The organism is Pseudomonas sp. S3_B08 (genome assembly GCF_054667725.1).
The window spans coordinates 4,142,501-4,257,843 of the sequence record NZ_CP162750.1; the positions used below are offsets into that span (position 1 = coordinate 4,142,501).

The following is a 115,343-nucleotide window of genomic DNA, read 5'->3' on the forward strand; positions in this document are numbered from 1 at the left end:
CCGAGGCGCGCATTCTACAGCAGCCTCATTTGCTGTCAAGTGATTATTTTCAGAAGTTTTCGAAGAATTCTTCAACAACTTCAACCACTTGCGCTTCCGATCTCTCGTTAGCGGGAGGCGAATTCTACAGCGTTAATCGCTGCTGTCAACACCTCTTTTTCTCCGCTTTCGACCGAGAAGATCGAACCGTTAAAAGAGCTACACATCGCTGCTCTTTCAACTTCTTCCAGACTTCGATGACCTGAAGCAAGTCGCTGTCGAAAACTGCGTAACTCTTTGAATATCAAGGAGTTTTCCGTTTCGACCGCGCCGGAAGTGGGGCGAATTATAGACTTCTAGAATTCGCCGTCAACCCCCAATTTCAACTTTATTCAGATTTCAGCGTAATACGTGCAAAAGCCTTCTTGCCGGCCTGACAAACGTGAGTCGTGCCCAGTACATATATAAAGGAACGATCAACCACCTCACCATCAACACGCACCCCACCCGCCGCCAACAGATCACGCGCCGCCGCCGAGTTCTTCACCAGGCCTGCCTTATTAAGGACGGCAGCGATCGGCATATCCTCAACCGAAGACAGTTCGATCTCAGGCAAGTCATCTGGAAGCTCGCCATCCTTCATGCGGTTGCCGGCGCCTCGGTGAGCATTCGCCGCAGCCTCTTCACCATGGAAGCGCGCAACGATCTCTTCAGCCAGCTTGATTTTGATGTCGCGTGGATTCGCTCCAGCTTCGACGTCAGCCCGGAAGGCGTTGATCTCATCCATCGAGCGAAAGCTGAGCAACTCGAAGTAACGCCACATCAGCGCATCCGGGATGGAAACCAGCTTGCTGTACATAACGCCTGGTGCTTCCTGGATACCGACATAGTTGCCCAGCGACTTGGACATCTTCTTCACGCCATCCAGACCTTCCAGCAATGGCATCGTCAGAATGCACTGTGCCTCCTGACCATACCCACGCTGCAACTCACGCCCCATCAGCAGGTTGAATTTCTGATCGGTACCGCCCAGCTCGACATCGGCGCGCAGCGCGACCGAGTCATAACCCTGAACCAGCGGATAGAGGAATTCGTGAATAGCGATTGGCTGGTTGGTGGTGTAGCGCTTGTCGAAGTCATCGCGCTCAAGCATGCGAGCGACCGTGTATTGCGAAGTCAGGCGAATGAAATCCGCCGGCCCCATCTTGTCCATCCAAGTGGAGTTGAAGGCAACTTCGGTTTTCGCCGGATCAAGGATTTTGAAAACCTGAGTCTTGTAAGTCTCAGCATTTTCCAGAACCTGTTCACGCGTCAGCGGTGGACGCGTTGCGCTTTTGCCACTTGGATCGCCGATCATCCCGGTGAAGTCACCTATAAGGAAGATGACCTGGTGCCCCAGCTCCTGGAACTGGCGCAGCTTATTAATAAGCACCGTATGACCCAGATGCAGATCCGGAGCGGTTGGATCGAAACCAGCCTTGATACGCAGCGGTTGGCCGCGCTTGAGCTTCTCGACCAGCTCGGACTCGACCAACAGTTCTTCCGCACCACGTTTAATCAGCGCTAGCTGCTCTTCAACCGACTTCATAACAGACCCGCAAGGCTCAGATTCAAAGGGAACCAACCATACAAGAACGCGCACCAATTACAAGTTTTGCCCGGCGCACGGACACCAATCCACAGACCCGAGGTCTGTAGACTTGCTTCAGCGATGATTTGGTTATATTTTATACAGTTATTTCATCTTCATCATGTCATTCATCTTTTCCAATTCATCTATTTCAAAGTCAAAAATTACCTATGACCACAGAACCGTCTAAAGCGCCCCCGCTTTACCCGAAGACCCACCTGCTCGCCGCAAGTGGAATCGCCGCCCTTCTCAGCCTGGCGCTGCTGGTATTTCCCTCCAGCGATGTTGAAGCCAAAAAGACGACTCTGAGTCTTGAACTGGAAAGTCCTGCTGAACAACTGACACAAGATCAAGACGCTGCCGATGCGGCTCAAGCCACAAACGAGCCCGCAGCTTCGCCGTTCGCCCAAATCGAAAACAGCGACGAAAACGCCGCGCAAACCGCTGAAACCGCGCCAGCACCTGTGGCGCCTGCTGAGAAACCGAAAGAGCCTGGGCACCGTGAAGTCGTGGTTTCCAAAGGCGATACGCTGTCTACCCTGTTTGAAAAAGTCGGTCTGCCTGCAGCCTCCGTGCACGAAGTACTGGCAAGCGACAAGCAAGCCAAACAGTTCAGCCAGCTCAAGCGCGGCCAGAAACTCGAGTTCGAACTGAGTCCGGAAGGCCAGTTGACCAGCCTGCACAGCAAGGTCAGCGACGTTGAAACCATCACCCTGACCAAGAATGACAAGGGTTATTCGTTCAACCGAGTGACTGCCAAGCCAACTGTTCGCACTGCCTACGTCCACGGTGTCATCAACAGCTCACTGTCGCAGTCCGCAGCCCGCGCCGGCCTTTCTCACAGCATGACCATGGACATGGCCAGTGTCTTTGGCTACGACATCGATTTCGCGCAGGACATTCGTCAAGGCGACGAATTCGATGTGATCTACGAGCAGAAAGTCATCAACGGTAAGGCGGTCGGCACCGGCCCGATCCTGTCGGCGCGTTTCACCAACCGCGGCAAGACTTACACCGCCGTTCGCTACACCAACAAACAAGGCAACAGCAGCTACTACACTGCCGATGGCAACAGCATGCGCAAGGCCTTCATTCGGACCCCTGTTGACTTCGCCCGCATCAGCTCGAAGTTTTCCATGGGCCGCAAGCACCCGATCCTCAACAAGATCCGCGCCCACAAAGGTGTCGACTACGCAGCGCCGCGAGGCACGCCGATCAAGGCTGCCGGTGACGGCAAAGTCCTGCTGGCCGGCCGTCGCGGTGGCTACGGCAACACTGTGATCATTCAGCATGGCAACACTTACCGTACGCTCTACGGCCATATGCAGGGCTTTGCCAAAGGCGTGAAAACCGGTGGCAGCGTCAAGCAAGGTCAAGTCATTGGCTATATCGGCACCACCGGACTGTCCACCGGCCCGCATTTGCACTATGAGTTCCAGGTCAACGGCGTTCACGTCGATCCGCTGGGCCAGAAGCTGCCAATGGCCGATCCGATCGCCAAGTCCGAACGCGCGCGCTTCCTCGCGCAGAGCCAGCCACTGATGGCGCGCATGGATCAAGAGAAGGCCACCATGCTGGCTTCGAGCAAGCGCTAAGCCATGGCCCTGTATATCGGTGTGATGTCCGGAACCAGTCTCGACGGGCTGGACATCGCCCTGATCGAGCAGACCTCGGCGATCAAACTGATCGCCACCCACTACCTGCCAATGCCTGACTCCCTGCGCGCCGAGCTGCTTGGCTTGTGCGCCAGCGGCCCCGACGAGATCGCCCGCTCGGCGATTGCCCAGCAACACTGGGTCGAACTTGCCGCGTCGGGCATTCACACCCTCCTCGCGCAGCAACAACTCAAGCCCGAAGCAATCCGCGCTATCGGCAGCCACGGTCAGACCATTCGCCATGAGCCGGCGCGCGGGTTTACCGTGCAGATCGGCAATCCAGCCCTGCTGACTGAGTTGACCGGTATTACCGTCGTCAGTGATTTCCGCAGCCGCGATGTGGCAGCGGGTGGTCAGGGTGCGCCTCTGGTACCAGCCTTTCACGAAGCTTTGTTTGAAGAGCGTACTGGTAACCAGGCTGTCTTGAATGTCGGCGGATTCAGCAATCTCAGCCTGATTGAGCCGAACAAACCGGTAGCCGGTTTCGACTGCGGGCCGGGGAATGTTCTGATGGACGCCTGGATTCACCGGCAACGTGGCGAAAACTATGACCGGGACGGCAAATGGGCTGCGACCGGCAAGGTTGAACCAACCCTGCTCAAGGCGCTGCTCAGCGACCCGTTCTTCGTGACCAAAGGCCCGAAAAGTACGGGCCGGGAAGTCTTCAATCTGCCATGGCTGGAACAGCATCTATCGCGTCTGCCGACTTTCGCTGCCGAAGACGTTCAGGCCACGCTGCTCGAACTTACGGCGCTGACCATCGTCGAGTCGCTACAAAGCGCTCAATCGGGCACTCAGGAACTGCTGGTCTGTGGCGGCGGCGCGCACAACGCCACGCTGATGAAACGTCTGGCGGACCTGCTGCCAGATACCCAAGTGGCCAGCACCGCAACTCACGGGGTTGATCCGGATTGGGTGGAAGCCATGGCCTTCGCCTGGCTCGCCCATTGCTGCCTGGAAGGCATCGCCGCCAATCGGCCAAGCGTCACCGGCGCTCGCGGCCTGCGCGTACTCGGCGCCATCTACCCGGCATAACCTTCAGAAACAAAAACGCCGCAGAACCGAAAGGCTCTGCGGCGTTTTGTTGTGTGCTGTAAAGCGCGATCAGATCGAGAACGACGACCCGCAACCACAAGTCGTTGTCGCGTTCGGGTTCTTGATCACGAAGCGTGAACCTTCCAGACCTTCCTGGTAGTCCACCTCCGCGCCGGCCAGGTACTGGAAACTCATCGGATCAACCACCAGACTCACGCCTTCGCGCTCGACAATGGTGTCGTCATCGGCCACGTCTTCATCGAAGGTGAAACCGTATTGAAATCCTGAACAACCGCCGCCCGTAACAAATACGCGCAGCTTCAAGCGATCATTCCCCTCTTCATCGACCAGGCTCTTCACCTTGTGCGCAGCACCTTGAGTGAATTGCAAAGCCGTGGGGGTGAAGGATTCGACGCTCATGCTGACTATCTCCCGGCGTTACGCCGCCATAATGCGTGATGACGCGCATTATCCGCTTGTCCTAGAAAATTGGTCAACTATTAGAGGAGCAGCGGCAAGCTTCAAGCAGTGAGCTTCAAGCTTGCGGCGCCTGACCTGTGACGGCCGTTACGGCAGCATACCGGCGTGTGACAGGCCGAAGCGCTCGTCCAGTCCAAACAGAATGTTCATGTTCTGCACCGCCTGGCCCGAGGCGCCCTTGACCAGGTTGTCAATCACCGAGAGTACCACCACCAGATCGCCATCCTGTGGACGATGCACGGCGATGCGGCACACGTTGGCGCCGCGCACGCTACGGGTTTCCGGATGGCTGCCGGCTGGCATTACATCGACGAACGGTTCGTTGGCATAGCGCTTTTCGAACAGTGCCTGCAGATCCACCGAACGATCGACCACAGTCGCGTAGAGCGTCGAATGGATACCGCGAATCATCGGCGTCAGGTGCGGTACGAAGGTCAGGCCGACATCCTTGCCCGCCGCGCGACGCAGGCCCTGGCGAATTTCCGGCAGGTGGCGATGACCTTTTACCGCGTAGGCCTTCATGCTTTCCGACGTCTCGGAGTACAAAGAACCTACAGCCGCACCACGCCCGGCACCACTGACACCGGATTTGCAGTCGGCGATCAAACGCGATGCGTCAGCCAGACCTGCTTCCAGCAATGGGAGAAAACCCAATTGCGTTGCGGTCGGATAGCAACCCGGTACCGCGATCAGGCGCGCTTTCTTGATCTGCTCGCGATTGACTTCCGGCAACCCGTAAACAGCTTCGTCCAGCAATTCCGGTGCGCCGTGGGGCTGGCCGTACCACTTGGCCCATTCATCAGCATCTTGCAGACGGAAGTCGGCGGACAGGTCGATGACCTTGGTGCCCGCCGCCAGCAGCTCGCCTGCCAAGGCGTGAGCCACACCGTGTGGCGTGGCGAAAAATACCACATCGCAAGCGCCAAGGGTTTTCACGTCCGGCACGCTGAAGGCCAGCCCGTCATAGTGACCGCGCAGGTTCGGGTACATGTCAGCTACGGCCAGACCGGCCTCGGATCGGGAAGTGATGACGACCACTTCTGCCTGCGGATGCTGTGCCAACAGACGCAGCAGTTCGACACCGGTGTAACCCGTGCCGCCGACGATACCGACCTTGACCATAAACCTGCCCTCAACGAACCCACTGGAAAGCCGTCGATAATAGGGGCCGCGCGCGCCTGCGACAACCGCCAAGGTGACGCGCGGACGCTCAAGCCTCTACTATCTGGCTACCGTGAATGAGGGAATACCCAAAAATGCTCTATCTATGGCTCAAAGCGTTTCACATTGTCAGCGTCGTCTGCTGGTTTGCCGGACTGTTCTACTTGCCGCGCCTGTTCGTTTACCACGCGCAAAGCGCAGACACGATCAGCCAGGAACGCTTCAGCGTCATGGAGCGCAAGCTGTATCGCGGCATCATGGGCCCGGCGATGATCGCCACGCTGATCTTCGGTGGCTGGCTGATCTACCTCAACCCTAGCCTTTTCAGCCAGGGCGGCTGGATCCACGCCAAACTGACCCTGGTCGTATTGCTGATCGGCTACCACCACATGTGCGGCGCGCAGGTCAAACGCTTTGCCCGCGGCGAAAATACCCGCAGCCATGTCTTTTATCGCTGGTTCAATGAAGTGCCGGTTCTGATATTGCTGGCTATCGTAATTCTGGTCGTGGTCAAGCCGTTCTAACTTCAATCAATAAAAATCTTCGGGGTGTTCACAATGTCGCTGCCCGCTTTGCTCGAACAACGTCTGCGTCTGCCCGTGGTGGCGGCACCGATGTTCCTGATCTCCAATCCGGAACTGGTGCTCGCCTGCTGCCGCAATGGTGTGGTCGGCAGCTTTCCGGCGCTGAACCAACGCGAAAGCAGTGGGTTCAAGGCTTGGCTGGAACAGATCGAAGCGGGCCTGGCGACGCTGGATAATCCGGCCCCTTATGCGGTGAACCTGATTGTTCACCACAGCAACCCGCGCCTTCAGGCGGATCTGGACATTTGCGTCGAGCACAAGGTGCCGATCGTTATCACCAGCCTCGGCGCGGTGAAGGAACTGGTCGACGCGGTGCACAGCTATGGCGGTCTGGTGTTTCACGACGTGACCACGCGGCGCCATGCCGAGAAAGCCGCTGAAGCCGGTGTCGACGGGCTCATTGCCGTCGCGGCCGGTGCCGGCGGGCATGCTGGTACCTGGAGCCCGTTTGCGCTGATTGCCGAGATCCGTGAGTTCTTCGACAAGACACTCTTGCTTGCAGGATGTCTGAACCACGGCCATGAGATTCTCGCCGCGCAACTGCTCGGCGCGGATTTGGCCTACTTCGGTACGCGATTTATCGGCACCACAGAAAGTCACGCGCCTGACGCCTACAAAGACATGCTGCTGACAGCCAAGGCTGCCGACATCATTCATACTCCAGCAGTGTCGGGAGTGCCGGCCAGTTTCATGCGCCAGAGCCTGGAGGCGGCCGGTTTCGACATGGCGGCACTGCAAGGTAAGGGCGAGGTGAACTTCGGCGACAAGCTAAAGCCGATCAACGATGAAGCCAAAGCCTGGAAGACCGTGTGGTCGGCGGGCCAGGGTGTTGGCCAGATTGGTGACCTGCCAAGCGTGGATCAGTTGATTGCGCGGCTCGACGCAGAATATCGTCAGGCTCAGGCGCGCGCCGCACAGCTGCCGGAACGCTGGCCGCGCTGAGCAATACCCCCGGCCAGTCGCTGTCAGACTGGCCTTGAACTGACTACTGCAAACCCAATCGCGACAAGGATGCCTCGGCCATGAGCGACACCCGTTACAAGATCGTCTTCGACGGCGCGCTGCAGCCCGGCGTCGACCTCACCACCGCCAAACTGAATCTGGCGGATCTGTTCAAAAGCGATGTGGCCGCCATCGAGCGCCTGTTCAATGGCCGCACCATCGCCCTCAAACGTGATCTGTCCCACAGCGATGCCCAGACGTATCTGCAGGCATTGAACAAAACCGGGATCGATGCGCGGATCGAAGCGGAAACCGCCATCGAGCTGAATCTGGCGGATGTCCACGATAACCCTGCAGCGGTGGCGGAACCGGACTCGCCTTACGCCCCACCGCGCGCCAATGTCGGTGAAGCTCTGCCGCCATTCGCCACGCTCAAGCCATTCAGCGTCGAAGGCCGGATCGGTCGCCTGCGCTTTCTCGCCTGGACCATGGTCCTGAGCCTGGTGACCCTGCCCATCGTCGGTGTGTTTGCCTTGATTGCCTTGGGTCTGGTCAGTGGCGATTCAACCACAGGCCTGATCCTCGGCGGCATTCTGGCGGTCTTCCTGTTCCTCGGCTTCATGATCGTCAGCATTCTGTTCAGCGTTCAGCGCCTGCACGATATCGGCTGGTCGGGCTGGCTGTGGTTGTTGAATCTGGTGCCGTTCGTCGGCAGTTTTTTCCCGCTGGTGATGATGGTCGTACCCGGCAATGCCGGCGCCAACCGCTATGGCCCGCCACCACCGCCGAACAGCACGGCCGTCAAAGTGCTGTGCTCGTTATGGATCGTATTCTTCGCACTGATTTTTGCCGGAGGCCTTCTTGGCGGCTTCTCGGCTGTGCAGGAAGAATATGAAAGCAATCTGGAGAGCAGCTATGACAGCGGCGCGGTGACCACCGACGAAGTTGAGGTCGTCGAACCGCCAGTGATTTCCGCCGACGAGGCAGCCGAACCGGCGCAGGCCCCTGTAGACTCTGCGCAAGAATGAACAGCGCTCCCTGCCGCGACAACCGCGTCGCCGGCGCGGAGCTGTTGCGATGGAGAACTGCATGACCCGTTACGCTCTGATCACCGGTGCTTCCAGCGGCATCGGCCTGGCCATGGCCGAAGCACTGGCCCGGCGCGGCCGCAGCCTGATTCTGGTGGCACGGCAGCGTGATCAGCTGGAAAGTATCGCCATCGAGCTGACCCAGCGCTTCGATGTCGAAGTATTGTTTCGCGCCTGCGACCTCGGCGAACCGTTGCGCCTTTCCGGTTTTTTGCTGGAGCTCGAAGAAGGTGACCGGCAGATCGATCTACTGGTCAACTGCGCCGGCATCGGCACTTGCGGGCCATTCCTCGCGCAGGACTGGATGACCGAGCAGGACCTCATCGAGGTCAACATTCTCGCCCTCACCCGCCTCTGCCATGCGGTGGGTAACAGCATGGCGCTGCTGGGTGGCGGGCAGATTCTCAACGTCGCGTCGGTCGCCGCCTACAGTCCTGGCCCGTGGATGAGCACGTACTACGCCAGCAAAGCGTATGTGCTGCATTTTTCCGAAGCCTTGCGCGTGGAGCTCAAACAAAGCGGCGTGAAAGTTTCGGTGCTGTGCCCCGGCCCGACGCGCACACCGTTCTTCCGAACCGCACAGATGAGTAGCGAAAAGATCGAAAGCAGCCACTCGCTGATGAGTCCGGAAGAAGTGGCACTGCATGCCGTACGCGCACTGGATAAAAACCGCGCCATCATCATTCCGGGACGACGCAATCGCTGGCTGGCGTTCCTGCCGCGGCTGGGTTCGCGCTGGCTCAATCGCACCATCGTCGGCATGATCAACAAAGCTTACTGCCCCCGCTAGGAAGACAACTTCGAAGCGGTACACTCGATTCAGCCCAACTCAACGGAGAAACAGCAGTGGATACTCTGTTCACCAAGATCATCAACCGGGAAATCCCGGCGAAGATCATTTACGAGGACGACCAGGTTCTGGCCTTCCACGACATCGCCCCCCAGGCTCCGGTGCACTTTCTGGTAATCCCGAAAAAACCGGTGCGCACGCTCAACGACCTGACCGAAGACGACAAGGCGCTGGCCGGGCACATCCTGTTCACCGCGCAGCGTCTGGCGCTGGAACTGGGTTGCGAAGAAGGCTTCCGCGTAGTGATGAACTGCAATGAACTTGGTGGGCAGACTGTCTATCACATTCATATGCACGTGCTGGGTCAGCGCCAGATGAACTGGCCGCCGGGCTGATTGGCGACAACAACTGTGGGAGCGAGCCTGCTCGCGAAGGCGCCGATACATTCAACACTTCAGTATCCGATAATCCGCTTTCGCGAGCAGGCTCGCTCCCACAAAAAAGCCTGACCGCGCAGGAAGTGACCCAGCGCAAACCCTCGCCGGCCGATTCGGTTAAACTGGCCGCCGAGATTCTTCCCGGAGGTCAGCATGACTACCCAACGTCACTACTCGCCCATAGACCGTCTGCTGCTGCAAGCCGATGCCGCGATGCGCACGCTGTTGCCCTCCAGTGGTCAGCCGTACCGCCCGTCGCCGGCGATTCTGCAACCGGATACGCAGATGAGCGATGAAGACACTCGCCACGTCGCCGGCCTGATGCGTATCAACCACACTGGCGAAGTCTGCGCTCAGGCGCTGTATCAGGGGCAAGCGCTGACCGCCAAGTTGCCGCAGGTACGCGCGGCCATGGAGCACGCGGCTGAAGAAGAGATCGATCATCTGGTCTGGTGTGAGCAGCGCATCCATCAGTTGGGCAGCCACACCAGCGTGCTGAATCCACTGTTTTACGGCATGTCGTTCGGTATCGGCGCGGTGGCCGGACTGATCAGCGACAAGGTCAGCCTTGGTTTCGTTGCGGCGACCGAGCATCAGGTCTGCAAACACTTGAACGAACATCTGGAGCAATTGCCGGCCGAGGACGAGAAGTCCCGGGCGATTCTTGAGCAGATGCGCATCGATGAAGAACACCATGCGGAAAGTGCCCTGGATGCGGGCGGGTTTCGTTTTCCGGCGCCGGTCAAGTTCGGCATGAGTTTGTTGGCGAAGGTGATGACCAAGAGTACGTATCGGATCTGAGATCCGTGTCGGTGCTGATGACCTCTTCGCGAGCAGGCTCGCTCCCACAGGGGTTTTATGTGAGGCATGAAAAAGGCGACCAGGAGGTCGCCTTTTTTGTTTCCGGGAATCTTAGGTCGGCATGTTGCGCGCGTAGAAGATTTCCAGCATTTCGTGTTTCACACGGTCGGTCACCTGGGCACGTTGCTCGGGCGAGAGGTTGCTGGTGGCGTCGCCGAACAGGTAGTTGTCCAGTTCGAAGTTCTTCAGCAGCATTTTGGTGTGGAACAGGTTTTCCTGGTACACGTTCACGTCGGTCATCTGGTACGCGTCGCGGGTGTCTTCGGAGAGGTAGTTCTGGATCGAGTTGATCTCGTGGTCGATGAAGTGCTTGTTGCCTTCAACGTCACGGGTGAAACCGCGCACACGGTAATCCACGGTCACGATGTCCGAATCGAACTGGTGAATGAGGAAGTTGAGCGCTTTGAGCGGTGAAATGACACCACAGGTCGACACGTCGATATCCACACGGAACGTTGCAATACCGTCGTCCGGATGGATTTCCGGATAGGTGTGCACCGTGATGTGGCTCTTGTCGAGGTGGGCCAGAATAATTTCGGGCAACGGGCCCGGCGATTCTTCGATCTGGCTGTCAGTCGGGGTTACCGGCTCTTCCGAAATCAGAATCGTGACGCTGGCGCCCTGGGGTTCATAGTCCTGACTGGCGATGTTCAGGATGTTGGCACCAATGATCTCGACAACTTCTGTGAGAATCTGCGTCAGGCGTTTCGCGTTGTACTCTTGATTGATGTACTCAACGTAAGCCTGCTGGTCTTGCGGGGTTTCCGCGTAGCAGATGTCATAGATGTTGAAGCTCAAGGTCTTTGTCAGGTTATTGAACCCGTGGAGCTTGAGTTTGCTTTTCACCGTTAAAAACTCTCTATGTATGCGGCGCGGCCGCGTGATCAAGCATGCCCGTCAAGTGCGAACAACGCACCTGCGTAGGACGGTTAACACCTCTTCGCGATGGCGATTTTGGTTATCTGTTCAGGCGGATGACCTGTCGGCTGACCGATCACTGCCCTGAAAAAAGTGGCGCATTATGCAGACGTCAGCGGGGGATCGCCAGAGTCTGCACTGCTTTTATGATAGTTGAATGTCGGTTCAGCCGAGTTCAACGATTTCATAGTCGTGGGTAATCGCCACGCCAGCCGCGCCGAGCATGATCGACGCCGAGCAATACTTCTCGGCCGACAGTTCGATGGCGCGCTTGACCTGAGCTTCTTTCAGGCCCCGGCCCTTGACCACGAAGTGCATGTGGATCTTGGTAAACACCTTCGGATCTTCAGTCGCACGCTCGGCGTCGAGGAAGGCTTCACAGCTTTCAACGGCCTGGCGCGACTTCTTCAGGATGCTGACCACGTCGAAGTTGCTGCAACCGCCGACACCCAGCAAGAGCATTTCCATCGGGCGAACCCCGAGGTTACGGCCACCGGCGTCCGGCGGGCCGTCCATCACCACGACATGACCACTGCCGGATTCGCCGAGGAACATGGCTTCGCCAGCCCATTGGATGCGTGCCTTCATCGCCCAGACTCCACTGTAAAAAAAGGGTCGCCAGCTTAGCACAGCACTTTGTCCCGACAGGAACGACGTCCTAGGACCGATGCTTTCTGGCTGTAGGTAATTTCTCGAATTTTCGACGAAGTGTCTGGTAAGCTGGCGCCAATTCGCTGGCGCCAATTCGTCAGCTCTGTAGCGACCGCCTTCAGCGCCTCATAACAACTCAAACATCACCGTGCAGTCTTTTCGGGATACAACCATGGTTGCTATTACCCCCACACCCAAAATCAAGAACATCGACAAGCTGTTGATGCATTGCCAGCGCCGGCGTCATGCGGCCAAGAGCAATATCATCTGCGCCGGGGATCGCTCGGACACGCTGTTTTTCATCATCAAAGGCTCGGTCACCATCCTCATCGAAGACGACGATGGTCGCGAGATGATCATCGCTTACCTGAACGCCGGGGATTTCTTCGGCGAACTGGGTCTGTTCGAGCAGGCAGGTCAGGAGCAGGAGCGCAGCGCCTGGGTGCGCGCCAAAGTTGAATGCGAAACCGCCGAAATCAGCTACGCCAAGTTCCGCGAACTGTCGCAGCAAGATCCAGACATTCTTTACGCCCTCAGCGGACAAATCGCACAACGCCTGCGTAACACCACGCGCAAAGTCGGCGACCTGGCGTTTTTCGATGTCACTGGCCGAGTCGCCCGCTGCCTGCTGGAGTTGTGCAAACAACCGGACGCCATGACTCACCCGGACGGCATGCAGATCAAGGTCACCCGCCAGGAGATCGGCCGGATTGTCGGTTGTTCACGGGAGATGGTCGGCCGCGTGCTCAAGGATCTGGAAGAACGCAATCTGGTCGACGTGAAGGGCAAGACCATGGTGGTCTTCGGTACGCGCTAAGCTCGTAAATCAGGCACTGTAAATCTGCGCCAGCATCAAACGAAACAATTCATCGAGACGCGCCAATGCCTGTGGCGCGTTGAATTTCTCATGCAGGGCGATGTGGCTTTGCGCCCTCACCCGCTGCTCCAGGCCGCAGGCTTCATTGAAGCGATTGACCGCAGCAACCATCGCTTCGCGCTCGTCATCCATCAGCATCGCACCATGCACCAGGCCAACCGGACGCTGGCCGCCCTGACTCTGGCGCCAGCGCTGGGCGGTACCGACCATCTTGCGACCGTCGAGATTGACGTTGAAACGGCCGTCGCAGAATGCGCCGTCGATTTCCCCGACCGACGAGGTGCCACCCAACTCATCCAGCAACTGACAGATCGGATCGCACAGGCGGCGGTAGCCGGTTTCGATGCGGTTCAGATCGCCTTCGCTGCGAGGCGGGGCATATACCAAGGCAATGTTGACGGTCGCAGCGGATTGCGGGACGGGCTCACCGCCGGTTTCACGCAACAGCACCGGCCAGCCAGCAGCAGCGGAAACTTCGCAGGCGTGGTCGAAATGCGGGAGACGGTTGAGGCGGCGCGGCATGACCAGCGCGCGATCGGTGGGTTGCCAGAACAGCAGGCCGAATTCGGCGTCGCCGGCGCAGACCGAGGCCAGCAAGTCCTGTTCGGCTTGCAGGCCGGATTCGATGGTCAGCGGGGTTGGCAACGACATGGTGAGCTCCGGCAGATTGAATCTCTTTAGCGGAATTTAGCGCCTCTTCGCGAGCAGGCTCGCTCCCACACTGGAATGCATTTCCCTGTGGGACCGAGCCTGCTCGCGAATGAGGTCGACTCGGTCAGTCGAGGGTCGAACCACTGATCGGCACACCACGCTCCGGAAAGAACAGGCGCTGCAATTCAACGCCCGGGTTTTCCGCGCGCATGAACGCTTCGCCGACCAGGAACGAGTACACATCGCTGATTTCCATCAGCTCGACGTCGGCCCGATTGAGGATGCCGCTCTCGGTGATCACCAGGCGATCGCGCGGGATGCGCGGCAGCAGGTCGAGGGTGGTTTCCAGGCTGACGTCGAATGTGTGCAGGTTGCGGTTGTTGACCCCGACCAGCGGCGTGTCGAGGGTTTTCAACGCGCGCTCCAGTTCGTCACCGTCGTGCACTTCCACCAACACGTCGAGACCGACGCCTTTGGCCACGGCGGCCAGCTCGGCCATTTTCACGTCGTCCAGGGCGGAGACGATCAACAACACGCAATCGGCGCCAAGCGCGCGGGCTTCAACGATCTGGTACGGATCGATCATGAAATCCTTGCGGATCACCGGCAATTTGCAGGCGGCGCGCGCCTGTTGCAGGTAGGCATCGGCGCCCTGGAAGTAGTCGATATCGGTCAGCACCGACAGACACGTAGCCCCACCCTTTTCGTAGCTCTTGGCAATGTCTGCCGGCACGAAGTCTTCGCGGATCACGCCTTTGCTCGGCGAAGCCTTTTTGATTTCGGCAATCACGGCCGGTTGTTTCTTCTTCGCTTGCGCCAGCAAAGCCTGGGCAAAACCACGGGGTGCATCGGCCGCCTTGGCCAGACTTTCCAGCTCGCTCAGGCTGACCCGAGCGCTGCGCTCGGCGACTTCCTCAACCTTGCGCGCCAGAATGTTTTCCAGAACCGTCGGTACACTCATCCTTCATTCTCCACTTTGAATACCGCGGTAAAGGCACCCAGCTCCTCGAGTTTTTCCCGAGCGAGGCCGGTGTGCAGCGCGTCGTGCGCCAGCTCCACACCTTGTTTCAGACTGCTTGCGAGGTCGGCGGCATACAGCGCCGCACCGGCATTGAGCACAATCATCTCGGCAGCTTTCTGGCCGTTTTCGGTTTTGCGCTTGCCGAGGGCGTCACGGATCAGCGCCAGCGACGCTTCCGGGCCTTCAACCGACAGGCCGTGCAGGCTCTGGCTCTTCATGCCGAGGTCTTCCGGTTCGACCCAATACTCAGTGATTTCGTTGTTTTTCAATTCAGCGACAAAGGTCGGCGCGGCGAGGCTGAATTCATCCAGACCGTCCTTCGAATGGACGACCAGCACGTGTTTGCTGCCCAGTCGCTGCAAGACTTCGGCCAATGGCCGGCACAGCGCCTGAGTGAACACGCCGACTACCTGATGTTTCACACCGGCCGGATTCGTAAGCGGGCCGAGCATGTTGAACAGCGTGCGCAGGCCGAGTTCGCGGCGCGGGCCGGCGGCGTACTTCATCGCTTTGTGGTGAGTCTGGGCGAACATGAAACCGATGCCGACGTTGTCGATGCAGCGCGCGACCTGCACCGGGGTCAGGTTCAGATAAATGCCGGCAGCTTCCAGCAGATCGGCACTGCCGCTCTTGCCGGACACCGCGCGGTTGCCGTGCTTGGCGACGGTGCAACCGGCGGCTGCGACAACAAAGGAAGACGCGGTCGATACGTTGAAGATATTCGCACCGTCACCGCCGGTGCCAACCACATCGACGACGCCGTCGAGGGTTTTCAGCTCGACCTGATCGGCCAGCTCGCGCATCACCGACACGGCGCCGACGATTTCGTCGATGCTCTCGCTCTTCATGCGCATGGCCATCATGAACGCGCCGATCTGCGCTTCGGTGCACTGACCGGTCATGATTTCGCGCATCACATCGCGCATTTCATCGGTGCTGAGGTCGAGGTGTTCGACGATACGGCTCAGGGCTGTCTTGATATTCATGGGAAGTCCTTAGCGCGTGCCGCCGGTTTGTTTGAGGAAATTGGCAAACAGTTCATGACCCTGCTCGGTGAGGATCGATTCGGGGTGGAACTGCACACCCTCGATGTTCAGGGTCTTGTGACGCAGGCCCATGATCTCGTCGACCGAGCCGTCGTCGTGCTGGGTCCATGCGGTCAGCTCGAGGCAATCGGGCAGGCTGTCATGCTTGACGATCAGCGAGTGGTAACGGGTAACAGTGAGCGGATGATTGAGGCCGGCGAACACGCCCTTGTCCTCGTGGAATACCGGGCTAGTCTTACCGTGCATGACTTGGCGGGCACGCACCACATCACCGCCGAAGGCCTGGCCGATGGACTGGTGGCCGAGGCAGACGCCGAGGATCGGCAGCTTGCCGGCGAAGTGCTTGATCGCATCAATGGAAACGCCCGCCTCGGTGGGCGTGCACGGCCCCGGGGAAACCACGATGCGCTCGGGATTCAGCGCTTCGATTTCGGCGATGGTCAGTTCGTCGTTGCGCACCACTTTGACCTCGGCACCCAGCTCGCCGAGGTATTGCACAACGTTGTAGGTAAAGGAGTCGTAGTTGTCGATCATCAGCAACATGGCGTTTCGAACCTCTTGAATTCTGACTTGATGACAGCCTTCAGATGACTTGCCCGCGGGTGGCTGCGCGATGTCGGACGCGCACAGGGCGCCAGCACAGCGGCATTTCAAACAGACAAGGAAGGCAAAGCGATACAGATCCGGCGGAGCCGGCAGAGAAGATTCAGGCGCGCCAACGCCAGCGGGCGTGTGCCTTGATGACTTGATCCAGGAGTTTGCTGGTGATCAACACGGGGAAGGTCTCGTTCATACGTTCCGGCACAGTAACTTAGCTGGGCGGAGCGTGCAATATGGCGGGGCCTGCGGGTTATAAAACGGCAGAAGGATTCGCGACCGATGGCAAAATGCCGAAAGTTTTTGGTACTGTCGTTTCGTTCACCTACAACAATAAATAAACGGACTTGCTCATGATCAGACAGACGTTGTTTGTACCGCTGGCCAGCTGCTTGCTCGCACTCGCCTGCGCCCAGGCCAATGCAGCGCCCAATCCTTATTCCAGTTTCATCGTCTTCGGTGACAGCCTCAACGATGCCGGCACCTTCGCCGACACCGGTGGCCCGGCGGGCTCCACCGAGCGTTACACCAACCGTACCGGGCCGGTGTATCAGGATGGCAGCGGCGAAGTTTTTTCATTGAATTCCACCCAGTTGCTCGGCGGCCGCCTGGGCTTTTCGCCCGACCAGACAGCCTCTTCCAGCTCCGCAGTGCGCGCGGAAAACGGCCAGCCCGACGGCAACAACTGGGCAGTCGGTGGCTATCGCACCGACCAGATTCTCGATTCGATCACTACACAATCGGCCACCGGTGAACGCACCCGCGCAGGGTACCTGCCGTCGAACGGCTTCCGCGCCGACCCGAATGCGCTGTATTACATTTCCGGTGGCGGCAACGATTTCCTCCAGGGCCGCATCCTCAGCCTGCCCCAGGCCAACGCCGCAGCCGATCGACTGGCCGACAGCGTGCAGACCCTGCAGACCGCTGGCGCCAAATACGTGATGGTCTGGCTGCTGCCCGACGTGGGCCTGACACCTGCTCTGAACGGCACGCCGCTGCAAGCGTTCAGCAGCACCCTCGCCAACCAGTTCAACAGTCAGTTGGTGACGCGCCTGCAAGGCATCGACGCCGAAGTCATTCCGCTGAACATTCCGGTGCTGCTCTCGGAAGTCTTCGCCGACCCGGGGCGCTTTGGTCTGGCTACCGACCAGAACCTCACCGCGACCTGCTTCAGTGGCAATAGCTGCACGGAAAACGCCCGTTACGGGATCAACAGCGCCACGCCGGATCCGACCAAGCTGATCTACAACGATGGCGTACACCCGACCGAATCCGGGCAAAAACTGATCGCCGATTACGCCTATTCGCTGTTGGCTGCGCCATGGGAACTGAGCCTGCTACCGGAAATGGCCCACGGCACCGTGCGCGCGCATCAGGATGAATTGCGCAATCAATGGCAGGCGGACTGGGAGAACTGGCAAGCGGTCGGCCAATGGCGTGCGATTGTCTCCGCCGGCGGACAGCGTCTGGATGTCGACAGCCAAAGCAGCGGCGCCAGCGCCGATGGCAGCGGTTACAACCTCAACGTCGGCGGCAGCTATCGCCTCAATGAGGCTTGGCGCGTGGGCGTGGCAGCCGGTTTGTACCGGCAGAATCTCGAGGCCGGGCACAACGACTCCGACTACAAACTCAACAGCTACATGGCCACCGCGTTCGCCCAGTTCCAGCAGAATCGCTGGTGGGCCGACGCGGCGCTGACCGGCGGCAAACTCGACTACGACAACCTCAAGCGCAAGTTCGACCTCGGCGCCAGCGAGGGTGCGGAGAAAGGCGATACCGACGGCAGCCTGTGGGCGTTCAGCACGCGCCTGGGCTATGACATTGCGCAACCGGGCAGCCAATGGCATCTGTCGCCGTTTGTCAGCGCCGATTACGCCAGTGTCGATGTCGACGGTTACTCGGAAAAGAGCAACCGCGCCACCGCGCTGACCTTCGATGACCAGAGCCGCGATTCGAAACGCCTGGGTCTGGGCATCCAGGGCAAGTACAACTTCACCGCGCAAACCCAGGTGTACGGCGAATACGCCCACGAGCGTGAGTACGAAGATGACGTGCAGAAGGTCAACATTGCCCTCAACACCCTGCCGGCCAATGACTTCACCCTTGAAGGCTACACACCGGCAAGTCACCTGAACCGCTTGAGCCTGGGCGTCAGTCACAAGCTGACGGCAGATCTGGCGCTGCGTGGGGGTTATACGTTCCGCAAGGATGATGACTTCAAGCAGCAGGGCCTGAATGTCGGGGTTGTGCTGGATTTCTGAGTCGTAGATGCAAAAAAGCGGCGCCTGTCAGGGCGCCGCTTTTTTTATGCCTCAACACAAAACCCAATGTGGGAGCGAGCCTGCTCGCGAAAGCGCTGGGTCAGTCAATATCAACGGTGACTGACACACCCTCTTCGCGAGCAGGCTCGCTCCCACATGGGAAATTCGTGTCTCAGGCGTCCGGGGTTTGCTCGGCCAGGGCCACGGCGCGGAACATCGCGCGGCGTTTGTTCAGGGTTTCTTCCCATTCCAGCGCCGGCACCGAGTCGGCGACGATGCCGCCGCCGGCCTGCACGTGCAATTCACCGTTCTTGATCACCGCCGTGCGAATGGCAATGGCGGTGTCCATGTTGCCGTTCCAGGCGAAGTAACCGACCGCGCCGCCGTACACACCACGCTTGACCGGCTCAAGTTCGTCGATGATTTCCATCGCGCGAATTTTCGGTGCACCGGACAAAGTGCCCGCCGGCAGGATCGCCCGCAGTGCGTCCATCGCGGTCAGGCCCGACTTCAACTGGCCGGTGACGTTGGAGACGATGTGCATCACATTGGAATAACGTTCGATGACCATTTTCTCGGTGAGCTTCACCGAGCCGATTTCCGAGACTCGCCCGGTATCGTTGCGGCCCAGATCGATCAGCATCAAGTGCTCGGCGATCTCCTTGTCATCCGAGAGCAGGTCCTGCTCCAGCGCCACATCGGCTTCTTCGGTGGCGCCGCGTGGGCGCGTGCCGGCGATCGGGCGCACGGTGATCAGGTTGTCTTCGACGCGCACCAGCACTTCCGGCGAACTGCCGACGACGTGGAAATCGCCGAAGTTGAAGAAGTACATGTACGGCGTCGGGTTGAAGCAACGCAGCGCGCGATACAGATCGATCGGCGCAGCCTTGAAGTCGATCGACATGCGCTGCGACGGCACCACCTGCATGCAGTCGCCGGCAAGGATGTATTCCTTGATGGTGTCGACGGCTTTTTCGTAATCGTCCTGAGTGAAACTCGAACGAAACACCGGATCGGCCGATTGCTGTTTGCTGAAATCCAGGCCACGACGCGGGGTGATCGGCTGACGCAGTTGCTCGAGCAGTTCCTGCAAACGCGCCTGGCCTTGCTCGAAGGCATCGGACTGGGCCGGGTCGGCGAGGACGATCGCGTGCATCTTGCCAGCCAGGTTGTCGAACACCACAACGGCGTCGGAGACCATTAGCAGAATGTCCGGCACGCCCAGCGGATCCGGGTTCGGGCATTTGCCCAGACGCTTTTCCACGTAGCGCACGCAGTCATAACCGAAGTAACCGACCAGGCCCCCGTTGAAGCGCGGCAGGCCGGTAATGGTCGGCACGTTGTAACGGGCCTTGAAGGTTTCAACGAAGGCCAGCGGGTCTTCAACCTCGTGGCTTTCGGTCTCGACGCCATCAACGGTGATGCTGACGTGATGGTCGTGCACCCGCAGCACGGTGCGGCACGGCAGGCCGATGATCGAGTAACGGCCCCATTTCTCACCGCCCTGCACCGATTCGAGCAGGTAGGAGTTGGGCTGGTCGGCCAGTTTCAGGTAGATCGACAGCGGCGTGTCGAAGTCGGCCAGGGTTTCGCAGGCCAACGGGATGCGGTTATAGCCGTCAGCGGCCAGACGCAGGAATTCTTCGCGATTCATAAAGTGCCTCGTGGGGTGAGGTGCAATCAGTCAGGTATGCAAACGCGCCGGCAGGGCCGGCCAGAATCAGTCAGGCGCGCCAACGCCAGCGGGCCAGGGCCTTGATGACTTTCATCCAGAGTTTGCGGGTGACCACCACGATGGCGTTTCCAGAAGGGGGTTGAACAGCGTCGGGCAACGTTATCCCACCGGCCAGATCCAGGCAACCGGGAATTAGTTTGCGCAAATCGTCGATCACCAGTGCCGGCGATTCCTCGGCAATCGGCCGGCCATGGTTGTAGCCGTAACTCAGCGCCACACACTTGACCCCCGCTGCTTTCGCCGCCTGCACATCGCTGCGCGAGTCGCCGACGAACAACGATTGCGAGGCCGGAATGTTGGCCATTTTCATCACGAAAAACAGCGCCGCCGGGTCAGGCTTCTTCTGCGGCAGGGTATCGCCGCCGATGATCCACTTGAAGTAGCGGCCGATTTTCATCTGATCGAGCAGCGGCGCGACGAAGCGCTCCGGCTTGTTGGTGATCAACGCCATGGCCACGCCTTGCTTGTGCAGCCACTTGAGCGTGTCGCGCACACCGGGATAGACCACGGTCAGTTCATGGCTGGCGCCGTACGCCTCCATGAAAATCTCCAGTGCACGCTCGGCTTCAACGTCGTCCACTGCCGAGTGATCGATACCACCCGCCAAGGCCCGACGCACCAGCACCGGCGCGCCATTGCCGACCCATTCGCGCACCGCTTCGATACCTGCCGGCGGACGGCCGAGGGAGAGCAGCATGGTGTCCACCGCCGCTGCCAGGTCGGGAACCGAATCGATCAGCGTGCCATCCAGATCGAACATCACCAACCGTGGCAACTGCCCCGGGAACAACTGCTCAAAACCGCTCATGGGCGCGCCAGTGCCAGTTCGGAACGCATCTTGTCGATGACTTCCTGATAGTTTGGCGCGTTGAAAATGGCCGAGCCGGCGACGAAGGTGTCAGCACCAGCAGCGGCAATTTCGCGGATGTTGTTGACGTTGACGCCGCCGTCGATTTCCAGACGGATGTCGCGACCGGAAGCGTCGATGATCGCCCGCGCTTCACGCAATTTGTCGAGGGTGCCGGGAATGAACTTCTGCCCGCCGAAGCCCGGGTTGACGCTCATCAGCAGAACCATGTCGACCTTGTCGATCACGTACTTGAGCACGTCCAGCGGAGTCGCCGGGTTGAACACCAGACCGGATTTGCAACCACCTTCGCGGATCAGTTGCAGCGAGCGATCGACGTGCAAAGTGGCTTCCGGGTGGAAGGTGATGTAAGTCGCGCCGGCTTCGATGAAGTCGCCGACGATGCGGTCCACCGGGCTGACCATCAGGTGCGCGTCGATCGGCGCGGTCACGCCGTACTTGCGCAGCGCCGCGCAGACCATCGGGCCGATCGTCAGGTTGGGCACGTAGTGGTTGTCCATGACATCGAAGTGGACGAAGTCGGCGCCGGCGGCGAGAACGTTGTCCACTTCCTCGCCGAGGCGGGCGAAGTCGGCGGAGAGGATCGACGGAGCAATTACGAAGGGCTGCATGACGCACCTGTGCTGAGCTAAATCACGATGGCGCGCATTGTATACCTCAAGTTTCCACGCGCGCACCGGGACCGCGATGATTGGGTTGTGCCATGAGCCCTCAGCGTCCGAGTCTCAGTAAGCCGCGCGGTAGATCTTCTCGATGTCGCCGGCGCTGAGTTTGCGCGGGTTGTTGCGCATCAGCCGCTCGATGCCGGCGGCCTCCACGGCCATCGCTGGGATCGCTTCCTCCGGCACGCCGAAACTGCGCAGCCCGGCAGGGATTTCCACCGCCGCGCACAGGTCGGTCATGGCCTGCACGGCTTTGTCCGCGGCTTCGCTGGCGCTCAGATGAGCGGTCTTCACGCCCATGGCTTCGGCAATATCCTGCATGCGTTCGACGCAGGCCATTTTGTTCCAGGTCATCACATAGGGCAGCAGCAAGGCGTTGCTGACACCGTGGGCAATGTTGAAGCGCCCGCCCAGCGGATACGCCAACGCATGCACCGCACCCACCCCGGCGTTACCGAACGCCATACCGGCCATGAGGCTGGCGGTGGCCATGTCTTCGCGCGCTTGCAGATTGGCGCCGTTGGCGTAGGCCTTGGGCAGAGCGCTGGCGATCAGCTTGATTGCGCCGATGGCGAGGGAGTCGGTGATCGGCGAGGCGTTCACCGACAGATAGGATTCGATGGCGTGCACCAGTGCATCGACACCACTGGCGGCGGTGACACTGCGCGGGCAGGTCAGGGTCATTTGCGGACTGACCAGCGCCACGTCCGGCAACAGATAGTCGCTGACGATGCCTTTCTTCAACTGCGCGACCTTGTCCGAGAGGATCGCTACGTTGGTAACTTCAGAGCCGGTGCCGGCGGTGGTCGGAATGGCTATCAGCGGCGGGCCCTTGCGCGGCACCTGATCGACGCCGAACAGATCTTCCAGCGCGCCGTGATATCCGGCGTAGGCGGCGACACTTTTGGCAATATCGATGGCGCTGCCGCCCCCGAGGCCGATCAAACCGTCATGCCCGCCCTCACGGTAGGCACGCATGCAGTCTTCGACGATGGCGATTTCCGGATCGGGCAGTACACGGTCGAAAATCTCGTATTCGCGTCCGCCGAGTTGCACCAGCGCCAGCTCGACAGTACCGGACTTGACCAGCGCGGCGTCGGTGACGATCAGCGGGTTATCGATGTCCAGACGGGTGAGTTCGGCGGCCAGTTGTTCGATGGCTGCGGCGCCGGTGATCAGTTTATGAGCGATTTTGAACTGGGACAGACTCATGGTGCGCAGCCTCTTATAGATGTGGGAGCTGGGCACAAGACTAGCTGGGGATTTGGGGTTGTCTGCTATTCAGGGTGTGAATGGTTGATCGGATAGGAAGATCAAGAGCCCCTCACCCTAACCCTCTCCCGGAGGGAGAGGGGACTGACCGGGTTGTACTCTCGAAATACATCGACCTGAATTACCGAGTCGAACTCCGGCCGCGAAAGCCACGAAGATCTGCTCCCTTCCCCCTCGCTCCCTTGGGGAGAGGGCTGGGGTGAGGGGTGGCTTTTGACCTTGATCTCAGACTTGCGCAGTACGCAGTTTCTCGCTACGCCCGCGCAGCCATTCCAGCGTCAGCAGCAGGATGACGGAGAAGGCAATCAGCAACGTCGCCGCAGCGGCAATCGTCGGGCTGAGGTTTTCGCGAATCCCGCTGAACATCTGCCGAGGCAATGTCGCCTGCTCAGGCCCGGCGAGAAACAGCGTCACCACCACTTCATCGAAAGAAGTCGCAAAGGCAAACAGCGCCCCGGAAATCACTCCCGGCGCAATCAGCGGCAAGGTCACCCGGCGGAACGCCGTCAGGGGTGAAGCACCCAGACTCGCCGCCGCACGCACCAGATTGTGATTAAAGCCCTGCAAAGTCGCCGACACGGTGATGATCACAAACGGCACACCCAATACCGCATGCACGACGATCAGCGAGAAGAAGCTGTTACCCAGCCCCAGTGGCGCGAAGAACAGATAGCTGGCCACGCCAATGATCACCACCGGCACCACCATCGGCGAAATCACCAGCGCCATCACCAGTGACTTGCCAGGGAAGTCGCCACGGGTCAGGCCGATCGCCGCCAGCGTGCCGAAGATCATCGCCAGCACCGTCGCCGCCGGGGCGACGATGATGCTGTTCTTCAGCGCGCGCATCCATTCCGCCGAGGCGAAGAAGTCGTGGTACCACTGCAGCGAGAAACCCTGCAGCGGGTACACCAGAAAACTCCCGGAGTTGAACGACAGCGGCACGATCACCAGCACCGGCAGGATAAGGAACAACAGAATCAGGCCGCAGAGAATCCGCAGGCTGTAGAACCACACCCGTTCGATGGGCGACATGTAAGGACTCAGCATCGCAAATTCCCCTTAGCTCAGGCGCAGGCGACTGGCGCCGACCAGCCAGCTGTAGATCAGATAAAGCACCACGGTCGCCAGCAACAGCAAGCCGCCGAGCGCGGTGGCCATGCCCCAGTTGATGCTGGTGTTGGTGTAGAAAGCGACGAAGTAGCTGACCATTTGGTCGTTCGGACTGCCGAGCAGCGCCGGGGTGATGTAGTAGCCGATGGCGAGGATGAACACCAACAGGCAGCCGGCGCCAACGCCGGCGTAGGTCTGCGGGAAGTACACCCGCCAGAAACTGGCGAACGGGTGACAGCCGAGGGAAATCGCCGCGCGCATGTAGGTCGGCGAGATGCCTTTCATCACGCTGTAGATCGGCAGAATCATGAACGGCAGCAGAATGTGCACCATCGAGATGTACACGCCGGTGCGGTTGAACACCAGTTCCAGCGGTTTATCAATGATGCCCATGGCCAGCAGCGCACTGTTGATCAGGCCGCCGGATTGCAGCAGCACGATCCACGCGGCGACCCGCACCAGAATCGAGGTCCAGAACGGCAGCAGCACCAGGATCATCAGCAGGTTGCTCTGCCGCGAAGGCAGGTTCGCCAGCAGGTAGGCCAGTGGATAGGCGAGCAGCAGGCAGATCACGGTGATGACCAGGCCCATCCAGAAGGTGCGGGCGAAGATGTCGAGGTAGATCGCCTGATCCGGGGTGGCCGGGGCCAGTTCGCCAAGGTCATCGATACGGTGATCGACCGCCGCCAGCAGGTAATACGGAGTGATGCTGCTGGTGTTGCGTTTCACCGCTTGCCAGTAGGCCGGGTCGCCCCAGCGTTCGTCGAGCGCTTCCAGCGCTTCCTTATAAGAGGCCGGTTCGCTGTCGAACGGCAGCGCCCGGGCGGTTTTGGTCAGCAGGCTGCGGTAGCCGGCCAACTCCATGTTCAAACGCTTGGACAGATCGCCCAGCGTCTGGTTTTTGCGGGCTTCGGCGAGGTCTTCGCTGGCCGCCTTGTACACCGGCTCGGCGGGCAGACCACGGCCGTCCCAACTCGCGATGGCAGTGACAGTGCGCGGCATGCCGCCAACCACTTCCGGGTTGCCGACGCTTTTATAGAGCAGCGCCACGATCGGCACCAGAAACACCAGCAGCAGAAACAGCACCAGCGGCGCAATCAGTGCCTGGGCCTTCCAGCGGTTGACCCGCTCGGCGTGCTTGAGCTTCTGCTTCAAGGTGGGGCTGTTGCCCTCGTTCAGGGGAACGGCGATGGCCATGACGTACTCCGCAAATCTTTGATCGTTACAGAGGTGGCGAACCACCTCTGTTGCGTTGAAACACTGCTACCTGTGGGAGCGAGCCCTCCTGTGGCAGCGAACCTTTGTGGCGAGGGGATTTATCCCCGTTCGGCTGCGCAGCAGTCGTAAAACCTGAGAATGCGGTTTACCTGACCCACCGAGCGGGTATGGCTTCGGGGCTGCTTCGCAACCCAACGGGGATAAATCCCCTCGCCACAAAGCGCCCTTGCCATCTCCATACAGGTAAAACAGTGGTTATTTCGCCGCCCAGGAATTGAAACGCTGTTCCAGTTGCTCGCCGTTGTCAGCCCAGAAGCTGACGTCGATCTGCACCTGGTTGGCGATGTTTTCCGGGGTGGTCGGCATGTCTTTCAGGACATCCTTGGCCAGCAGCGGCACGGCTTGGGTGTTGGCCGGGCCGTAAGCGATGTTTTCCGAGTAGGTCTTCTGCTGCTGCGGCTGTACCGAGAAGGCGATGAACTTCTTCGCCGCTTCCGCGCGTTTGGCGTCCAGACCTTTCGGGATGGCCCAGGCGTCGAAGTCGTAGATGCCGCCGTTCCACACCACTTTCAGGTTGGATTCTTTTTGCACGGCAGCGATGCGACCGTTGTACGCTGAGCTCATCACCACGTCACCGGAAGCGAGGTATTGCGGCGGTTGTGCGCCGGCTTCCCACCACTGAATGCTTGGCTTGAGCTCATCGAGTTTCTTGAACGCGCGATCCTGGCCGCCCTTGCTTGCCAGTTCTTTGTAGACATCTTTCGGCGCAACACCGTCGGCCATCAGCGCGAATTCGAGGGTGTATTTGGCGCCTTTGCGCAGGCCGCGCTTGCCCGGGAATTTCTTGGTGTCCCAGAAATCCGCCCAACTGGTCGGTGCGGTTTTCAGCTTGTCGGCGTTGTACGCCAGTACGGTCGACCAGACGAAGAAACCTACGCCGCACGGCTGAATGGCGCCTTTGACGTAGTCTTCGGTCTTGCCGAACAGGGCCGGGTCGAGTTGCTCGAACATGTCTTCGTCGCAACCCCGGGACAGCTCTGGCGATTCAACTTCGACCAGATCCCACGACACGCTCTTGGTGTCGACCATGGCTTTGACCTTGGCCATTTCACCGTTGTATTCGCCGGCGACGATCTTGCCGTTACCCGCCGCTTCCCACGGTGCATAGAAGGCTTTGACTTGCGCCGCCTTGTTCGCCCCGCCAAACGACACCACGGTCAAGTCCGGGCCGGCGGCCATTGCGCCGGTCGCACCCATCAGGCCCAGAGTCAGGGCGGTGAACTTCAGGGATCTCAACATTTATTGTTCTCTCCACGTGCAGGGTTGGTGTTGGTATTGCCGGGGCGCTTAGTGCGCCTCTAAAAGCGGATCGAGCGCACGAACGTGCTCGACCTGCCAGCCAAGCGGTACCACGTCGCCGACGCTGAGCGCAGGATCGAGCTCGGCAATCGGTTGTTTCACGAAGAAGTCGGTCTTGCCGCAGACTTCCAGGCGCACCCGGACGTGGTCGCCCAGATAGATGAATTCCGCCACCCTCCCTGAGAAGCGGTTGACGCATTGATCGCTCGAACCGTTGAGGCTGACGCGCTCCGGACGGATCGACAGGGTCACCGGCTCGCCGGTCTGGCCAACGTTGACGGCCAGCGCCTCGACCTTTTCGCCACGCCCCAACTCGACCACGCAGCGCTCGCCGCTCTGGCTGAGCAGGCGGCCGTTGAGGCGGTTGTTCTCGCCAATGAAGTTGGCGACGAAGGTGTTTTTCGGTTCTTCGTAAAGCGTGCGCGGCGGCGCAATCTGCTGAATCTCGCCTTGATGGAACACCGCGACGCGGTCGGACATGGTCAGTGCTTCGCCCTGGTCGTGGGTCACGTAGACCACGGTCACGCCGAGGCGCTGGTGCAGGTGCTTGATCTCCATCTGCATGTGTTCACGCAGTTGTTTGTCGAGGGCGCCCAGCGGTTCGTCCATCAGTACCAGTTGCGGCTCGAACACCAACGCGCGGGCCAGTGCCACACGCTGCTGCTGACCGCCGGACAACTGCGCCGGATAACGCGAGGCGAAGGCATCGAGCTGAACCATACTGAGGACTTTCTTCACCCGCTCGCTGACATCGCTTTTATTCAGGCCGCGCACGGTCAACGGGAAAGCAAGGTTCTCCGCGACAGTCATGTGCGGGAACAGCGCGTAGTTCTGGAACACCATGCCGATATCGCGCTTGTGCGGCGGCACGTTGTTGATCGAACGCCCGGACAGAAGGATTTCACCGGCGGTCGGCGTTTCGAATCCGGCGAGCATCATCAGGCTGGTGGTCTTGCCGGAACCGGACGGCCCGAGCAGGGTGAGGAATTCGCCTTTGCGAATGTCCAGGTTGAGGTCTTTGACGATCAGGTTCTCGCCGTCGTAGCTCTTCTGCACACCACGAAAGCTGACCAGCACATCACTGGTCCCTGCGCTTGTATCGACCTGGCTCATACCCACACCTTTGTTGTTGATGACTGCTTGTTCATCAAGCCTAGTGGCTGGCGGCGGCCACGCAAATCGGGGCGCAGGAGAGAATCGCTTAAGCGCAATGGAAGGTTGGGGGTAGGGAATGCCCTACAAGGATGGCGCGTTTGGGCAAACGCAGCGGCAAGGGGCAAGCTGCAAGCCGCTAGTAAAGGCAAAAGCGTCTGTCGCTAATGGATATGCCAACTCCGAACCTGTGGGAGCGAGCCTGCTCGCGAATGCGGTGGGTCATCAAACTGAATGGCTGACTGTTACGCCGCCTTCGCGAGCAGGCTCGCTCCCACATGAGGGCGGTGACGGTCAGAGGAGTTTGTGCTCCATCGCATATTTCACCAGCTCCGCCAGCGAGGTGATGTTGAGCTTCTGCATCAGCCGCGCCTTGTGCGTGCTGATGGTTTTGCTGCTCAAGGCCAGTTGCTGGGCGATGTCGTTGACGTTCGCGCCCTGAGCGAGGCGTTCGAACACCGAGAATTCGCGTTCTGACAACAGCGAATGCAGCGGCCGGGTATCGGTCAGGCCGACTTCGAAGACCATGCGGTCGGCCAGTTCCGGGTCAATGTAACGCCCGCCCGCCGCAACTTTGCGGATCGCCGTGAGCAGCAGCGCCGGATCGCTGTCCTTGGTCGCATACCCGGCGGCACCGACTTTCAATGCGCGCGCGGCCATTTGCGCTTCGTCGTGCATCGACAGCACCAGAATCGCCGGCGGATTGTTCAGCGCCCGAATGCGCGGGATAGCTTCCAGGCCGTTGACGCCGGGCATGGAGATGTCCAGCAGCACCACCTCGCACGGCACGCTGCGCAGGGTTTCGAGCAGTTGCTCACCATTGCTCGCCTCTCCGACCACTTGCAGATCCTTGGCCAGGCCGATCAATTGCTTGATGCCCTCGCGGACGATGGTGTGGTCTTCGGCTACCAATACACGGATCACGTTTTTCTCCAGATTTCAGGTACACACCAGTCCCTGTGGGAGCGAGCCTGCTCGCGAAGGCGTCAGCACTCACAATACAAAACCTCAGACCTCACTTACCGGCACCCACACTTGAAGACTGGTGCCCTCCCCCGGCTCACTCACCAGCTCCAGCCGCCCGCCCATGATCAGCACCCGCTCACGCATGCCAACCAGACCAAACGACGTCGGCCGACCCTCGGCGGCGACAAATCCTACGCCATCATCGCTGACGGTCAGACACAATTCATCGCCCGCAAGCTCCAGCGTCAGCTCCACCGTGTGCGCCTGAGCATGGCGCATCACATTGGTCAGCGCTTCCTGCAAAATCCGGAACAGCCCCACCGCCTTGGCATCGCTGAGTGCCGGCAGGTTGTCCGGCACCTGCACCAGACACGGAATCTGCGTGCGTGCCTCGAAGCGTCGTGCCTGCCACTCGATCGCCGAGGCAATCCCGGCATCGAGAATCGGCGGACGCAACGCCGTCGCCACATCGCGCACCAGCTGAAACAACTGCGCGATCAGGCGCTTCATGCTGTTGAGCCGCTCGTTCAGACCCGGATCGAGTTGCGCGTAGGCCAGTTCGCACATCGATGTCTCCAGTTTCAGCACGGTGAGCATCTGCCCCAGCTCATCATGAACTTCCCGGGCGATGCGCGCCTTCTCTTCTTCGCGCACGCTTTCCAGGTGCGCCGACAGTTCGCGCAGTTGCTCGCGCGAGGCCGCCAGTTCCAGCTCGATGCGTTTGCTTTCGCTGATGTCCCAGACAATGCCGTCCCACACATAGGCTCCGTCCTCCAACTGGCGGGTGATTGCCTTGATCTCGGCCCAGCGCTGCTCACCCTGGCGCGTGACGATGCGGCCCTGCCACGACCAGTCGCTGTCAGTGTCCAGCGCCTGATCCTGGGTACGGTGATAACTGGCCCTGTCATCGGGGTGCACCAGGCTGCGCAGGCCCATGTCGCGATGGGCGATGGCTGCCGGTGCGTAGCCGACCAGACTTTCGCTGCCCTCACTGATGTAGGCAAAGTCGATCTGCCCGGTGACCGGTGCCCGCTCCAGCCTGAACACCAGACCCGGGACGTTGGCGGCGATGCCTTGCAGGCGCGCCTCGCTTTCCTGCAAAGCGGCGAGCGCGCGACGGCGGTCGGTGACGTCGGTGAGGTAGACCACCAGATATTCACTGTCGCGAAAACGCAGAAAACTCAAAGACACGTCGGCCGGCAGCACGCTGCCATCGGCACGCAGGCAGCTGGTTTCGAAGCTCAGCGGCCCTTCTTCACTGGCCCGCGCACGCTTCCACAGATTGAGCCAGCGATCCATGTGCAGGCCGGGCTCGAAATCGATCAGTGGCCGTTCGATCAGCCCGCCCGAGGGATAGCCGAGCATGTTTTCCGCTGCGCGGTTGGCGTAGCGCACATGGCTGTCCCAATTGACCCAGAGGATGCCGACGGTGCTTTGATCGATGGAAAACTGCGTCAGCCGCAGGGCCTCTTCGCTGGCGGCGCGCAACGCGATGTCCTCGCGGGCGCTGAGCAGGCGTTGTTCGAGGCTGTGCTGTTGGCGCCGCTGCCAGACCACGATGGCCGCGCAACTGAGCAGCATCACCGCGAACAACAGGCTGAGGTTCTGCCAGAACCCCGGCGACTCGGTCAGCCGTGGGTATTTCGGCTGCAGCCATTGGTTGTGCAGTTGTTCCAGGTCCTTGGCCGGTATTGCGCGCAAGGCGCTCTGGACGATGCCGGCCAGTTCCGGCCAATCGCGCCGCGAGGCCACGCGCAGCAACTGCGGCAGGCCGATATCGCCGACCACCACCAGTTCGGCAAACTCCGGCTCCACCGACAGACGCCCCAACTGCGCTTCGTCGACCACTGCGTAGGAGGCTTGCTGACTCAACAGCAGTTGCAAGGCCTGACGCTCCAGCGGCACGCCTTGCAGATTCAAGTGCGGATAATTGCTGCGCAGGTAATCGGCGGTGCTGCTGGGCATGCGCACGGCGACGCGGGTCTGGCTGTCGAGTTTTTCTAGATCGACCGCGCCGCTGCTTTTCTGATCGCTGACCACCAGTTGCGGCACGCGCATGTACGGGTCGGAAAACTGCCAGAGACGCAGCGCGCTCGGGGTCTGGCTGAGGCCCGGAGCGATGTCGATCTCGCCCTCGCGCAAAGCGTTTTCCAACTGCCCGAGATCCTGAAAGTTGCGCCAGCTCAGTTCCACGCCGAGGGTTTTGGCCAGCAGTTTCATCAACTCGACATTGGCCCCGGACAATCGCTGCAGGCGCCGATCGTAGGTCGCGTAGGGCGCCTGCAAGACCAGGCCGACGCGCAATTCGTTGTGCTGCGCCAGCCATTGCTGCTGCTCTGGCGACAATTGCGCGGCATGGCCCGGCGGCGCAGGCGCCGCCCAGCCCATCAAGGGAAACCACAAACAGCCGATAACCCACAGGCAGCAAAATCGCTTCATTGAAGTCTCATACACTGACAAATTCTGACCAACCCATTAGGCTGCCGGGATACTTTCTGGCCTGGAATAACCGATGCCCTCTGTCTACCGCCTGGCACTGCCAGCATTGTGCCTGTCGCTGATCCTGCCTTGTGCGTTTTCCGCCGAAGCCGCAGACCCTGCGCCTGCGGCCACGGATAAACCCGCCGAAGAAAAACCGGCCGAGCGCCAGCCACTACTTGAGCGTAGTCAGGAAGAGGCCGCCGCACTGCAACGTAAACTGCCGGCGCAAGAGCAGCAACAACTGCAGGCTGGCAGCGACACTTTCCTCGCCCTGTGGAAACCGGCCAACAGCGCCGAACCCAAAGGCGCGGTGATCATCGTTCCAGGTGCCGGCGAAACCGCTGACTGGCCGCAGGCAGTTGGCCCGTTGCGAGGCAAATTGCCGGATGCCGAGTGGAGCAGCCTGAGTATCACCCTGCCGGATCTGCAAAGCGACGCCATTGCTCCGCGCGTAATCGAACCGGCCGCCGCGCCGAAAGCCCCGGAAACCACAAGCAAAGACGCCACCACCGCACAACCGATCGAACAGGCCGCTGGTGGGGAAGCGGAAGTTGCCGAACAGGTAGTGGCCGAGACCAGCGAAGAACAAACCAAAGCCGACGCCGAGCGCATTTTCGGACGCATCGACGCAGCGATTGCCTACGCCGAACAGCAGAGCGCGCGCAGCATTGTCGTGCTCGGTCACGGCACCGGCGCCTACTGGGCGGCGCGTTTTCTCAGTGAGAGACAAACGCCGCAGGTGGAGAAACTGGTCATGGTTGACGCGCAAGCACCGGCCAAAGCCCTGCCGCCACTCGCTGAACTGACGCCGACGCTGAAGCTGCCGACGGTGGATATTTTCTACATGGACAGAGCGCTGGATCGCAACGCGGCGCTGGAGCGCATGCAGGCGAGCAAGCGCCTGAAGACCTCGGCGTTCAGCCAGGTGGCGCTGAAGGTGTTGCCGGACAAGAAGGCTGAGCAGGAACAGTTGTTTCGGCGGGTGCGGGGCTGGTTGAATCCGCAAAATACGGACTGATAAAAGCAAAAGATCGCAGCCTTCGGCAGCTCCTACAGGAAAAATGCATTCCAAAGGTAGGAGCTGCCGAAGGCTGCGATCTTTTGATCTTCAAGGGTCAGCGAAAATCCCGTCGCTCGCGAATCAGCGTATAGGCGCTATGCAATTCCCGCGTCCGCTCGGTCGCATCACGCACCTGCGCCGGGGTCGCGCCGCTGCCGGCGATCTTGTCCGGGTGATGGCGACTGAGCAAACGCCGGTAAGCGCGCTTGATCTGTGCCGGCTCGCTGCTCGCCGACACCCCAAGCAGCTTCATCGCCTCCTGATAACTCACCGCCGCACTGACGATCGGCCGCTTGCCCGGTTCGTAATCGCTGGCCAGCGCTTGCACCTGCTGCGCCGTCCAGCCGAGCCACTTGCCCCACTGCGCCAGCAACTCGCGTTCGCTGAGCCCGGCGCGACCATCAGCCCAGACCATTCGCCAACAGGCGCGCAACACACCTTCAGCCGCGTGCGGTTGCGCACTCAAACGACGCAGATAGCCGCGCAGATTGTCGCTGCCGGACTTGCCGCGATTGAACGCGGCAATTGCCCGCCGTGTCGCCGGCTCGCTCATTTCCAGCGCGCGCATTTCATTGCGCGCCTGCTGGATATGCCCGTCAGTGACGCGCCCGTCGCTCTTGGCCAGACGCCCGAGCAACACGAACAGCAATTCATCGTTGCGCAGCATCGGCCGGCCACCGAGCTTTTCGCGTAAGTGCCCCCAGCTCTGCAAGTGCAGGCGCCGATCCAGCGCCTGCCCCAACAACGCCCCAAGCATGGCCCCCGGAATGCTGGCAATCGCGTACCCCACTCCGGCTCCAATCAGAGTCCCTGGCCACAGCATCTCAGCGACTCGCTTCTATCAGGGCTTCGGCTTCGGCCAGACGCTCGTGGGTACCGACATCCACCCAATGCCCCTTCAGCCGCTCGCCCGTCACTTCATCTTTGGCCATGGCCTTGCGCAGCAGAGGCGCGAGCTTGAAGGCGCCATCGCTGCAACCATCGAACAACTGCGGATGCAGCACGGCGATGCCGCTGTAGGTCAGCGTCTGCGCATCAGGCTCGCCGTCCTGCACTTTGCCGTCGATGAGAGTGAAGTCGCCTTTCGGGTGATGCGCCGGATTGTCCGCCAGCACCAGATGCGCCAGGCCATTGTTCGGCTGGTGCAGCACGCTGAAGTCGTAATCGGTCCAGATGTCGCCGTTGACCACCAGAAACGCATCGTCACCTAGTAACGGCAGCGCACGGAAAATCCCGCCACCGGTTTCCAGCGGCTCGCCTTCCGGCGAGTACTGGATGCTCAGGCCGAAACGCGAACCGTCACCCAGATGATCCTCTATCTGCTGACCGAGCCAGGCGTGGTTAATGACGATTTCGTTGAAGCCTGCAGCCGCGAGGGCGTGCAGGTGATACTCGATCAGCGGCACGCCAGCGGCCTGCACCAGCGGTTTCGGCGTGGTCAGGGTCAGCGGGCGCATACGCTCGCCTTTGCCCGCCGCCAGAATCATTGCCTTCATGCCGTCGCTCCAGCACGCAAGCTGCTGAACAGCGCTTGCAGCTCCGCCAGTTCAGGACGGCGGGCGATCACTGCTTCTATATAAGAGAAGAAGCGCGGCACATCGGCCAGATAACGCGGCTTGCCATCGCGATGGCAGATACGCGCGAAGATGCCGATGACTTTCAGGTGACGTTGCACGCCCATCAAGTCGCTGGCGCGCAGGAAGTCTTCGAAATCAGCTTGCACCGGAATGTCCAGTGCCGAGGCTTGCTGCCAATAACTTTCCAGCCAGCCGCGTACACGTTCTTCCGGCCAGCTGAGGAAAGCGTCCTTGAACAGGCAAGTCACGTCGTAGGTCACCGGGCCGTACACCGCGTCCTGGAAGTCCAGCACGCCAGGGTTCGGCTCGCTGAGCATCAGGTTGCGCGGCATGTAGTCGCGGTGCACCAGCACTTTCGGCTGCGCCAGCGCGCTGTCGATCAAGAGCTCGCTGATGTGCTGCCACTGTTGCTGCTGGGCCGCATCGAACTCGACGCCCAGCTCATGCTTGACGTACCACTCGGGGAACAACTCAAGCTCACGACGCAACAAGGCGACGTCGTAACTGGGCAACGGCGCAACCATCGGCAACTGTTGAAAAGCCAACAGCGCTTGCAGGGCATCGTGGAATAACGCGTCGGCATTTTCGCCATCGATGACGTCGAGATAGGTCTTGTTGCCCAGGTCATTGAGCAAAAGAAAACCGCGTTCGAGGTCTTCGGCGTAAATTTTCGGCACATTAATTCCGGATTTCGCCAGCAAAAAAGCGATATCCACGAACGGTTTGCAGTTTTCCTGGGGTGGCGGCGCGTCCATCACGACGAAGCTGCGACCATCGCCCTCCCAGCGGAAGTAGCGGCGGAAACTCGCGTCGCTGCTGGCCGCGGTCAACGTGGCCGGGGGCACGGTGCCCCAGCCCTGCTCGGCAGACAACTTTGCCAACTGCTCATCGAGCCAAACTTTCAGGTGTTGCAAGCGTACATCTTGGTCAGGCATTGCAAGGGTCTCCGACGGCGCTAGCCGTCAAGCGGGTCATGCTTTATTATCCAGCATCTTTTTCAGACCATCGAGAGGCGTGCGGCCCACACCGCGGGCAGATGGCACGCAGGAAGCCCGGACTAATAAGATGGCATTGAAATCCCCCGCGTTTCGTAAAAAATTTCCATTGTTGGTAACCGGCAGTCTGCTGGCTATGCAACCTCTGGCCAGTCAATTCGTTGTTGCCGCCGAGCAGTATGACTGCTCCGTCTCGGCTACGGGTGGCTGGGACTGTGCGCCCAAGTCGCCCGCCGCGGCATTGCCGCCGCGCCCGGTGCATGACGGCAGTGCCGTCAGCGCCGCCGGCGAGCCTGCGGCCGACAAGGGTTCCGACGCCGACACTGGCGCGAAAACCGCACTGGTCACCGAGTCCAAGGGCCGCGGCCTGAAATCCCGTAGCGAAGACTACAGTCACCTCGACTGGGTTCCGCGCGAGAAGCTCACCGCCGCGCAATTGGCCGAGACTGGTCCTTACTGCTCTGGTTCCTATATCGAACCGATTCGTCCTGGCATGAATGACAAGACGAATAAAAGTGACGCGCCGACCTTCATCGGTGCCAAAGCGTCGCGTTACGAGCAGGACACCCAGGTCGCCAGCCTTGCCGGTGACGTGATCATGCGTCAGGGCAGCATGCAGGTCGAAGCCGACGAGGCCAATCTGTATCAGGCCGAGAGCCGTGGCGAACTGGCCGGCAACGTGCGCATCCGCGACAACGGCGCGCTGATCGTCGGCGACCACGCCGATGTACAGCTCGACACTGGTGAAGCCAAGGTCGACAACGCCGAATACGTGATGCACAAATCGCGCATCCGCGGTAACGCGCTGTATGCCAAGCGTGCCGAAAACGCGATCATCCGCTTGAAGGACGGCACGTACACCACGTGCGAACCGAACAGCAACGCGTGGCAGCTCAAGGGCAACAACATCACCTTGAACCCGGCGACCGGTTTCGGCACCGCGACCAACGTGACGTTGCGCGTCAAAGACATCCCGATTCTGTACACCCCGTACATCTACTTCCCGATCGACGACCGTCGCCAGTCAGGCTTCCTGCCGCCGACCATCGGTTCGGGCAGCGACACCGGCTTCATGCTGGTCACCCCGTACTACTTCAACCTGGCGCCGAACTACGACGCCACGTTGTACCCGCGCTACATGAGCAAGCGCGGCATGTTGGTGGAGGGCGAGTTCCGCTACCTGACCAAGTCGAGTGAAGGTCAGTTCGGTGCGGCGTATCTCAATGATGAGAACGACGATCGCAAGCTTCAGTCCGACTACAAAGACACCCGCTATATGTACAACTGGCAGCACAAGGGCGGTCTCGACTCCCGTGTGCTCACAGAAGTTGATTACACCAAGATCAGCGATCCGTATTACTTCCAGGATCTGCAGACCGATCAGATTGGTGTGAAGAGCGATGATTTCGTCAATCAGCAGGGTGCGGTCAGCTACCGTGGCGACAACTACACCGCACGCCTGAATGCTCAGCAATATCAGCTGGCTACCGTTTCCAACATCACACCCTATGGTCGTCTGCCGCAGATCACCTTCAATGGTCAGCTGCCGTACCATCCGGAAGGTCTGAATTTCGATTACGAGACCGAGCTGGTTCGTTTCGATCGCGATCTACGTGATGGCGACTTCATCAATGAAGATGGCATTGCCGAACGTCGTCTGGACACAAACATCACCGGTCTGGCCCGCGCCAACGGTGATCGCCTGAATCTGAAGCCGGGCGTCAGCCTGCCGATGAACTGGACCTATGGTTTCCTCAAACCATCGTTGAAGTATCAGTACACGCAGTATCAGCTTGATCTGGATAACACCGGCAAATCCCAGATTGATGCGCTGTCACCGGAAAACCAGAAGCTTTATGGCAAGTTCGACAGCAACCAGAGCCGTGGCGTCCCGATTGCCAGCATCGACAGCGGCCTGTATTTCGATCGCGATACGTCGTACTTCGGCAAGAACTACCGCCAAACTCTGGAACCGCGCCTGTTCTACCTCTATGTTCCCGAGACAGATCAGGAAGACATTCCGGTCTTCGACACTGGCGAGTCCACCTTCAATTACTCTTCGCTGTTCCGCGACAATCGCTTCTCCGGCGCCGACCGTGTAGGCGACGAGAACAAACTATCGCTGGGCGTTACCAGTCGCTGGATCGAAGAAAACGGATTTGAACGTCAGCGCATCAGCGTAGGCCAGGCGTACTACTTCAAGAATCGCGAAGTGCAATTGCCTGGTATCGATGCGAAAACTCGTGAAGACTCCAAATCCAGTGTTTCGCCGTACGCACTGGAATATGAATACCGCTGGAACCGTGACTGGCGCGCCACTGCCGATTATAACTGGGACCCGGACAGCCGCAGCCCACGCTCCGGCAGTGCGATGTTCCACTACCAGCCGGCTGACAACCCGAACAAAGTCATCAACGCTGGCTATCGCTATCGCAATGACCAGATCCGTTACGACCAGAACACCGGCCAGTGGTCGGTGGGGGGTGGCGACTATGGCACCCCGGGCCAACCTGGCTACGTGAAGGACTACTACAAGATCCAGCAGCATGACTTCTCGGTCATCTGGCCGATCGTTCCGCAGTGGAACGCCATCAGTCGCTGGCAGTACGACTACAACCGCAATCGCACGCTGGAAGCCTTCGGTGGTTTCGAATACGACAACTGCTGCTGGAAACTGCGCCTGATCAACCGTTACTGGGTCGCCTATGACGAAAACAGTCAGAACGCCCCGGAAAACGAAAAAGGCGACCATGGCATCTTCCTCCAAATTGTTCTGAAGGGACTCGGCGGCCTGACTGGCGCCAAGGTAGAGAGCTTCCTCGACAAAGGCATTCAAGGTTATCGTGAACGTGAAGACCAAGCTTTCTGATTGTCTGCGCCCGGTGCTGCTGGGCGCGCTGTTCCTGGGTACGGCGGCCAACGCCGCCGTACAGTCCATCGATAAAGTGGTGGCGATCGTCGATAACGACGTGGTCATGCAGAGCCAACTGGACCAGCGCGTTCACGAAGTTCAGCAGACCATCGCCAAGCGCGGTGGCGGTCTGCCGCCTCCGGGTGTGCTCGATCAGCAAGTGCTCGAGCGTCTGATCGTCGAAAACCTGCAACTGCAGATCGGCGAACGCTCGGGCATCCGCATCACTGACGAAGAGTTGAACCAGGCTGTCGGCACCATTGCTCAGCGCAACAACATGAGTGTCGATCAGTTTCGTGCTGCGCTCGCTCGTGACGGCCTGAACTATGACGACGCCCGTGATCAGATCAAGCGCGAGATGATCATCAGCCGTGTGCGTCAGCGTCGTGTGGCCGAGCGCATCCAGGTGTCCGAGCAGGAAGTGAAGAACTTCCTCGCCTCCGACCTCGGTAAGATGCAGCTGTCCGAAGAACTGCACTTGGCCAACATCCTGATTCCGACCCCGGAAAGCGCCAACTCTGAAGCCATTCAGAGCGCTTATCGTCAGGCGATGGATGTATACCAGCAGCTCAAGCAAGGCGCCGACTTCGGTCAGATGGCCGTGGCCAAATCCGGTAGCGACAACGCGCTGGAAGGCGGCGAGATGGGCTGGCGTAAAGCCGCACAACTGCCACCTCCGTTCGATCGTGAGCTGAGCAGCATGGCGGTTGGCGACATCACTCAGCCTGCGCGCACGCCGGGCGGCTTCATCATTCTGAAGCTGCTGGGCAAACGTGGCGGCGAAGCGCAGATGCGCGACGAAGTGCATGTCCGCCACATCCTGGTCAAGCCGAGCCCGATCCGCGACGAAGCCAAGACCAAGGCACTGGTGCAATCGTTGTATGACCGCATCACCGCCGGCGAAGACTTTGCCGAGCTGGCGAAAAACTACTCGGAAGATCCGGGTTCCGCCCTCAACGGCGGCGACCTGAACTGGATCGACCCGAACGTGCTGGTACCGGAATTCCGCGAAGTGATGGCTTCGACCCCACAAGGTCAGCTGTCCAAGCCATTCCAGACCCAATACGGCTGGCACGTGCTGGAAGTCCTTGGCCGTCGCGCCACTGACGGCACCGAACAGGCCCGTGAGCAGCAAGCAATAACTGTACTGCGTAACCGCAAATACGATGAAGAGCTGCAAACCTGGCTGCGTCAGATCCGTGACGAAGCATACGTAGAGATCAAACTCCCTGGTGCAGACCAGGCAGCGCAGTGAAACCCACGCGTTTCGCGCTGACACCCGGCGAACCAGCCGGCATCGGTCCCGACCTGTGCCTGCTGCTCGCCTCGCAAGCCCAGCCACATCCCCTGATTGCCATCACCAGCCGCGACCTGCTCCTTGAGCGGGCCGCGCAGTTGGGGCTGGCCGTCAATCTGCTGGATGTCGCGCCGGGTCAGTGGCCAGATGTTCCAGCACCGGCCAACAGCCTGTACGTCTGGGACACGCCGCTCAGCGCACCGGTAATCGCCGGGCAACTGGACAAGGCCAACGCGGCATTCGTCCTCGAAACCCTGACCCGCGCCGGCAACGGCTGCCTGAATGGCGACTTCGCCGGGATGATCACCGCGCCGGTGCACAAAGGTGTGATCAACGAGTCGGGTATAGCGTTCTCTGGACACACAGAATTTCTCGCCGACCTGACGCACACCGCGCAGGTAGTGATGATGCTGGCCACTCGCGGTTTGCGCGTGGCGCTGGTCACCACTCACCTGCCCCTGCGCGAGATTGCCGACGCGATCACCCCGGAGCGGCTGGAGCGGGTCACGCGAATCCTGCACGCCGACCTGCAAGACAAATTCGGCATCGCCCGGCCACGCATCCTGGTCTGCGGTCTCAACCCGCATGCCGGTGAAGGCGGCCACCTGGGCCATGAAGAAATCGACATCATCGAACCGACATTAGAGCGCCTGCGCGGCGAGGGCATGGACCTTCGTGGCCCGCTGCCTGCCGACACTCTGTTTACCCCCAAATATCTGGAGCACTGCGACGCAGTGCTGGCGATGTACCACGACCAGGGCTTGCCCGTGCTCAAGTACAAAGGCTTCGGCGCTGCCGTCAACGTGACGCTGGGCCTGCCGATCATCCGCACCTCGGTCGACCATGGCACCGCCCTGGATCTGGCCGGCAGCGGCAGGATCGACACCGGCAGCCTGCAAGTCGCCCTGGAAACCGCCTACCAGATGGCCGAGACCCGTTTATGAACGAGCAATATCAACACAAGGCGCGCAAACGCTTTGGTCAGAACTTCCTCCACGATGCCGGCGTTATCGACCGCATCCTGCGCTCCATCCATGCCAAGCCTGACGATCGCCTGCTGGAAATCGGCCCCGGTCAGGGTGCGCTGACGCAGGGCCTGCTCGGCTCCGGCGCGCAACTCGACGTAGTGGAACTCGACAAGGATCTGATCCCGATCCTCAATCAGCAGTTTGCCGGCATGAGTAATTTCAACCTGCATCAGGGCGATGCGCTGAAGTTCGACTTCAATACGCTGAACGCCGCACCGAACAGCCTGCGGGTGGTTGGCAACCTGCCGTACAACATCTCCACGCCGCTGATTTTTCATCTGCTGAACAACGCCGGCATCATTCGTGACATGCACTTCATGTTGCAGAAAGAAGTGGTCGAGCGCCTGGCCGCAGGCCCGGGTGGCGGTGACTGGGGTCGTCTGTCGATCATGGTCCAGTACCATTGCCGCGTGGAACATCTGTTCAACGTCGGCCCGGGCGCATTCAACCCGCCGCCGAAAGTCGACTCGGCGATCGTTCGTCTGGTGCCCCACGCGGTACTGCCGCACCCGGCCAAGGATCACAAGTTGCTGGAGCGCGTGGTACGCGAAGCCTTCAATCAGCGCCGCAAAACCTTGCGCAACACCCTCAAGCAATTGCTCAGCAATGCCGAAATCGAAGCCGCCGGCGTCGATGGCAGCCTGCGTCCCGAGCAGCTGGATCTGGCTGCATTCGTGCGCCTGGCCGACCAGCTCGCGATACAGGTCCCGGCAGCTCCCGCTGCCGACTGACCCGCGATGAACGCTATCGGGCAGCACACCACTCTGGTTTACTGCCCGATACTTGCCTAGACTGATTCCCCATCAGCTACGCCCCGCGTTCCGCTTCATTAAGGCCTTCTTGCATGTCCGATTCCCGTTATCAGGTCGATGTCAGCGTCGTCACCCGCTATCTGCCAGACCAATCGCAACCCGAACACGACCGTTTCGCCTTCGCCTACACCATCACCGTACAGAACAACGGCAAGGTTGCGGCCAAGCTTCTGTCCCGGCACTGGGTGATCACCGATGGTGACGGCCATGTCGAACACGTGCGCGGTGAAGGCGTCGTCGGCCAGCAACCGTCGATCAATGTAGGCAAGAGCCATGTCTACACCAGCGGCACAGTGATGACCACCAAGGTCGGCACCATGCAGGGCACTTATCAAATGCTCGCCGACGACGGCAAACATTTCGATGCCGTCATCAAACCGTTTCGCCTCGCCGTGCCCGGAGCCCTGCACTGATGACGACGTATGCCGTCGGTGACCTGCAAGGCTGCCTCGAACCGCTCAAGTGCCTGCTCAAACAAGTTGCCTTCGACCCGGCGCTTGACCGGCTGTGGCTGGTCGGCGATCTGGTCAACCGTGGCCCGCAGTCGTTGGAAACCCTGCGTTTTCTCTTTGGCATGCGTGAGTCGCTGGTCTGCGTGCTCGGCAATCACGACCTGCACCTGCTGGCCGCCGCGAAGAAGATCGAGCGCCTGAAGAAAAGCGACACACTGCGCGAAATCATCGAGGCTCCCGACGGCCCGCAATTGATGGAATGGCTGCGCCAGCAAAAGCTGATGCATTACGACGAAACACGCGATGTTGCGATGGTCCATGCTGGCATCCCGCCGCAATGGTCGCTGCTCCGTGCGTTGAAGTGCGCCGCCGAAGTCGAGACCGCCCTGCGTGACGACAACGTATTCCCCGCCTACCTTGACGGTATGTACGGCAATGAACCGGCGAAATGGGACAACGACCTCAAAGGCATTGATAGGCTGCGGGTGATCACCAATTACTTCACGCGCATGCGCTTTTGCACCGCTGAGGGCAAACTCGACCTCAAAAGCAAGGAAGGCCTCGACAGCGCGCCGCCCGGCTACAAGCCGTGGTTTCAGCACAAGGAGCGCAAGACCAAAGGCCTGCGCATCATCTTCGGTCACTGGGCCGCGCTCGAGGGCAATATCCACGAGCCGGGCATTTCCGCGCTGGACACCGGATGCGTATGGGGCGGCAGCCTGACGCTTATGAACGTCGACAGCGGCGAACGCCTGTCATGCAAATGCGACGAGCACGGCGGACTTGCGCCATCAGTCGCCCCACTCACCCCCAACGATTCGCCCGTCAACGCCTCGCGTTAGACTGCGCCTTCAGTAGAGCAACAGGTACTTTGTCATGACCGAATTCAAACGAATCCCGCCGGAACAGGCGCAGGCCCTGCGTGAACAGGGCGCAGTCGTAGTCGACGTACGCGATCCGGCGACCTTTGCCGCGCTGCATATCAGCGGCTCCAAACATCTCGACAACCATTCCCTGCACGCTTTCATTCAAGGCGCCGACCTCGATGCACCGACCGTCGTGGTGTGCTACCACGGCAATTCCAGCCAAGGCGCAGCCGCCTATCTGGTCGGCCAGGGCTTCTCCGACGTCTACAGCATGGATGGCGGTTTCGAGCTATGGCGTACGACCTATCCTTCGGAAACCGCGCAAGGCACCGACGAATAATTTTTTTGCGCGGCGCAGGCCCCGGCTGCCATGGGCCTGCGCGCGGCAGACGAACGGTCTGCCACAACTAATTACGTATCTCGCCTTTACCTCTCGAATTCCCAACTATCCTTAAGCGCAGGCCATCCAAAACAGGGGAGAGCCGGTACACCGGCGCGCGGGTCATCGGGAGTAGCTTTCGCGGTTTGTCGACCGTGGGAGAATTCTGGGGGGTAAACAGCAGCTGCCACAGCGACTGCTGCCAGCATCGACTGAGTGATCCGGCGTCGGCTCCACGTATCGAGCGAGGTGACGTCATGAGTATCTTTAGCCACTTCCAACAACGCTTCGAATCCACACGCCAGGAAGAACTCTCTCTGCAGGAGTACCTGGAGCTGTGCAAAAACGATCGCAGCGCCTACGTTTCCGCCGCCGAACGTCTGTTGATGGCGATCGGCGAACCGGAACTGCTCGACACTTCGACCAATTCGAGGCTGTCGCGCATCTTCTCCAACAAGGTGATCCGCCGCTATCCGGCCTTTGAAGACTTCCACGGGATGGAAGAATGCATCGACCAGATCGTCTCGTATTTCCGCCACGCCGCCCAAGGCCTGGAAGAGAAGAAACAGATTCTTTATCTGCTCGGCCCCGTTGGCGGCGGTAAATCGTCCCTGGCCGAGAAGCTGAAACAACTGATGGAGAAAGTGCCCTTTTATGCCATCAAGGGCTCGCCGGTCTTCGAGTCGCCTCTGGGTCTGTTCAACGCCACCGAAGATGGCGCGATCCTCGAGGAAGATTTCGGCATTCCACGGCGCTACCTGAACACCATCATGTCGCCCTGGGCGACCAAGCGCCTGGCCGAATTCGGCGGCGACATCAGCCAGTTCCGCGTGGTCAAGCTGTACCCGTCGATCCTCAATCAGATTGCCGTGGCCAAGACCGAACCCGGTGACGAGAACAACCAGGACATCTCGGCGCTGGTCGGCAAGGTCGATATCCGCAAACTCGAAGAATTCCCACAGAACGACGCTGACGCCTATAGCTACTCCGGTGCGCTGTGCCGGGCCAACCAGGGCTTGATGGAATTCGTCGAAATGTTCAAGGCGCCGATCAAGGTGCTGCACCCATTGCTGACTGCTACCCAGGAGGGCAACTACAACAGTACCGAAGGCCTCGGCGCGATTCCGTTTACCGGCATCCTGCTGGCTCACTCCAATGAATCGGAGTGGCACACCTTCCGCAACAACAAGAACAACGAGGCGTTCATCGACCGGATCTACATCGTCAAAGTGCCGTACTGCCTGCGCGTCAGCGACGAAGTGAAGATCTACGACAAACTGCTTTTCAACAGTTCCCTGTCCAAGGCGCACTGCGCACCGGACACCCTGAAAATGCTCGCGCAGTTCACTGTGCTGTCGCGCCTCAAGGAGCCGGAAAACTCCAACATCTATTCGAAGATGCGCGTCTACGACGGCGAAAACCTGAAAGACACCGATCCGAAGGCCAAGTCGATTCAGGAGTACCGCGATTCGGCCGGTGTCGACGAAGGCATGAACGGCCTGTCGACCCGCTTCGCCTTCAAGATTCTCTCCAAGGTATTCAACTTCGACCCGCATGAAATCGCCGCCAACCCGGTGCACCTGCTCTATGTGCTGGAGCAGCAGATCGAACAGGAACAGTTCCAGGCCGAAACCCGCGAACGCTACCTGCGCTATCTGAAGGAATACCTGGCGCCGCGCTATATCGAGTTCATCGGCAAGGAAATCCAGACCGCTTATCTGGAGTCTTACAGCGAATACGGCCAGAACATCTTCGATCGCTACGTGCTGTACGCGGATTTCTGGATTCAGGATCAGGAGTATCGCGACCCGGAAACCGGCGAGATCCTCAACCGCGTGGCCCTGAACGAAGAGCTGGAAAAAATCGAGAAACCGGCCGGCATCAGCAATCCGAAGGATTTCCGCAACGAGATCGTCAACTTCGTCCTGCGCGCCCGGGCCAACAACAACGGCAAGAACCCGACCTGGCTCAGCTACGAAAAACTGCGGGTGGTCATCGAGAAGAAAATGTTCTCCAACACCGAAGACCTGCTGCCCGTCATCAGCTTCAACGCCAAGGCCAGCAAGGAGGATCAGCAGAAACACAACGACTTCGTTACGCGAATGGTTGAACGTGGCTACACCGATAAACAGGTACGCCTGCTGTCCGAATGGTACCTGCGGGTCCGCAAGTCGCAGTGAGGCAGCTGCAAGCTATAAGCCACAAGCTGCAAGAACAAAGCGTGTGAACCCTGAAACACGGGCATTCGCTTCCACTTGCAGCTTGCAGCTCAAAACTTGAAGCTCCCCGGAGGGGCCTTATGAGCTATGTGATCGACCGACGCCTCAATGGCAAGAACAAGAGCACGGTGAACCGCCAGCGTTTTCTGCGGCGTTACCGTGACCACATCAAAAAGGCTGTCGAAGAGGCAGTCAGTCGCCGCTCCATTACCGATATGGAGCACGGTGAACAGATCAGCATTCCCGGTCGCGACATCGACGAACCGGTGCTTCATCACGGGCGCGGCGGCAAACAGACCGTGGTGCATCCCGGCAACAAAGAGTTCACGGCCGGTGAACATATCGCCCGTCCACCGGGCGGCGGCGGTGGGCGCGGTCCGGGCAAGGCTGGCAATTCCGGCGAAGGCATGGACGAGTTCGTCTTCCAGATCACTCAGGAAGAATTTCTCGAATTCATGTTCGAAGACCTGGAACTGCCGAACCTGGTCAAACGCAACCTGACCGGCACCGACACATTCAAAACCGTACGCGCCGGGATCAGCAACGAAGGTAACCCTTCACGCATCAATATCATCCGCACGTTGCGCTCGGCTCATGCGCGTCGTATCGCCCTGTCCGGCAGCAGTCGCGCGAAACTGCGCGAAGCCAAGGAAGAGCTGGCGCGGCTCAAGCGCGAAGAACCGGACAACTTCGGCGATATTCAGGAACTCGAAGCTGAAATCGAGAAACTCAGCGCGCGCATTCACCGCGTGCCGTTCCTCGACACCTTCGACTTGAAATACAACCTGTTGGTCAAGCAACCCAATCCCAGTTCCAAAGCAGTGATGTTCTGCCTGATGGACGTGTCCGGTTCTATGACGCAAGCGACCAAGGACATCGCCAAGCGCTTTTTCATCCTGCTTTACCTGTTTCTCAAGCGTAACTACGACAAGATCGACGTGGTGTTCATCCGTCACCACACCAGCGCCCGGGAAGTGGACGAAGAGGAGTTTTTCTATTCTCGTGAAACCGGCGGCACCATCGTTTCCAGCGCTCTCAAGCTGATGCAGGAGATCATGGCCGAGCGCTATCCGAGCAATGAGTGGAACATCTACGCCGCTCAGGCCTCCGATGGCGACAACTGGAACGACGATTCGCCGATCTGCCGCGACATCCTGATCAACCAGATCATGCCATTTGTGCAGTACTACACTTATGTGGAGATCACCCCGCGCGAACATCAGGCCCTGTGGTACGAATACGAACGCATCGCCGAAGCCTTCTCTGACACATTTGCCCAGCAGCAACTGGTCTCGGCCGGAGATATCTATCCGGTCTTCCGTGAACTCTTCCAGCGCAGGTTAGTGACATGACCGCCAAAGAGCAGAAGCGCCAACCGATTTCCACCGGCTCCGAATGGACATTCGAGCTGATCCAGACCTACGACCGCGAAATCGCCCGGATCGCGGCCCGTTATGCTCTGGACACCTATCCCAACCAGATCGAAGTGATCACCGCCGAGCAGATGATGGACGCCTATGCCTCGGTGGGCATGCCGCTGGGCTATCACCACTGGTCCTACGGCAAGCACTTCCTCAGTACCGAGAAATCCTACAGTCGCGGACAAATGGGCCTGGCCTACGAGATCGTAATCAACTCCGACCCGTGCATCGCCTATCTGATGGAAGAAAACACCATCTGCATGCAGGCGCTGGTGGTGGCCCATGCCTGCTATGGCCACAACAGCTTCTTCAAGGGCAACTACCTGTTCCGTACCTGGACTGACGCTAGTTCGATCATCGATTACTTGGTGTTCGCCAAGCAGTACATCATGCAGTGCGAAGAGCGCCACGGCATCGATGCCGTGGAAGACCTGCTCGATTCCTGCCATGCCCTGATGAATTACGGTGTCGACCGTTACAAACGCCCGTATCCGATTTCCGCCGAAGAAGAGCGCCGGCGGCAGAAGGATCGCGAAGAGCACATGCAGAAGCAGATCAATGATCTGTGGCGCACCATTCCCAAAGGCGCGGACAAATACAGCGACAAGGACAACGCCCGCTTCCCGGCCGAACCGCAGGAAAACATCCTCTATTTCATCGAGAAACATGCGCCGCTGCTGGAACCCTGGCAGCGCGAGATCGTGCGCATCGTGCGCAAGATCGCCCAGTATTTCTATCCGCAGCGCCAGACCCAGGTCATGAACGAAGGCTGGGCAACGTTCTGGCATTACACGCTGATGAATGACCTGTATGACGAAGGCCTGGTCACCGACGGCTTCATGATGGAATTCCTCACCTCGCACACCAGCGTGGTATTCCAGCCGGGTTTCGACAGTCCGTACTACAGCGGCATCAACCCCTATGCATTGGGTTTCGCCATGTACCGCGACATTCGGCGCATGTGCGAAGAGCCTACCGAAGAGGATCGCCGCTGGTTCCCGGATATCGCCGGTTCCGACTGGCTGTCGACCATCAAGTTCGCCATGAGCAGTTTCAAGGATGAGAGCTTCATCCTGCAGTACCTGTCGCCCAAGGTGATCCGCGATCTGAAGCTGTTCAGCATTCTCGATGACGACCAGAAAGACGACCTGCTGGTGCCGGCCATTCATGACGAAGGCGGCTACCGGATCATTCGTGAAACCCTGGCCGCGCAGTACAACCTCGGCAATCGTGAGCCGAACGTGCAGATCTACAGCATCGACCGGCGCGGTGATCGCTCGCTGACCCTGCGCCATCAGCAGCACGACCGCAAACCCTTGGGCGACTCCACCGAAGAAGTCCTCAAGCACCTGCACCGGCTCTGGGGCTTCGACATTCATCTGGAAACCCTGCAAGGCGACCAGATCATGAAAACCCATCACGTGCCGCCACGCAGTGAACACAGCGAGGGCGATTACGGCCGGCTCGATCTGGCCGTGATTCATCTTTGATCCGGTTCTGGCCTCCGAAAGTCTGACGCAAGGGTTATCCTGTCGGACTGACGGAGGTTTTTTATGCAGGTTTACAAGGTTGGCGGCGCAGTACGTGATCGCCTGTTGGGGTTGCCGGTCACTGACATCGACAGGGTCGTGGTGGGCGCCACCACGGAGGAAATGCTCGCCAAGGGATACCGCCCGGTCGGCGCCGATTTTCCGGTGTTTCTGCACCCCAAAACCGGTGAGGAATATGCCCTCGCCCGTACGGAACGCAAGAGTGGCCGGGGTTACGGCGGCTTCACCTTCTACGCAAGTCCCGAAGTGACGCTTGAAGAAGACCTGATTCGCCGCGACCTGACGATCAATGCCATGGCCGAGGACGATCAGCTCAACCTGACCGATCCGTACCATGGTCAGCGCGATCTCGAAGCACGAATCCTTCGCCATGTTTCCCCGGCGTTCGCCGAAGATCCGTTGCGAGTGCTGCGCGTTGCCCGTTTTGCTGCACGCTACGCAGGATTGGGCTTTACGGTCGCCGACGAGACCATGGACCTGATGCGTCAGCTCAGTGAGTCCGGCGAACTGCAGGCTCTGACTGCCGAACGCAGTTGGAAGGAGATTTCTCGAGCATTGATGGAAGATCACCCGCAGGTGTTCATCCAGGTCTTGCGCGACTGTGGCGCACTCAAAGAGCTAATGCCGGAAGTCGACGCCTTGTTCGGCGTGCCACAGCCAGAGACCCACCACCCGGAAATCGACACAGGCCTGCACACCCTGAGCGTGCTGGAGCAATCAGCCCTGCACAAACAACCACTGACGGTGCGCTGGGCCTGCCTGCTGCATGACCTTGGTAAAGGCCTGACGCCGGAAGAAGAATGGCCCGGGCATATCGCCCATGAGCACACCGGGCTGAAGCTGATCAAAGCGGTCAACGAGCGCTTCAAGGTCCCCAAGGACTGTCAGGAACTGGCGCTGCTGGCCGGCCAGTACCACACCCATGGGCACCGGGCGCTGGAGCTGAAAGCCTCGACGCTGCTGGAGTTGCTGCAAAGTTTCGATATCTATCGCCGGCCACAGCGCTTCGAGGAATTTATCGCCGCGTGCGAGATGGACGCCCGTGGCCGCAAGGGCCTGGAGCAGCGCAGTTATCCACAGGCGGATTATTTGCGCGGAGCGGCGAAAGCTGCGCGAGCGGTGGCGGTGCAGCCGCTGCTGGAAAAGGGCTTCAAGGGGCCGGAACTGGGTGAAGCGCTGAAGCGGGAACGGTTGAAAGCATTGAAGATCTACAAAGACAACGCCTGAAGCAAGATCAAAAGATCGCAGCCTTCGGCAGCTCCTTCAGGGAAACGCAAATTCCTCTGTAGGAGCTGCCGAAGGCTGCGATCTTTTGCTTTAAAGATTCGACGGAGTCAATTGCTGCCCATTCCATTCGAACGCAACCGGCGCCAACACCTGATCAATTTGCGCCTCGGCCCACAACGTCGCAAAGCTCTTGCCCACCCCCGGATGCACCCGATCCGGCGCAATCAACGACAGCGGCCACAGCACAAAGGCATTTTTCAGGATTTCAGCACGCGGCAGCATCAATCCATCGAAATTACCCACCAGATCGCCATACAGCAGCACGTCGATATCCAGCGGCAGACCTTTGCGATCCGGGGCATAACGACCGTTGTCCGCCTCGATGAATTTCAAGCGGCGGTCAAGCTCCATCAACGGCAGATCGGTGTAGGCCGAGACCACAAAATTGAAGAACGGCCCGCTCTTGATGCCCACCGGTTGGCTCTCGAACACCGCCGAACAACGGATATCCACCAGGAACGTGGCCAGCGCATCGAGACCGGCGCGCAAATGGGTTTCGCGCTCGATATTGCTACCGAGCCCGAGGTAGACCTGAGTCAGCGACATCCGCGCTCGATCTCCACACCCACACCACCCTTGGCCGCTGGAACGGCGCCCGGCTTGGTCAGTTTCAGTCGCACCCAGGTGATCTTGAATTCGGCCATGAGCACTTCAACCAGACGCTCGGCGAAGGTTTCGACCAGCTGGAACTGCGCCTGCTCGGCGAAGGCCTGAATGCGCGTGGAAACACTGGCGTAATCGAGCGCCAGGGTCAGGTCGTCACCGGCGGCGGCCGGGCGATTGTCCCAGGCGAAGCTCAGATCAAGACGCAGGCACTGACGGATGCCGCGCTCCCAGTCGTAGGCACCGATCACGGTGTCGACTTCCAGGCCCTCGATAAACACTCTGTCCAAGCACTTCTCTCCGCTGCACGACAAGGGCGCGATGCGCCGTTAGAATCAGGGCGTCCTCGCCCGGAATAGTTAGCATGTTTTGGCTACTGGCGATTCTCGCCTACCTGCTCGGCTCGCTGTCCTTTGCCATTTTGCTCAGCCGCCTGACCGGAAATCCGGATCCGCGAATGAGTGGCTCGGGTAATGCCGGCGCCACCAACATGCTGCGCCTGGCCGGTCGCAAACTGGCGATCCTGACCCTGCTCGGTGATCTGTGCAAAGGCCTGCTGCCGGTGCTGATCGCCTCGGGCGCGGGCCTCTCACTGCAGGATCAGGCCTGGATTGGCGTGTGCGCCGTGATCGGTCACCTGTTCCCTTTGTACTTTCGCTTTCGCGGCGGCAAAGGCGTTGCCACTGCCGCCGGCATGCTGCTCGGTCTGTATCCACCCGCCGCGCTGCTGGCGGTGTGCGCCTGGCTGCTGACGTTCTACCTGACTCGCACCAGCTCGCTGGCGGCGCTGATTGCCACGCCACTGACCCTGCCATTGCTGGCCTGGCAGGAGCCGGAAGCCTTGCTGCCAATGAGCGCGCTGACCTTGCTGATTGTCTGGCGCCATCGCGGCAATCTACGCGACCTGTTTGCCGGGCGCGAACGGCATTTCTGACTGCCGTCCATGAGCGTCGCTCATTACAGCGCCGACAACTGCTCCATTGGCCAGCGTGCCTGCACGGTGATTGCCAGACTTTCCTGCTGACCGGCCTTCAGGCGCTGGCAACCGGCAAATGCGATCATCGCGCCATTGTCGGTGCAGAACTCCGGGCGCGCATAGAACACATCACCCTTCATATCGCCGAGCATCTTTTCCAGCGAAACCCGCAACGCCTTGTTGGCGCTGACGCCGCCGGCAATCACCAGTCGCTTCATGCCTGCCTGTTTCAGGGCGCGCTTGCACTTGATGGTCAAAGTCTCCACCACGGCCTGCTGGAACGCCAGCGCGATGTCGCAACGGGCTTGCTCGCCGTCGTCCCCGGCGCTGACGCATTGCTGCCAGGTATTGAGGGCGAAGGTTTTCAAGCCGCTGAAACTGAAGTCCAGACCCGGGCGATCACACATCGGACGCGGAAAGGTGAAACGTCCTGCGACGCCCTTCTCGGCCAGCTTGGCGATTTCCGGCCCGCCGGGGTAATTGAGCCCCATCATCTTCGCGGTTTTGTCGAAAGCTTCGCCGGCCGCATCGTCGAGCGTCTCGCCGAGCAGGCTGTATTGGCCAATGCCGTCGACCTGAACCAACTGCGTATGGCCACCGGAAACCAACAAAGCGACGAACGGAAATTCCGGCGGTTTCGGCTCCAGCATCGGTGCCAGCAAGTGGCCTTCCATGTGGTGCACGCCGAGCGCCGGAATGCCCCAGGCAAACGCCAGCGCCTGCGCGCAGGATGCACCGACCAGCAGCGCGCCGACCAGGCCAGGACCTGCGGTGTAGGCGATTGCGTCGATCTCGGTCGGCACACAGTCGGCCTCGGCCAACACCTGACGGATCAAGGGCAGCATGCGTTTGACGTGGTCACGCGAGGCCAGCTCCGGCACCACACCGCCATAGACACGGTGCAGGTCGATCTGACTGAACAGCGCGTCGGCCAGCAGACCGCGTTCACTGTCATACAATGCGACGCCGGTTTCGTCGCAGGAGGTTTCTAATCCCAGTACTAGCATGGGTTTGCGCCTTGTTTAGGCTGAATTCGAAGGCGCGCATAATAGTCGCCACGTGATGCCCCGACCAGCGGTTTTCGATCAGAGGCTTTGCATTCCGAGCGATGAGGGGTTAACATCCGCAACCCTTAAAAACCGACGTCTTCAAGTGCTCTTTTGCCGCGAGGATGTTGACCCCGGTAATGAATGAAGGTAGCTCTGGATGCCAGCCGTCAAAGTAAAAGAGAACGAACCCTTCGACGTAGCTCTGCGTCGTTTCAAGCGCTCCTGCGAAAAAGCCGGTGTACTGGCTGAAGTTCGTAGCCGCGAATTTTACGAGAAGCCAACTTCTGAGCGTAAGCGCAAGGCAGCAGCCGCTGTTAAGCGTCACGCCAAGAAAGTTCAGCGCGAACAGCGCCGCGCCGTTCGTCTGTACTAATCCACAGACGTTCGTAGCAAGCTTCTTGCCTAAGCCCGGCCCTCAGCCGGGCTAATGGCATTTGCGTAAAACGCTTGATGCTTCACCGTCGACGCCGCCGATGCGACCGAGACAAATCTGCTTCACCGCGTCAGGCCTGGCTCTTTTGCCAGCGGTGCACGTCTTTTCTGACGAGCCTTTCAAGGCTACTGACGAGCACACCCACTGATTCCTCTTACGACGATCAGCCCAAGGCACCTGCATGCGTGCCCGCTTTATTGAGCTATCCGAGGTCGACAATCGGCCGTCAGCGGATTCAGCGCAACACTTTCACATAGTCGAAGACTGATAGGTACTAACGTCAGTGGATTTTCGGCAGATACACTTCCCGACAGCGATTACGCAGACGACACCGGTCGAGCCGCACTTTTTGTGCGTTTCCAGCAATGGCCCGCGTCCGACGGCCTGTCGCAACGGATTTATTGCAGCGCAGACGACGAGAACGCCATGGCCGGGCTGATTCCCCAGAGCTTCATTGACGACCTGCTGAACCGCACCGACATCGTCGACGTGGTCAGCTCGCGCGTGCAATTGAAGAAGGCCGGCAAGAACTACACCGCCTGCTGCCCGTTCCATAAAGAGAAAACCCCGTCATTCAGCGTCAGCCCCGACAAACAGTTCTATTACTGCTTCGGTTGCGGCGCCGGCGGCAACGCCCTCGGCTTTCTCATGGATCACGACAACCTGGACTTCCCCCAGGCCGTCGAAGATCTGGCCAAAGCCGCCGGCATGGAAATCCCCCGCGAAGAAAGCGGTCGCGAGCGCAAGCCGCGCCAGCCGACCGATTCGCCGCTGTACCCGCTGCTGACCGCCGCCGCTGATTTTTACCGACAGGCACTCAAGAGTCATCCGTCGCGCAAGGCTGCGGTGGATTACCTCAAGGGGCGCGGGCTGACGGGCGAGATCGCTCGGGATTTCGGCCTCGGTTTTGCGCCGCCGGGCTGGGACAACCTGCTCAAGCATCTGAGCAGCGACACGTTGCAACAGAAGGCCATGATCGAAGCTGGCCTGCTGATCGAGAACGCCGAAACCGGCAAACGCTATGACCGCTTCCGCGATCGCGTGATGTTCCCGATTCGCGATACCCGTGGACGGATCATCGCCTTCGGCGGTCGCGTACTGGGCGACGACAAGCCCAAGTACCTGAACTCACCGGAAACCCCGGTATTCCATAAAGGCCAGGAACTCTACGGCCTTTATGAAGCACGCAAGAACAATCGCAACCTCGACGAAATCATCGTCGTCGAGGGTTACATGGACGTCATAGCCCTCGCCCAGCAAGGCTTGCGCAATGCCGTCGCCACGCTGGGTACCGCGACCAGCGAAGAACACCTCAAGCGCTTGTTCCGCGTCGTCCCGAACGTGTTGTTCTGCTTCGACGGCGACCAGGCCGGCCGCAACGCAGCCTGGCGTGCACTGGAAGCGACCCTGCCGTGCCTGCAGGACGGTCGTCGCGCGCGGTTCCTGTTTTTGCCCGAAGGCGAAGACCCGGACACCCTGGTTCGCGCGGAAGGCACCGACGCATTCAAGGCGCGCATCAATCAGCACGCGCAGCCGCTGGCCGATTATTTTTTCCAGCAACTGACCGAAGAATCCGACCCGCGCTCTCTTGAGGGCAAGGCGCACATGGCCACCCTCGCCGCACCATTGATCGACAAGGTGCCGGGCGCAAACCTGCGTATTCTCATGCGTCAGCGCCTGACCGAAATCACTGGCCTGAGCAGCGAAACCGTCAGCCAATTGGTTCAGAGTGCGCCGCAGGAAGCACCGCCCGCCTACGATCCGGGCTTCGATTATGACGCCATGCCGGACTACAGCGACTACCATCAGCCGCAGGCGCAGGACATGTATGCGCCGCAGCAGGAATGGACGCCGAAGAAACCCGGCGCCGGCGGCAAGAAGTGGGACAAGAAACCGTGGGACAAGAACGGCAAGCGTGGTGGCGATCGCGAACAGCAGCGCCCGCGTACGCCGATTGGCGTTGAATCGCCAACCCTGACGGCACTGCGAACATTGCTCCATCATCCGCAACTGGCCAAGCGCGTCGAAGACGCCGGGCACATTGCCGATGAAAATCAGACCAACGCCCAGCTGCTTGTGGCGCTGCTCGAAGCCGTACAGAAGAATCCCAAGCTAAACTCATTTCAGCTGATCGCGCGATGGCACGGTACTGAACAGGGTCGCTTACTCAAGGCGCTGGCAGAAAAGGAATGGCTGATTGACGGAGATAACCTTGAACAACAGTTTTTCGACACCATTACTAGCTTGTCCGCCCGCCAACGCGAGCGAAATCTCGAACAGTTACTCAGGAAAGCGCGGCAAAGCGAACTGAGCGTCGAAGAGAAAAATCAACTGCGCGACCTTTTAAGTCGCAATGTTTCCGCATCAAACCCGACCTCAACTGGCGCGTGAGGTCATAGCTCAGGTATAATCCTCGGCTTGTTTTTTGCCCGCCAAGACCTTCAGTGGATAGGGTGTTATGTCCGGAAAAGCGCAACAGCAGTCTCGTATTATTGAGTTGATCAAACTGGGTCGTGAGCAGAAGTATCTGACTTACGCCGAGGTCAACGACCACCTGCCCGAGGATATTTCAGATCCGGAGCAGGTGGAAGACATCATCCGCATGATTAACGACATGGGGATCCCCGTACACGAGAGTGCTCCGGATGCGGACGCCCTTATGTTGGCCGACGCCGATACCGACGAGGCCGCTGCGGAAGAAGCAGCCGCTGCGTTGGCGGCGGTGGAGACCGATATCGGTCGCACCACTGACCCGGTGCGCATGTACATGCGTGAAATGGGTACGGTCGAGCTTCTGACCCGTGAAGGCGAAATCGAAATCGCCAAGCGGATCGAAGAAGGCATTCGTGAAGTGATGAGCGCGATTGCGCACTTCCCAGGCACGGTTGACCACATTCTCTCCGAGTACACCCGCGTCACCACCGAAGGTGGTCGCCTGTCCGACGTCCTGAGCGGTTATATCGACCCGGACGACGGCATCGCGCCGCCTGCGGCAGAAGTGCCGCCGCCGGTTGACCCGAAAGCCGTCAAGGCCGACGACGATACCGACGACGATGATGCCGAATCTTCCGACGATGAAGAAGAAGCCGAAAGCGGTCCGGATCCGGTCATCGCTGCGCAGCGCTTCGGTGCCGTCGCCGACCAGATGGAAATCACCCGCAAGGCCCTGAAAAAGCACGGTCGTCACAACAAGGCAGCCGTTGCCGAGTTGCTGGCCCTGGCCGAGCTGTTCATGCCGATCAAACTGGTGCCGAAGCAATTCGAAGCCCTGGTCGAGCGGGTACGCAGTGCCCTGGATCGCCTGCGTCAGCAAGAGCGCGCGATCATGCAGCTGTGCGTACGTGATGCACGTATGCCGCGCGCCGATTTCCTGCGTCAGTTCCCGGGCAACGAAGTCGACGAAAGCTGGTCCGACGCCCTGGCCAAAGGCAAGAGCAAGTACGCCGAAGCCATCGGTCGCGTGCAGCCGGACATCATCCGTTGCCAGCAGAAGCTGATTGCGCTGGAAACCGAGACCGGCCTGACCATCGCAGAAATCAAGGACATCAACCGTCGCATGTCGATCGGTGAGGCCAAGGCCCGCCGCGCGAAAAAAGAGATGGTTGAAGCCAACCTGCGTCTGGTGATCTCGATCGCCAAGAAGTACACCAACCGCGGCCTGCAATTCCTCGATCTGATCCAGGAAGGCAACATCGGTCTGATGAAGGCGGTGGACAAGTTCGAATACCGTCGTGGTTACAAGTTCTCGACGTATGCCACCTGGTGGATCCGTCAGGCGATCACTCGCTCGATCGCCGACCAGGCGCGCACCATCCGTATTCCGGTGCACATGATCGAGACGATCAACAAGCTCAACCGTATTTCCCGGCAGATGTTGCAGGAAATGGGTCGCGAACCGACCCCGGAAGAGCTGGGCGAACGCATGGAAATGCCTGAGGACAAGATCCGCAAGGTACTGAAGATCGCCAAAGAGCCGATCTCCATGGAAACCCCGATCGGTGATGACGAAGACTCCCATCTGGGCGACTTCATCGAAGACTCGACCATGCAGTCGCCAATCGATGTCGCCACAGTGGAAAGCCTGAAGGAAGCGACTCGCGAAGTGCTGTCCGGCCTCACTGCCCGTGAAGCCAAGGTACTACGCATGCGTTTCGGTATCGACATGAACACCGACCACACGCTCGAAGAGGTGGGCAAACAGTTTGACGTAACGCGTGAGCGGATCCGTCAGATCGAAGCCAAGGCGCTGCGCAAGCTGCGCCACCCGACGCGAAGCGAGCATCTGCGCTCCTTCCTCGACGAGTGATACCAGAACCCCCGGCCCAGGCCGGGGGTTTTGTTTTATGGCAGATTAAATTCCCCGCTCCGCCCTCCCCGTCGCGTACCCCGTCTACACTCGAAACAATCATCCCAAGCCCTGACGAGAGCGTTATGCCCAGACTGGCGCCCGTGCTTTTTCTGCTGTCATTGATGATTTGCACCGCCACGGCTGACGCGCTGACTCTCACCGATGAAGAACGCAGCTGGCTGGCGGCTCACCCTGACTTGCGCCTGGGTGTCGACGCGTCGTGGCCGCCTTTCGAATTTCGTGACGACCAGAACCGCTATCAGGGTCTCGCCGCTGACTATATCGACGTGATTCGCCAACGTTTGGCGATCAAGCTGACGCCCATCGAACCGGCAAGCTGGACGGTGGTGCTGGAGCAGGTCAAAAAAGGCAAGATCGATTTGCTGCCGGGAATCATGTCCACGCCGGAACGCCAGAATTACCTGTCATTTACCCGGCCGTACCTCGACTTCCCGATCGTCATTCTGGCCCATGTCGGCGGGGCCCAGCCGCGCAAACTCGACGACCTGTACGGTCTGAAAATCGCCGTAGTGGAAAACTACGCTCCCCACGAACTGCTGCGCACTCACCATCCCGATCTGAATCTGGTGGCCATGCCCAATGTCAGTTCGGCGCTGCAAGCCCTGGCGACTGACGAAGTGGACGCGGTGGTCGGCGATCTGGCTTCCAGCGTCTGGAGCCTGCGCCAGCTCAAACTCGACGGCCTCTACGTCAGCGGCGAAACCCCGTATCGCTATCAACTGGCGATGGCCGTGCCCCGCGACAACAAGATGTTGGTGGGCATTCTCGATAAAGTCCTGGCCGACATGACACCGGCGGAAATCAGCAGCATTCAGGAACATTGGGTCGGTAATGTGCTCGACCACCGCACATTCTGGTCAGATCTGCTGATGTATGGCCTGCCCGGTCTGTTGTTGTTGATGACGGTGCTGGCCGTGGTGATTCGCATCAACCGCCGCCTGAGCTCGGAAATCTCCCGGCGCATCGACCTCGAACAGGAATTGCGCAGCAGCGAATATCACTACCGCGGTCTGGTGGAGAGCTTGTCGGCGATCGCTTGGGAAGCGCGGATGAGCGACTTCACCTACAGCTATGTTTCGCCCCATGCTGAAGACCTGCTCGGGTATCCACAGTCTCACTGGCTGATTCCGGGTTTCTGGCACAACATCATTCACCCGGCCGACCTGACCCGCACGCAAAACTATTGCAGGGAAGCGCTGCGCCAGGGCCGCGATCACATCGTCGACTATCGCGTGATCACCGCCGACGGCCGCTGCCTGTGGGTGCGCGACATTGTCAGCCTGATCGAGCATGGCCACGAACCGGTGATGCGCGGGTTGATGATCGATATCAGCGAAATCAAACGCACCGAAGAAGCGCTGCGGCTGTCCGAGCAGAAGTTCGCTTCGGTGTTTGAGCAATGCCCGGACATTCTGGTGATTGCGCGCCTGTCCGACGGCTGCCTGCTGGAGGTCAACGAGGCCTTCGAAGAGCAGATCGGCCTTAGGGCCGAGGAGGTGATCGGCCAGACCGCCACCAACCTCAATATCTGGGGCATCCCCGGGGTGGGGCCGGGCCTCTTGCAGCGTTTGCAGGCCGGCAGCATCCGTAATCTGGAAATGCCCTTTCGCCGCAACAACGGCCAATTGTTCACCGGGCTGATTTCCGCCGAGCCTTTCGACCTCGACACCACCCCGGCGCTGGTGGTGGTAGTTCGCGACATCAGCCAGCTCAAGGAAACCCAACAGCAACTGCAAACCTCTGAAGAAAAATTCGCCAAGGCTTTCCATGCGTCGCCGGATGGCCTGTTGCTGTCGCGCCAGAGCGACGGCCTGCTGTTGGAGGTCAACGAAGGTTTTAGTCGTATCACTGGTTTCAACAGCGCCATGTCGGTGGATCGTTCAACGCTGGATCTGGGCATCTGGGTCAACCTCAACGAACGCAAGCAGATGCTCGATCTGCTAAAGCGCGACGGGTTTGTCCGCGACTTCACTTGCCACATCCGTCGCAGCGACGGGCAGATTCGCCTGTGCGAAGTGTCCAGTCGACCGCTGCCGATCGGCGACGAGGATTGCATGCTGACCATCGCCCGCGACATCACCGAACGCCATCTCATGCAGGAAAAACTGCAGCAGGCCGCGACCGTTTTCGAGAGCACCGCCGAGGGCGTGTTGATCACCGATACTCAACAACACATCAGCGCCGTCAATCGCGCTTTCACCGAAATCACCGGTTACAGCGAAAGTGAAGCGCTGGGCCACACGCCACGCTTGCTGGCGTCAGGGCTGCATGACAGCGCTTTCTACGCGGCGATGTGGCACCAATTGACTGACGAAGGCCACTGGCAAGGCGAGATTTCCAACCGGCGCAAGAACGGCGAGCTGTACCCGAGCTGGCTGACCATCAGCGCCGTGCGCAATCGCGACAAGTTCATCACTCACTTCGTCGCGGTGTTCGCCGATATTTCCAGCCTCAAGCATGCGCAGGCCAAGCTTGATTACCAGGCTCACCACGACCCGCTCACCGGCTTGCCAAACCGCACCTTGTTCGAGAGCCGCCTGCAAATGGCCCTGACCAGCCAGCAGGAAAATGGCGGCCAGGGTGCAGTGCTGTTTCTCGATCTCGACCGTTTCAAACACATCAACGACAGCCTTGGCCACCCGGTCGGCGACCTGTTGCTCAAGGGCATCGCCGTGCGCTTGAAAGAACAATTGCGCGATATCGACACGGTCGCGCGGCTGGGCGGCGACGAGTTCATCATTCTGCTGCCGGGCCTGCAGCAAGCCAGCGATGCCGACAACATCGCGACGAAACTGCTCAACTGCTTCGGTGCGCCGTTCCAGGCCGGCGAACACGAGTTTTTTATCAGCGCGAGCATCGGCACCAGCCTCTATCCCCGCGACGGCTGCGATGTCGCCACCCTGGTGAAAAACGCGGACGCGGCGATGTACCGCTCCAAAGCCAAGGGGCGTAACCGCGTTGAAAGTTACACCCGCGACCTCACCGCCCAGGCCAGCGAGCGCGTAGCGCTGGAACACGAACTGCGCCGCGCCATCGAGCGCGATGAGCTGTTTCTCTATTACCAACCGAAAATCAGCCTGGTCGACCACAGTCTGGTCGGTGCAGAGGCGCTGATTCGCTGGCGCCACCCAACCTTCGGCGACGTGCCGCCCGAGCATTTCATTCCGCTGGCCGAAGAGAACGGCATGATCCTGCAGATCGGTGACTGGGTGCTGGAGACCGCTTGCCGGCAAATGTTCGAGTGGAGCCGAATCTACCAACCGCTGGGGCCGCTCTCGGTGAACCTCGCTGGCGCGCAGCTGCGTCAGCCGAACCTGTTGGTGCGCATCGAGCAACTGCTCAAGGACAACCGCCTCAGGCCGGATTTACTGCAACTGGAAATTACCGAGAATTTCATCATGAGTCAGGCCGAAGAGGCGCTGGCAGTGCTGCACCAGCTCAAACACCTCGGCGTGCAACTGGCGATCGATGACTTCGGCACCGGCTACTCCTCGCTCAGCTATCTCAAACGCCTGCCGCTGGACATCCTCAAGATCGACCAGTCCTTCGTCCGCGGACTGCCTGACGACCCCCACGACGCAGCGATCGTACGCGCCATCATCGCGCTCGGTCGCAGCATGCAATTCACCGTGATTGCCGAAGGCGTGGAAACCCAGGCGCAACAACAATTCCTCGCCGCAGAAGGTTGTGAACAGATCCAGGGCTACATCGTCAGCCTGCCGCTGCCCCCGGACGAATTCGCCGCGACGTTTCTGCATATAACCGTATCGGATTTTTCGGATAGCACAGCCGCGAAACCGTCGCTATAATCCGCGGCCTACTGAGGGCCTATAGCTCAGTTGGTTAGAGCAGAGGACTCATAATCCTTTGGTCCACGGTTCGAGTCCGTGTGGGCCCACCAAATTGAAAAGCCGCGCTGAATGCGCGGCTTTTTTGTGGGCGAGTGGTTGGGTTTCGTCTTGGCGGGCGCAACGTTCTGGAACTGCGCAAGAAAATCCGTTTGAGAGAACGCAGAAAGCCCCAACGCGATTGTCCCTGTACCATCCTTAACCTGATTGTCCCATGCCACCGGAGTCCCCCTTGCCAGACACCCGCCAACCCATCCTCGACGAAATCGACCGCCAGCTAATCGCCGCGCTGCAAATCAACGCCCGCGAAAGCGTGGCCATGCTCGCCCGTCAGCTAGGCATTGCTCGCACGACGGTGACGTCGCGCCTGGCCCGGCTGGAAAAGGCCAGAGTGATCACCGGTTATGGCGTGCGTCTTGGTCAGCGTGTGGTCGATGGTGGCTTGCAGGCGTACGTCGGGATCAAGGTGCAGCCGCGTTCCGGCAAGGACGTGTTGCGGCGTTTGAGTGCGATGGCGCAGGTGCAGCAGTTGTGTGCGGTGAGTGGCGAGTTTGATTATGTGGCGTGGTTACGCACCGACTCACCGGAGCAGCTCGATCAGTTGCTGGATCAGATTGGCAGCGTCGATGGGGTGGAGAAGACCACGACGTCGATCATTCTGAGTAGCAAGATAGATCGGGGTCAGCCGGTTTAAGATTTTGATCGAGCTTCTCGGGTGAATTTCAGAGCCTCTTCGCGAGCAGGCTCGCTCCCACACTTTGGTCGGTATGCAGCCTGCAATCGTCAATCTGCACAATAATCATGCAAAATGACGACACATTGCGCCTTATTAACGCGCTCCACGCTCCCTAGAATGGCTGACATCTTTTCCTATACTCAGACGCGAACCCTGCGTCGGGTCACCAACAAGGTCAGCCATGAACAAGAACAACCGCCATCCTGCAGACGGAAAAAAACCTGTCACCATTTTCGGTCCGGACTTTCCGTTCGCGTTTGACGACTGGATCGAGCATCCCGCCGGCCTGGGGAGCATTCCCGAGCAGCACCATGGCGCTGAGGTGGCGATTGTCGGGGCGGGCATTGCCGGTCTGGTGGCTGCGTATGAACTGATGAAACTCGGTTTGAAGCCAGTGGTGTACGAGGCGTCGAAACTCGGCGGTCGTCTGCGCTCGCAAGCCTTCAACGGTACCGACGCCATCGTCGCCGAGCTTGGCGGCATGCGCTTTCCAGTGTCCTCCACGGCGTTCTATCACTACGTGGACAAGCTCGGCCTCGAAACCAAGCCTTTCCCCAACCCGCTGACCGGTGCTTCGGGCAGTACCGTGATCGATCTGGAAGGCGAAACCTATTACGCCGAAAGCCTGAAGGATCTTCCTGCTTTGTTCCAGGAAGTCGCTGACGCCTGGGCAGATGCGCTGGAAGCCGGTTCGCAGTTCTCCGATATCCAGCAAGCCATTCGCGATCGCGATGTGCCGCGCCTGAAAGAGCTGTGGAACAAGCTGGTGCCGCTGTGGGACGACCGGACCTTTTATGACTTCGTCGCCACCTCGAAAGCCTTCGCCAAATTGTCGTTCCAGCATCGCGAAGTGTTCGGGCAGGTCGGTTTCGGCACCGGCGGCTGGGATTCGGACTTCCCCAATTCGATGCTGGAAATCTTCCGCGTGGTGATGACCAATTGCGACGATCACCAACACCTGGTGGTCGGTGGCGTCGAACAGGTGCCACAGGGCATCTGGCGCCATGTGCCGGAGCGCTGCGTGCACTGGCCGGCCGGCACCAGCCTGAAATCCCTGCACCGTGGCGCACCGCGTTCCGGTGTGAAGAAAATTGCTCACGCACCGCAAGGCCGTTTCGCCGTTACCGACAACAACGGTGACACCCGCGAATACGCCGCCGTCCTGACAACCTGCCAGAGCTGGCTGCTGACCACTCAGATCGAATGCGATGAAACCCTGTTCTCGCAGAAGATGTGGATGGCCCTCGACCGCACGCGCTACATGCAGTCGTCGAAAACCTTCGTGATGGTCGACCGGCCATTCTGGAAAGACAAGGATCCGGAGACCGGCCGCGACGTGATGAGCATGACCCTCACCGATCGCCTGACCCGTGGCACCTATCTGTTCGACAACGGCGACGACAAGCCGGGGGTGATCTGCCTGTCGTACTCGTGGATGAGCGACGCGTTGAAAATGCTCCCGCATCCGGTGGAAAAACGCGTTGAGCTGGCGTTGAACGCACTGAAAAAGATCTACCCGAAAGTCGACATCGCCGCGCGGATCATCGGCGACCCGATCACCGTGTCGTGGGAAGCCGATCCGTATTTCCTCGGTGCCTTCAAAGGCGCCCTGCCCGGCCATTACCGCTACAACCAGCGCATGTACGCGCACTTCATGCAGGACGACATGCCGGCCGAGCAGCGCGGGATTTTCATCGCCGGCGACGACGTGTCGTGGACACCGGCGTGGGTCGAAGGCGCAGTGCAGACTTCGCTCAACGCGGTGTGGGGCATCATGAAACATTTCGGCGGCTCCACACATAAAGAGAACCCCGGCCCGGGTGATGTGTTCAAAGACATCGGCCCTATCGCCCTGCCCGAGTAAGAGGATTCCCCAATGCGCGTAGCCGTTTACCAATGTCCACCGCTGCCACTGGACCCCGCCGCCAACCTGCATCGCCTGCATCAAGTAGCGATGGAGGCCAAAGGCGCCGATCTGCTGGTGCTGCCGGAGATGTTCATGACCGGCTACAACATCGGCGCCGAAGCGGTCAGCACGCTGGCCGAGGTCTATAACGGTGAATGGGCGCAGCAGATCGGCCGGATTGCCAAGGCTGCGGGTCTGGCGATCGTTTACGGTTACCCGGAGCGCACCGCCGACGGGCAGATCTACAACGCCGTGCAACTGATCGACACCCATGGCGAGCGCCTGTGCAATTACCGCAAGTCGCATCTGTTCGGCGACCTCGATCGGTCGATGTTCAGCTCCGGCGAAGCGGAGTTGCCGGTGGTTGAGCTGAACGGCTGGAAGCTCGGCTTCCTGATCTGCTACGACCTGGAGTTTCCGGAAAACGCGCGGCGCCTGGCCTTGGCCGGCGCCGAGCTGATCGTGGTGCCGACGGCCAACATGATTCCGTTCGATTTCGTTGCCGATGTCACCGTGCGTGCCCGCGCCTTCGAAAACCAGTGCTACGTGGCTTACGCCAATTACTGCGGACATGAAGGCGATATCCAGTATTGCGGGCAAAGCAGCATTGCCGCGCCGGACGGCAGCCGCATCGCTCTGGCAGGTCTGGACGAGGCGTTGATCGTCGGTGAACTGGATCGACAACTGATGAACGATTCACGCCGGGCCAATCGCTATCTCAGCGATCGCCGCCCGGAGCTTTACGGCGCGCTCAACCGCCGCTAATCCGCTAGCATGGGCACTTCACTGTTCTGGAAGTGCCCATGCCCGCGCCGACTAATCCCCGCCCCGACTCTGAAACCCTGGCCAACGGCCTGCGCGTGACCCTGCGCCACGTGCCCGGTCTCAAGCGCAGCGCTGCCGCATTGCGCGTGGCGGCCGGCAGCCATGACGTGCCATTGGCATGGCCGGGGCTGGCGCATTTTCTTGAGCACTTGCTGTTTCTCGGCACCGAGCGTTTTCCCACAGACGAAGGGCTGATGGGCTACGTGCAACGTCACGGCGGGCAGGTGAATGCCAGCACGCGCGAGCGCACCACGGATTTTTTCTTCGAGTTGCCTGTGTCGTCCTTCAGCGCGGGGCTCGAGCGTCTGTCAGACATGCTCGCCCGGCCACGGATGAATCGGGACGATCAACTGCGTGAACGGGAAGTGCTGCAGGCGGAGTTTGTCGCCTGGTCGCAGGATCCGACAGCGCAACAGCAGTTTGCCTTGTATGAAGGTTTACCAGCGGAGCATCCGTTGCGCGGTTTTCATGCGGGCAATCGGGACAGCTTGCAGGTCGAATCGCCAGGGTTTCAGTGGGCGCTGCAAGACTTCCATCAGCAGTTTTATCGAACCGGGCAAATGAGCCTGAGTCTGGTCGGGCCACAAAGTATCGATGAGCTTGGGGAGCTGGCGCAGCAATTCGCAGCGGTGTTGCCGATTGGGGATAAAGTTGCCCAGGCCGCACCGCCACCGTTGGCAGTGAACAGTTATCAACAGGTCGGCGCTCACGCGAACCTGTTATTCGCTTTCGACGCGTTGCCCGAGTCATCCGCCGAGGCGATGGCTTTTCTCTGTCATTGGTTGAATAGCGCAAAACCTGGTGGATTGCTCGCATACCTGCATCAACAGAATCTGGCTGACAGCCTGAAAGCCACGCCGCTCTACCAGTTCGCCGGCCAAGCGCTGCTGCATCTTCAATTCAATGCTGGCGGCGACCGCCTGGATACCATTCGCGAACACCTGCTGGACTGGCTGAGCTTCTTCGCCCGTCAGGACTGGACGCCGTTGCGCGAGGAATACGCCGCCCTGCTTCAGCGCCAGCAGCAAGTCAGCGGCGCATTGCAACTGGCGCGAACCGACATCGAGCAGCAAGCATTCGGCCTGTCCGAATCCGGCGCTGCCGCACTTGAGCACATCCTTCGCGAAATCGGCGTTGTGGATAACTTCAGCGATCATTGGCATCTGCCCGCCGCCAACCCTTTCCTGCGCGCCAGTGAACCGCTGGCCAACGCCGGGCTGATTCGCGGCCAGACCAGCGCCCACCGTGGCCTGCGCACCTTCGCCCAGGATCGCTCGCGCAGTCGTCGCGAGCGATCGCCGATGCAGTTCAGCCAGGCCCTGCCGGACAACAGCGATGAGGGCGCGATTTACCTGCGCTGGCAGGTCGCGACCGCGGCCAGCGCCGATCTGCGCGCAAGATTGCAGCGCAGTCTGCGCCAGACCCGACAGGATGCGTCCGAAGCCGGGGTGGACTTGTCTTTCAGCGCCGCAGGTAACCAATGCCTGCTGAAAATGAGCGGATTACAGGAACCGATGCCCAGCGTCCTCGAGCATGCGCTGAAATGTCTGACGATGATCGGCGCCGATTCGCCGCGCGACGAGGTGCAGATACCGTCGATGCCGATCCGCCAACTACTCGAAGCGTTGCCAGAGAAATCCCTGCCCACGATTGAAACCAGCGATGACGCCAATCAGCTGTGGACAACTTCGCGCTGGGACGGCCTCGCTCTAGGCCTTAATCAACAAACCCAATCAGCCTTGGGCCTGGCGCTGAGCCGCATTCCCGGCACACCGGACAATCAACTACCGGTGACACCGATAACCCAAGGCCAGTACCACTGGAGGCAGATCAACACGGCCTCCAGCGAACACGCCTTGCTGCTGATCTGCCCGACAGCCAGCCGCAACTTCGCTGATGAAGCAGCGTGGCGCCTTCTGGCTCAGTTGTGCCAGACGCCTTTCTATCAGCGCCTGCGCGTCGAATTGCAATTGGGGTACGCCGTGTTCAGCGCGCTGCGTCAATTGCACGGCATGACCGCGATTGTGTTTGGCGTGCAATCGCCGACGAACCTGGCGGGCAAGTTGCTCGAATACATTCAGGAGTTTTTCAACGGCATTCCCGCTTTGATCGAAACGCTCGATGAAGCAAGCTTCAAGCAACGGCGCCAAAGCCTCGCCGATCAGCTCGACGACACCACACTGTCCACCAAGGATGCCGCCGAACTCCTCTGGCAAGGCAAGCTTGCCGGCCATTCGTCGGATTACCGGGAGCAGTTGGTCACGGCGATCCGGCAACTCGATCGCCAGGCTTTGCTGGCCGCTGCGCAGCGCCTGATCAATGCCGAGAGTGGCTGGCATTGCCTGGCCAATGAATCGATGCCGGGCACACCGTGGCAAGCGGCAAACTGATCATTACCGAGGCTGCAAGGAGCTTTCTCAAAGATTCACGGGTCACGGCGTTGAAATTTTGAGTAACATAGCCGCCTAACTAATTGGAACATCACCGCGCTGCCGTGGACTATAACTATGGATAGCGCTATCCCAACCCTCAGAAGGAGACATCTCATGGCCTGGACCAAACCTGCTTACACCGACCTGCGTATCGGCTTCGAAGTCACCATGTACTTCGCAAGCCGCTGAGTTCTGCCTACGCAGAATCGCAGTGCAACGCCTCGGCTCGCCGAGGCGTTTTATTTTCCGCGTTGAAATGATGGAGCGTTCATGTTCGTCCAGATTCTGGGTTCGGCCGCCGGTGGCGGTTTTCCGCAGTGGAACTGCAACTGCGTCAACTGCGCAGGCTTTCGCGACGGCAGCCTGAATGCCAAGGCCCGCACCCAATCGTCCATCGCCATTTCCGATGACGGCGTGAACTGGGTGCTGTGCAATGCCTCGCCGGACATCCGCGCGCAAATGCAAAGCTTCGCCCCGATGCAACCGGGCCGGGCCCTGCGCGACACCGGCATCAGCGCGATCATCCTGATGGACAGCCAGATCGACCACACCACCGGCCTGCTCAGCTTGCGCGAAGGCTGCCCGCATCAGGTCTGGTGCACGGACATGGTTCATGAAGACCTCAGCACCGGTTTTCCCCTGTTCAAGATGCTCACCCACTGGAACGGCGGGCTGGACTGGAACCGTATCGAGCTCGACCAGAGCTTCACCGTAGCCGCCTGCCCGAATCTGCGTTTCACCCCGTTGCCGTTGCGCAGCGCCGCGCCGCCGTATTCGCCGCACCGTTTCGATCCGCATCCGGGCGACAACATCGGTTTGATCGTTGAAGACCTCAACACTGGCGGCAAGCTGTTCTACGCGCCGGGACTGGGCAAGGTCGATGCGCCGTTGCTGGAAATCATGGCGGGCAGCGATTGCCTGCTGGTCGACGGCACGCTGTGGGATGACGATGAAATGCAGCGCCGTGGCGTCGGCACCCGCACCGGTCGCGAGATGGGCCATCTGGCACAGAACGGCGCCGGCGGCATGCTGGAAGTGCTGGAGCAGTTGCCCGAGCAGCGCAAGGTACTTATCCACATCAACAACACCAACCCGATCCTCGACGAGGATTCGCCGGAGCGTGCCGAGCTGGCGCGGCGTAATGTTGAAGTGGCGTTCGACGGCATGAGTATCGTGCTTTAAGCAATCGAGACCGCTGCGCGGTCTATCGCGAGCAGGCTCACTCCTACAATGGAATGCGATCAACTGTGGGAGCGAGCCTGCTCGCGAAGAGGCCAGCACAGACACCAGAGATTTCCAGGGTTGTTCCCGGAGAACAGACATGACCGACACCCCGCTGTCCCCCGCCGAATTCGAAGCGGCCCTGCGCGCCAAGGGCGCCTACTACCACATCTACCACCCTTACCACGTGGCGATGTACGAAGGCCGTGCGACCCGCGAGCAGATTCAGGGCTGGGTCGCCAACCGCTTCTACTATCAGGTGAACATTCCCCTGAAGGACGCAGCGATCCTCGCCAATTGCCCGGATCGGGAAATCCGCCGCGAGTGGATTCAGCGCCTGCTCGACCACGACGGCGCACCCGGTGAAGATGGCGGCATCGAAGCCTGGCTGCGTCTGGGCCAGGCTGTTGGCCTCGACCCGGACCAATTGCGCTCCCAGGAACTGGTGCTGCCCGGCGTGCGTTTCGCCGTCGATGCCTACGTCAACTTCGCCCGTCGCGCCAGTTGGCAGGAGGCCGCCAGCAGCTCGCTGACCGAACTGTTCGCGCCGCAGATCCACCAGTCGCGTCTGGACAGTTGGCCGCAGCATTACCCGTGGATCGACCCGGCCGGTTATGAATATTTCCGCACCCGCCTCGGTCAGGCGCGGCGTGACGTCGAACATGGGCTGGCGATCACCCTCGAGCACTACAAGACCCGCGAAGGCCAGGAGCGCATGCTGGAAATTCTCCAGTTCAAACTGGACATTCTTTGGAGCATGCTCGATGCCATGAGCATGGCCTACGAACTGAACCGTCCGCCGTATCACAGCGTGACCGAACAACGGGTCTGGCATAAAGGAATCATCTTATGAGTTTCGACCGCAGCAAAGTGCCGAGCTGGCGCCCGGGCTATCGCTTCCAATACGAGCCGGCGCAAAAGGGTCACGTGCTGCTCTACCCTGAAGGCATGATCAAACTCAACGACAGCGCCGCACTGATCGGCGGCTTGATTGATGGCGAACGCGATGTCGCGGCGATCATTGCCAAACTCGACGAGCAGTTCCCCGGCGTGCCCGAGCTTGGTGACGACATCGAGCAATTCATGGAGGTTGCCCGTGCGCAGCACTGGATCGAACTTGCCTGATTCGTCAGTGCAAGTACCGCCGAAACCTGAAGTCGGCCTGCCCCTTTGGTTGCTCGCCGAGCTGACCTACCGCTGCCCGCTGCAATGCCCGTACTGCTCCAATCCGCTGGATTTCGCCGAGCAGGGCAAAGAGCTGACCACCGAGCAATGGATCAAGGTGTTCCGCGAAGCGCGGGAGATGGGCGCGGCGCAATTGGGCTTTTCCGGGGGCGAACCGTTGGTGCGTCAGGACTTGGCCGAACTGATCCATGAAGCGCGGCAGCTGGGTTTCTACACCAACCTGATCACCTCCGGCATTGGCCTGACCGAGCAGAAAATCAGCGACTTCAAAAAGGCCGGGCTCGATCACATCCAGATCAGTTTTCAGGCCAGCGACGAGCAAGTGAACAACCTGCTCGCCGGTTCGAAAAAGGCCTTTGCGCAAAAGCTGGAAATGGCTCGCGCAGTCAAGGCCCACGGCTATCCGATGGTGCTGAACTTCGTCACCCATCGGCACAACATCGACAAGATCGACCGCATTATCGAACTGTGCATTGCGCTGGAGGCCGACTTCGTCGAACTCGCCACTTGCCAGTTCTACGGCTGGGCGCAGCTCAACCGTGTTGGCCTGCTGCCGACCAGGGAGCAACTGGTGCGCGCCGAACGCATCACCAACGAATACCGGGCCAGGCTGGAAGCCGAAGGGCATCCGTGCAAGCTGATTTTCGTCACTCCGGACTATTACGAAGAACGCCCGAAAGCCTGCATGAACGGCTGGGGCAGCATCTTCCTGACCGTCACCCCGGACGGCACCGCGCTGCCCTGCCATGGTGCCCGCCAGATGCCGGTGCAGTTTCCCAACGTGCGCGATCACAGCATGCAGCACATCTGGTACGACTCGTTCGGCTTCAACCGTTTTCGCGGTTACGACTGGATGCCCGAGCCGTGCCGCTCTTGCGACGAGAAAGAAAAGGACTTCGGCGGCTGCCGCTGCCAGGCGTTCATGCTCACCGGCGACGCCAGTAACGCCGACCCGGTGTGCAGCAAGTCCGAACATCACGGCGTGATCCTCAAGGCCCGCGAAGAAGCCGAGACCGCCACTCAAACCATCGAACAATTGGCCTTTCGCAATGAACGAAACTCACGCCTCATCGCCAAGGGCTGAGCCTTTCAGCGCCGCCCAAGCCGTCGCCGCCGGAACCGACTTCGCCGAACTGCAGCTCGGCGCCCATGGTGTGTTCTGGAATGAATACCGCCCCGAGGATGCCGCATGCCGGATCTGGCATTGGCGCGATGGCGCAGCGAAACGTCTGACGCCGGACGGCTTCAGCGTGCGTAGCCGCGTGTACGAATATGGCGGTGGTGCGTTTTGTCTGACGCCTGACGGGGTGGTTTTCGTCAATGAAGCGGATCAGCAGATGTATCGGCAGGCGCTGGATGGCGAGCCGGTCGCGCTGACGTCGACTGACTGCCGCTACGGCGATCTGCAATTCGCCGCTGGCCGGGTATTGGCGGTTGAAGAGCAGCAGGATCGGCATCGCCTGGTGGCAATTGATCTGGCGACCGGTACGCGACAGGTGCTGGCCGAGGGTGCGGATTTTTATGCGTCACCAACGCTCAGCCCCGATGGCCAGCGGCTGGCGTGGATCGAGTGGAGTCGCCCGCATCAGCCGTGGACCTCGACGCGCTTGATGGTCGCGCAAGGCGATTTTTCTGCGCCTCGCTGTGTTGCCGGTGAGCAGATCGAGGAGTCGATCCAGCAGCCGCGATTCGACGCTGATGGGCGGCTCTGTTGCCTGACGGACCGTGGCGGCTACTGGCAGCCGTGGGGCGAAACGTCCGATGGCTTGCACGCGCTACCGAGTGCCGCGGCCGATCACGCGCCCGCGCCGTGGCAGCTAGGCGGCTGCACGTGGCTGCCTGTCGGTGATCAATTTTTAGCCAGTTGGAGCGAGGGTGGTTTCGGTCGCCTGGCCCTTGGAAGTGAAGATTTCAGCGGTGACTACAGCCGCTTCCGCCACTTGGCGATGGATCAACAATTCATCTATTGCATCGCTGCATCGCCGACCAGCCCGTCGGCAGTGATCGCCATTGATCGTGTCTCTCATGCCGTGAAAATCCTCGCTGGCGGCGTGGCTCCATTGCCTGCCGAACGCATCAGCCGTCCGCAGACCTTGCGTTATCCGAGCGGCTCCGGCGAGGCGCACGGTTTCTTTTACCCGGCCATGAGCGGTGAAGCAAAACCGCCGCTGGTGGTGTTTATCCACGGCGGCCCGACGTCGGCGTGCTATCCGATACTCGACCCGCGCATCCAATACTGGACGCAGCGCGGCTTTGCTGTCGCCGACCTCAACTATCGCGGCAGCAGTGGCTATGGTCGCGAATATCGCCAAGCGCTGCATCTGCGCTGGGGCGAGGTGGATGTCGAGGATGCCTGCGCGGTGGTCAGCCATCTCGCCGGACAGGGCTTGATCGATGGCGACCGCGCGTTCATTCGCGGCGGCAGTGCGGGTGGCTACACAACGCTGTGTGCACTGGCGTTCAGGCAGGTTTTCCGCGCAGGCGCCAGCCTCTACGGCGTCAGCGATCCGGTCGCGCTGGCACGGGCCACGCACAAGTTCGAGGGCGATTATCTGGACTGGCTGATCGGCGATCCCGAGCGAGATGCCGAACGCTATGCCGCCCGCACGCCATTGCTGCACGCCGATAACATTCGCGTGCCGGTGATTTTCTTTCAGGGTGAACTGGACGCGGTGGTCGTGCCGCAACAGACCCGCGACATGGTCGCGGCGCTGGAGCACAACGGCATCCCGGTCGAAGCGCATTACTACCCTGACGAACGGCACGGCTTCCGCCGCGCGGCCAACCAGGCCCATGCGCTGGAGCAGGAGTGGACGTTTTATCGGCGAGTGATGGGGCTAACTGACTGAGCCCTCACTTTGAGACTGCGTAGCTCCAATCGCGGGCAAGCCCGCTCCCACAGGTTATTTGGTGTACACAAAAATTGTGATCACTCATAACACTGTGGGAGCGGGCTTGCCCGCGATAGCTATTGATCAGACGCCACTGGACTCAACGCTTGGCGATGATATACACCGCATGCACGATCCCTGGAATGTAGCCGCACAGCGTCAGCAGAATGTTCAGCCAGAACGCCCCGCCAAACCCGACCTGCAGAAACACGCCCAGTGGCGGCAACAGAATAGCGATGATGATACGAATGAAATCCATGGGGCAGCTCCTGAATGGGGGTTGGCTCACTTGAGCCATACAAGCTAATCGACACGCGCCGTTCGTCAGGGTTCATTACGCTTGCTATTTGATCGCCAGCACCACAAAAAAACGCCCCACGCCAAAAGAATCAGGCGTGGGGCGTGCGTTATACCGCGAGACGGTTCGGGTAATCGGTTGGGGCTGCTCAGCTCACACGGCAATGCCCTTGCGACATTGCACTTGGGCGGTGCGCACTCGCGAGAAGGCGCGGCCCAGGCGCAGGAGCATTTCGTCGATGTTGGCTTTGCTGACAGTGAGGGCCGGGGTGAAGCGCAGGCAGTCAGGCTGCGCGGCGTTCAATATCAGGCCTTCGTGAAGTGCGGCATGGACGACGGCGTCGGCGCATTCGTCGGACAGCGTCAACCCGTAAAACAGGCCTTGGCCGCGCAACTCGCCGTGGCCGTAGCGGTGCGCCAGTCGCGCAAGGCCTTCGCGCAAATGCTGGCCGCTGTCGTTAACCTGCTGGAGAAAGCTGCGGTCATGGATGCTGTCGAGCACTACCAGACCGGCCGCCGTCATCAATGCGTTGCCGTGATGGGTGCCGCTCAGCTCGCCGGTGGCGAAGCAGCAGGCCTTACCTCGCGCCAGCAAGGCCGCCAGCGGCAAGCCGCCGCCAAGACCTTTGCCGAGCACGACGATATCGCCGCGAATGCCGTAGGACTGTTCGGCGAGCAAGCTGCCGCAACGGCCGATGCCGGTCTGCACTTCGTCGAGAATCAGCAGAATGCCCAGGTCACGACACAGTCGCTCGACCCCTTTGAGGTAATGCTCGGTCGCGGGAATGACCCCGGCATCGCTCTGGATCGGCTCCAGCATGATCGCCACGGTCTGCGCGTCTACCGCCGCATGCAGCGCCGGCAGGTCGTTGAATGGCACTCGATCAATCGTCGCCAGACTGCGGCCATGACAACCCTGCTCAGCCATGATGATCCGCGAGGCGCCGCCGCGATGCAGCCGCCCCCATTTGCGCGCCAGTTTGATCGCCGCCTCACAAGCCTCGCTGCCACTGTTGAGCAGGTACGCCTGATCGCTGGACGTGCTGGCGCACAAACGTTCGGCGAGGCTGAGCATGCCGCGATTGTGCAGATTGAAGCCTGGATTGATCAGCGCCTGGGCCTGATTGGCGATGGCTTTGACCAGCGCCGTGGGGCTGTGGCCAAGGCTGTTGGCGCCGCCGGCCTGGGAAAAGTCGAGGTAGGCGCGATCGTTGCTGTCCCATAGCCATGAACCCTGGCCGCGAACGAACACTTGATGCGGCCGCTCGACACTGGGCATCAGGCGTTGGGCATTGAGATGGTCGGTCATAGCGGATGGCCCCGCCTCGAAGCAGAGGTCATCCAGACTCGGCGTCTGACGCCGCAAACTGAACAGATTCATGCGGAAAAACCTCGCTGGAGGTTTTTTGAACTGCCTATGTAATCACGAACGAAGCAAATGGAATTCGTCACGCTTTCTGGCCCTGCAAGCCTTGTGAATGCGGTTAGACTAGGCGCGCAAACGGCTTCAGGCCATTTCGATTTCTCAGCCATTTCGATAAGCGCTACTTATGGATTTCAAACAACTGCGTTATTTCGTCGCGGTCTACGAAGAAGGCCATGTCGGCCGTGCGGCTGAGCGCTTGTCGATCTCGCAACCGGCGCTGTCGCAACAGATCCGTCAGCTGGAGCAGAACCTCGACGTAACCCTGTTCGAACGCAGCAGTAAACGCCTGCTGCCGACCCTCGCTGCGCATACGCTGTACAACCACGCGTTGCCATTGCTCGATGGCTTGCAGCGGGCGCGCGAGGCGTTGGGTAGTTTCAAGGGTCAGGCACTGCGCACACTGGCGATCGGTGTGTTGCAAACGGTGCACACCAGCCTTGTGCCGCAGATGCTCGAGCGTGTGCGCAAGGCGCAGCCGCATCTGGTGGTACAAATCTATGAACTGACGGGGCTGGAAATCGAACGGCGTCTGCTCAATGGTTCCCTGGACATCGGCATCAGCTATCTGCCACCGCGCCAACCCGGTCTGCACGGTGTGTTGCTATACGAAGATGAACTGACGCTGGTCATCCCGGCGGACCATCCCTTGCGCGAGTTCAAGAAGGTCTCGATGCGCCAGGCTGCAGAGCTGCCCATGTTGCTGCTCGGCGAAGAGTTCCAGATCCGACAGATCTGGCAGGCACAACTGACCAGCCTCGGACGACGCCCGCAGGTGCAGGCCGAGTTGAACACTATGCTGGGGATTCTCGACAGCCTGCCGCACACCCGGCTGGCGACGGTACTGCCGGGACGTTCGCAAAAGGAATACGACGATGAAGATCTGCTATGGAAACCGCTGAGCGAACCACGGGTGCCGTTGCAAGTTGGCCTGGTGTGCCGTGATTTACAACGCCAGCAGGCCTCGTTGGCATTGCTGCGGACATTGCTTGAAGAGGTGATCGATCGCGAAACCAAGCAGCCCCTCGATCCGCTCGCCTGAAACTTTTCTTCAGGCAAAAGAAAACCCCGCCGAAGCGGGGCTTTGCAGACTGTTTCCCTGACATCCATTTCACTCCGCCACCCTGGCAGAATCCTACGTGTCCGTGTTGTTTACTTTGCGCTTCCTGCGCGACGTCCATGAAATGTAGATTAGCCGTGGATCCAATATACGGATATGGGAGAACAGCAGCACGTCACGTAAGCAAATGCTTACATGACGTCTACAGGATCAAAACTGTGCCGCATCCAGCAGGAACAGCGACTCGCTACCGGCCTTGACCGACGCGCTCAACGAGTGGATACGCGGCAGCAGGCGGGCGAAATAGAAGCGCGCGGTGCCCAGCTTGCTCGCATAGAAATCCTCCTGCGCTTCCTTGCCCAGCGCGGCTTTGGCCATCAACGCCCACATGTAGGCGTAAGCGGTGTAGCCGAACGCTTGCAAATATTCGACCGAGGCCGCGCCGATTTCGTTCGGATTGTTTTTCGCCCGGTCCAGCAGCCACGCGGTCAACTCGTCGAGGGTGTCGACGGCATCGTTCAACGGCTTGGTGAACTCGCCCAGATCAGCACTGGCGGTTGCGGTGAAATGGCGGATCTCGTCAGCGAACAGCTGGTAGAACGCGCCGCCACTGCCAACGATCTTGCGCCCGACCAGGTCCAGCGCCTGAATACCGTTGGTGCCTTCGTAGATCTGGGTGATGCGCACGTCACGCACCAGTTGCTCCTGGCCCCACTCGCGGATGTAGCCGTGGCCGCCGAAAATCTGCTGGCCGTGGACAGTGGTTTCCAGACCCAGGTCGGTCAGAAAGGCCTTCGCTACCGGCGTCAGCAACGCCACCAGATCTTCCGCGCGCTTGCGGGTGGTCGCGTCTTCACTGAACTTGGCGGTGTCCAGTTGCATCGCCACATACGTGGAGAACGCACGGCCGCCTTCGTTCGAGGCTTTCATGGTCAGCAGCATGCGTCGCACGTCCGGGTGGACGATGATCGGGTCGGCGACTTTGTCCTTGTTCTGCGCACCGGTCGGCGAACGACTCTGCAGACGATCGCGCGCGTATTCAACAGCGTTCTGATAAGAGCGCTCGCCCGTGGCCAGGCCTTGAATACCAACACCCAGGCGCTCGTAGTTCATCATGGTGAACATCGCCGCCAGGCCTTTGTTCGGCTCGCCGACCAGATAACCCACGGCTTCGTCGAAGTTCATCACGCAGGTCGCCGAGGCCTGAATGCCCATCTTGTGCTCGATCGAGCCACAGTTGGCCGGGTTACGCGCACCGAGGCTGCCGTCGGCATTGACCATGAACTTCGGCACCAGGAACAGCGAAATACCTTTTGGACCGGCCGGCGCGTCAGGCAGCTTGGCCAGTACCAGGTGAATGATGTTTTCGGTGAGGTCGTGCTCGCCGCCGGTGATGAAGATCTTGGTGCCGCTGACCTTGTAGGAACCGTCGGCCTGAGGTTCGGCTTTGGTGCGGATGATGCCCAGGTCGGTGCCGGCGTGCGGCTCGGTCAGGCACATGGAACCGGCCCAAATGCCGGCGTACATGTTCGGCAGGTACGCAGCTTTCAGTTCTTCACTGGCGTGGGCATTGATCGACAGGCAGGCGCCGGCGGTCAGCATCGGGTACAGACCGAACGCCAGGCTGGCGGAGTTGACCATTTCTTCGACCTGCGCCGACACGGCTTTGGGCATGCCCATGCCGCCGTAGGCCGGATCGCCACCAACACCGACCCAACCGCCTTCAGCATAAGTCTGATAGGCCTGTGGGAAACCGGCCGGCGTGGTGACGGCACCGTCCGCCCAATGGCAACCTTCCTCGTCAGCGGCACGGCTCAGTGGCGCGATGCTTTTGCTGGTGACCTTGCCGGCCTCTTCGAGAATCGCTTCAACGGTTTCGGCGTCGACGGTCTCGGCCAGCGCCGGCAGCTCGGCCCAGAGTTTGGCGACTTCGAACACTTCATTGAGGACGAAGCGCATATCGCGCAGCGGCGCTTTGTAGTCAGCCATGGCAAACCTCGCAAGATCTAAACAGGTGGTTCGTGGAATGATGTTTTCGTTGATCCGGAGTGTACCTCAACAACTTTTGCGACACATAGGGTCAACCGGTGACTGATTTGTTATTTTTGGTCACCAGAAAAAGATCGCCGCGATCTTTCGATCTGCCCTACAAAGCAAACGCCTGCGCCGGCAAATTCATCAAACAATCACTCCCCGCCTCGATCGCCGCCTGATGCGCAGCCGTACGCGGCAGCAAGCGCTTGAAGTAGAACTCGCACGTCGCCAGTTTGCCCTTGAGGAAATCAGCCTCACCCTCGCCCGCCTCCAGCTGTGCCTGAGCAACCAACGCCATGCGCAGCCACAGGTAGCCCAGGATGATGTAGCCGCTGTACATCAGATAATCCACCGACGCAGCACCGACTTCGTCCGGGTTCTTCATGGCCGCCATGCCGACCTTCATGGTCAGGTCGCCCCACTGTTGGTTGAGCCCGTTGAGTTGCGCGACGAAGCGGCCCAGCTGCGCATGTTCGGCGTTCGCTGCGCAGAACTTGTGGACGATTTTGGTAAAGCCGCGCAGCAGCTTGCCCTGACTGCCCAGCACCTTGCGCCCGAGCAGGTCGAGCGCTTGAATGCCATTGGTGCCTTCGTAGATCGGCGCAATCCGGCAATCGCGCACCAGTTGCTCCATGCCCCACTCACGAATGAAGCCGTGGCCGCCGAATACCTGCATGCCGTGATTGGTCACTTCCAGCCCGGTGTCGGTCATGAACGCCTTGCAGATCGGCGTGAGGAACGCCAGCAGGTCTTCGGCCTCCTGACGCGCCTCGGCGTCGGTGCTCAGGTGCGCGACGTCGAGCATCTGCGCGGTGAAATAGGTCAGCGCGCGGTTGCCTTCGTTGAAGGCTTTCATGGTCAGCAACATGCGTCGCACATCGGGGTGAACGATGATCGGGTCGGCAGGTTTTTCCGGGGATTTGGCACCGGTCAGGGCGCGCATCTGCAGGCGGTCATTGGCGTACTTGATCGCACCCTGGAAACTCGCCTCGCCCAGACACAGCCCCTGCATGCCAGTACCAAGCCGCGCGTGGTTCATCATGGTGAACATGCAGTTGAGGCCCTTGTTCGGCTCGCCGATCAAGTAACCCGTGGCGGCATCGAAATTCAGCACGCACGTAGCAGAAGCCTTGATGCCCATCTTGTGCTCGATCGAGCCACAGGAAACGCCGTTGCGCTCACCCGCTTCGCCTGCTGCATCGGGCAGAAACTTGGGCACGATAAACAGGGAAATGCCCTTGGTTCCGGCCGGTGCGTCCGGCAGCTTGGCCAGGACCAGATGGATGATGTTGTCGCTCAGGTCATGCTCGCCAGCGGAGATGAAAATCTTGCTGCCGGTGATCGCGTAGCTGCCGTCTGCCCCGGGCACCGCGCGAGTCTTGATGATGCCCAGATCAGTGCCGCAGTGCGCTTCGGTCAGGCACATGGTGCCGGTCCACTGGCCAGCGGTGAGTTTGCTCAGGTAGGTGTCTTTCTGCTCGGCGGTGCCGTGGGCGTGGATCGCCGACATCGCGCCGTGGGTCAGGCCGGGGTACATGCCCCAGGACGTGTTGCTGGAGCCGACCATCTCGCTAATCACCAGCCCCAGCGAACTCGGCAACCCTTGGCCACCGTAAGCCGGATCGGCCGCCAATCCATGCCAGCCGCCCTCGACATATTGTGCGAAGGCCTGCTTGAAGCCTGTAGGCGTTGTCACCACGCCGTTGTCGAAATGGCAGCCCTCTTCGTCGCCGCTGCGATTGAGCGGGGCCAGCACGTTCTCGCAGAACTTCGCGCCTTCTTCGAGGATCGCGCTGATCATGTCCGGGCTGGCGTCATGCGCGCCGAGAGTGGCGTAGTTGGTATGGAAGTCGAAGACGTGATCGATCAGAAAGCGCATGTCGCGCAGGGGAGCTTTGTACTCGGGCATGGTGGCTTCTCCGTCAGCAGATTTGTTCAACCTACTGCTGGCCACCACGCGCGGCAATCACTGTGCAGGCGCTGAATGCGCCGTCATCACTCAACCCGCAGCAGCGTCCATGCGCACCGCGCCACGGCGGTTCTGCCCGAACGCCATGACACAGTTACGCCCGGCGCCCTTGGCGCTGTACAACGCCTGGTCGGCGGACTTGAGCACTTCTTCAGGGGTGCGCTGCTCGACACGTTCGGCGACGCCGATACTCACCGTCACCGACACCGCCGAAGCCCCAGAACCGCTACGGCGCTGGCGACCTTGCTGGTCGTCCTGCGGGCGGTTTTCCTGGTTGCGTAGCTGAATGCTGTAGGAGGCGATCGATTCGCGGATCACTTCCAGGTGCGGCATGCACTCCTCAAGGGTCTTGCCTGCGAACACCAAGGCAAATTCCTCACCGCCGTAGCGATACGCCCTACCGCCACCGCTGATTTTCGACAGTTTGCTGGCGACCAGGCGCAGCACCTGGTCACCGACATCGTGGCCATGGGTGTCGTTGAATTTCTTGAAATGATCGACGTCGCTCATCGCCAGCACATAGTTGCGCCCCAGTCGCTGCATACGTTCGTTGAGCGCACGTCGTCCCGGCAGGCCGGTGAGCTCGTCGCGGAAGGCCATTTGGTAAGCCTCATGCGCAACGGCGGCGGCGATCATCAGCATCACCTGGCTGCACATGATGTTCAGGGTGAACGGCAGAATGAAGGTCTTCGGCAGCATCCAGAACACACCGAGCAAGCCAACCAGTTGCGCCGCGTGCAACGGGCGCGGGTTGCGCCAGTATTGCCAGGCCAGAAGCAGGAAGGCCGAGATGAACACCGGATAGGACAACTGGATGAGACTCATCCATGCCCCATGCAGCGCCGGCCAGCGGATCTCCGACAACCACAGCAGCAGCGCCTGTGGGTAACTTTGCTCCAGTCCCAGCGCCACGCTGCCAAATGCCAGCAGCACGGCAAAGCGCGCGACCATGTCCTGAAACAGATGGGTACGTTCCTGCCATGCGGCGAATAATCCGAACAACAACGGCAGCAGCAGGCAGACCAGATGAAACACCACCGCAGCGTCTTCGCGGACCTTGCCGTTGTCGCGGTAGAAATCTGTCTGGGTGTCCAGCAGAAAGTAGGCGATGTACACCGTGAGCATCAGAAACAGTTCGCGCTGACGTCGATACACCGCGCAATACGCGCCACCGAGGAGCAGAACCAATGTCGGCAGGACGTTGAACAGCGATGTGAAGAATACGCTGAGGTCTTTGACGTACGCAGCCGCCAGCCCCGCAAGCAATAACAGCAGTGATGGCAGGAAATGGCTGAAACGTACAGCGGAAGAACGCGGCAAGGGTAAGCTCCGACCCGTCATAGCAAAGAGATGGCATTGTGCCTGCGAAGTGCGGCCAAGCCCATACAATGTGATCCAGATCACACACGGTCTCTGTAACGGCCGGAAGCTCGACTATCTGAGCGATCCGCAAACAAAAAAACCGCTGCCCCCTAACGGGAGCAGCGGTTTTCGTCAGACTGCGTTAAGGCTTAGTAGCCCAGCGCGAAGTCTTCTTCCTTCATGTCCATCAGGTTGCCAGCACCCGACAGCATAGTGGCCACGTGCGTACGGGTACGCGGCAGGATGCGCTGGAAGTAGAAGCGCGCGGTTTGCAGCTTGGCGGTGTAGAACGCCTCGTCGCTGGTGCCGGCAGCCAGTTTTTCCGCAGCCAGACGTGCCATGTCTGCCCAGAAGTAGGCCAGGCAGGCATAACCGGAGTACATCAGGTAATCCACGGAGGCCGCGCCGACTTCTTCGCGATCTTTCATGGCAGCCATACCGACCTTCATGGTTAGCTCGCCCCACTCTTTATTCAGTGCAGCCAGCGGCGCGACGAATTCCTGGACGGCTTCGTTGCCTTCGTTGGTCTGGCAGAACTTGTGGACGATCTTGGTGAAGCCTTTCAGAGCCTCGCCTTGAGTCATCAGCACTTTGCGGCCGAGCAGGTCGAGGGCCTGGATGCCGGTGGTGCCTTCGTACAGCATCGAAATGCGGCTGTCGCGAACGTTCTGCTCCATGCCCCACTCGGCGATGAAGCCGTGGCCGCCGTAGATCTGCACGCCGTGGTTGGCGGCTTCGAAACCGACTTCGGTCATGAACGCTTTGGCGATCGGGGTCATGAACGCCAGCAGTGCGTCGGCCTTCTTCTTCTCTTCTTCATCAACGCCGTATTTGACGATGTCGACCTGCTTCGCAGTGAAGTAGACCATCGCGCGGTTGCCTTCGGCGAACGCCTTCATGGTCAACAGCATACGGCGCACGTCCGGGTGGACGATGATCGGGTCAGCGGCTTTGTCCGGCGCTTTCGGGCCAGTCAGCGAGCGCATTTGCAGGCGATCACGAGCGTATTTCAGACCGCCCTGGAAGCCGATTTCGGCGTGAGCCAGACCTTGCAGTGCGGTACCGAGGCGAGCGGTGTTCATAAAGGTGAACATGCAGTTCAGACCTTTGTTCGCCGGGCCGATCAGGTAACCGGTGGCGCCGTCGAAGTTCATCACGCAAGTGGCGTTGCCGTGGATGCCCATCTTGTGTTCCAGCGAACCGCAGCTCACTGCGTTGCGCGCGCCAATGGTGCCATCGGCGTTTGGCAGGAACTTTGGAACGATGAACAGCGAGATGCCTTTGGTGCCAGCCGGAGCATCCGGCAGACGCGCCAGTACGATGTGGACGATGTTGTCGGCCATGTCGTGTTCACCGGCCGAGATGAAGATCTTGGTGCCGGAAACTTTGTAGGAACCGTCGGCCTGAGGCTCGGCCTTGGTGCGCAGCATGCCCAGGTCGGTGCCGCAGTGCGGTTCGGTCAGGCACATGGTGCCGGTCCATTCGCCGGAGACCAGTTTGGTCAGATAGGCTTCCTGCTGCTCTGGGGTGCCGTGCTCGGAGATGGTGTTCATCGCACCGTGCGACAGACCTGGGTACATGCCCCAAGACCAGTTGGCTTCGCCGACCATTTCGCTCACCGCCAGACCCAGCGACTCAGGCAGGCCCTGACCGCCGTGCTCAACGTCGTGCGCCAGGCTTGGCCAGCCGCCTTCGACGAATTGCTTGTACGCCTCTTTGAAGCCAGTCGGGGTTTTCACGCCGGACTCGCTCCAGGTGCAGCCTTCGATGTCGCCCACGCGGTTCAGCGGCGCCAGTACCTGCTCACAAAACTTGGCGCCTTCCTCGAGGATGGCGTCAACCATGTCCGGCGTGGCGTCTGCGCACGCTGGCAGGCTCTGATAGTGCGCTTCGTAGCCGAGCAGTTCGTCACGAACGAAGCGAATATCACGCAAGGGGGCCTTGTAGTCAGGCATAGCGATAAACCTCTGCTGATGTAACCGGGAATGAACGACCGTGTTGAATTGTTGTGACGGTCAAACAGTTGTTTGAAACATACGTTTACGCCGAAATCTTGTCAAGCATCGATCTTTTGCCGTTCGTCATCACGCTCTCCAAATGCCGGAGACGACAAATCGCCGCGACTTGATATAAGCCACGGGCGTTGTAAAAAGATTAGTTGAGCAAGAAGGACTTAAACGAAAAACGCCGCGACAGGGCGCGGCGTTTCGGGGTCTACAACAAACTCAATCAGGCGAAAGTATCGATGATCGTCCCGAGCACTTCGTCGGATGCCTTGGCCACCTTCACACCCAGCTCTGCCTGGATCTTGCCCTGCGACAGCTCGACGATATTGCTCGCCAGATCCGATTCTTGTGCGCGATCCACACCGCGCAGGCGATTGACCTGCACTTCGGACGACTGGCTGGTCACCGAACGTTCGATAGTGTTGTTGGCGATCTGGCTGGCAGCCTGATCGACGCGGTTCTGCCCGGACTGAATCGAGCTCAGTCCCGCATAAAAAGCTGTGTTGCCGGAGATTTCCATAGTCACTCTCATCCCTGCAAAGGATCAATGCTCGCCATTGAAGCAGACGCGCCAGCAAAACACCCGTCAAAAACACTAATGGCACAGTGCCTGTTCATAGGCAAAAGCTTAGTCGAGCAAATCCAGTTGCAAATGCTCGGCGACCGCTTCGGCGCTCAACGCCTTGAGTTTCGGCACCCGGCCCAGGCATGGCGCGGGAATGCGCTCGGCCAGGGTCGCGAGGTTTTCCTCCAGCCGCGAAGTTTTCGGATCGATGATATTCGCCACCCACCCCGCCAATTGCAGACCATCGCGGGCAATGGCCTCGGCGGTCAGCAAAGCATGACTGATGCACCCCAGCCTCACGCCCACCACCAGAATCACTGGCAGCTTCAGTGCAATCGCCAGGTCAGAGAGATTGTCCTGATCGGCCAACGGCACACGCCAGCCGCCCGCGCCTTCGATCAGGGTGAAATCGGCGTTCATCGCCAGAATCCCGCGCATCGGCGCCAGCAGCGATTGCACCGTCAGCGCTACACCTGCTTCGCGCGCCGCCAGATGCGGAGCGATCGCTGGCTCGAACGCCACCGGGTTGACCTGTTGATAAGTCAGCGGCAACGAACATTCGGCCAGCAGCGCCAAGGCATCAGAATTACGCAAGCCTTTGGGCGTGACGTCGCAACCCGATGCCACCGGTTTGCCCGCCGCCGTGCTCAAGCCTGCCGACCGCGCCGCATGGAGCAATCCGGCAGCAACGGTGGTTTTGCCGACATCGGTGTCGGTACCGGTGACGAAATAGGCTGCGCTCATAGAGGTTTCTCCAACACGGCGTATACCACCTGATACGTTGCCGGCAGCCCCGACGCCTGACGGAACCGCTCATACGCGTCGATCAGCCCGAGAATCCGCGCCCGTCCGGTCAAACCGCCCGGCCGCCCGGGATTCAGATTGTGTGCGCCCAACGCTTTCAACTCATGAGTCAGGCTGCGCACATCCGGGTAATGCAACACGTGCGGCTGATTCTCCAGCGCCAAAATGCGCATGCCACTGCCGGCACATAACTGCTCATAGCGGGCGAAGGCGCGGAAGCGATTGACGTGCACCAGCCCGTCGACCTGCTGCCAACTCTCACGCAACTCGAACAGCGTCCCTGTACAGAGACTAGCAAACGCAAAAATCCCCCCCGGTTTAAGCACGCGCAAGGCTTCGCTGAGCACCGCCTCGAAGTCGGCGCACCACTGCACTGCAAGGCTGGAGAAAATCAGATCGAAGCTCGCGTCCTGCAACGGCAGCCTTTCGGCATCGCCAGCAATGAAATGCTCAGCGCCACCCAGCGGCCGTGCGTGATTGAGCATGCCCTCGGCGATGTCCAGCGCGACACCGCTGCCCTGGGTGAAACGCGAGGCCAGCGCGCGAGTGAAATAGCCGGTGCCGCAACCGAGATCGAGCCACCGCGACGGCATGAAACTCCCAGGCAAACGCTCAAGCAGCTGCGTGCCGACGTCACGCTGAAACTCCGCGACACTGTCGTAACTGGCCGCAGCGCGGGAAAAAGACGCCGCCACCTGGCGCTTGTCGGGCAAGCCCCCAGGCAGCACAAGGGACAGGTCAGTCATCAGCGCACTCATGTAGAAAAGCCTGGATCGCGCCCGCGACTCCATGCGGGTCTTCCAGCAGAAAAGCATGGCTGGCCTGTTCGATCAGACCAATTTCGATATCCGGCAACAGCGCGAACAATGCGCCGGCCGCTTCCGCCGGAACCAGCGCGTCCTGTCCGCCGAACAGATGAAACTGCGGGCCGCGAAACCCCTGCAACGCCTGGCGTGTATCCAGCTGCGCGAGTAGCTCCAACCCTGCCATCAGCGCGGTCGGCGCGGTGGCCGGCGCGCCAGCGAGCAGCAAGCGCGACAAGCCGCGCGGGTCTGGTGAACCTTGCGCACATAGCAGAGCGAAGCGCTTGAGCGTGGTACGCGGGTCGGCCTGACAACCGGCAAGAAACGCATCGAACGTCTCGCCAGGCATCGCGTTCGGCCACTGCTCATGGGCGACAAACGCAGGGTTGCTCGCCAGCGTCAGCAGCCCGCAGCACGCCTCGCCGCGTCGTGCCGCCAACTCAGACGCGAGCATGCCGCCCAGAGACCAGCCACCAAGCCAGATTTCCTGCGGAATGCGCGCATCGAGTTCGTCGAGCCAGTCTTCAAGGTCAGCGGAGTCCAGCTCCGGCAGCGGTTCGATCTCGACTTGCAGATGTTCGTCGAGGCCGCGCAATGCTGCGGCCAGCGGTTCCAGCGGCGACACGCCGAGGCCCCAGCCGGGCAGCAGGATCAGACGATTACGCATGGCCTGGCTCCAATGACAATCGGGCGAAACAATCTGCCAGCCCATCCAGCAACTGTTGCACCTGCGCCTCGCTGTGGGCGGCGGTCAGCGTGACGCGCAACCGCGCGCTGCCGGCCGGCACGGTCGGTGGACGGATCGCGGTCACCATCAAGCCGCGCTCGCGGAGCATTTGCGAGAGCCGCACCGCGCGGCCGGCATCGCCGATCATGATCGGCTGGATCGGCGTGAAGCTGTCCATCAGCTCCAGCCCGATCTGCTCGGCGCCGTGGCGGAACTGGCGGACCAGTGTCTGCAAATGCTCACGGCGCCAGTGTTCGCTGCGCAACAGCTCGAGGCTTTTCAGCGTCGCGCAGGCCAGCGCCGGCGGTTGGCTGGTGGTGTAGATATACGGGCGGGCGAACTGGATCAGGCTTTCGATCAACTCTTCGCTGCCAGCGACAAAGGCCCCGGCGGTGCCGAAGGCTTTGCCGAGGGTGCCGACCAGCACCGGCACGTCGTCCTGGCTCAGGCCGTAATGCTCGACGATGCCGCCACCGTTGGCGCCCAATGGGCCGAAGCCATGCGCATCGTCGACCATCAGCCACGCGCCTTTGGCCTTGGCCGCGCGGGCCAGCGCCGGCAGGTCGGCGATGTCACCGTCCATGCTGAACACACCGTCGGTGACCACCAGCGTGTTGCCGGTGGCTTTCTCCAGGCGTTTGCCCAGGCTTTCGGCGTCGTTGTGCAGATAGCGACTGAAACGCGCGCCGGACAACAGGCCCGCGTCCAGCAACGAAGCGTGATTGAGCCGGTCTTCGAGTACCGTATCGCCCTGCCCGACCAGCGCGGTGACCGCGCCGAGGTTGGCCATGTAGCCGGTGGTGAACAGCAGCGCACGTGGGCGCCCGGTCAGATCGGCGAGCGCTTCTTCCAGCGCGTGATGCGGGCTGCTGTGGCCGATCACCAGATGGGACGCGCCACCGCCGACACCCCAGCGCTCGGCACCGGCGCGCCAGGCTTCGATCACCTGCGGATGATTGGCCAGGCCCAGATAGTCGTTGTTGCAGAAAGCGAGCAGCGGTTGGCCGTCGACCACGACTTGCGGGCCTTGCGGCGATTCGAGCAGCGGGCGCTGGCGGTAGAGGTTGTCGGCACGGCGGGCAGCAAGGCGTGCGGCGAGATCGAATGACATGCAGGCCTCGATTTTCAAATGACACAGATCCCCTGTGGGAGCGAGCCTGCTCGCGAATGGGCGTCACATCCAACATGGATATTCGCAGCCAAACCGCTTTCGCGAGCAGGCTCGCTCCCACAGAGGTTTTGCATTCCTTCAGCGCAATCCGTGCAGCTTTTAGATGGCAGCGTTATAGAACTGCTCGCTGCTTTTCTGCTCCACCAGCGCCTGCTCGATCGCCGCTTGGTGCACTTCATCCGCGTGCTCTTCGCGAGCCTCCGGCTGGATACCGAGGCGCGCGAACAGCTGCATGTCCTTGTCCGCCTGCGGGTTGGCGGTGGTGAGCAATTTGTCGCCGTAGAAAATCGAGTTGGCGCCAGCGAAAAATGCCAGGGCCTGCATCTGCTCGTTCATCGCTTCGCGACCGGCGGACAGGCGCACGTGGGATTGCGGCATGAGGATGCGCGCCACGGCGAGCATGCGGATGAAGTCGAACGGGTCGATGTCTTCGGCGTTTTCCAGCGGCGTGCCGGCGACTTTTACCAGCATGTTGATCGGCACCGATTCCGGGTGCTCCGGCAGGTTGGCCAACTGGATCAGCAGATTGGCGCGATCGTCCAGCGATTCGCCCATACCAAGAATGCCGCCGGAGCAGATTTTCATTCCCGACTCGCGTACATAGGCCAGCGTCTGCAGACGTTCGCTGTAAGTACGGGTGGTGATGATGCTGCCGTAGAACTCCGGCGAGGTGTCGAGGTTGTGGTTGTAGTAATCGAGACCGGCCTTGGCCAGCGCTTCAGTCTGCTCCTGATCGAGACGGCCGAGGGTCATGCAGGTTTCCAGGCCGAGGGCTTTTACTCCTTCAACCATCTTCAACACATACGGCATGTCTTTGGCCGACGGATGTTTCCACGCTGCGCCCATGCAGAACCGCGTCGAACCAATGGCTTTCGCGCGGGCCGCCTCTTCGAGGACCTTCTGCACTTCCATCAGTTTTTCTTTTTCCAGCCCGGTGTTGTAGTGCCCGGACTGCGGGCAATACTTGCAGTCTTCCGGGCAGGCACCGGTCTTGATCGACAACAGTGTCGAGACCTGCACGCGGTTGGCGTTGAAATGTGCGCGGTGCACCGTTTGCGCCTGGAACAGCAAATCGTTGAATGGCTGTACGAAGAGCGCTTTGACTTCGGCCAGAGACCAATCGTGACGCAGGGTGGCGGTGGTGCTCGCGCTCATGTGCAATTCCTTGGTTATGCTTGGCTGGCGCTGGGGAAAACGGAATACCCACAGGCGCTACACGGATGTTCGGCATATTTAAGGAAGAGCGATGCGCTGTCAACCGCAATACCAAGCACAGGTTTACATCTGTTTAAAAAACGTACAGACCTGTTTGCTGTGCGATGAGCCCGCAGAAGCACAAATGCCAATGTGCGAGGCCTGTGAAACCGAGCTGCCCTGGCTCGGCAGTCACTGCCAGACCTGCGCTTTGCCACTGGCGGCGGATGGCCTGACTTGCGGCGAGTGCCTGCTAGAGCCTCCGGCCTTCGAACAGGTTGCCGTGCCGTGGGTTTATGGCTTCCCGGTGGACAGCATGATCACGCGCTTTAAACACAACGCGAAATGGCCGTTTGGTCACCTGCTCGCCGACGTTCTCGGCCAATACCTGCAGCATCGCTTCGCCGAGGACCTGCCGCGCCCCGATGTGTTGCTACCGGTGCCGTTGGCGAATAAACGACTGCGTCGGCGAGGATTCAATCAAGCGGCGATGCTCGCGCGCTGGTTGAGTGTTTCGCTGGACTTGCCGTGCGAAGAACAGCTGCTGCGGCGAGTCATGGACACCGACGCCCAACAGGATCTCGATGCCAAGGCGCGCAAACGCAATTTGCGCAATGCCTTTGCGCTGGTGCCTGATGCGCAGGTCAGTGGCCGCCATTTCGCGCTGGTGGACGACGTCCTGACTACTGGAGCAACCGCTCAGGCATTGGCGCGGTTGCTGATGAATGCAGGTGCGGCGCGGGTCGATGTGTATTGCCTGGCCCGTACGCCGAAACCAGGCTCTTGAAGACGAGGCATAGCCTTGTAGGAGCTGCGGCACGCTGCGATCTTTTGATTGTAAAAAACAGGATCAAAAGATCGCAGCGTGCCGCAGCTCCTACAGAAGACCGTGTTCGGCTTGACTCATGCGTTGCAAGTGGCCAACGTCCATTTCATCGCCCGAGCCAGAAGCGTTCTGCCATGTCCCTGCCCACCCTGCTGTCCCAGCACATCGTCCGCCGCCCGCAGCGCATTGCCCTGCTGCAACACATCGCCGAGCAGGGCTCGATCACCCGTGCGGCGAAAAGCGCGGGGCTCAGTTACAAGGCGGCGTGGGATGCGATCGATGAGCTGAACAACTTGGCGCAGAAACCCCTGGTCGAGCGCGTGGTGGGCGGCAAGGGTGGCGGCGGCGCCAGATTGTCCAGCGAGGGCGAGCGAGTGCTGCGCCTGTATCAGAAATTGCAGGCGTTGCAGGCGCAGGTGCTGGAAGCGGCGGAAGACGCCAGTGATCTCGACCTGCTCGGGCGGCTGATGCTCAGGACCAGTGCGCGCAATCAGCTGCATGGCACGGTGGCAGCGATTCAGGCGCAGGGTCGCAATGACTTGATCCGCCTTGAACTGGCCGAAGGCATTGCTCTGGAGGCGCAGATCACCCACGACAGCACCGTGCATCTGGAATTGCAGGTCGGTACCGAAGTGATGGCGCTGATCAAGGCTGGCTGGCTTGAGTTGCTCGGCGCCGATCAGCCGGCCACGCCCGGACACAATGTCCTGCGCGGCACCATCGAAGCCATCCTCGATGCCGAGGACGGTCCCAGCGAGGTGCGCATTTCCCTGCCCAACGGCCAGACACTTTGCGCCTTGGCCGAACCGCTGCACTTGCGCAGCCACAGGCTGGAGGTCGGCAATCCGGTGCAGGTGCAATGCGCACCATCTAACGTGCTGATCGGCACCCCGCTCTGATTAGCCCTTGCCACAAAAGCGTCATCGACCCGCATTAAGGTGTTGCCCATAACCAAGCAGGGAGCCTGATGTGAGCCTATTAGAAGAAAACCAATCCACTGATCTGGAAAAAATGGTCGGCCTCAGCCGTCGCGGTTTCATCAGCGCCGGTGCCTTGTGCGGCGCGGCGATGTTCCTTGGCGGCAACCTGTTGAGCCGCAGCGTCATGGCCGCCAGCGTCAGCGCCGGCAACAGCCGCCTGCTCGGTTTCGAGAGCATTCCGGCGGCGACCACCGACGCCATCAGCCTGCCCAAGGGCTACAAGTCTTCGGTGCTGATCAGTTGGGGCCAGCCGTTGCACAAGAACGGCCCGGCCTTCGACCCGAGCGGTAACGGCACCGCTGCCGCACAGGAAGTGCAGTTCGGCGACAACAATGACGGCATGAGCCTGTTCGCCTTCCCGGACGACAAGAACCGCGCGCTGATGGCGATCAACAACGAATACACCAACTATCGCTATCTATATCCGCATGGCGGCATGCCGCAGTCGGCTGAGGATGTGCGCAAGGCATTGGCCTGCGAAGGCGTGTCGGTGATTGAAGTGCAGCGCAAGAACGGCCAGTGGCAATTCGTCCAGGGCTCGCGCTACAACCGCCGCATCCACGGCAACTCGCCGCTGCGCATCAGCGGTCCGGCCCGCGGCCACGACTTGATGAAAACCGCCGCCGACAAGCACGGTAAGAAAGTTCTCGGCACTTTCCAGAACTGCGCCAACGGCAAGACGCCGTGGGGTACCTACCTGACCTGCGAAGAAAACTTCACCGACTGCTTCGGCAGCAGCAACGCCCAGCAGCAGTTCGATGCCGCGCAAAAGCGCTACGGCGTTGTCGCCAGCAGCAAAGACATCAACTGGCACCCGCACGACCCGCGCTTCGACATGGCCAAGAACCCCAACGAGCTCAACCGTCACGGCTGGGTGGTCGAGATCGACCCATTCGATCCGCAATCGACTCCGGTCAAACGCACCGCGCTGGGCCGCTTCAAGCATGAAAACGCCGCACTCGCCGAGACCGATGATGGTCGCGCTGTGGTGTACATGGGCGACGACGAGCGTGGCGAGTTCATTTACAAATTCGTCAGCCGCGACCGCATCAACCATCGCAATCAGAAGGCTAACCGCGACATCCTCGATCACGGCACTTTGTATGTAGCCAAATTCGATGCCGGCGACGGCAACCCTGATCACCCGAAAGGCCAGGGCCAGTGGATCGAACTGACCCACGGCAAGAACGGCATCGACGCCAGCAGCGGATTTGCCGATCAGGCGGAAGTGCTGATCCACGCGCGCCTCGCCGCCAGCGTCGTCGGCGCAACACGCATGGACCGCCCGGAATGGATCGTCGTCAGCCCCAAGGACGGCCAGGTTTATTGCACCCTGACCAACAACGCCAAGCGCGGTGAAGACGGGCAACCGGTGGGCGGGCCGAACCCGCGCGAGAAGAACGTCTATGGGCAAATTCTGCGCTGGCGCACCGACCGCGATGACCATGCCTCGAAGACATTCGCTTGGGATCTGTTTGTGGTCGCCGGCAACCCGGGCGTGCATGCCGGGACGCCGAAGGGTGGCTCATCGAACATCACCCCGCAGAACATGTTCAACAGCCCCGACGGTCTGGGTTTCGACAAGGCCGGACGCCTGTGGATTCTCACCGACGGCGACTCGAGCAACGCTGGCGACTTCGCCGGCATGGGCAACAACCAGATGCTCTGCGCCGATCCTGCGACCGGTGAGATTCGCCGTTTCATGGTCGGGCCGGTGGGTTGTGAAGTGACCGGGATCAGCTTCTCGCCGGATCAGAAAACCCTGTTTGTCGGCATCCAGCATCCGGGCGAAAACGGTGGTTCGACCTTCCCCGAGCACTTGCCCAATGGCAAGCCAAGGTCTTCGGTGATGGCGATTACGCGCGAGGATGGTGGGATCGTCGGCGCCTGATAAACCCTCATCGCTGGCAAGCCAGCTCCCACAGGTATTGCGCAAAACCTGTGGGAGCTGGCTTGCCAGCGATGGCATCAGCAATGACACCAACCACCTCCGCCGCCGCCATCTGCGCTACCATGCCGAGCCGGACGCAGCAGCCTGCTGCGCGCAGGAGTCAGCATGGCCCACCCGTTTGAAACCCTCACCCCCGATCTCGTCCTGGATGCCGTTGAAAGCATCGGTTTCCTCAGCGACGCGCGCATTCTGGCGCTCAACAGCTACGAAAACCGTGTGTATCAGGTCGGTATCGAAGACTCCGAGCCGCTGATTGCCAAGTTCTATCGTCCGCAGCGCTGGACCAACGAGGCCATCCTCGAAGAGCACCAGTTCACCTTCGAACTGGCCGACATCGACATCCCGGTGGTAGCGCCGCTGATCCACAACGGCGAAACCCTGCATGAGCACGCCGGCTTCCGCTTCACCCTGTTCCCGCGCCGTGGTGGTCGGGCGCCGGAGCCGGGCAATCTTGATCAGCTGTATCGCCTCGGCCAGTTGCTCGGGCGCATGCATGCGGTGGGCGGTACCAAGCCGTTCAAGCACCGCGAAGCCCTCGCGGTGCAGAACTTCGGCCATGCCTCGCTGAACACCCTGCTTGAGGGCAATTTCATTCCCAAGAGCCTGCTGCCGGCGTACGAGTCGGTTGCCCGCGACCTGCTCAAACGCGTCGAAGATGTCTACGCCGCCACGCCGCACCAGAACATCCGCATGCATGGTGACTGCCACCCCGGCAACATGATGTGCCGCGACGAGATGTTCCACATCGTCGACCTCGACGACTGCCGCATGGGCCCGGCGGTGCAGGACATCTGGATGATGCTCGCCGGCGATCGTCAGGAGTGTCTGGGGCAGTTGTCGGAATTGATGGACGGCTACAACGAATTCCATGATTTCGACCCGCGCGAACTGGCGCTGATCGAACCGTTGCGCGCCTTGCGCCTGATGCACTACAGCGCCTGGCTGGCGCGGCGCTGGGACGACCCGGCATTCCCGCGCAGCTTTCCGTGGTTTGGCACGGAGCGGTATTGGGGCGACCAGGTGCTGGCGTTGCGTGAGCAGTTGGCGGCACTGAATGAAGAGCCGCTGAAACTTTTCTGATTCAAACCTGAACCCTGTGGGAGCGAGCCTGCTCGCGATAGCGGACGGACATTCAACTTTGATGTTGGCTGACCCAACGCTATCGCGAGCAGGCTCACTCCTACATTTGTCCGGTGTTCACAAATTCACAACTCACTTGCAGACAAATCTCCTTACAATCCTTCCTTTGTCAGCTGCCCGAGCAAGGATTCTGCATGCAAGCCGCCAACCCGCGTCGCGGGTACATTCTGGGCCTGAGCGCCTACATCATCTGGGGCCTGTTCCCGATCTATTTCAAAGCCATCGCTGAAGTCCCGGCCGTCGAGATCATCATCCATCGGGTGCTGTGGTCGGCGCTGTTCGGTGCGTTGCTGCTGATGGTGTGGAAACACCCGGGCTGGTTGCGCGAGCTGCTCGACAATCCAAAACGCCTGGCGATTCTGGCCCTGAGCGGCACGCTGATCGCGGCCAACTGGCTGACCTATGTCTGGTCGGTGAACAACGGCCGCATGCTCGAGGCGAGTCTGGGTTACTACATCAATCCGCTGGTCAACGTCCTGTTGGGCATGGTGATCCTTGGCGAACGGCTGCGGCGCATGCAGTGGGTCGCGGTCGGTCTCGCTGCCATCGGTGTGGCGCAGCAGGTGTGGCAGGTCGGCAGCTTGCCGTGGGTGTCGCTGGCGCTGGCGCTGACCTTCGGTTTCTACGGCCTGATCCGCAAGCAGGCGCCGGTCAAGGCGTTGCCGGGGCTGGTGGTGGAAACCTGGATGCTGGTGCCGATTGCGATCGCATGGTTGCTGTTCAATCAGACTGCCACGAGTGTGCAGCCGGCCTTCTGGACCACCTCCGAAGCCTGGTGGCTCGTGGCTGCCGGCCCGGTGACGCTGGTGCCATTGGTGTGTTTCAACGCCGCCACCCGCCACTTGCCCTACACTACCATCGGCTTCCTGCAATACATCGCGCCGACGCTGGTGTTGCTGCAAGCCGTGCTGCTGTTTGGCGAGCATTTGTCGTCCAGCACGCTGGTTGCGTTCATGTTTATCTGGGCCGGTCTGGCGGTTTACAGCGTCGATGCGTGGATAAGTTTGCGCCGGCGCGCCTGATCAAAAAACGCACAAAGCTCCGCAGGCCACGGTTCTCGTGGCCTGCATCGTTCCTTCCCAAGCTTATCCACAGCGTGATCCCCGCCGTTTGTGCGCAAGTCACTGAATGTTGGCGGTTTTTTGATCAACCTGCGCAAAGCCACGGCCGGCGTGGCGTGGCGGTCTGTCTCTACAGGTTATCCACAGGCAGGTGCACGTTAAACCTGAATAACCCTGTCTGCGCTTAAACCTCTGTGCGTAACACCAGTTCGACCATCAGATCATCGGCCAGGGTTTCCAGGCGCGCCTGCAACACATCCAGCGACAGCGTCAGTGGTACCGCGAGAATCGCCTCGGCGTGGAACAGCGGCTCGCTGCTCATCGGCGCCGGGCGCACTTCAGTTACCAGTCGCTCCAAGTTCACGCCCTGCTCGCTCAACAGGCGAGTGATATCACGAACGATACCCGGTCGGTCATTGCCGACCAGTTCCATGGCGATCGGTTTCCACGTGCAGGACTGCTCCACTCCGCTTTCGGCAATCAATACCCGAATGCCATGGGCCGACAGCGCTTGCAGGGCATCGACCAGTTCGTCGTAAGCCTCCGCCGGCACGCCCACGCGCAGAATCCCGGCGAACTGCCCGGCCATGCGTGACATGCGGCTTTCCAGCCAGTTGCCGCCGTGCTCGGCAATGCATTGGGCGATGCGCTCGACCTGCCCGGGCTTGTCCGGGGCGAAAACGGTGAGTACGAGATGGTCCATGGCGCAGCCCTCTTGTCATGACTTTTGTTATCGAAGGGCAAGTATAGGCAAGCGGCTTGATTCAGCCTGACCCAGTGCTGGCAGATGATGACCTGTGGCGAGGGGATTTATCCCCGTCCGGCTGCGCAGCAGTCGTGAGTCCTGCCAATTGGGTCTGCCAGCCGGACCGCAGGGGGCGGCTTCGCCACCCAAACGGGGATAAATCCCCTCGCCACAGATTCGCTCATCGCAAAGGGGGAGACGCCAAATCGCGCCATAGCAGTCAAACAGTAATTATGTGTACAACTTTCGATATTTAGCTGGAACAATCCAATGCTTTTTTGAGAACATCCCGTTCCGCGACGTGACCGCAATGCGTCATGAGGTCGCAGAACGACGTAATTAGTCTGATTTTCACAAGCGCAACTCATCATGTAGTATGCCGCAGCGCGCACTACATAACGCTGGATCGATGTCTGCCCAAGGCCCTTCGCAACCCTGAAAGCCCCGTCAGCAAGGCCTCCAAGCCGTTGATTGGTCCTAGCCCAGCCGCCAGCGATGGCATGTACTGGTCCGCAGGTTTGTGGTTTAAATGGCCGGAAGCTTCATTGTTAAATTGACGAGCTGAAAAGCGAAATAGCTGAGCAGAGTGAGGCAAGCAATGACTGAACACGTTCAAGTCGGTGGCCTGCAGGTCGCCAAAGTCCTGTTCGACTTCGTGAACAACGAAGCCATTCCCGGTACCGGCCTCACCGCCGAACAATTCTGGGAAGGTGCCGACAAGGTCATTCACGACCTGGCGCCAAAGAACAAAGCCCTACTCGCCAAACGCGATGACTTCCAGGCGCGCATCGATGCCTGGCATCAGCAGCATGCCGGCCAGGCGCACGATGCCGTGGCCTACAAAGCTTTCCTGCAAGAGATCGGTTATCTGCTGCCAGAAGCGGCTGATTTCCAGGCGACGACGCAAAACGTCGACGATGAAATCGCCCGCACCGCCGGCCCGCAACTGGTCGTGCCGGTGATGAATGCGCGCTTCGCGCTCAACGCCTCGAACGCCCGCTGGGGCTCGCTGTACGACGCCCTCTACGGCACCGACGCGATCAGCGAAGACGGTGGCGCGGAAAAAGGCAAAGGCTACAACAAGGTGCGTGGCGACAAAGTCATCGCTTTCGCCCGCGCCTTCCTCGACGAAGCCGCGCCTCTGACCGCAGGCTCCCACGTCGATTCGACCGGCTACAGGATCGCTGACGGCAAACTGGTCGTGACGCTCAAGGGCGGCAGCAACAGCGGCCTGCGCGATGACGCTCAGTTGATCGGTTTCCAGGGTGACGCCAACGCGCCGATCGCCGTTCTGCTCAAGCACAACGGCCTGCACTTCGAAATCCAGATCGATGCCAGCACTCCGGTCGGCCAGACCGATGCCGCCGGCGTCAAAGACATCCTCATGGAAGCGGCGCTGACCACGATCATGGACTGCGAAGACTCCGTGGCCGCCGTCGATGCCGACGACAAAGTGGTGATCTACCGCAACTGGCTCGGCCTGATGAAGGGCGACCTCGCGGAATCCGTGTCCAAGGGCGGCCAGACCTTCACCCGCACCATGAACCCGGATCGCACCTACACCGCGCCCAATGGCGGAGAAGTGACCCTGCACGGTCGTTCGCTGTTGTTCGTGCGCAACGTCGGCCATCTGATGACCATCGATGCGATCCTCGACAGCCAAGGCAACGAAGTACCGGAAGGTATCCTCGATGGTCTGGTGACCTGTCTGGCGGCAATGCACAACCTCAACGGCAACACTTCGCGGCGCAACACCCGCACCGGTTCGGTGTACATCGTCAAACCGAAAATGCACGGCCCGGAAGAAGCGGCGTTCACCAACGAGCTGTTCGGGCGTATCGAAGATGTCCTGCGCTTGCCGCGCAATACCCTGAAAGTCGGGATCATGGACGAGGAGCGCCGCACCACGGTCAACCTCAAGGCTTGCATCAAGGCCGCCAGCGAGCGCGTGGTGTTCATCAACACCGGTTTCCTCGACCGCACTGGCGACGAAATCCACACCTCCATGGAGGCCGGCCCAGTGGTGCGCAAGGCTGACATGAAGGCCGAGAAGTGGATCGGCGCCTACGAGAACTGGAACGTCGACATCGGTCTGAGCACCGGCCTGCAAGGTCGTGCGCAAATCGGTAAAGGCATGTGGGCGATGCCGGATCTGATGGCAGCGATGCTTGAGCAGAAAATTGCTCACCCGCTTGCTGGTGCCAACACTGCCTGGGTGCCATCGCCGACTGCCGCTGCGCTGCACGCGCTGCACTACCACAAGGTCGATGTGTTTGCGCGTCAGGCCGAACTGGGCAAACGTGCGCGCGCCTCGGTGGACGACATCCTGACCATTCCACTGGCAGTGAACCCAAGCTGGACGCCAGAGCAGATCAAGAACGAACTGGACAACAATGCCCAGGGCATTCTCGGTTACGTGGTGCGCTGGATCGACCAGGGTGTCGGTTGCTCCAAAGTCCCGGATATCAACGACGTTGGCCTGATGGAAGACCGTGCGACGCTGCGTATCTCCAGCCAGCACATCGCCAACTGGCTGCGCCACGGTATCGTCAGCCAAGAGCAAGTGATGGAAAGCCTCAAGCGCATGGCGCCGGTGGTTGACCGTCAGAACGCCAACGACCCGCTGTATCGCCCACTGGCACCGGACTTCGACAGCAACATCGCCTTCCAGGCGGCGGTCGAACTGGTGATCGAAGGCACCAGGCAGCCGAACGGCTACACCGAGCCGGTGCTGCACCGTCGTCGTCGTGAGTTCAAGGCCGCGAATGGTCTGTAATTTGCGCTGACGCTGGAAGTGAAAAAGGCCCTGATCGAGAGATCAGGGCCTTTTTGTTTGTGAGGTGGATTGGATTGTTGTGGTGGGCTTGAGATCCATCCCCCTCACCCCAGCCCTCTCCCCAAGGGGTAGAGGGGAAAGGGAGCAGATTGGGGAAGTTTCAATTCCTGAGTTCGACTCATGAAATTCAGGTCGGTGTACCTCCAACATTCACCGCGGTCAGTCCCCTCTCCCTCTGGGAGAGGGTTAGGGTGAGGGGCTTCTAGGGCTCGATGCCCAATTCATGCTTCACCAACTCAAGCAACTTCCCCGTATCAATCGGCTTGAGCAGAAAATCCACCACGCTCAAATGCATCGCTTCGATCGCGTCTTTCACGTCGGCATCGCCGGAGACGATGATGATCGGCATCGCTGCCCGCTCCGATTCACGCACCTGGCGAATCAGCTCGAGGCCGTCGACATTGCCCATGCGCAGGTCGGTAATCACCAGACCGATCGAAGGCTTTTCATCGAGCATTTTCAGCGCGGTTTCACCGCTGGCTGCGGTCATGCAGCGAATGCCGTCCAGCGCGAGTATCTCCGACAACAGCTCGCGGGCGTCCTTGTCGTCGTCGACGATCAGGACACGCTGAGGCGGCAGATCGGGTTCGAGCATCACTGCGCTGAGCGCTTCCCGCTCGGCGTCGCTCAAAATATCGTGGTCGGACATGGCGCTCTCTAAATGTTCAAACAATCCCTGGCAAGTCGTCAGACATCACCGGACAGCGCTTCAATGTGCACTTCGTCGGAATTTTTTCCAAGTGGCTAGCGCAAGCTTTTCCGAGCTTTTGCGTAGGTTATTTCCGAAAATCGGCCAATGGTGGCAAAACCTAGACTTACGTCCAATGGGCACCCTGCCCGCCGGGGTCGACCATGGTGGCAACGATCCGACAACAACAATTCGAAAAAGACTGCGGTAATGGTTATGAGCAAAGCGGACGCCTTCACCCAGGCAGGGAAAACCGCGGTGTTGCAGAACATTCAGGGCACCCTGCAATTCCTTCAGCGCTTCCCGCCCTTCAATCAGATGGAACACGCCCACCTCGCCTATCTGGTGGAGCAATGTCAGCTGCGTTTTTTTGCCCAGGGCGAGAGCATCATCAAACCGGCTGACGGCCCGGTGGAGCACTTTTATATCGTCAAACAGGGTCGGGTGGTCGGCGAACGCCAGCACATCACCAAGCCCGGCACCGAAACCACCTTCGAAATCACCACCGGCGAATGCTTTCCGCTGGCCGCGCTGCTCGGTGAGCGCGCCACGCGCACCGAACATCTGGCGGGCGAAGACACCTTCTGCCTGCAACTGAACAAGCTGGCGTTCATCAAACTGTTCGCCCTTTCCAGCGCCTTCCGCGACTTCGCCCTGCGCGGGGTCAGCAGCCTGCTCGATCAGGTCAACCAGCAAGTCCAGCAAAAAGCCGTGGAAACCCTCGGCACCCAATACTCGCTGAACACTCGTCTCGGTGAACTTGCGATGCGCCATCCGGTGACTTGCAGCGCCGATACGCCACTGCGTGAAGCGGTGAAGCTGATGCACGAGCAACAGGTCGGCAGCATCGTCGCGGTGGATGAGCACAAGGCGCCGCTGGGGATTTTCACCCTGCGCGATTTGCGCCATGTGGTCGCCGAAGGTGTCGGCGATTTCAGCGACGCCATCGAACAGCACATGACTCGATCACCGTTTTATCTGTCGCCGGATCACAGCGCCTTCGATGCGGCGATCGCCATGACCGAGCGGCACATCGCTCACGTCTGTCTGGTCAAGGATCAACGCCTGTGCGGCGTGGTATCCGAGCGTGATCTGTTCTCCCTGCAACGGGTCGATCTGGTGCACCTCGCCCGGACCATCCGCAGCGCGCAACGGATCGAGCAACTGGTGACCTTGCGCGGCGAGATCGGCCAACTGGTCGAACGCATGCTCGCCCACGGCGCGTCGTCGACGCAAATCACCCACATCATCACCCTGCTCAACGATCACACGGTGTGCCGGGTCATCGAACTGACCCTCGCGGAAAAGGGCGACCCGGGTGTGCCGTTCAGTTGGCTGTGTTTCGGCAGCGAGGGCCGGCGCGAGCAGACGCTGCACACCGATCAGGACAACGGCATCCTGTTCGATGCCCGCGATGCGGCGCACGCAGCGGAGATACGCGGCAAGCTGCTGCCGATCGCCCAGCAGATCAACCAGAGCCTGGCGCAGTGCGGTTTCACTCTGTGCAAGGGCAACATCATGGCCGGCAATCCCGAGCTGTGTCTGTCGCGGGCCGAATGGGCGCGACGCTTCGCGGCGTTCATCCGCGAAGCCACGCCAGAGAACCTGCTGGGTTCGAGCATTTATTTCGACCTGCGCGTGGTCTGGGGCGATGAGCAAGGCTGCGAGCAATTGCGCCGGGGCATTCTCGATCAAGTCGCTGACAACCGTCTGTTCCAGCGCATGCTCGCCGAAAATGCCCTGCGCAATCGCCCTCCCGTTGGGCGCTTCCGTGAGTTCGTGCTGACACGCAAGAACGGCGAGAAGGCCACGCTGGATCTGAAAATTCAGGGTCTTACGCCGTTCGTGGACGGCGCCCGCTTGCTGGCGCTGGCCAACGGCATCGACGCCAACAACACCCTCGAACGCTTCCGCCAATTGGTCGATAAACAAGTCATCGAGCCGCTCGACGGCGCGGCGTATGAAGAGGCCTATCACTTCATTCAGCAAACGCGCATGCAGCAGCATCAGCTCCAGACCCGGGAGAACCAGCCGTACTCCAACCGCGTCGATCCCGACAGCCTCAATCACCTTGACCGGCGCATCCTGCGTGAATCCCTGCGCCAAGCGCAACGCCTGCAGAGCAGCCTGAGCTTGCGGTATCAGCTATGAGCCTGTTTTCCTGGCTGCGCCCGTCAAGTCCCGTTGTGTCGGCGGATCTACAGCAGCGGCTGGCGAATCTGCCGGCGCTTGCCGAGCTGAGCGAATGCAGCCTGCGTGAGCAGCGCTGGGTGGTGCTGGACCCGGAAACCACCGGCCTGAATATGAGCAAGGATCGGGTCCTGTCGATCGGCGCGGTGGTGATCGAGGACGGCGCGATCGATTTCCGTCAGCAGTTCGAGCGCACGCTGCAATGTCGCGAATTGAAGCTCAGCCCCAGCGTGCTGATTCATGGCTTGGGACCGAATGCGATTGCCGCAGGCAGCGACCCGGCGGAAGCGTTGCTGGAGTTGCTGGAGTTCATCGGCGACAGCCCGGTGCTGGCGTTTCATGCGCCGTTCGATCAGCACATGCTCGGGCGCGCAGTGAAAGAACACCTGGGGCATAAGCTGCAGCATGTGTTTCTGGATGTGGCAGATATCGCGCCGTTTCTGTGTCCGCAGGCGCAGATTCGCGAGGCCGGGCTGGATGAGTGGATCGAGTGGTTCCGGCTCGAAGTGTTCGAGCGGCATAACGCGAGTGCCGATGCGCTGGCCACGGCGGAGTTGGCGTTGATCCTGTTCAGCCGCGCGCGGGGGCAGCAGATCTACAGTCCGTTGCAGTTGCAGCAGCGGTTGAGTCAGTGGAAGCGCAGGCAGCAGGCGCCGTCCTTTTAGAATCATTCAGATCAAAAGCCCCTCACCCCAGCCCTCTCCCGGAGGGAGAGGGAGCCGATCGTGGTGTCTGAAGCCTTATATCGACCTGAAAGACCGAGTCGATTGAGGAATCGCTGAAAATCGTTCAGGTCGGCGTACCTCCAGAATATCCCCCGATCAGTCCCCTCTCCCTCCGGGAGAGGGCTAGGGTGAGGGTGAGGGGCTGCCCTTGATTCATCACCTGACCAGTGGCCAATTGCTAACCATTCCCACCTCTGCCAGAATCGCGAACTATTCTCGTTAGTTAACATTTCCCAATCGGTGATGTCCGGTGTCGTCAGTGCCCAACCCCCACAGTGAGCTCGTCGGTGCGATGTATCGCGACCATCGCGGTTGGCTGCTGGCGTGGTTGCGGCGCAATGTGGCGTGTCCGCAGCGTGCCGAGGACCTGAGCCAGGACACCTTCGTGCGCCTGCTCAACCGCGACGAACTGCTGACGCCGCGCGAACCTCGGGCATTTCTGGTGGCGATCGCCAAAGGCCTGTTGTTTGACTACTTCCGCCGCGCCGCGCTGGAACAGGCCTACCTCACCGAACTGATGCTGATCCCCGAAGACGAACAGCCGTCGGTGGAAGAACAGCAAATGATCCTCGACGACCTAAAGGCCATCGATCGCCTGCTCGGCAAGTTGTCGACCAAGGCTCGTGCGGCCTTCCTGTATAACCGCCTCGACGGTCTCAGCCACGGCGAAATCGCCGCCAGACTCGGCGTGTCAGTGCCGCGCGTGCGGCAGTATCTGGCGCAAGGCCTGCGCCAGTGTTACATCGCCCTGTACGGTGAGCCGACATGACGGCGGCCAGTTCGCGCCCGGTGCCGGCGCATGTGCTGGACGCGGCAATTGCCTGGCAATTGACCCTCGATTCGAGCACCGCGCTGGAGCGCGAGGAATTCGCCAAGTGGCATGCGGCCCATGAGGAACACGCCCGCGCGTGGCGTCAGTTGGGCATGCTCGATCAGCGTTTCAGCGTCGCCAAAGGCCCGGCCCGAAGTGCGTTGCTGCAATCGCGCGAAGGCATCCGTCGGCGCGTGCGAAAACTCGGCAGCGGGCTGGCCAGTGTCGTGGTGATCCTCGGGCTGGGACTGTTTGTCAGCGAGCGCTATCTGCCGCTGGATTACTGGCTCGCCGATCAGCGCACCGCCACCGGTGAACAGCGCAGCGTGCGCCTGTCCGACGGCACCCTGCTCAATCTCAATACCCACAGCGCGGTCGACGTACGCTTCGATGACGAGCGCCGCTTGATCGTGTTGCAGGAAGGCGAAATCCTCGTCGAGACCGGGCATGGCGATGCGCGGCCGTTTATCGTCGAAACCCGCGAAGGCAGCATGCGCGCGCTGGGCACGCGGTTTCTGGTCAAGCGCGAGGACGATGGCACCCGCCTGAGCGTGTTGCAGTCAGCGGTGGCGGCCCATGCCCAGGCCAACCCGCAAGAACAGATTCTGCGCGAAGGCCAGCAGGTGTTGCTGCGCAGTGACGGGCTGGGCTCGATTGCCGCCCTCGCCCCCGGCGCCGATGCCTGGACGCGCGGCATGCTGGTGGTGGACAACGCACGGCTGGGCGATCTGGTGCACGAGCTGGGGCGCTATCGTCGTGGCCATCTGGGCGTGGCGCCGGAAGTGGCCGATCTGCGCATTACCGGCAGCTTTCCGTTGCACGACACCGACAAGGCCCTGAGCGCGTTGCTGCCAACCTTGCCGGTGCAGATCGAGCGTCATACGCCGTATTGGGTCACCGTGGCGAAGGCTGATATCAAGCCTGAGTAATGCGTCGGCAGGAAAACCGCCTTCGCGAGCAGGCTCGCTCCCACATTGGCATGCGATCACCTGTGGGAGCGAGCCTGCTCGCGAAGGCGCCATCAGCCGCACAACCATTTCCTGCAAAAAAGAATTTCCACCCAGCCCTATCACTTTTCCAATCTCGTCCGGCACACAGGCAATTGAGAAATATTTCCATTCAGGAGCCGCCGTATGTCCCGTTCGCCAGACACCTTGTTGCGCCCCAGTCTGCTGGCTTTTGCCATCGCTTTCGGCACGCCGCTGATCAGCAGCCCGTTGCTCGCCGCTGAGCAAGCGTCCAGCGTGCGCGCCTACAACCTGCCGGCGGCGCCGCTGTCGACCACCCTGAACCAGATCGCCAGCCTGGGCGGCCTCGCCCTGTCGCTCAATCCTGCGCTGGCCGCCGGCAAAACCTCGGCGCCGGTTAACGGCCAGTACGACGCCGCCGGGGCCCTGCGCGCGGCTTTGCGCGGTACCGGTCTGCAACTGGAACAGAGCAGCGCCGGCACCTACACCTTGGTGGCCGTGCCTGAAGGCACGCTGGCCCTGCCGGAAACTTCGGTCATCGGCGTGGAAAACTTCGAAAGCGCCTGGGGCCCGGTCGAAGGCTACACCGCGACCCGCACCGCCGCCGGCACCAAGACCGACACTGCGCTGGTCGAAGCACCGCGTTCGATCTCGGTGGCGACCCGCCAGCAAATGGACGACCGCAGCGTGCACAGCCTCGATGACGCCGTGCGCTACATGCCGGGCATCACCGCCAGCAGCTACGGCAGCGACACCCGTGCCGACTGGCTGCGCGTACGCGGTTTCGAGCCGACCCAGTTCCTCGATGGCCTGCCGCTGCCCAAAGGCGTGTACGCCAACCCGAAACAGGAAACCTGGAACCTCGACCGCCTCGCCCTGCTGCGTGGCCCGGCCTCGTCGGTGTACGGCCAGACCCCGCCGGGTGGTTTGCTCGACATGGTCAGCCGCCGACCGAGCGCCGAGGCCAGCAGCGAAATCCAGCTGCAATACGGCAGCGACAACCACCGCCAGATCAACTTCGCCAGCACCGGCAAGATCGATGAGGCCGGGCAGTTTCTCTATGGCCTCAGCGGCGTGGTGCGCGACAGCGGCACCCAGGTCGATCACGTCGACAACAAGCGCTACAACATCGCGCCGAGCCTGACCTGGAACATCGATGACGACACCAAACTCACTCTGCTGAGCCAGTTCACCCGCGACGACACCGGCATCACCAGCCAGTTTCTGCCCATTCAGGGCACCAAAATCAAATCGCCGCTCGGTGATATTTCCCATCACAAAAATCTCGGCGATCCGGATTGGGAATACTACGACCGCACCTACTACGCGTTGGGTTATGCCTTCGAACATCGGTTGAACGATGTCTGGCAGTTCAAACAGAACCTGCGCTACACCAAGTCGGACCTGTCGTTCCAGTCGCTGACACCCGGTTCCTACCCGTTCACCACCGTGGATGCAGAGGGCAACGTCGGCCGCACCAGCACCAGCGTCGACGAAGACATCAGCCAGTTTGCCGTGGACAACAACTTCCAGGCCGACTTCGCCACGGGTGAGATTCGCCATACCTTGCTGCTGGGTCTGGATCACCAGCGCAGCAACACCAACTACACCTCGATCTTTGGCGATGGTCTGCAAACCAACGTCAACAACCCGATCTACGGCCAGCCGATCGTACGTCCAGCGCGCTCCACCGCGTTTTACGACTACAACCAGAAGACCTACCAGACGGGTCTCTATGTGCAGGATCAGATGGCTCTCGATCAGTGGCGCCTGACCCTCGGCGGCCGTGAAGACTGGGTGCACACCAGCACTGAATTCTTCAACAAGGGCGATGCGACCAACACCCAGCGTGACAAGAAATTCAGCGGCAACGCGGCGCTCAGCTACGTCTTCGACAACGGCTTCGTGCCGTACCTGTCCTACGCCGAATCCTTCCAGCCGACCACGGGTGCCGATGCCACCTCGACCGGCTCGCTCAAGCCAACCGAAGGCAAGCAATGGGAATTGGGAATCAAGTACCAGCCTCCGGGCAGCAAGACCCTGCTGACCGCCGCCGTGTATGACCTGACCCAGAAGAACGTCGCGGTGAACACCTTCGTCAACAACGTTTCGGTGACCAGCCAGACCGGCGAAGTGAAGGTCAAAGGCCTGGAACTCGAGGCTGTGTCGGATGTGACCGACAACCTCAAGGTCATCGCCGCCTACACCCTGGCCAAGTCCGAAGTGCAGAAAGGCGTCGACAAGGGCAATCGTCTGCAACTGATGCCCAACCAACAAGCCTCGCTGTGGACCGACTACACCTGGCACGCCGGCGTGCTCGACGGTTTCGGCATTGGCGCCGGCGTGCGCTACACCGGCAATACCTACGGCGACAAGGCCAACACCTGGCTGGGCAAGGCTGACGCCTACACCGTGTTCGACGCCAGCGTGCATTATGATCTCGGCCGTCTGGACAACAGTCTCAAAGGTGCATCGCTGGCGGTGAACGCGACCAACCTGTTCGACAAGGACTACATTTCCACCTGCGACAGCTTCTACTGCTACTACGGCGACCAGCGCAGTGTCGTCGCCAGCGCCACTTACAAGTGGTAAGCCAGTGAGCTGAACCAGGCCCTGTTCCCAAGCCGTCCGTACCGGACGGCTTTGGTGTTTTTGAAGGTCATGCAATGAAAAGTAAAACCATCCGCCGCTGGTCGTTCATCCACACCTGGACCAGCCTGATCTGCACGGTGTTTCTGCTGATGCTCGCACTGACCGGTCTGCCGCTGATTTTCAGCCACGAGATCGATCATTTGCTCGGCAACGCCCCGGAGCTGCGCGAGATGCCGGCCGACACGCCGCAACTCAACCTGCAGCAACTGGTCGATGCCGCGCAGAAACATCGCCCGGGCGAAGTCATGCAGTACTTCGGTTATGACGACGAAGAGCCGAACGCGGCGTTCGCGATCATGGCCAGGACGGCCGACACCGAGCCGAACTCTTCGCACACCTTCATGCTCGATGCGCGTACTGGCGAAGCGCTGGAAACCCCTTCGGCCAACGGTGGTTTGATGCTGTTCATCCTGCGTCTGCACGTCGACATGTTCGCCGGGCTGCCGGGCAAGCTGCTGCTGGCGTTCATGGGGCTGCTGTTTGTCGTGGCGATCGTCTCCGGCACGGTGCTGTACCTGCCGTTCATGCGCCGCTTGAAATTTGGCACCGTGCGCCAGGACAAGTCGACAAGACTGCGCTGGCTCGATCTGCACAACCTGATCGGCGTCGTCACTTTGACCTGGTGCCTGGTGGTGGGCGTGACCGGGGTGATCAGCGCCTGCGCCGACCTGCTCATCGCCGCCTGGCGCAACGATGCACTGACCACCCTGATCGCGCCGTATCGCGATGCGCCGCCGCTGACTCAACTGGCGCCGGCTACGCGGCTGCTCGACATCGCCGAGGAAGTCGCACCGGGGATGAAGCCGGATTTCATCGCCTTCCCCGGCACCCGTTTTTCCAGCGAGCACCATTATTCGGTGTTCATGAAGGGCGGCACGCACCTGACCTCGCACCTGCTGACGCCGGTGCTGATCGACGCCACGACCTTGCAGGTCACCGCCGTGGCCGAACGGCCGTGGTACATGGACGCCATGGGCATGTCGCAGCCGCTGCACTTTGGTGACTACGGCGGCATGCCGATGAAGATTCTCTGGGCGACGCTGGATGTGCTGACGATCATCGTGTTGGCCAGTGGGGTGTATTTGTGGGTGGTGCGGCGCAAGGCGGCCAAGCCTGTATTGGAAGCGGCGGAGGCCTCGGCATGAAGCCGCGTCAGTCGAGTTTCTGGAAGGTTTTCAGCACACCGATCGTGATCGCCTTGCTCAGTGCGGCGGGGCTGTTTGCGGCGTTGCTGGGGGATGGAATCTGGGATGCGTTGAGCTGGGTCGGGCTTGGCGTGCCGGCATTTCTGGCCATGAAAGGATTAATGCGGCGAAGCTGAAATCCTTGTAGGAGCTGCGGAACGCTGCGATCTTTTGCTTTTGACAGCAGAATCAAGATCAAAAGATCGCAGCGTTCCGCAGCTCCTACAGCTAATCTCCTGCTCTTCGCCGACCACTGAGGTTCCTCCATGTCCGCCCCCAGCATGACCCTGTACCACAACACCCTGTCGCCCTTCGTCCGCAAAGTCATGGTGCTGCTGCACGAAACCGGTCAGCAGGATCGTGTCGCGCTGCAGGACTGTGTGCTCAGCCCGGTCAGCCCGAACCCTGCGCTGATCGCCGACAACCCGTTGAGCAAGATCCCCGCCCTGCGCCTGGCCGACGGCAATGTCATCCATGACAGCCGCGTCATCCTCGAGTACCTCGACCAGCAGCACGTCGGCAATCCGCTGATCCCCCGTGAAGGTGCGGCGCGCTGGCGGCGCCTGACCCTGGCGTCGATGGCCGACGGGATCATGGATGCCTCGGTGATGGTGCGTTATGAAACCGTGCTGCGCCCGGTGGAAAAACACTGGGACGAATGGCTCGACGCCCAGCGCGACAAGATCCGCCGCGCCCTCGCCGTGCTGGAGAGCGAAGCGATTGCCGAGCTGACCAGCCACTTCGATGTCGCGGCGATCAGCGTGGCCTGCGCGCTGGGCTATCTGGATCTGCGCTTCCCGGACATGGACTGGCGTGCAGCCAATCCGCAACTGGCCAACTGGTATTTCGAGGTGAGTCAGCGACCGTCCATGGTGGCGACGATGCCCAAGCCCTGATTCTGCGGCGCCTGATCTGCCCCCATCGCTGGCAAGCCGGCTCCCACATTGAATCGGGACAGACCGCTGACCTGTGTGTCGGCATATATCCTGTGGGAGCTGGCTTGCCAGCGATGGCACCACCTCGGTTCCGGCGGCAGCGCTGCAACAATCAGCGTCAGCAGAACCGCCACTTCCCTGCGCTCAGCCCTCAACCCGCTCATTGCATCGCCTCCACATCAAACTCCAGCGGCTTGGCCGGTTTCAAACCAATCCCGTACCAGTCCAGTTTGCGCGTCAGCACCATGAACACCCCGAGCAGACCGAACAACATCAGCGAGCCCATCAACAGCGCGTAATCCTCGGCGCTGAGCAAGCCGTACAGCAAGCCATACAGCGCCGCCAGCCCCGCCGAGAAGCTCAAGCCATGCCGCGCGCTGCGCAGGACGTGGCTGACATAGAAGCCGATCAGCAACACGCAGCCACTCGCCGACAACAGATACGCCAGCGCAAAACCGATGTGTTCCGACAGTGACAACAGCAGCAGGTAAAAGAACGCCAGCGCAACACCGACCAAGGCATATTGCACCGGGTGCACCGCCAGGCTCTTGAGCACTTCGAAGAGGAAGAAACCGGCGAATGTCAGGACGATGAACAGCAGCGCGTATTTGATCGCCCGATCGCTCTTCAGGTACTGATCCACCGGATCGATGAAGCTGACGCCGAAGCTGCGCCCGTTGAGTGCATCACAGTCGCCAGCGACACAGCGCTCCATTGCCTCTTGCAGGTTGGTGGAGAAAAACGAGGTCTGCCAGTCGGCGCTGAAACCCTGATCGTTGATCTCGCGCTTGGCCGGCAGGAAGTTGCCGACGAAGCTGGGGTGCGGCCAGTTGGCGGCGAGGCTGACACTGCTGGTCTTGCCCACCGGCACCACACGCAGCGAGCCGGTGCCTTGCAGACGCAGGTCGAAACCGAAGGTCAGTTGCGTGGCTTTGCTGGCGTCGAGCGCCGGCAAGGTCACGTGTACACCCTCGCCGATCCAGGCCACTTCGCTGCCGGGCACGAAGTCCAGTTGCTGGCCGCCGAGCTCGAGTTTCAGCGCGTTCTCGATGCCGCGAATATCGCTGATCCCCACAGCCAGGAACGGCGCATCGAACTGATAATCGGCAAAATTTTCCTTGATGCCCAACTGCGCCGGCAGGGAAAAATGCCCGTCGATACGGTTATCGGCGTGGAACAGTCGCGCCTCGTAAATGCCGCGTTTGCGCAGTTCGGTTTGTACTTGCCCGTCGAGCTCGAAGCGCTCCGGCAGAAAGTACAAACGCCCGCGCGCTTCGCCGATCTCCTCGTAGCGCTTGTTGGTTTTCTCGTTGGTTTTCCAGGTGCGCACCACCTTGCGATACGGCACTACCATCACCGGCCCGGTCAGCTGCTGGCTGTAACTGGAACTGCGCGCGATGTCTTCGAGCACACCGTCGCGCAGTTGCTGACGTTCGTCGATGATGCCGTCGATCATCAGCAAGGGGATCAGCAACAGCAGGATCAACAAGGCAATCGCGCCGAGCTTGATGGTCAGATTCTTGTTCATGGGACTCTCCCTGTTTGGATGGGGGGAGTCTGCTGATGCGGTGTGGTGGGAGTGTGGGGGGAATATGGAGATTGTGTGGAGAATGCATTCCCCTGTGGGAGCGAGCCTGCTCGCGAAGGCCGCGACTCGGTTTCAAGGCAGGCGCAATACCACCTCAACCCCGCCCTCGACATTGCCAATGCGCATCATCCCGCCATGCAACTTGACTACTTCTTCAACGAAGTTCAGCCCCAGCCCGGTGCTCTTGCGTCCGCTGTCCGGGCGCGGCAACGAGTAGAAGCGTTCGGTCAGACGCGGCAAGGCGTAATCGGGAATCGGCGTGGTCTGGTTGAACAGGCGGAACTCGATCTGCTCGCCAACCCGCTCGGCGCTCAAGCGCAACAGGCCCTGCGCCGGGGTGAAATCCAGCGCGTTCTCAAGCAGATTGCCCAACGCCTGGCGTAGCAGAAACGGCTCGCCAATCAACAGCAGATCCTCGCCGATCGCTTGCTCGACGCGCAGTTGTTTGCCCTCGATCCGCGCGGCCTGCGCCTTGAGCAGTTCTGCGACCAACAGCGCCAGCGGTACTGCCACCCGTTCTTCCAGCCCTTGGCGCTGTTCGACCTGCGCCAGGTTGAGCAGGCGCTCGATCAACTGCTGCATCCGCGCGCTTTCGCTGTCGATGTTGCTGACAAAGCGCAAACGCTGGACGGCCGGCATCTCGCTTTGCAGCAACTCCGCCGCACCCCGGATCGCCGCCAGCGGACTTTTCAATTCATGGGTCAGGGTGTGCACATAACGCTCGACGTAGGCCTTGCCTTCGAGCTGCGTGCGCATCTGCTCGACCGCCGTCGCCAGTTGCTCCAGCTCGCCGCCGCGATAATGCGGCACTTCCACGCGCCGGCCTTCGCTGACCGCTTGGGCATAACCGGTCAAACGATGTAGCGCACGGCTCAGCCACCACGACAACAGTGCACCGAACAGCAGACCGAGGCCGATCAGTCCGGCGCCGTAAAACAGCAAGCGCCGCTCGGTGCGATCAACGTAGGGTTGCAACGAACTGTTGGGCTTGGCCACGGTGACCACGCCGATGATCTTGCCGTTGTCGCGGATCGGCGCACCGACGTGCATCACTGAAGAGCTCGGATCGTCAGGATCACTGCGGCTGGAGCGTGCGCCGTACTCGCCGCGCAGGGTCAGGTAGACGTCGTTCCAGCGCGAATAATCCTGGCCGACCGCGACGCCGCTGGAGTCGAGCACGACGATGCCCTTGGCGTCGGTGACGTAGATGCGGTGGTTGACCTGATTTTTCGGCAAGCCCCAGATGGTCGCTTGCGGCTGCCGCTCGCCATAGGCGCGGAGCAATTGCGGCCAGCGGTTCTCGCTGAGGGTGCCGGCCTTGAAATCGTCGCGCAGGATTTCTGCCATCAGGTTGGCGGTGTCCACCAGCGTCTCTTCGGTGGACTGGCGCACGCCGGGGCGGATTTCCTCCATCACCGTGTTGAGGACGAAATAACCGGTCAGGCCGACAAACAGCACGTACACCAGAAAGATCCGCAGCCCCAGCGACATCAGCTGTGTCCCGGGCTGTAGCTGTAACCGAGGCCGCGATGGGTCTGGATCGGCTCGGCCTCGGCGCGCACCAGGCGCAACTTGGCGCGCAGGCTTTTGATGTGACTGTCGATGCTGCGTTCATAACCGGCGTCTGCCGCTACGCCCAGCGCATCGAGCAATTGCTCGCGGCTGAACACCCGCTCAGGTTGTTCGAGCAGACATTGCAACAAGCGGAATTCATGGCGGGTCAGGCTCAGCGGCTGGCCGCGATAGCTGATCTGCACGCGTTCGGCATCGATGCGAAACAGCTTTGAGCCTGCTTCCAGGGTTGCGCGCGGCGCCATGCGTTTGAGGATGGCTTTGACCCGCGCCGCCACTTCACGGGGGCTGAACGGCTTGACCACGTAATCGTCGGCACCGATCTCCAGGCCCACCACGCGGTCGATCTCGGCGTCGCGGGCGCTGAGAAACAGCACCGGCACTTCCGTGAAGCGCCGCAGTTGCTTGCAAGTCTCGAAGCCGCTGATGTCCGGCAAACCGATATCGAGAATGATCAGGTCGGCCGGCGTCTGCCGCTGATGCTCCAGCGCCGCCGCGCCGAGGTTCAGCCACGTGGTGCTGAACCCCTCGCCCTGCAAGGCAAAAATCAGTGTGTCGGCTATTGCCGCTTCGTCTTCGACAATCAGGATGTGCGGCATGGCGTCCGAGCCCGTGGCAGTTAGTGCGCGAACGGTGCCCCAAGCCCGGGGTTACGTCAATCAGACCACTTAGCAGTCAGGCTTGTCGGCGGTGTAACGCCGCGCCGGGTTTACCGCCGCGCCGAACTCGCGCAAGGCCTTGGCGCCGATCAGGAGCGGATAGTTGAAGTGGCTGCGGTCGGTCAGGTTGACCTCGACAGTGCGCTTGACGTTGCCCAGGCACAGTTCCAGATCGACCACCGGGCGCTTGGCGACATCGCTGCTGTCGCGCTCTTCATCGTCCTCGTCGGAACGGCTTTTGATCTTGCTGATCCGCGCGACCTTGTGCTCGAAAACCTTGTTGCTGGCGTCCTTGGTGGCGAGGCGGAAACGCACCCAGTCGTCGCCATCACGGGTGAAGGTCTCGATGTCCTTGGCCGACAGCGAGGCGGTCAGCGCGCCGGTGTCCATCTTGGCCTTGAGCACTTCGCCACCGATTTCCGGCAGCGCGATGTATTCGTAGCGACCGTACAGCGTCGGCTCGGCGGCCATTACCGGCAGCGCGACGAGGGCAAACAGAGCAAGGAGGGATTTCACGTAAGGGGCTTCCTTGGAAATTGAGGGCGGCAAACTGGGATTTTAGACACGCACCAAGTTATTCGTTCGCTTCTCGGCCCCCTTCGCGAGCAGGCTCGCTCCCACATTTGAAATGCATTCCCCTGTGGGAGCGAGCCTGCTCGCGAAGAGGCCAGTGCATTCAGATCCAATCTTGAGCGAAGCATACCCGGCAAAAAGTGAAACATTCGTCAGCGCCGATTTGGCCTGTCGCGCGAAGCTGCTTATCATGGCTCGCCCCTGCCACTTCATAGAGTTGCTTATGCGCCGCCTGCTCACCGGCTGTTTCGTCACCCTGCTGCTGTTGCTCAACACCCTGGTCCTGATCGGGCCATTGATGGTGTTTGCCCTGCTCAAACTGGTCGCACCCGGGCGCTGGCGGGATTACGCATCGGGGGCGGTGATGTGGATCGCCGAGACCTGGGCCGAAATCGACAAGCTGATCTTCCGGCTGTGCATCCCGACGCAATGGGACATTCGCGGCGGCGACGATCTGCGCCGCGACACGTCCTATCTGGTGGTCAGCAACCATCAATCGTGGGTCGACATTCCAGCACTGATCCAGACCCTCAACCGACGCACGCCGTTCTTCAAGTTCTTTCTGAAGAAAGAGCTGATCTGGGTGCCGTTCCTCGGCTTGGCGTGGTGGGCGCTGGATTACCCCTTCATGAAGCGCTACACCAAAGCCTTTCTGGCAAAGAACCCCGAGCTGGCAGGCAAGGATCTGGAAATCACCAAAGCGGCGTGCGAGCTGTTCAAGCGCCAGCCGGTGACGGTGGTGAATTATCTGGAAGGCACGCGCTACACCCTGGCGAAAAGCACCCAGCAGGAATCACCGTTCAGCCACCTGCTCAAACCCAAGGCCGGCGGCGTGGCGTTCGTGCTGGCGGCGATGGGTGAACAGCTCGACGCGATGCTCGATGTGACGGTGGTGTATCCGCAGGAAAAAATCCCGGGCTTCTGGGACCTGATCAGCGGCAACGTGCCGCGAGTGATCATCGACATCAGGACGCGCGAACTCGACCCGACGCTGTGGCAGGGCGATTACGAGAAAGATCCGGCGTTTCGCCAACACGTCCAGAACTGGGTCAACCAGCTCTGGACCGAGAAGGATCAGCGCATCGTCGAGCTGCGCAACGAGCGCGGCTGACTCAAGTGCCGGTGCCGGTGCCCCAGATGCTGCCCAGGCTGCTCAACAGCGAACCGCCGACGCCCTGCTGACCGAGGTATTGCAGCAGCACCGGGGCAAACTGGCCGATCATGCCGCTGTCCATGCCCAGCGCGCTGAACGCGTTGTTCAGGTCGTTGCTGTCTTTGACATTGCCCAGCGCATTCTCAAGGCCAGCGGACTTGCCGGACGAACCGAGCAACGCGCCCAGCGCCGCCAGATTGCCGCTGCCACCGGACAACTTGTCGATGCCCGGCACTTCCTTGGCCAGTTGCGAGTAGTCGGTGCTGCTCAACTGATTCTTCGCCAGCCCAAGCATCGCACTGGTACCGCCAACGGCCTGCTCCGGCGTGACGTCCAGCGCACTCAAAGCACTCAACAAACCAGCGGTCTCCGAAGTCGGCGCTGCAGCGGCCGCCTTGTCACCACCTTGCATCCCCGCTACCGCACCGGCCACGTCGTTCAAACTGAAACCGGCAAACACCGGCCCGGCGGCCAGAGTCAGGAGCGATGCCAAGGCAAAACCGCGTGAAATCTTCATTCAGACATCCTCTTGTGGAAAAGCTGCCACCGGACAACGGCGACGAAACTGCCGGTTTGACCGGGTATTGGGCGGCATGTTCCTCGCGGCGCATCCCCTTCTCTACGCACTCACCTAAATGAATTGTTCAATCGTTGAATAGCCACTTCACTATTCGACTTCACACTGAAAACCCGACTATTTATTTCGATTGGAACTAACCAACTGTCAGATCTGACAGTTGGCAGTCATAACGATGCAAGTGAATATCTCCACTCCAATTACGTAACGGAGTACGAAAAGATGAAGTTGAAAATTGTCACTGGCGCCCTGCTTGGTCTGACCATGATGAGTACTGCCTATGCTGCAACCTGCCCAACGATATCAGTGACTCATGCGCAAGGCGCCGAAGATGTAACCTTCACTTCTGCCCGACTTAAAGATAAAGACACTGCTAATTCAGTTGTCATCTGCCGATACGAAGGTGAGGCAGACCTTGGCGTCTCGGCTGGCTACAGAAACGACACTCCGGTTCAAGCCACCGGTAGCAATTGGAACGGTGATGAGTGTGCAACCAAGGATGGTGACGCCCGCAAATGCGCCTTTAAATAACTGGTCGTGTTCAGAACAAAAAAGGGCAGCCCGATCGGCTGCCCTTCTTACATGGGTAGAACTTACGCCGCACTGAACAACTTATGCGGATCAATCACAAACTTCTTCGGCACGCCCGCATCGAACTCGCCGTAACCTTCTGGCGCCTGATCGAGGCTGATCACTTGCACGCCGACCACTTCGGCAATGTTGATGCGGTCCCACATGATCGCCTGCATCAACTGGCGGTTGTACTTCATCACTGGAGTTTGCCCAGTGTGGAAGCTGTGGGATTTGGCCCAGCCCAGGCCGAAGCGGATGCTCAGGCTGCCCATTTTCGCGGCAGCGTCGACGGCGCCCGGATCTTCGGTGACGTACAGGCCGGGGATACCGATCTTGCCGGCAACGCGCACCACGCCCATCAGTGAGTTGAGCACCGTGGCCGGGGCTTCGGCCTTGACGCCGTCGTGGCCGTGGCCGCGTGCTTCAAAGCCAACGCAGTCCACCGCGCAATCGACTTCCGGCTCGCCCAGCAGCGCGGCGATCTGTTCGTGCAGCGGGGTGTCTTTGGACAGGTCGACGACCTCAAAGCCCTGGGCCTTGGCGTGGGCCAGGCGGATGGTGTTGACGTCGCCGACAATCACCACCGCAGCACCGAGCAAACGTGCGGAAGCGGCAGCGGCCAGGCCGACCGGACCGGCGCCGGCGATGTAAACGCTGCTGCCCGGACCGACGCCGGCAGTGACGGCGCCGTGATAGCCGGTCGGGAGGATGTCGGAGAGGCAGGTCAGGTCGCGGATTTTCTCCATGGCCTTGTCGCGATCCGGCAGTTTCAGCAGGTTGAAGTCGGCGTACGGCACCAGCACGTATTCAGCCTGGCCACCGGTCCAGTCGCCCATGTCGACGTAACCGTATGCGCCGCCGGCACGGGCCGGGTTGACGGTCAGGCAGACGCCGGTGTGTTGCTCTTTGCAGGAACGGCAGCGCCCGCAAGCCACGTTGAACGGAACGGAGACCAAATCGCCGATCTTCAGGTTTTCGACGTCGGAGCCCTTTTCGATCACCTCGCCGGTGATCTCATGGCCCAGCACCAGACCGGTCTGCGCCGTGGTCCGGCCGCGCACCATATGCTGGTCGGAGCCGCAGATGTTGGTGGAAACCACTTTGAGAATGACCCCATGCTCGATCTTGCGACCGCGCGGGTCCTGCATTTTCGGGTAGTCGATTTTCTGTACTTCGACCTTGCCAGCGCCGAGATACACCACACCACGATTGCCAGACATGCTTTCACCTCGCTGTTGTTTTTATGGAACTGCGTTGCCCCGGTTGGGCAGCGCGTTGAGTGCTCGGGTATTGCTTGTTGGTCTTGCGTTGTTTGTTACGGCCCCTTCGCGAGCAGGCTCGCTCCCACATTGGAATGCATACCCTGTGGGAGCGAGCCTGCTCGCGAAAGCGATCTAGAGAACGACGGTTCTGTTGGCGTTCAAAAAAACTCGTCTTTCGATGTGATACCCAACCGCCCGCGCCAAGGTCAGGCCTTCGATATCCCGCCCTTTGGCAATCAGATCCTCGGGGTAATGACTGTGATCCACCGCCTCGACGCCCTGGGCGATGATCGGCCCCTCGTCGAGGTCGTTGTTGATGTAATGCGCCGTCGCGCCCACCAGTTTCACGCCCTTGTTGTAAGCCTGGTGATAAGGCTTGGCGCCCTTGAAGCCCGGCAACAGCGAGTGATGAATGTTGATCGCCTTGCCGTCGAGCTTGCGGCACAGCTCCGGCGATAGCA

Annotated in this window: 100 protein-coding genes and 1 tRNA gene (1 of these 101 cut by a window edge); 55 read left to right on the top strand and 46 right to left on the bottom strand. The window is 60.4% G+C overall.

Features of this window, described 5'->3' with window-relative positions; all coding sequences use genetic code 11:
* Nucleotides 1-367 precede the first annotated feature (367 nt).
* Entirely contained in the window at nucleotides 368-1,567 is a 1,200-nt protein-coding gene (tyrS, locus tag AB4N73_RS18835; protein WP_016772931.1) for a tyrosine--tRNA ligase, read from the bottom strand.
* A 212-nt stretch (nucleotides 1,568-1,779) separates the two neighbouring features.
* On the opposite strand from tyrS, the gene AB4N73_RS18840 reads away from it, so the two are divergent.
* Complete coding sequence (locus AB4N73_RS18840) at nucleotides 1,780-3,204, top strand: peptidoglycan DD-metalloendopeptidase family protein (protein ID WP_041476672.1); 1,425 nt, start codon at nucleotides 1,780-1,782, stop codon at nucleotides 3,202-3,204.
* Nucleotides 3,205-3,207: 3 nt separating this feature from the next.
* Nucleotides 3,208-4,299: an anhydro-N-acetylmuramic acid kinase gene (locus AB4N73_RS18845; RefSeq protein ID WP_460142409.1), complete on the top strand. Its 1,092-nt coding sequence runs from the start codon at nucleotides 3,208-3,210 to the stop codon at nucleotides 4,297-4,299.
* A gap of 69 nt (nucleotides 4,300-4,368) precedes the next feature.
* Here the strand turns inward: AB4N73_RS18845 and erpA are convergent, their stop codons facing one another.
* A complete protein-coding gene (gene erpA / locus AB4N73_RS18850; protein ID WP_007918905.1) occupies nucleotides 4,369-4,719 on the bottom strand; it encodes an iron-sulfur cluster insertion protein ErpA in 351 nt (116 codons plus the stop codon).
* Between the two features lie 147 nt (nucleotides 4,720-4,866).
* Nucleotides 4,867-5,901, bottom strand: coding sequence for an N-acetyl-gamma-glutamyl-phosphate reductase (gene argC / locus AB4N73_RS18855; protein WP_042610443.1), 1,035 nt, complete (start codon nucleotides 5,899-5,901; stop codon nucleotides 4,867-4,869).
* Between the two features lie 134 nt (nucleotides 5,902-6,035).
* Between argC and hemJ the strand changes: the two genes are divergently transcribed.
* From hemJ to coq7, 6 genes are all read left to right on the top strand, one after another.
* Nucleotides 6,036-6,464, top strand: coding sequence for a protoporphyrinogen oxidase HemJ (hemJ, locus tag AB4N73_RS18860; protein ID WP_039757756.1), 429 nt, complete (start codon nucleotides 6,036-6,038; stop codon nucleotides 6,462-6,464).
* Nucleotides 6,465-6,497: 33 nt separating this feature from the next.
* Nucleotides 6,498-7,466, top strand: coding sequence for an NAD(P)H-dependent flavin oxidoreductase (locus AB4N73_RS18865; RefSeq protein WP_056786714.1), 969 nt, complete (start codon nucleotides 6,498-6,500; stop codon nucleotides 7,464-7,466).
* Between the two features lie 80 nt (nucleotides 7,467-7,546).
* Nucleotides 7,547-8,494, top strand: a complete 948-nt coding sequence (locus AB4N73_RS18870) for a DUF805 domain-containing protein (protein WP_252886881.1) — start codon at nucleotides 7,547-7,549, stop codon at nucleotides 8,492-8,494.
* A 61-nt stretch (nucleotides 8,495-8,555) separates the two neighbouring features.
* Nucleotides 8,556-9,344, top strand: coding sequence for an SDR family NAD(P)-dependent oxidoreductase (locus tag AB4N73_RS18875; RefSeq protein ID WP_041476677.1), 789 nt, complete (start codon nucleotides 8,556-8,558; stop codon nucleotides 9,342-9,344).
* 56 nt (nucleotides 9,345-9,400) lie between these two features.
* Complete coding sequence (locus AB4N73_RS18880; protein ID WP_017128660.1) at nucleotides 9,401-9,739, top strand: histidine triad nucleotide-binding protein; 339 nt, start codon at nucleotides 9,401-9,403, stop codon at nucleotides 9,737-9,739.
* 195 nt (nucleotides 9,740-9,934) lie between these two features.
* Complete coding sequence (gene coq7 / locus AB4N73_RS18885; RefSeq protein WP_252886882.1) at nucleotides 9,935-10,582, top strand: 2-polyprenyl-3-methyl-6-methoxy-1,4-benzoquinone monooxygenase; 648 nt, start codon at nucleotides 9,935-9,937, stop codon at nucleotides 10,580-10,582.
* Between the two features lie 111 nt (nucleotides 10,583-10,693).
* Here coq7 and speD read toward each other — a convergent pair whose 3' ends face one another.
* Both speD and AB4N73_RS18895 read right to left on the bottom strand, forming a co-directional pair.
* Complete coding sequence (gene speD, locus AB4N73_RS18890; protein WP_024014530.1) at nucleotides 10,694-11,488, bottom strand: adenosylmethionine decarboxylase; 795 nt, start codon at nucleotides 11,486-11,488, stop codon at nucleotides 10,694-10,696.
* Between the two features lie 237 nt (nucleotides 11,489-11,725).
* Entirely contained in the window at nucleotides 11,726-12,148 is a 423-nt protein-coding gene (locus AB4N73_RS18895; RefSeq protein ID WP_016772921.1) for an OsmC family protein, read from the bottom strand.
* Between the two features lie 235 nt (nucleotides 12,149-12,383).
* Here AB4N73_RS18895 and crp point away from each other — a divergent pair, with 235 nt between their 5' ends.
* Nucleotides 12,384-13,028, top strand: coding sequence for a cAMP-activated global transcriptional regulator CRP (gene crp / locus AB4N73_RS18900; RefSeq protein ID WP_041476679.1), 645 nt, complete (start codon nucleotides 12,384-12,386; stop codon nucleotides 13,026-13,028).
* A 9-nt stretch (nucleotides 13,029-13,037) separates the two neighbouring features.
* Here the strand turns inward: crp and AB4N73_RS18905 are convergent, their stop codons facing one another.
* The 4 genes from AB4N73_RS18905 to AB4N73_RS18920 form a co-directional block, all read right to left on the bottom strand.
* Nucleotides 13,038-13,739, bottom strand: coding sequence for a lipoate--protein ligase family protein (locus tag AB4N73_RS18905; protein ID WP_460142410.1), 702 nt, complete (start codon nucleotides 13,737-13,739; stop codon nucleotides 13,038-13,040).
* Between the two features lie 124 nt (nucleotides 13,740-13,863).
* Nucleotides 13,864-14,700 carry an indole-3-glycerol phosphate synthase TrpC gene (trpC, locus tag AB4N73_RS18910; protein ID WP_150743524.1) on the bottom strand — a complete coding sequence of 279 codons (837 nt, stop codon included), beginning with the start codon at nucleotides 14,698-14,700 and terminating at the stop codon, nucleotides 13,864-13,866.
* Nucleotides 14,697-15,746, bottom strand: a complete 1,050-nt coding sequence (gene trpD / locus AB4N73_RS18915; RefSeq protein ID WP_041476682.1) for an anthranilate phosphoribosyltransferase — start codon at nucleotides 15,744-15,746, stop codon at nucleotides 14,697-14,699. Before trpD ends, trpC begins: the two co-directional genes overlap by 4 nt.
* Before the next feature lie 9 nt (nucleotides 15,747-15,755).
* The gene (locus AB4N73_RS18920; RefSeq protein ID WP_041476683.1) at nucleotides 15,756-16,349 is read right to left on the bottom strand and encodes an aminodeoxychorismate/anthranilate synthase component II; all 594 of its coding nucleotides are present in this window, start codon (nucleotides 16,347-16,349) and stop codon (nucleotides 15,756-15,758) included.
* A gap of 407 nt (nucleotides 16,350-16,756) precedes the next feature.
* Between AB4N73_RS18920 and estP the strand changes: the two genes are divergently transcribed.
* The gene (gene estP, locus AB4N73_RS18925; protein ID WP_258707264.1) at nucleotides 16,757-18,664 is read left to right on the top strand and encodes an esterase EstP; all 1,908 of its coding nucleotides are present in this window, start codon (nucleotides 16,757-16,759) and stop codon (nucleotides 18,662-18,664) included.
* 172 nt (nucleotides 18,665-18,836) lie between these two features.
* Here estP and trpE read toward each other — a convergent pair whose 3' ends face one another.
* The 10 genes from trpE to AB4N73_RS18975 all read right to left on the bottom strand — a co-directional run bounded on the left by trpE (nucleotide 18,837) and on the right by AB4N73_RS18975 (nucleotide 31,448).
* Entirely contained in the window at nucleotides 18,837-20,318 is a 1,482-nt protein-coding gene (gene trpE / locus AB4N73_RS18930; protein ID WP_095181419.1) for an anthranilate synthase component I, read from the bottom strand.
* A gap of 70 nt (nucleotides 20,319-20,388) precedes the next feature.
* On the bottom strand, nucleotides 20,389-21,207 hold the full coding sequence (locus AB4N73_RS18935; protein ID WP_095181418.1) for a phosphoglycolate phosphatase: 819 nt from the start codon (nucleotides 21,205-21,207) through the stop codon (nucleotides 20,389-20,391).
* Nucleotides 21,204-21,878, bottom strand: a complete 675-nt coding sequence (rpe, locus tag AB4N73_RS18940) for a ribulose-phosphate 3-epimerase (RefSeq protein ID WP_007918813.1) — start codon at nucleotides 21,876-21,878, stop codon at nucleotides 21,204-21,206. Before rpe ends, AB4N73_RS18935 begins: the two co-directional genes overlap by 4 nt.
* 114 nt (nucleotides 21,879-21,992) lie before the next feature.
* Nucleotides 21,993-23,141: an iron-containing alcohol dehydrogenase gene (locus tag AB4N73_RS18945; RefSeq protein WP_016772910.1), complete on the bottom strand. Its 1,149-nt coding sequence runs from the start codon at nucleotides 23,139-23,141 to the stop codon at nucleotides 21,993-21,995.
* Nucleotides 23,142-23,426: 285 nt separating this feature from the next.
* Nucleotides 23,427-24,251 (bottom strand): ABC transporter permease, encoded by an 825-nt coding sequence (locus AB4N73_RS18950; RefSeq protein ID WP_093097808.1) that lies wholly within the window; start codon nucleotides 24,249-24,251, stop codon nucleotides 23,427-23,429.
* Nucleotides 24,252-24,263: 12 nt separating this feature from the next.
* Nucleotides 24,264-25,511 carry an ABC transporter permease gene (locus AB4N73_RS18955; protein WP_460142411.1) on the bottom strand — a complete coding sequence of 416 codons (1,248 nt, stop codon included), beginning with the start codon at nucleotides 25,509-25,511 and terminating at the stop codon, nucleotides 24,264-24,266.
* 276 nt (nucleotides 25,512-25,787) lie between these two features.
* Nucleotides 25,788-26,831 (bottom strand): ABC transporter substrate-binding protein, encoded by a 1,044-nt coding sequence (locus AB4N73_RS18960; protein WP_016772907.1) that lies wholly within the window; start codon nucleotides 26,829-26,831, stop codon nucleotides 25,788-25,790.
* Between the two features lie 48 nt (nucleotides 26,832-26,879).
* Nucleotides 26,880-28,004: an ABC transporter ATP-binding protein gene (locus AB4N73_RS18965; protein WP_041476689.1), complete on the bottom strand. Its 1,125-nt coding sequence runs from the start codon at nucleotides 28,002-28,004 to the stop codon at nucleotides 26,880-26,882.
* Between the two features lie 333 nt (nucleotides 28,005-28,337).
* Complete coding sequence (locus AB4N73_RS18970) at nucleotides 28,338-28,967, bottom strand: response regulator (RefSeq protein WP_003228820.1); 630 nt, start codon at nucleotides 28,965-28,967, stop codon at nucleotides 28,338-28,340.
* Nucleotides 28,968-29,051: 84 nt separating this feature from the next.
* The gene (locus AB4N73_RS18975; protein ID WP_310219027.1) at nucleotides 29,052-31,448 is read right to left on the bottom strand and encodes a PAS domain-containing sensor histidine kinase; all 2,397 of its coding nucleotides are present in this window, start codon (nucleotides 31,446-31,448) and stop codon (nucleotides 29,052-29,054) included.
* 73 nt (nucleotides 31,449-31,521) lie between these two features.
* Here AB4N73_RS18975 and AB4N73_RS18980 point away from each other — a divergent pair, with 73 nt between their 5' ends.
* Nucleotides 31,522-32,508 carry an alpha/beta hydrolase family protein gene (locus AB4N73_RS18980; RefSeq protein WP_095181415.1) on the top strand — a complete coding sequence of 329 codons (987 nt, stop codon included), beginning with the start codon at nucleotides 31,522-31,524 and terminating at the stop codon, nucleotides 32,506-32,508.
* 97 nt (nucleotides 32,509-32,605) lie between these two features.
* Here AB4N73_RS18980 and AB4N73_RS18985 read toward each other — a convergent pair whose 3' ends face one another.
* Genes AB4N73_RS18985 through AB4N73_RS18995 form a run of 3 tightly spaced genes read right to left on the bottom strand, consistent with a single transcriptional unit; the run spans nucleotide 32,606 to nucleotide 35,062 of the window.
* Entirely contained in the window at nucleotides 32,606-33,373 is a 768-nt protein-coding gene (locus AB4N73_RS18985; RefSeq protein ID WP_460142412.1) for a TerB family tellurite resistance protein, read from the bottom strand.
* A gap of 1 nt (nucleotide 33,374) precedes the next feature.
* Nucleotides 33,375-34,046: an N-acetylmuramate alpha-1-phosphate uridylyltransferase MurU gene (murU, locus tag AB4N73_RS18990; protein WP_460142413.1), complete on the bottom strand. Its 672-nt coding sequence runs from the start codon at nucleotides 34,044-34,046 to the stop codon at nucleotides 33,375-33,377.
* Nucleotides 34,043-35,062, bottom strand: coding sequence for an aminoglycoside phosphotransferase family protein (locus AB4N73_RS18995; RefSeq protein ID WP_460142414.1), 1,020 nt, complete (start codon nucleotides 35,060-35,062; stop codon nucleotides 34,043-34,045). Before AB4N73_RS18995 ends, murU begins: the two co-directional genes overlap by 4 nt.
* A 130-nt stretch (nucleotides 35,063-35,192) precedes the next feature.
* On the opposite strand from AB4N73_RS18995, the gene AB4N73_RS19000 reads away from it, so the two are divergent.
* From AB4N73_RS19000 to AB4N73_RS19050, 11 genes are all read left to right on the top strand, one after another.
* The gene (locus AB4N73_RS19000) at nucleotides 35,193-37,991 is read left to right on the top strand and encodes an LPS-assembly protein LptD (protein WP_375122776.1); all 2,799 of its coding nucleotides are present in this window, start codon (nucleotides 35,193-35,195) and stop codon (nucleotides 37,989-37,991) included.
* Entirely contained in the window at nucleotides 37,966-39,288 is a 1,323-nt protein-coding gene (gene surA, locus AB4N73_RS19005) for a peptidylprolyl isomerase SurA (RefSeq protein WP_460142415.1), read from the top strand. The genes AB4N73_RS19000 and surA overlap by 26 nt, the downstream gene beginning before the upstream one ends.
* Nucleotides 39,285-40,274, top strand: a complete 990-nt coding sequence (gene pdxA / locus AB4N73_RS19010; RefSeq protein WP_406227690.1) for a 4-hydroxythreonine-4-phosphate dehydrogenase PdxA — start codon at nucleotides 39,285-39,287, stop codon at nucleotides 40,272-40,274. The genes surA and pdxA overlap by 4 nt, the downstream gene beginning before the upstream one ends.
* Nucleotides 40,271-41,089, top strand: a complete 819-nt coding sequence (gene rsmA, locus AB4N73_RS19015) for a 16S rRNA (adenine(1518)-N(6)/adenine(1519)-N(6))-dimethyltransferase RsmA (protein ID WP_041476699.1) — start codon at nucleotides 40,271-40,273, stop codon at nucleotides 41,087-41,089. The genes pdxA and rsmA overlap by 4 nt, the downstream gene beginning before the upstream one ends.
* Before the next feature lie 113 nt (nucleotides 41,090-41,202).
* Complete coding sequence (apaG, locus tag AB4N73_RS19020; RefSeq protein WP_056786669.1) at nucleotides 41,203-41,583, top strand: Co2+/Mg2+ efflux protein ApaG; 381 nt, start codon at nucleotides 41,203-41,205, stop codon at nucleotides 41,581-41,583.
* Nucleotides 41,583-42,464 (top strand): symmetrical bis(5'-nucleosyl)-tetraphosphatase, encoded by an 882-nt coding sequence (locus AB4N73_RS19025; RefSeq protein ID WP_460142416.1) that lies wholly within the window; start codon nucleotides 41,583-41,585, stop codon nucleotides 42,462-42,464. The genes apaG and AB4N73_RS19025 overlap by 1 nt, the downstream gene beginning before the upstream one ends.
* A gap of 34 nt (nucleotides 42,465-42,498) precedes the next feature.
* Nucleotides 42,499-42,828: a thiosulfate sulfurtransferase GlpE gene (gene glpE / locus AB4N73_RS19030; protein WP_056786663.1), complete on the top strand. Its 330-nt coding sequence runs from the start codon at nucleotides 42,499-42,501 to the stop codon at nucleotides 42,826-42,828.
* 296 nt (nucleotides 42,829-43,124) lie between these two features.
* Entirely contained in the window at nucleotides 43,125-45,047 is a 1,923-nt protein-coding gene (locus tag AB4N73_RS19035; protein ID WP_016772892.1) for a PrkA family serine protein kinase, read from the top strand.
* A 119-nt stretch (nucleotides 45,048-45,166) separates the two neighbouring features.
* A complete protein-coding gene (locus AB4N73_RS19040) occupies nucleotides 45,167-46,438 on the top strand; it encodes a YeaH/YhbH family protein (protein ID WP_039757709.1) in 1,272 nt (423 codons plus the stop codon).
* Nucleotides 46,435-47,997 carry a SpoVR family protein gene (locus AB4N73_RS19045; RefSeq protein WP_024014545.1) on the top strand — a complete coding sequence of 521 codons (1,563 nt, stop codon included), beginning with the start codon at nucleotides 46,435-46,437 and terminating at the stop codon, nucleotides 47,995-47,997. The genes AB4N73_RS19040 and AB4N73_RS19045 overlap by 4 nt, the downstream gene beginning before the upstream one ends.
* Before the next feature lie 63 nt (nucleotides 47,998-48,060).
* Nucleotides 48,061-49,284, top strand: coding sequence for a multifunctional CCA addition/repair protein (locus AB4N73_RS19050; protein ID WP_460142417.1), 1,224 nt, complete (start codon nucleotides 48,061-48,063; stop codon nucleotides 49,282-49,284).
* A 90-nt stretch (nucleotides 49,285-49,374) separates the two neighbouring features.
* Here AB4N73_RS19050 and folK read toward each other — a convergent pair whose 3' ends face one another.
* Complete coding sequence (folK, locus tag AB4N73_RS19055) at nucleotides 49,375-49,890, bottom strand: 2-amino-4-hydroxy-6-hydroxymethyldihydropteridine diphosphokinase (RefSeq protein ID WP_041476704.1); 516 nt, start codon at nucleotides 49,888-49,890, stop codon at nucleotides 49,375-49,377.
* On the bottom strand, nucleotides 49,881-50,237 hold the full coding sequence (folB, locus tag AB4N73_RS19060) for a dihydroneopterin aldolase (RefSeq protein WP_016772885.1): 357 nt from the start codon (nucleotides 50,235-50,237) through the stop codon (nucleotides 49,881-49,883). The genes folK and folB overlap by 10 nt, the downstream gene beginning before the upstream one ends.
* 74 nt (nucleotides 50,238-50,311) lie before the next feature.
* Between folB and plsY the strand changes: the two genes are divergently transcribed.
* Entirely contained in the window at nucleotides 50,312-50,881 is a 570-nt protein-coding gene (gene plsY, locus AB4N73_RS19065; RefSeq protein WP_186568892.1) for a glycerol-3-phosphate 1-O-acyltransferase PlsY, read from the top strand.
* A 23-nt stretch (nucleotides 50,882-50,904) separates the two neighbouring features.
* Here the strand turns inward: plsY and tsaD are convergent, their stop codons facing one another.
* A complete protein-coding gene (gene tsaD / locus AB4N73_RS19070) occupies nucleotides 50,905-51,930 on the bottom strand; it encodes a tRNA (adenosine(37)-N6)-threonylcarbamoyltransferase complex transferase subunit TsaD (RefSeq protein WP_039757706.1) in 1,026 nt (341 codons plus the stop codon).
* Nucleotides 51,931-52,129: 199 nt separating this feature from the next.
* Here tsaD and rpsU point away from each other — a divergent pair, with 199 nt between their 5' ends.
* From rpsU to AB4N73_RS19145, 15 genes are all read left to right on the top strand, one after another.
* Nucleotides 52,130-52,345, top strand: a complete 216-nt coding sequence (gene rpsU / locus AB4N73_RS19075; protein ID WP_002551877.1) for a 30S ribosomal protein S21 — start codon at nucleotides 52,130-52,132, stop codon at nucleotides 52,343-52,345.
* A 486-nt stretch (nucleotides 52,346-52,831) separates the two neighbouring features.
* Entirely contained in the window at nucleotides 52,832-54,796 is a 1,965-nt protein-coding gene (gene dnaG / locus AB4N73_RS19080; protein ID WP_024014549.1) for a DNA primase, read from the top strand.
* 67 nt (nucleotides 54,797-54,863) lie between these two features.
* A complete protein-coding gene (rpoD, locus tag AB4N73_RS19085) occupies nucleotides 54,864-56,711 on the top strand; it encodes an RNA polymerase sigma factor RpoD (RefSeq protein ID WP_024014550.1) in 1,848 nt (615 codons plus the stop codon).
* A gap of 125 nt (nucleotides 56,712-56,836) precedes the next feature.
* Nucleotides 56,837-60,583, top strand: a complete 3,747-nt coding sequence (locus tag AB4N73_RS19090; RefSeq protein WP_041476706.1) for a bifunctional diguanylate cyclase/phosphodiesterase — start codon at nucleotides 56,837-56,839, stop codon at nucleotides 60,581-60,583.
* A gap of 15 nt (nucleotides 60,584-60,598) precedes the next feature.
* Nucleotides 60,599-60,675 (top strand) — tRNA-Ile (locus tag AB4N73_RS19095).
* A gap of 179 nt (nucleotides 60,676-60,854) precedes the next feature.
* A complete protein-coding gene (locus AB4N73_RS19100) occupies nucleotides 60,855-61,316 on the top strand; it encodes an Lrp/AsnC family transcriptional regulator (protein WP_041476707.1) in 462 nt (153 codons plus the stop codon).
* Nucleotides 61,317-61,539: 223 nt separating this feature from the next.
* Complete coding sequence (locus AB4N73_RS19105) at nucleotides 61,540-63,222, top strand: flavin monoamine oxidase family protein (protein ID WP_016772878.1); 1,683 nt, start codon at nucleotides 61,540-61,542, stop codon at nucleotides 63,220-63,222.
* Between the two features lie 12 nt (nucleotides 63,223-63,234).
* Nucleotides 63,235-64,029, top strand: a complete 795-nt coding sequence (locus tag AB4N73_RS19110; protein WP_460059468.1) for a carbon-nitrogen hydrolase family protein — start codon at nucleotides 63,235-63,237, stop codon at nucleotides 64,027-64,029.
* 38 nt (nucleotides 64,030-64,067) lie between these two features.
* Complete coding sequence (gene pqqF / locus AB4N73_RS19115) at nucleotides 64,068-66,479, top strand: pyrroloquinoline quinone biosynthesis protein PqqF (RefSeq protein WP_460142418.1); 2,412 nt, start codon at nucleotides 64,068-64,070, stop codon at nucleotides 66,477-66,479.
* A gap of 156 nt (nucleotides 66,480-66,635) precedes the next feature.
* Entirely contained in the window at nucleotides 66,636-66,710 is a 75-nt protein-coding gene (pqqA, locus tag AB4N73_RS19120) for a pyrroloquinoline quinone precursor peptide PqqA (protein ID WP_003444522.1), read from the top strand.
* A gap of 81 nt (nucleotides 66,711-66,791) precedes the next feature.
* On the top strand, nucleotides 66,792-67,703 hold the full coding sequence (gene pqqB / locus AB4N73_RS19125; RefSeq protein ID WP_323619745.1) for a pyrroloquinoline quinone biosynthesis protein PqqB: 912 nt from the start codon (nucleotides 66,792-66,794) through the stop codon (nucleotides 67,701-67,703).
* Between the two features lie 139 nt (nucleotides 67,704-67,842).
* On the top strand, nucleotides 67,843-68,595 hold the full coding sequence (gene pqqC, locus AB4N73_RS19130; protein WP_039757691.1) for a pyrroloquinoline-quinone synthase PqqC: 753 nt from the start codon (nucleotides 67,843-67,845) through the stop codon (nucleotides 68,593-68,595).
* Nucleotides 68,592-68,867 carry a pyrroloquinoline quinone biosynthesis peptide chaperone PqqD gene (gene pqqD / locus AB4N73_RS19135; protein ID WP_056786642.1) on the top strand — a complete coding sequence of 92 codons (276 nt, stop codon included), beginning with the start codon at nucleotides 68,592-68,594 and terminating at the stop codon, nucleotides 68,865-68,867. The genes pqqC and pqqD overlap by 4 nt, the downstream gene beginning before the upstream one ends.
* A complete protein-coding gene (gene pqqE / locus AB4N73_RS19140; RefSeq protein WP_056786640.1) occupies nucleotides 68,839-70,011 on the top strand; it encodes a pyrroloquinoline quinone biosynthesis protein PqqE in 1,173 nt (390 codons plus the stop codon). Before pqqD ends, pqqE begins: the two co-directional genes overlap by 29 nt.
* Nucleotides 69,977-71,776, top strand: coding sequence for a S9 family peptidase (locus AB4N73_RS19145; protein ID WP_460142419.1), 1,800 nt, complete (start codon nucleotides 69,977-69,979; stop codon nucleotides 71,774-71,776). Before pqqE ends, AB4N73_RS19145 begins: the two co-directional genes overlap by 35 nt.
* A gap of 142 nt (nucleotides 71,777-71,918) precedes the next feature.
* Here AB4N73_RS19145 and AB4N73_RS19150 read toward each other — a convergent pair whose 3' ends face one another.
* Both AB4N73_RS19150 and AB4N73_RS19155 read right to left on the bottom strand, forming a co-directional pair.
* Entirely contained in the window at nucleotides 71,919-72,077 is a 159-nt protein-coding gene (locus AB4N73_RS19150; protein WP_003228885.1) for a YqaE/Pmp3 family membrane protein, read from the bottom strand.
* A 192-nt stretch (nucleotides 72,078-72,269) separates the two neighbouring features.
* Entirely contained in the window at nucleotides 72,270-73,496 is a 1,227-nt protein-coding gene (locus tag AB4N73_RS19155; protein WP_460142420.1) for an aspartate aminotransferase family protein, read from the bottom strand.
* Between the two features lie 169 nt (nucleotides 73,497-73,665).
* On the opposite strand from AB4N73_RS19155, the gene AB4N73_RS19160 reads away from it, so the two are divergent.
* Complete coding sequence (locus AB4N73_RS19160; RefSeq protein ID WP_423662581.1) at nucleotides 73,666-74,580, top strand: LysR family transcriptional regulator; 915 nt, start codon at nucleotides 73,666-73,668, stop codon at nucleotides 74,578-74,580.
* Nucleotides 74,581-74,808: 228 nt separating this feature from the next.
* Here AB4N73_RS19160 and AB4N73_RS19165 read toward each other — a convergent pair whose 3' ends face one another.
* The 10 genes from AB4N73_RS19165 to bioB all read right to left on the bottom strand — a co-directional run bounded on the left by AB4N73_RS19165 (nucleotide 74,809) and on the right by bioB (nucleotide 87,194).
* Entirely contained in the window at nucleotides 74,809-76,587 is a 1,779-nt protein-coding gene (locus AB4N73_RS19165) for an acyl-CoA dehydrogenase C-terminal domain-containing protein (RefSeq protein ID WP_041476717.1), read from the bottom strand.
* A 157-nt stretch (nucleotides 76,588-76,744) separates the two neighbouring features.
* Nucleotides 76,745-78,541, bottom strand: a complete 1,797-nt coding sequence (locus AB4N73_RS19170) for an acyl-CoA dehydrogenase C-terminal domain-containing protein (protein ID WP_460142421.1) — start codon at nucleotides 78,539-78,541, stop codon at nucleotides 76,745-76,747.
* A 90-nt stretch (nucleotides 78,542-78,631) separates the two neighbouring features.
* Complete coding sequence (locus AB4N73_RS19175) at nucleotides 78,632-79,921, bottom strand: GGDEF domain-containing protein (RefSeq protein ID WP_039757672.1); 1,290 nt, start codon at nucleotides 79,919-79,921, stop codon at nucleotides 78,632-78,634.
* A gap of 191 nt (nucleotides 79,922-80,112) precedes the next feature.
* On the bottom strand, nucleotides 80,113-81,918 hold the full coding sequence (locus AB4N73_RS19180) for a phenylacyl-CoA dehydrogenase (protein WP_024014564.1): 1,806 nt from the start codon (nucleotides 81,916-81,918) through the stop codon (nucleotides 80,113-80,115).
* Nucleotides 81,919-82,192: 274 nt separating this feature from the next.
* Nucleotides 82,193-82,489: a hypothetical protein gene (locus tag AB4N73_RS19185; RefSeq protein WP_016772865.1), complete on the bottom strand. Its 297-nt coding sequence runs from the start codon at nucleotides 82,487-82,489 to the stop codon at nucleotides 82,193-82,195.
* 108 nt (nucleotides 82,490-82,597) lie between these two features.
* A complete protein-coding gene (gene bioD, locus AB4N73_RS19190) occupies nucleotides 82,598-83,278 on the bottom strand; it encodes a dethiobiotin synthase (protein WP_041476721.1) in 681 nt (226 codons plus the stop codon).
* Nucleotides 83,275-84,084: a malonyl-ACP O-methyltransferase BioC gene (bioC, locus tag AB4N73_RS19195; protein WP_252884926.1), complete on the bottom strand. Its 810-nt coding sequence runs from the start codon at nucleotides 84,082-84,084 to the stop codon at nucleotides 83,275-83,277. The genes bioD and bioC overlap by 4 nt, the downstream gene beginning before the upstream one ends.
* Nucleotides 84,077-84,808: an alpha/beta fold hydrolase gene (locus tag AB4N73_RS19200; protein WP_150743549.1), complete on the bottom strand. Its 732-nt coding sequence runs from the start codon at nucleotides 84,806-84,808 to the stop codon at nucleotides 84,077-84,079. The genes bioC and AB4N73_RS19200 overlap by 8 nt, the downstream gene beginning before the upstream one ends.
* Nucleotides 84,801-85,979 (bottom strand): 8-amino-7-oxononanoate synthase, encoded by a 1,179-nt coding sequence (gene bioF / locus AB4N73_RS19205; protein ID WP_460142422.1) that lies wholly within the window; start codon nucleotides 85,977-85,979, stop codon nucleotides 84,801-84,803. The genes AB4N73_RS19200 and bioF overlap by 8 nt, the downstream gene beginning before the upstream one ends.
* 159 nt (nucleotides 85,980-86,138) lie before the next feature.
* Complete coding sequence (gene bioB / locus AB4N73_RS19210) at nucleotides 86,139-87,194, bottom strand: biotin synthase BioB (RefSeq protein WP_056786610.1); 1,056 nt, start codon at nucleotides 87,192-87,194, stop codon at nucleotides 86,139-86,141.
* Nucleotides 87,195-87,285: 91 nt separating this feature from the next.
* Between bioB and AB4N73_RS19215 the strand changes: the two genes are divergently transcribed.
* The 5 genes from AB4N73_RS19215 to rarD all read left to right on the top strand — a co-directional run bounded on the left by AB4N73_RS19215 (nucleotide 87,286) and on the right by rarD (nucleotide 93,152).
* Entirely contained in the window at nucleotides 87,286-88,020 is a 735-nt protein-coding gene (locus AB4N73_RS19215; RefSeq protein ID WP_460142423.1) for a double zinc ribbon domain-containing protein, read from the top strand.
* A gap of 173 nt (nucleotides 88,021-88,193) precedes the next feature.
* Nucleotides 88,194-88,958, top strand: a complete 765-nt coding sequence (locus AB4N73_RS19220) for a TOBE domain-containing protein (protein WP_150743553.1) — start codon at nucleotides 88,194-88,196, stop codon at nucleotides 88,956-88,958.
* A gap of 70 nt (nucleotides 88,959-89,028) precedes the next feature.
* Nucleotides 89,029-90,930: a PhoX family phosphatase gene (locus AB4N73_RS19225; protein WP_315435767.1), complete on the top strand. Its 1,902-nt coding sequence runs from the start codon at nucleotides 89,029-89,031 to the stop codon at nucleotides 90,928-90,930.
* A gap of 165 nt (nucleotides 90,931-91,095) precedes the next feature.
* Nucleotides 91,096-92,070: a serine/threonine protein kinase gene (locus AB4N73_RS19230; RefSeq protein ID WP_150743555.1), complete on the top strand. Its 975-nt coding sequence runs from the start codon at nucleotides 91,096-91,098 to the stop codon at nucleotides 92,068-92,070.
* Between the two features lie 194 nt (nucleotides 92,071-92,264).
* Entirely contained in the window at nucleotides 92,265-93,152 is an 888-nt protein-coding gene (gene rarD, locus AB4N73_RS19235; protein WP_041476730.1) for an EamA family transporter RarD, read from the top strand.
* A 223-nt stretch (nucleotides 93,153-93,375) separates the two neighbouring features.
* On the opposite strand, the gene AB4N73_RS19240 is transcribed toward rarD, so the two are convergent.
* Nucleotides 93,376-93,894: a glycine cleavage system transcriptional repressor gene (locus AB4N73_RS19240; protein ID WP_016772854.1), complete on the bottom strand. Its 519-nt coding sequence runs from the start codon at nucleotides 93,892-93,894 to the stop codon at nucleotides 93,376-93,378.
* A gap of 640 nt (nucleotides 93,895-94,534) precedes the next feature.
* Here AB4N73_RS19240 and AB4N73_RS19245 point away from each other — a divergent pair.
* Complete coding sequence (locus AB4N73_RS19245; RefSeq protein ID WP_460142424.1) at nucleotides 94,535-96,712, top strand: malate synthase G; 2,178 nt, start codon at nucleotides 94,535-94,537, stop codon at nucleotides 96,710-96,712.
* A gap of 262 nt (nucleotides 96,713-96,974) precedes the next feature.
* Here the strand turns inward: AB4N73_RS19245 and AB4N73_RS19250 are convergent, their stop codons facing one another.
* Nucleotides 96,975-97,421 (bottom strand): response regulator, encoded by a 447-nt coding sequence (locus AB4N73_RS19250; protein ID WP_460142425.1) that lies wholly within the window; start codon nucleotides 97,419-97,421, stop codon nucleotides 96,975-96,977.
* 255 nt (nucleotides 97,422-97,676) lie between these two features.
* On the opposite strand from AB4N73_RS19250, the gene AB4N73_RS19255 reads away from it, so the two are divergent.
* The 8 genes from AB4N73_RS19255 (at nucleotide 97,677) to AB4N73_RS19290 (ending at nucleotide 106,886) form a co-directional block, all read left to right on the top strand.
* Complete coding sequence (locus AB4N73_RS19255; protein ID WP_460142426.1) at nucleotides 97,677-99,611, top strand: putative nucleotidyltransferase substrate binding domain-containing protein; 1,935 nt, start codon at nucleotides 97,677-97,679, stop codon at nucleotides 99,609-99,611.
* Nucleotides 99,608-100,315, top strand: a complete 708-nt coding sequence (locus AB4N73_RS19260) for a 3'-5' exonuclease (protein WP_460142427.1) — start codon at nucleotides 99,608-99,610, stop codon at nucleotides 100,313-100,315. The genes AB4N73_RS19255 and AB4N73_RS19260 overlap by 4 nt, the downstream gene beginning before the upstream one ends.
* Nucleotides 100,316-100,667: 352 nt before the next feature.
* Nucleotides 100,668-101,144 carry an RNA polymerase sigma factor gene (locus AB4N73_RS19265; RefSeq protein WP_221264883.1) on the top strand — a complete coding sequence of 159 codons (477 nt, stop codon included), beginning with the start codon at nucleotides 100,668-100,670 and terminating at the stop codon, nucleotides 101,142-101,144.
* On the top strand, nucleotides 101,141-102,115 hold the full coding sequence (locus AB4N73_RS19270) for a FecR domain-containing protein (RefSeq protein ID WP_460142428.1): 975 nt from the start codon (nucleotides 101,141-101,143) through the stop codon (nucleotides 102,113-102,115). Before AB4N73_RS19265 ends, AB4N73_RS19270 begins: the two co-directional genes overlap by 4 nt.
* A 204-nt stretch (nucleotides 102,116-102,319) precedes the next feature.
* On the top strand, nucleotides 102,320-104,746 hold the full coding sequence (locus AB4N73_RS19275) for a TonB-dependent siderophore receptor (protein WP_323619763.1): 2,427 nt from the start codon (nucleotides 102,320-102,322) through the stop codon (nucleotides 104,744-104,746).
* Between the two features lie 74 nt (nucleotides 104,747-104,820).
* A complete protein-coding gene (locus AB4N73_RS19280; protein WP_150743473.1) occupies nucleotides 104,821-105,951 on the top strand; it encodes a PepSY-associated TM helix domain-containing protein in 1,131 nt (376 codons plus the stop codon).
* Nucleotides 105,948-106,127, top strand: a complete 180-nt coding sequence (locus tag AB4N73_RS19285) for a hypothetical protein (RefSeq protein ID WP_122748151.1) — start codon at nucleotides 105,948-105,950, stop codon at nucleotides 106,125-106,127. Before AB4N73_RS19280 ends, AB4N73_RS19285 begins: the two co-directional genes overlap by 4 nt.
* Before the next feature lie 129 nt (nucleotides 106,128-106,256).
* Nucleotides 106,257-106,886, top strand: a complete 630-nt coding sequence (locus AB4N73_RS19290; protein WP_071173844.1) for a glutathione S-transferase — start codon at nucleotides 106,257-106,259, stop codon at nucleotides 106,884-106,886.
* Between the two features lie 199 nt (nucleotides 106,887-107,085).
* Here AB4N73_RS19290 and creD read toward each other — a convergent pair whose 3' ends face one another.
* The 4 genes from creD to rloA2 all read right to left on the bottom strand — a co-directional run bounded on the left by creD (nucleotide 107,086) and on the right by rloA2 (nucleotide 111,260).
* Complete coding sequence (gene creD, locus AB4N73_RS19295) at nucleotides 107,086-108,453, bottom strand: cell envelope integrity protein CreD (protein WP_252884935.1); 1,368 nt, start codon at nucleotides 108,451-108,453, stop codon at nucleotides 107,086-107,088.
* A gap of 132 nt (nucleotides 108,454-108,585) precedes the next feature.
* Nucleotides 108,586-110,004 carry a two-component system sensor histidine kinase CreC gene (creC, locus tag AB4N73_RS19300; RefSeq protein WP_460142429.1) on the bottom strand — a complete coding sequence of 473 codons (1,419 nt, stop codon included), beginning with the start codon at nucleotides 110,002-110,004 and terminating at the stop codon, nucleotides 108,586-108,588.
* Nucleotides 110,004-110,684, bottom strand: a complete 681-nt coding sequence (creB, locus tag AB4N73_RS19305) for a two-component system response regulator CreB (protein ID WP_460142430.1) — start codon at nucleotides 110,682-110,684, stop codon at nucleotides 110,004-110,006. The genes creC and creB overlap by 1 nt, the downstream gene beginning before the upstream one ends.
* 69 nt (nucleotides 110,685-110,753) lie before the next feature.
* Nucleotides 110,754-111,260, bottom strand: coding sequence for a retropepsin-like aspartic peptidase RloA2 (rloA2, locus tag AB4N73_RS19310; protein WP_041476742.1), 507 nt, complete (start codon nucleotides 111,258-111,260; stop codon nucleotides 110,754-110,756).
* A gap of 280 nt (nucleotides 111,261-111,540) precedes the next feature.
* Between rloA2 and AB4N73_RS19315 the strand changes: the two genes are divergently transcribed.
* Nucleotides 111,541-112,428 (top strand): acyltransferase, encoded by an 888-nt coding sequence (locus AB4N73_RS19315; RefSeq protein ID WP_252877022.1) that lies wholly within the window; start codon nucleotides 111,541-111,543, stop codon nucleotides 112,426-112,428.
* Between the two features lies 1 nt (nucleotide 112,429).
* On the opposite strand, the gene AB4N73_RS19320 is transcribed toward AB4N73_RS19315, so the two are convergent.
* Nucleotides 112,430-112,987, bottom strand: a complete 558-nt coding sequence (locus AB4N73_RS19320; RefSeq protein ID WP_123443808.1) for a DUF2780 domain-containing protein — start codon at nucleotides 112,985-112,987, stop codon at nucleotides 112,430-112,432.
* A gap of 282 nt (nucleotides 112,988-113,269) precedes the next feature.
* Between AB4N73_RS19320 and AB4N73_RS19325 the strand changes: the two genes are divergently transcribed.
* The gene (locus AB4N73_RS19325) at nucleotides 113,270-113,578 is read left to right on the top strand and encodes a hypothetical protein (protein ID WP_056786558.1); all 309 of its coding nucleotides are present in this window, start codon (nucleotides 113,270-113,272) and stop codon (nucleotides 113,576-113,578) included.
* Nucleotides 113,579-113,640: 62 nt separating this feature from the next.
* Here the strand turns inward: AB4N73_RS19325 and fdhA are convergent, their stop codons facing one another.
* The gene (gene fdhA, locus AB4N73_RS19330) at nucleotides 113,641-114,840 is read right to left on the bottom strand and encodes a formaldehyde dehydrogenase, glutathione-independent (protein ID WP_016772834.1); all 1,200 of its coding nucleotides are present in this window, start codon (nucleotides 114,838-114,840) and stop codon (nucleotides 113,641-113,643) included.
* A gap of 174 nt (nucleotides 114,841-115,014) precedes the next feature.
* On the bottom strand, nucleotides 115,015-115,343 hold the final stretch of the coding sequence (gene purU, locus AB4N73_RS19335; RefSeq protein ID WP_217829528.1) for a formyltetrahydrofolate deformylase. It continues 529 nt past the right edge of the window; only the last 329 of its 858 coding nucleotides appear in the window; its start codon lies beyond the right edge, outside the window — the gene reads right to left on this strand; the stop codon is at nucleotides 115,015-115,017.

Excerpts from the sequence above, each read along its gene's own strand:
- tyrS (WP_016772931.1), bottom strand. The coding sequence starts at position 1,567 with ATGAAGTCGGTTGAAGAGCAGCTAGCGCTGATTAAACGTGGTGCGGAA.
- AB4N73_RS18840 (WP_041476672.1), top strand. The coding sequence starts at position 1,780 with ATGACCACAGAACCGTCTAAAGCGCCCCCGCTTTACCCGAAGACCCAC.
- AB4N73_RS18845 (WP_460142409.1), top strand. The coding sequence starts at position 3,208 with ATGGCCCTGTATATCGGTGTGATGTCCGGAACCAGTCTCGACGGGCTG.
- erpA (WP_007918905.1), bottom strand. The coding sequence starts at position 4,719 with ATGAGCGTCGAATCCTTCACCCCCACGGCTTTGCAATTCACTCAAGGT.
- argC (WP_042610443.1), bottom strand. The coding sequence starts at position 5,901 with ATGGTCAAGGTCGGTATCGTCGGCGGCACGGGTTACACCGGTGTCGAA.
- hemJ (WP_039757756.1), top strand. The coding sequence starts at position 6,036 with ATGCTCTATCTATGGCTCAAAGCGTTTCACATTGTCAGCGTCGTCTGC.
- AB4N73_RS18865 (WP_056786714.1), top strand. The coding sequence starts at position 6,498 with ATGTCGCTGCCCGCTTTGCTCGAACAACGTCTGCGTCTGCCCGTGGTG.
- AB4N73_RS18870 (WP_252886881.1), top strand. The coding sequence starts at position 7,547 with ATGAGCGACACCCGTTACAAGATCGTCTTCGACGGCGCGCTGCAGCCC.
- AB4N73_RS18875 (WP_041476677.1), top strand. The coding sequence starts at position 8,556 with ATGACCCGTTACGCTCTGATCACCGGTGCTTCCAGCGGCATCGGCCTG.
- coq7 (WP_252886882.1), top strand. The coding sequence starts at position 9,935 with ATGACTACCCAACGTCACTACTCGCCCATAGACCGTCTGCTGCTGCAA.
- AB4N73_RS18895 (WP_016772921.1), bottom strand. The coding sequence starts at position 12,148 with ATGAAGGCACGCATCCAATGGGCTGGCGAAGCCATGTTCCTCGGCGAA.
- crp (WP_041476679.1), top strand. The coding sequence starts at position 12,384 with ATGGTTGCTATTACCCCCACACCCAAAATCAAGAACATCGACAAGCTG.
- AB4N73_RS18905 (WP_460142410.1), bottom strand. The coding sequence starts at position 13,739 with ATGTCGTTGCCAACCCCGCTGACCATCGAATCCGGCCTGCAAGCCGAA.
- trpC (WP_150743524.1), bottom strand. The coding sequence starts at position 14,700 with ATGAGTGTACCGACGGTTCTGGAAAACATTCTGGCGCGCAAGGTTGAG.
- trpD (WP_041476682.1), bottom strand. The coding sequence starts at position 15,746 with ATGAATATCAAGACAGCCCTGAGCCGTATCGTCGAACACCTCGACCTC.
- AB4N73_RS18920 (WP_041476683.1), bottom strand. The coding sequence starts at position 16,349 with ATGTTGCTGATGATCGACAACTACGACTCCTTTACCTACAACGTTGTG.
- estP (WP_258707264.1), top strand. The coding sequence starts at position 16,757 with ATGATCAGACAGACGTTGTTTGTACCGCTGGCCAGCTGCTTGCTCGCA.
- trpE (WP_095181419.1), bottom strand. The coding sequence starts at position 20,318 with ATGAATCGCGAAGAATTCCTGCGTCTGGCCGCTGACGGCTATAACCGC.
- AB4N73_RS18935 (WP_095181418.1), bottom strand. The coding sequence starts at position 21,207 with ATGAGCGGTTTTGAGCAGTTGTTCCCGGGGCAGTTGCCACGGTTGGTG.
- rpe (WP_007918813.1), bottom strand. The coding sequence starts at position 21,878 with ATGCAGCCCTTCGTAATTGCTCCGTCGATCCTCTCCGCCGACTTCGCC.
- AB4N73_RS18945 (WP_016772910.1), bottom strand. The coding sequence starts at position 23,141 with ATGAGTCTGTCCCAGTTCAAAATCGCTCATAAACTGATCACCGGCGCC.
- AB4N73_RS18950 (WP_093097808.1), bottom strand. The coding sequence starts at position 24,251 with ATGCTGAGTCCTTACATGTCGCCCATCGAACGGGTGTGGTTCTACAGC.
- AB4N73_RS18955 (WP_460142411.1), bottom strand. The coding sequence starts at position 25,511 with ATGGCCATCGCCGTTCCCCTGAACGAGGGCAACAGCCCCACCTTGAAG.
- AB4N73_RS18960 (WP_016772907.1), bottom strand. The coding sequence starts at position 26,831 with ATGTTGAGATCCCTGAAGTTCACCGCCCTGACTCTGGGCCTGATGGGT.
- AB4N73_RS18965 (WP_041476689.1), bottom strand. The coding sequence starts at position 28,004 with ATGAGCCAGGTCGATACAAGCGCAGGGACCAGTGATGTGCTGGTCAGC.
- AB4N73_RS18975 (WP_310219027.1), bottom strand. The coding sequence starts at position 31,448 with ATGAAGCGATTTTGCTGCCTGTGGGTTATCGGCTGTTTGTGGTTTCCC.
- AB4N73_RS18980 (WP_095181415.1), top strand. The coding sequence starts at position 31,522 with ATGCCCTCTGTCTACCGCCTGGCACTGCCAGCATTGTGCCTGTCGCTG.
- AB4N73_RS18985 (WP_460142412.1), bottom strand. The coding sequence starts at position 33,373 with ATGCTGTGGCCAGGGACTCTGATTGGAGCCGGAGTGGGGTACGCGATT.
- murU (WP_460142413.1), bottom strand. The coding sequence starts at position 34,046 with ATGAAGGCAATGATTCTGGCGGCGGGCAAAGGCGAGCGTATGCGCCCG.
- AB4N73_RS18995 (WP_460142414.1), bottom strand. The coding sequence starts at position 35,062 with ATGCCTGACCAAGATGTACGCTTGCAACACCTGAAAGTTTGGCTCGAT.
- AB4N73_RS19000 (WP_375122776.1), top strand. The coding sequence starts at position 35,193 with ATGGCATTGAAATCCCCCGCGTTTCGTAAAAAATTTCCATTGTTGGTA.
- rsmA (WP_041476699.1), top strand. The coding sequence starts at position 40,271 with ATGAACGAGCAATATCAACACAAGGCGCGCAAACGCTTTGGTCAGAAC.
- apaG (WP_056786669.1), top strand. The coding sequence starts at position 41,203 with ATGTCCGATTCCCGTTATCAGGTCGATGTCAGCGTCGTCACCCGCTAT.
- AB4N73_RS19025 (WP_460142416.1), top strand. The coding sequence starts at position 41,583 with ATGACGACGTATGCCGTCGGTGACCTGCAAGGCTGCCTCGAACCGCTC.
- glpE (WP_056786663.1), top strand. The coding sequence starts at position 42,499 with ATGACCGAATTCAAACGAATCCCGCCGGAACAGGCGCAGGCCCTGCGT.
- AB4N73_RS19035 (WP_016772892.1), top strand. The coding sequence starts at position 43,125 with ATGAGTATCTTTAGCCACTTCCAACAACGCTTCGAATCCACACGCCAG.
- AB4N73_RS19040 (WP_039757709.1), top strand. The coding sequence starts at position 45,167 with ATGAGCTATGTGATCGACCGACGCCTCAATGGCAAGAACAAGAGCACG.
- AB4N73_RS19045 (WP_024014545.1), top strand. The coding sequence starts at position 46,435 with ATGACCGCCAAAGAGCAGAAGCGCCAACCGATTTCCACCGGCTCCGAA.
- AB4N73_RS19050 (WP_460142417.1), top strand. The coding sequence starts at position 48,061 with ATGCAGGTTTACAAGGTTGGCGGCGCAGTACGTGATCGCCTGTTGGGG.
- folK (WP_041476704.1), bottom strand. The coding sequence starts at position 49,890 with ATGTCGCTGACTCAGGTCTACCTCGGGCTCGGTAGCAATATCGAGCGC.
- plsY (WP_186568892.1), top strand. The coding sequence starts at position 50,312 with ATGTTTTGGCTACTGGCGATTCTCGCCTACCTGCTCGGCTCGCTGTCC.
- tsaD (WP_039757706.1), bottom strand. The coding sequence starts at position 51,930 with ATGCTAGTACTGGGATTAGAAACCTCCTGCGACGAAACCGGCGTCGCA.
- rpsU (WP_002551877.1), top strand. The coding sequence starts at position 52,130 with ATGCCAGCCGTCAAAGTAAAAGAGAACGAACCCTTCGACGTAGCTCTG.
- dnaG (WP_024014549.1), top strand. The coding sequence starts at position 52,832 with ATGGCCGGGCTGATTCCCCAGAGCTTCATTGACGACCTGCTGAACCGC.
- rpoD (WP_024014550.1), top strand. The coding sequence starts at position 54,864 with ATGTCCGGAAAAGCGCAACAGCAGTCTCGTATTATTGAGTTGATCAAA.
- AB4N73_RS19090 (WP_041476706.1), top strand. The coding sequence starts at position 56,837 with ATGCCCAGACTGGCGCCCGTGCTTTTTCTGCTGTCATTGATGATTTGC.
- AB4N73_RS19105 (WP_016772878.1), top strand. The coding sequence starts at position 61,540 with ATGAACAAGAACAACCGCCATCCTGCAGACGGAAAAAAACCTGTCACC.
- AB4N73_RS19110 (WP_460059468.1), top strand. The coding sequence starts at position 63,235 with ATGCGCGTAGCCGTTTACCAATGTCCACCGCTGCCACTGGACCCCGCC.
- pqqF (WP_460142418.1), top strand. The coding sequence starts at position 64,068 with ATGCCCGCGCCGACTAATCCCCGCCCCGACTCTGAAACCCTGGCCAAC.
- pqqB (WP_323619745.1), top strand. The coding sequence starts at position 66,792 with ATGTTCGTCCAGATTCTGGGTTCGGCCGCCGGTGGCGGTTTTCCGCAG.
- pqqC (WP_039757691.1), top strand. The coding sequence starts at position 67,843 with ATGACCGACACCCCGCTGTCCCCCGCCGAATTCGAAGCGGCCCTGCGC.
- pqqD (WP_056786642.1), top strand. The coding sequence starts at position 68,592 with ATGAGTTTCGACCGCAGCAAAGTGCCGAGCTGGCGCCCGGGCTATCGC.
- AB4N73_RS19145 (WP_460142419.1), top strand. The coding sequence starts at position 69,977 with ATGAACGAAACTCACGCCTCATCGCCAAGGGCTGAGCCTTTCAGCGCC.
- AB4N73_RS19150 (WP_003228885.1), bottom strand. The coding sequence starts at position 72,077 with ATGGATTTCATTCGTATCATCATCGCTATTCTGTTGCCGCCACTGGGC.
- AB4N73_RS19155 (WP_460142420.1), bottom strand. The coding sequence starts at position 73,496 with ATGAATCTGTTCAGTTTGCGGCGTCAGACGCCGAGTCTGGATGACCTC.
- AB4N73_RS19160 (WP_423662581.1), top strand. The coding sequence starts at position 73,666 with ATGGATTTCAAACAACTGCGTTATTTCGTCGCGGTCTACGAAGAAGGC.
- AB4N73_RS19165 (WP_041476717.1), bottom strand. The coding sequence starts at position 76,587 with ATGGCTGACTACAAAGCGCCGCTGCGCGATATGCGCTTCGTCCTCAAT.
- AB4N73_RS19170 (WP_460142421.1), bottom strand. The coding sequence starts at position 78,541 with ATGCCCGAGTACAAAGCTCCCCTGCGCGACATGCGCTTTCTGATCGAT.
- AB4N73_RS19180 (WP_024014564.1), bottom strand. The coding sequence starts at position 81,918 with ATGCCTGACTACAAGGCCCCCTTGCGTGATATTCGCTTCGTTCGTGAC.
- AB4N73_RS19185 (WP_016772865.1), bottom strand. The coding sequence starts at position 82,489 with ATGGAAATCTCCGGCAACACAGCTTTTTATGCGGGACTGAGCTCGATT.
- bioD (WP_041476721.1), bottom strand. The coding sequence starts at position 83,278 with ATGAGCGCAGCCTATTTCGTCACCGGTACCGACACCGATGTCGGCAAA.
- bioC (WP_252884926.1), bottom strand. The coding sequence starts at position 84,084 with ATGACTGACCTGTCCCTTGTGCTGCCTGGGGGCTTGCCCGACAAGCGC.
- AB4N73_RS19200 (WP_150743549.1), bottom strand. The coding sequence starts at position 84,808 with ATGCGTAATCGTCTGATCCTGCTGCCCGGCTGGGGCCTCGGCGTGTCG.
- bioF (WP_460142422.1), bottom strand. The coding sequence starts at position 85,979 with ATGTCATTCGATCTCGCCGCACGCCTTGCTGCCCGCCGTGCCGACAAC.
- bioB (WP_056786610.1), bottom strand. The coding sequence starts at position 87,194 with ATGAGCGCGAGCACCACCGCCACCCTGCGTCACGATTGGTCTCTGGCC.
- AB4N73_RS19215 (WP_460142423.1), top strand. The coding sequence starts at position 87,286 with ATGCGCTGTCAACCGCAATACCAAGCACAGGTTTACATCTGTTTAAAA.
- AB4N73_RS19220 (WP_150743553.1), top strand. The coding sequence starts at position 88,194 with ATGTCCCTGCCCACCCTGCTGTCCCAGCACATCGTCCGCCGCCCGCAG.
- AB4N73_RS19230 (WP_150743555.1), top strand. The coding sequence starts at position 91,096 with ATGGCCCACCCGTTTGAAACCCTCACCCCCGATCTCGTCCTGGATGCC.
- rarD (WP_041476730.1), top strand. The coding sequence starts at position 92,265 with ATGCAAGCCGCCAACCCGCGTCGCGGGTACATTCTGGGCCTGAGCGCC.
- AB4N73_RS19240 (WP_016772854.1), bottom strand. The coding sequence starts at position 93,894 with ATGGACCATCTCGTACTCACCGTTTTCGCCCCGGACAAGCCCGGGCAG.
- AB4N73_RS19245 (WP_460142424.1), top strand. The coding sequence starts at position 94,535 with ATGACTGAACACGTTCAAGTCGGTGGCCTGCAGGTCGCCAAAGTCCTG.
- AB4N73_RS19250 (WP_460142425.1), bottom strand. The coding sequence starts at position 97,421 with ATGTCCGACCACGATATTTTGAGCGACGCCGAGCGGGAAGCGCTCAGC.
- AB4N73_RS19255 (WP_460142426.1), top strand. The coding sequence starts at position 97,677 with ATGAGCAAAGCGGACGCCTTCACCCAGGCAGGGAAAACCGCGGTGTTG.
- AB4N73_RS19260 (WP_460142427.1), top strand. The coding sequence starts at position 99,608 with ATGAGCCTGTTTTCCTGGCTGCGCCCGTCAAGTCCCGTTGTGTCGGCG.
- AB4N73_RS19265 (WP_221264883.1), top strand. The coding sequence starts at position 100,668 with ATGTATCGCGACCATCGCGGTTGGCTGCTGGCGTGGTTGCGGCGCAAT.
- AB4N73_RS19270 (WP_460142428.1), top strand. The coding sequence starts at position 101,141 with ATGACGGCGGCCAGTTCGCGCCCGGTGCCGGCGCATGTGCTGGACGCG.
- AB4N73_RS19275 (WP_323619763.1), top strand. The coding sequence starts at position 102,320 with ATGTCCCGTTCGCCAGACACCTTGTTGCGCCCCAGTCTGCTGGCTTTT.
- AB4N73_RS19280 (WP_150743473.1), top strand. The coding sequence starts at position 104,821 with ATGAAAAGTAAAACCATCCGCCGCTGGTCGTTCATCCACACCTGGACC.
- AB4N73_RS19285 (WP_122748151.1), top strand. The coding sequence starts at position 105,948 with ATGAAGCCGCGTCAGTCGAGTTTCTGGAAGGTTTTCAGCACACCGATC.
- AB4N73_RS19290 (WP_071173844.1), top strand. The coding sequence starts at position 106,257 with ATGTCCGCCCCCAGCATGACCCTGTACCACAACACCCTGTCGCCCTTC.
- creD (WP_252884935.1), bottom strand. The coding sequence starts at position 108,453 with ATGAACAAGAATCTGACCATCAAGCTCGGCGCGATTGCCTTGTTGATC.
- creC (WP_460142429.1), bottom strand. The coding sequence starts at position 110,004 with ATGTCGCTGGGGCTGCGGATCTTTCTGGTGTACGTGCTGTTTGTCGGC.
- creB (WP_460142430.1), bottom strand. The coding sequence starts at position 110,684 with ATGCCGCACATCCTGATTGTCGAAGACGAAGCGGCAATAGCCGACACA.
- AB4N73_RS19315 (WP_252877022.1), top strand. The coding sequence starts at position 111,541 with ATGCGCCGCCTGCTCACCGGCTGTTTCGTCACCCTGCTGCTGTTGCTC.
- AB4N73_RS19320 (WP_123443808.1), bottom strand. The coding sequence starts at position 112,987 with ATGAAGATTTCACGCGGTTTTGCCTTGGCATCGCTCCTGACTCTGGCC.
- AB4N73_RS19325 (WP_056786558.1), top strand. The coding sequence starts at position 113,270 with ATGAAGTTGAAAATTGTCACTGGCGCCCTGCTTGGTCTGACCATGATG.
- fdhA (WP_016772834.1), bottom strand. The coding sequence starts at position 114,840 with ATGTCTGGCAATCGTGGTGTGGTGTATCTCGGCGCTGGCAAGGTCGAA.